At 35.2% G+C, this 115,343-nt stretch carries 105 protein-coding genes, 1 tRNA gene and 1 riboswitch (2 of these 107 only partly in view); of the genes, 56 read left to right on the forward strand and 50 right to left on the reverse strand.

The annotated features are described in order from the left end of the window. From KI430_RS06305 to KI430_RS06325, 5 genes are all read left to right on the forward strand, one after another. Window positions 1-90, forward strand: the 3' portion of a protein-coding gene (locus tag KI430_RS06305) for an FtsK/SpoIIIE family DNA translocase (protein WP_248877406.1). The gene continues 2,391 nt to the left of window position 1, outside the view; only the last 90 of its 2,481 coding nucleotides appear in the window; its start codon lies off the left edge, out of view; the stop codon is at window positions 88-90. A gap of 243 nt (window positions 91-333) precedes the next feature. Next, complete coding sequence (locus KI430_RS06310; RefSeq protein ID WP_248877407.1) at window positions 334-1,014, forward strand: AraC family transcriptional regulator; 681 nt, start codon at window positions 334-336, stop codon at window positions 1,012-1,014. A gap of 100 nt (window positions 1,015-1,114) precedes the next feature. Beyond that, window positions 1,115-1,711: an NAD(P)H-dependent oxidoreductase gene (locus KI430_RS06315; RefSeq protein WP_248877408.1), complete on the forward strand. Its 597-nt coding sequence runs from the start codon at window positions 1,115-1,117 to the stop codon at window positions 1,709-1,711. Window positions 1,712-1,716: 5 nt separating this feature from the next. Continuing rightward, window positions 1,717-1,866 carry a hypothetical protein gene (locus tag KI430_RS06320; RefSeq protein ID WP_248877409.1) on the forward strand — a complete coding sequence of 50 codons (150 nt, stop codon included), beginning with the start codon at window positions 1,717-1,719 and terminating at the stop codon, window positions 1,864-1,866. A gap of 83 nt (window positions 1,867-1,949) precedes the next feature. Further along, window positions 1,950-2,396 carry a phosphohydrolase gene (locus KI430_RS06325; RefSeq protein ID WP_120214548.1) on the forward strand — a complete coding sequence of 149 codons (447 nt, stop codon included), beginning with the start codon at window positions 1,950-1,952 and terminating at the stop codon, window positions 2,394-2,396. A 79-nt stretch (window positions 2,397-2,475) separates the two neighbouring features. Here the strand turns inward: KI430_RS06325 and KI430_RS06330 are convergent, their stop codons facing one another. The 3 genes from KI430_RS06330 to pdhA all read right to left on the reverse strand — a co-directional run bounded on the left by KI430_RS06330 (window position 2,476) and on the right by pdhA (window position 6,309). Then, a complete protein-coding gene (locus KI430_RS06330; protein WP_248877410.1) occupies window positions 2,476-3,213 on the reverse strand; it encodes a DUF2490 domain-containing protein in 738 nt (245 codons plus the stop codon). A gap of 378 nt (window positions 3,214-3,591) precedes the next feature. Further along, window positions 3,592-5,217, reverse strand: a complete 1,626-nt coding sequence (locus tag KI430_RS06335) for a pyruvate dehydrogenase complex dihydrolipoamide acetyltransferase (RefSeq protein WP_248877411.1) — start codon at window positions 5,215-5,217, stop codon at window positions 3,592-3,594. 87 nt (window positions 5,218-5,304) lie between these two features. Then, window positions 5,305-6,309, reverse strand: a complete 1,005-nt coding sequence (gene pdhA / locus KI430_RS06340; protein ID WP_248877412.1) for a pyruvate dehydrogenase (acetyl-transferring) E1 component subunit alpha — start codon at window positions 6,307-6,309, stop codon at window positions 5,305-5,307. A 206-nt stretch (window positions 6,310-6,515) separates the two neighbouring features. Between pdhA and KI430_RS06345 the strand changes: the two genes are divergently transcribed. The 3 genes from KI430_RS06345 to KI430_RS06355 are packed head-to-tail and all read left to right on the forward strand — an operon-like array spanning window position 6,516 to window position 9,429. Then, complete coding sequence (locus KI430_RS06345; protein WP_248877413.1) at window positions 6,516-7,115, forward strand: ABC transporter permease; 600 nt, start codon at window positions 6,516-6,518, stop codon at window positions 7,113-7,115. A gap of 11 nt (window positions 7,116-7,126) precedes the next feature. Continuing rightward, window positions 7,127-7,606, forward strand: coding sequence for a BlaI/MecI/CopY family transcriptional regulator (locus KI430_RS06350; RefSeq protein ID WP_248877414.1), 480 nt, complete (start codon window positions 7,127-7,129; stop codon window positions 7,604-7,606). 26 nt (window positions 7,607-7,632) lie between these two features. Further along, entirely contained in the window at window positions 7,633-9,429 is a 1,797-nt protein-coding gene (locus tag KI430_RS06355) for a DUF4153 domain-containing protein (protein ID WP_248877415.1), read from the forward strand. A 48-nt stretch (window positions 9,430-9,477) separates the two neighbouring features. Here the strand turns inward: KI430_RS06355 and KI430_RS06360 are convergent, their stop codons facing one another. Beyond that, complete coding sequence (locus KI430_RS06360) at window positions 9,478-9,810, reverse strand: RNA recognition motif domain-containing protein (protein ID WP_248877416.1); 333 nt, start codon at window positions 9,808-9,810, stop codon at window positions 9,478-9,480. Window positions 9,811-9,974: 164 nt separating this feature from the next. Beyond that, the gene (locus tag KI430_RS06365; protein ID WP_248877417.1) at window positions 9,975-10,835 is read right to left on the reverse strand and encodes an aldo/keto reductase family oxidoreductase; all 861 of its coding nucleotides are present in this window, start codon (window positions 10,833-10,835) and stop codon (window positions 9,975-9,977) included. Window positions 10,836-10,915: 80 nt separating this feature from the next. Between KI430_RS06365 and KI430_RS06370 the strand changes: the two genes are divergently transcribed. The 12 genes from KI430_RS06370 (at window position 10,916) to KI430_RS06425 (ending at window position 24,317) form a co-directional block, all read left to right on the forward strand. Further along, complete coding sequence (locus tag KI430_RS06370) at window positions 10,916-12,346, forward strand: T9SS type A sorting domain-containing protein (protein ID WP_248877418.1); 1,431 nt, start codon at window positions 10,916-10,918, stop codon at window positions 12,344-12,346. Window positions 12,347-12,423: 77 nt separating this feature from the next. Further along, window positions 12,424-12,984 carry a helix-turn-helix domain-containing protein gene (locus KI430_RS06375; protein WP_248877419.1) on the forward strand — a complete coding sequence of 187 codons (561 nt, stop codon included), beginning with the start codon at window positions 12,424-12,426 and terminating at the stop codon, window positions 12,982-12,984. Window positions 12,985-12,997: 13 nt separating this feature from the next. After that, window positions 12,998-13,186 carry a hypothetical protein gene (locus KI430_RS06380; RefSeq protein ID WP_248877420.1) on the forward strand — a complete coding sequence of 63 codons (189 nt, stop codon included), beginning with the start codon at window positions 12,998-13,000 and terminating at the stop codon, window positions 13,184-13,186. Between the two features lies 1 nt (window position 13,187). After that, window positions 13,188-13,730, forward strand: coding sequence for a helix-turn-helix domain-containing protein (locus KI430_RS06385; RefSeq protein ID WP_248877421.1), 543 nt, complete (start codon window positions 13,188-13,190; stop codon window positions 13,728-13,730). An 88-nt stretch (window positions 13,731-13,818) separates the two neighbouring features. Then, on the forward strand, window positions 13,819-14,733 hold the full coding sequence (locus tag KI430_RS06390) for a hypothetical protein (protein ID WP_248877422.1): 915 nt from the start codon (window positions 13,819-13,821) through the stop codon (window positions 14,731-14,733). After that, the gene (locus tag KI430_RS06395; RefSeq protein WP_248877423.1) at window positions 14,702-15,715 is read left to right on the forward strand and encodes an EamA family transporter; all 1,014 of its coding nucleotides are present in this window, start codon (window positions 14,702-14,704) and stop codon (window positions 15,713-15,715) included. Before KI430_RS06390 ends, KI430_RS06395 begins: the two co-directional genes overlap by 32 nt. A gap of 70 nt (window positions 15,716-15,785) precedes the next feature. After that, window positions 15,786-17,408, forward strand: a complete 1,623-nt coding sequence (locus KI430_RS06400) for an alpha/beta fold hydrolase (protein ID WP_248877424.1) — start codon at window positions 15,786-15,788, stop codon at window positions 17,406-17,408. 15 nt (window positions 17,409-17,423) lie between these two features. Further along, window positions 17,424-18,458 (forward strand): S41 family peptidase, encoded by a 1,035-nt coding sequence (locus KI430_RS06405; RefSeq protein ID WP_248877425.1) that lies wholly within the window; start codon window positions 17,424-17,426, stop codon window positions 18,456-18,458. 38 nt (window positions 18,459-18,496) lie between these two features. After that, the gene (locus KI430_RS06410) at window positions 18,497-19,312 is read left to right on the forward strand and encodes a GLPGLI family protein (protein ID WP_248877426.1); all 816 of its coding nucleotides are present in this window, start codon (window positions 18,497-18,499) and stop codon (window positions 19,310-19,312) included. A 484-nt stretch (window positions 19,313-19,796) separates the two neighbouring features. Continuing rightward, a complete protein-coding gene (locus KI430_RS06415; RefSeq protein ID WP_248877427.1) occupies window positions 19,797-20,282 on the forward strand; it encodes a hypothetical protein in 486 nt (161 codons plus the stop codon). A gap of 94 nt (window positions 20,283-20,376) precedes the next feature. Continuing rightward, window positions 20,377-21,345, forward strand: coding sequence for a T9SS type A sorting domain-containing protein (locus KI430_RS06420; RefSeq protein WP_248877428.1), 969 nt, complete (start codon window positions 20,377-20,379; stop codon window positions 21,343-21,345). Window positions 21,346-21,635: 290 nt separating this feature from the next. After that, on the forward strand, window positions 21,636-24,317 hold the full coding sequence (locus KI430_RS06425) for a copper-transporting P-type ATPase (protein ID WP_248877429.1): 2,682 nt from the start codon (window positions 21,636-21,638) through the stop codon (window positions 24,315-24,317). A gap of 178 nt (window positions 24,318-24,495) precedes the next feature. On the opposite strand, the gene KI430_RS06430 is transcribed toward KI430_RS06425, so the two are convergent. Beyond that, complete coding sequence (locus KI430_RS06430) at window positions 24,496-27,276, reverse strand: TonB-dependent receptor plug domain-containing protein (protein ID WP_248877430.1); 2,781 nt, start codon at window positions 27,274-27,276, stop codon at window positions 24,496-24,498. Between the two features lie 101 nt (window positions 27,277-27,377). Further along, a riboswitch (SAM riboswitch) is annotated at window positions 27,378-27,480 on the reverse strand. 149 nt (window positions 27,481-27,629) lie between these two features. On the opposite strand from KI430_RS06430, the gene KI430_RS06435 reads away from it, so the two are divergent. From KI430_RS06435 to KI430_RS06450, 4 genes are all read left to right on the forward strand, one after another. Beyond that, window positions 27,630-28,364: a DUF72 domain-containing protein gene (locus KI430_RS06435; protein WP_248877431.1), complete on the forward strand. Its 735-nt coding sequence runs from the start codon at window positions 27,630-27,632 to the stop codon at window positions 28,362-28,364. A 1-nt stretch (window position 28,365) separates the two neighbouring features. Continuing rightward, the gene (locus KI430_RS06440) at window positions 28,366-29,058 is read left to right on the forward strand and encodes an SIR2 family NAD-dependent protein deacylase (RefSeq protein WP_248877432.1); all 693 of its coding nucleotides are present in this window, start codon (window positions 28,366-28,368) and stop codon (window positions 29,056-29,058) included. A 142-nt stretch (window positions 29,059-29,200) separates the two neighbouring features. Continuing rightward, the gene (locus tag KI430_RS06445; RefSeq protein WP_248877433.1) at window positions 29,201-30,712 is read left to right on the forward strand and encodes a carbon-nitrogen hydrolase family protein; all 1,512 of its coding nucleotides are present in this window, start codon (window positions 29,201-29,203) and stop codon (window positions 30,710-30,712) included. A gap of 61 nt (window positions 30,713-30,773) precedes the next feature. Then, complete coding sequence (locus KI430_RS06450) at window positions 30,774-31,565, forward strand: DUF4197 domain-containing protein (protein WP_248877434.1); 792 nt, start codon at window positions 30,774-30,776, stop codon at window positions 31,563-31,565. 102 nt (window positions 31,566-31,667) lie between these two features. Here KI430_RS06450 and KI430_RS06455 read toward each other — a convergent pair whose 3' ends face one another. Next, window positions 31,668-32,321 (reverse strand): CoA transferase subunit B, encoded by a 654-nt coding sequence (locus KI430_RS06455; protein ID WP_248877435.1) that lies wholly within the window; start codon window positions 32,319-32,321, stop codon window positions 31,668-31,670. Between the two features lie 119 nt (window positions 32,322-32,440). Between KI430_RS06455 and KI430_RS06460 the strand changes: the two genes are divergently transcribed. Together KI430_RS06460 and KI430_RS06465 are read left to right on the forward strand one after the other, a co-directional pair. Beyond that, window positions 32,441-34,228 (forward strand): ABC transporter ATP-binding protein, encoded by a 1,788-nt coding sequence (locus KI430_RS06460; protein WP_248877436.1) that lies wholly within the window; start codon window positions 32,441-32,443, stop codon window positions 34,226-34,228. Between the two features lie 83 nt (window positions 34,229-34,311). After that, the gene (locus KI430_RS06465; protein ID WP_248877437.1) at window positions 34,312-35,292 is read left to right on the forward strand and encodes an MrcB family domain-containing protein; all 981 of its coding nucleotides are present in this window, start codon (window positions 34,312-34,314) and stop codon (window positions 35,290-35,292) included. Here KI430_RS06465 and KI430_RS06470 read toward each other — a convergent pair. The 6 genes from KI430_RS06470 to uvrA all read right to left on the reverse strand — a co-directional run bounded on the left by KI430_RS06470 (window position 35,216) and on the right by uvrA (window position 41,854). After that, complete coding sequence (locus KI430_RS06470; protein WP_248877438.1) at window positions 35,216-35,917, reverse strand: CoA transferase subunit A; 702 nt, start codon at window positions 35,915-35,917, stop codon at window positions 35,216-35,218. The two genes, KI430_RS06465 and KI430_RS06470, sit on opposite strands and share 77 nt — an antisense overlap. A 506-nt stretch (window positions 35,918-36,423) precedes the next feature. Continuing rightward, complete coding sequence (locus tag KI430_RS06475; protein ID WP_248877439.1) at window positions 36,424-36,819, reverse strand: hypothetical protein; 396 nt, start codon at window positions 36,817-36,819, stop codon at window positions 36,424-36,426. Between the two features lie 129 nt (window positions 36,820-36,948). Continuing rightward, on the reverse strand, window positions 36,949-37,767 hold the full coding sequence (locus KI430_RS06480) for a hypothetical protein (protein ID WP_248877440.1): 819 nt from the start codon (window positions 37,765-37,767) through the stop codon (window positions 36,949-36,951). 66 nt (window positions 37,768-37,833) lie between these two features. Continuing rightward, window positions 37,834-38,025, reverse strand: coding sequence for a hypothetical protein (locus tag KI430_RS06485; protein ID WP_248877441.1), 192 nt, complete (start codon window positions 38,023-38,025; stop codon window positions 37,834-37,836). A gap of 56 nt (window positions 38,026-38,081) precedes the next feature. Continuing rightward, on the reverse strand, window positions 38,082-39,023 hold the full coding sequence (locus KI430_RS06490) for a hypothetical protein (RefSeq protein ID WP_248877442.1): 942 nt from the start codon (window positions 39,021-39,023) through the stop codon (window positions 38,082-38,084). 2 nt (window positions 39,024-39,025) lie between these two features. Then, window positions 39,026-41,854, reverse strand: coding sequence for an excinuclease ABC subunit UvrA (uvrA, locus tag KI430_RS06495; RefSeq protein WP_248877443.1), 2,829 nt, complete (start codon window positions 41,852-41,854; stop codon window positions 39,026-39,028). A gap of 262 nt (window positions 41,855-42,116) precedes the next feature. Here uvrA and KI430_RS06500 point away from each other — a divergent pair, with 262 nt between their 5' ends. Continuing rightward, window positions 42,117-42,911 (forward strand): S1/P1 nuclease, encoded by a 795-nt coding sequence (locus tag KI430_RS06500; RefSeq protein ID WP_248877444.1) that lies wholly within the window; start codon window positions 42,117-42,119, stop codon window positions 42,909-42,911. A gap of 189 nt (window positions 42,912-43,100) precedes the next feature. Here KI430_RS06500 and KI430_RS06505 read toward each other — a convergent pair whose 3' ends face one another. The 7 genes from KI430_RS06505 to KI430_RS06535 all read right to left on the reverse strand — a co-directional run bounded on the left by KI430_RS06505 (window position 43,101) and on the right by KI430_RS06535 (window position 50,065). Then, window positions 43,101-43,589, reverse strand: a complete 489-nt coding sequence (locus tag KI430_RS06505; protein WP_248877445.1) for a GNAT family N-acetyltransferase — start codon at window positions 43,587-43,589, stop codon at window positions 43,101-43,103. A 13-nt stretch (window positions 43,590-43,602) separates the two neighbouring features. Then, a complete protein-coding gene (locus KI430_RS06510) occupies window positions 43,603-44,526 on the reverse strand; it encodes a UbiA family prenyltransferase (RefSeq protein ID WP_248877446.1) in 924 nt (307 codons plus the stop codon). 114 nt (window positions 44,527-44,640) lie between these two features. Beyond that, window positions 44,641-45,567 carry a mevalonate kinase gene (locus tag KI430_RS06515; RefSeq protein ID WP_248877447.1) on the reverse strand — a complete coding sequence of 309 codons (927 nt, stop codon included), beginning with the start codon at window positions 45,565-45,567 and terminating at the stop codon, window positions 44,641-44,643. 94 nt (window positions 45,568-45,661) lie between these two features. After that, window positions 45,662-46,474, reverse strand: a complete 813-nt coding sequence (locus tag KI430_RS06520) for an alpha/beta hydrolase (protein WP_248877448.1) — start codon at window positions 46,472-46,474, stop codon at window positions 45,662-45,664. An 8-nt stretch (window positions 46,475-46,482) separates the two neighbouring features. Beyond that, window positions 46,483-47,964 (reverse strand): MFS transporter, encoded by a 1,482-nt coding sequence (locus KI430_RS06525; RefSeq protein WP_248877449.1) that lies wholly within the window; start codon window positions 47,962-47,964, stop codon window positions 46,483-46,485. A gap of 396 nt (window positions 47,965-48,360) precedes the next feature. Next, on the reverse strand, window positions 48,361-49,542 hold the full coding sequence (locus KI430_RS06530) for a thiolase family protein (RefSeq protein ID WP_248877450.1): 1,182 nt from the start codon (window positions 49,540-49,542) through the stop codon (window positions 48,361-48,363). Between the two features lie 97 nt (window positions 49,543-49,639). Beyond that, window positions 49,640-50,065 carry a hypothetical protein gene (locus KI430_RS06535; protein ID WP_248877451.1) on the reverse strand — a complete coding sequence of 142 codons (426 nt, stop codon included), beginning with the start codon at window positions 50,063-50,065 and terminating at the stop codon, window positions 49,640-49,642. A gap of 101 nt (window positions 50,066-50,166) precedes the next feature. On the opposite strand from KI430_RS06535, the gene KI430_RS06540 reads away from it, so the two are divergent. Further along, window positions 50,167-50,538: a hypothetical protein gene (locus tag KI430_RS06540; RefSeq protein WP_248877452.1), complete on the forward strand. Its 372-nt coding sequence runs from the start codon at window positions 50,167-50,169 to the stop codon at window positions 50,536-50,538. Between the two features lie 76 nt (window positions 50,539-50,614). Here KI430_RS06540 and KI430_RS06545 read toward each other — a convergent pair whose 3' ends face one another. The 4 genes from KI430_RS06545 to KI430_RS06560 form a co-directional block, all read right to left on the reverse strand. Further along, entirely contained in the window at window positions 50,615-51,691 is a 1,077-nt protein-coding gene (locus KI430_RS06545; RefSeq protein WP_248877453.1) for a hypothetical protein, read from the reverse strand. A gap of 7 nt (window positions 51,692-51,698) precedes the next feature. Continuing rightward, a complete protein-coding gene (locus KI430_RS06550; RefSeq protein ID WP_248877454.1) occupies window positions 51,699-52,379 on the reverse strand; it encodes a hypothetical protein in 681 nt (226 codons plus the stop codon). Next, window positions 52,360-52,920 carry an RNA polymerase sigma factor gene (locus KI430_RS06555; RefSeq protein WP_248877455.1) on the reverse strand — a complete coding sequence of 187 codons (561 nt, stop codon included), beginning with the start codon at window positions 52,918-52,920 and terminating at the stop codon, window positions 52,360-52,362. The genes KI430_RS06550 and KI430_RS06555 overlap by 20 nt, the downstream gene beginning before the upstream one ends. Before the next feature lie 104 nt (window positions 52,921-53,024). Next, complete coding sequence (locus KI430_RS06560; RefSeq protein ID WP_123280538.1) at window positions 53,025-54,014, reverse strand: hypothetical protein; 990 nt, start codon at window positions 54,012-54,014, stop codon at window positions 53,025-53,027. A gap of 120 nt (window positions 54,015-54,134) precedes the next feature. Between KI430_RS06560 and prfB the strand changes: the two genes are divergently transcribed. Beyond that, window positions 54,135-55,247, forward strand: a complete 1,113-nt coding sequence (prfB, locus tag KI430_RS06565) for a peptide chain release factor 2 (protein WP_248877456.1) — start codon at window positions 54,135-54,137, stop codon at window positions 55,245-55,247. An 87-nt stretch (window positions 55,248-55,334) separates the two neighbouring features. Here prfB and KI430_RS06570 read toward each other — a convergent pair whose 3' ends face one another. Continuing rightward, window positions 55,335-56,666, reverse strand: a complete 1,332-nt coding sequence (locus KI430_RS06570) for a dihydrolipoamide acetyltransferase family protein (RefSeq protein ID WP_248877457.1) — start codon at window positions 56,664-56,666, stop codon at window positions 55,335-55,337. Between the two features lie 125 nt (window positions 56,667-56,791). Here KI430_RS06570 and KI430_RS06575 point away from each other — a divergent pair, with 125 nt between their 5' ends. The 3 genes from KI430_RS06575 to KI430_RS06585 all read left to right on the forward strand — a co-directional run bounded on the left by KI430_RS06575 (window position 56,792) and on the right by KI430_RS06585 (window position 60,586). Further along, a complete protein-coding gene (locus KI430_RS06575; RefSeq protein WP_248877458.1) occupies window positions 56,792-57,082 on the forward strand; it encodes a putative quinol monooxygenase in 291 nt (96 codons plus the stop codon). Between the two features lie 133 nt (window positions 57,083-57,215). Then, window positions 57,216-59,813, forward strand: a complete 2,598-nt coding sequence (locus KI430_RS06580; RefSeq protein WP_248877459.1) for a T9SS-dependent M36 family metallopeptidase — start codon at window positions 57,216-57,218, stop codon at window positions 59,811-59,813. Between the two features lie 143 nt (window positions 59,814-59,956). After that, window positions 59,957-60,586 (forward strand): LolA family protein, encoded by a 630-nt coding sequence (locus tag KI430_RS06585; RefSeq protein ID WP_248877460.1) that lies wholly within the window; start codon window positions 59,957-59,959, stop codon window positions 60,584-60,586. A gap of 48 nt (window positions 60,587-60,634) precedes the next feature. Here the strand turns inward: KI430_RS06585 and KI430_RS06590 are convergent, their stop codons facing one another. Continuing rightward, on the reverse strand, window positions 60,635-61,354 hold the full coding sequence (locus KI430_RS06590) for a DUF4294 domain-containing protein (protein ID WP_410744668.1): 720 nt from the start codon (window positions 61,352-61,354) through the stop codon (window positions 60,635-60,637). Between the two features lie 45 nt (window positions 61,355-61,399). Between KI430_RS06590 and KI430_RS06595 the strand changes: the two genes are divergently transcribed. Next, window positions 61,400-62,476: a M28 family peptidase gene (locus tag KI430_RS06595; protein WP_248877461.1), complete on the forward strand. Its 1,077-nt coding sequence runs from the start codon at window positions 61,400-61,402 to the stop codon at window positions 62,474-62,476. 23 nt (window positions 62,477-62,499) lie between these two features. Next, on the forward strand, window positions 62,500-63,150 hold the full coding sequence (gene rpe, locus KI430_RS06600; RefSeq protein ID WP_248877462.1) for a ribulose-phosphate 3-epimerase: 651 nt from the start codon (window positions 62,500-62,502) through the stop codon (window positions 63,148-63,150). 172 nt (window positions 63,151-63,322) lie between these two features. On the opposite strand, the gene KI430_RS06605 is transcribed toward rpe, so the two are convergent. The 3 genes from KI430_RS06605 to purC all read right to left on the reverse strand — a co-directional run bounded on the left by KI430_RS06605 (window position 63,323) and on the right by purC (window position 66,450). Beyond that, window positions 63,323-63,742 (reverse strand): nucleoside-diphosphate kinase, encoded by a 420-nt coding sequence (locus tag KI430_RS06605; protein WP_248877463.1) that lies wholly within the window; start codon window positions 63,740-63,742, stop codon window positions 63,323-63,325. Window positions 63,743-64,183: 441 nt separating this feature from the next. Next, a complete protein-coding gene (gene purF, locus KI430_RS06610) occupies window positions 64,184-65,707 on the reverse strand; it encodes an amidophosphoribosyltransferase (RefSeq protein ID WP_248877464.1) in 1,524 nt (507 codons plus the stop codon). A 20-nt stretch (window positions 65,708-65,727) separates the two neighbouring features. Next, window positions 65,728-66,450 carry a phosphoribosylaminoimidazolesuccinocarboxamide synthase gene (gene purC, locus KI430_RS06615; RefSeq protein WP_074235548.1) on the reverse strand — a complete coding sequence of 241 codons (723 nt, stop codon included), beginning with the start codon at window positions 66,448-66,450 and terminating at the stop codon, window positions 65,728-65,730. 194 nt (window positions 66,451-66,644) lie between these two features. Between purC and KI430_RS06620 the strand changes: the two genes are divergently transcribed. Beyond that, window positions 66,645-67,343, forward strand: coding sequence for an SMUG2 DNA glycosylase family protein (locus KI430_RS06620; protein WP_248877465.1), 699 nt, complete (start codon window positions 66,645-66,647; stop codon window positions 67,341-67,343). 47 nt (window positions 67,344-67,390) lie between these two features. On the opposite strand, the gene KI430_RS06625 is transcribed toward KI430_RS06620, so the two are convergent. After that, window positions 67,391-69,250 carry an endonuclease gene (locus KI430_RS06625; RefSeq protein WP_248877466.1) on the reverse strand — a complete coding sequence of 620 codons (1,860 nt, stop codon included), beginning with the start codon at window positions 69,248-69,250 and terminating at the stop codon, window positions 67,391-67,393. A 155-nt stretch (window positions 69,251-69,405) separates the two neighbouring features. After that, a complete protein-coding gene (locus KI430_RS06630) occupies window positions 69,406-71,223 on the reverse strand; it encodes a DUF349 domain-containing protein (protein ID WP_248877467.1) in 1,818 nt (605 codons plus the stop codon). 241 nt (window positions 71,224-71,464) lie between these two features. On the opposite strand from KI430_RS06630, the gene queA reads away from it, so the two are divergent. Both queA and KI430_RS06640 read left to right on the forward strand, forming a co-directional pair. Further along, on the forward strand, window positions 71,465-72,514 hold the full coding sequence (gene queA / locus KI430_RS06635) for a tRNA preQ1(34) S-adenosylmethionine ribosyltransferase-isomerase QueA (RefSeq protein ID WP_248877468.1): 1,050 nt from the start codon (window positions 71,465-71,467) through the stop codon (window positions 72,512-72,514). Window positions 72,515-72,727: 213 nt separating this feature from the next. Next, window positions 72,728-73,588: a hypothetical protein gene (locus KI430_RS06640; protein ID WP_248877469.1), complete on the forward strand. Its 861-nt coding sequence runs from the start codon at window positions 72,728-72,730 to the stop codon at window positions 73,586-73,588. A gap of 5 nt (window positions 73,589-73,593) precedes the next feature. Here the strand turns inward: KI430_RS06640 and KI430_RS06645 are convergent, their stop codons facing one another. Together KI430_RS06645 and KI430_RS06650 are read right to left on the reverse strand one after the other, a co-directional pair. Beyond that, entirely contained in the window at window positions 73,594-74,295 is a 702-nt protein-coding gene (locus KI430_RS06645; protein ID WP_248877470.1) for a LytR/AlgR family response regulator transcription factor, read from the reverse strand. Continuing rightward, window positions 74,292-75,347 carry a sensor histidine kinase gene (locus KI430_RS06650; protein WP_248877471.1) on the reverse strand — a complete coding sequence of 352 codons (1,056 nt, stop codon included), beginning with the start codon at window positions 75,345-75,347 and terminating at the stop codon, window positions 74,292-74,294. Before KI430_RS06650 ends, KI430_RS06645 begins: the two co-directional genes overlap by 4 nt. 189 nt (window positions 75,348-75,536) lie before the next feature. On the opposite strand from KI430_RS06650, the gene KI430_RS06655 reads away from it, so the two are divergent. Further along, window positions 75,537-76,655: an acyltransferase family protein gene (locus KI430_RS06655; RefSeq protein WP_248877472.1), complete on the forward strand. Its 1,119-nt coding sequence runs from the start codon at window positions 75,537-75,539 to the stop codon at window positions 76,653-76,655. Here KI430_RS06655 and KI430_RS06660 read toward each other — a convergent pair. Together KI430_RS06660 and KI430_RS06665 are read right to left on the reverse strand one after the other, a co-directional pair. Next, entirely contained in the window at window positions 76,639-77,175 is a 537-nt protein-coding gene (locus tag KI430_RS06660) for a GNAT family N-acetyltransferase (protein ID WP_248877473.1), read from the reverse strand. The genes KI430_RS06655 and KI430_RS06660 overlap by 17 nt on opposite strands. A gap of 9 nt (window positions 77,176-77,184) precedes the next feature. Further along, window positions 77,185-80,862 (reverse strand): metallophosphoesterase, encoded by a 3,678-nt coding sequence (locus KI430_RS06665; RefSeq protein WP_248877474.1) that lies wholly within the window; start codon window positions 80,860-80,862, stop codon window positions 77,185-77,187. A 306-nt stretch (window positions 80,863-81,168) separates the two neighbouring features. Between KI430_RS06665 and KI430_RS06670 the strand changes: the two genes are divergently transcribed. Next, window positions 81,169-82,371 (forward strand): Pycsar system effector family protein, encoded by a 1,203-nt coding sequence (locus tag KI430_RS06670; protein ID WP_248877475.1) that lies wholly within the window; start codon window positions 81,169-81,171, stop codon window positions 82,369-82,371. 449 nt (window positions 82,372-82,820) lie between these two features. On the opposite strand, the gene KI430_RS06675 is transcribed toward KI430_RS06670, so the two are convergent. Next, a complete protein-coding gene (locus KI430_RS06675) occupies window positions 82,821-85,076 on the reverse strand; it encodes a GAF domain-containing protein (protein WP_248877476.1) in 2,256 nt (751 codons plus the stop codon). A gap of 318 nt (window positions 85,077-85,394) precedes the next feature. Between KI430_RS06675 and rlmN the strand changes: the two genes are divergently transcribed. The 5 genes from rlmN to KI430_RS06700 all read left to right on the forward strand — a co-directional run bounded on the left by rlmN (window position 85,395) and on the right by KI430_RS06700 (window position 89,734). Further along, window positions 85,395-86,429: a 23S rRNA (adenine(2503)-C(2))-methyltransferase RlmN gene (rlmN, locus tag KI430_RS06680; RefSeq protein ID WP_248877477.1), complete on the forward strand. Its 1,035-nt coding sequence runs from the start codon at window positions 85,395-85,397 to the stop codon at window positions 86,427-86,429. Then, window positions 86,429-86,890 (forward strand): hypothetical protein, encoded by a 462-nt coding sequence (locus tag KI430_RS06685; protein ID WP_248877478.1) that lies wholly within the window; start codon window positions 86,429-86,431, stop codon window positions 86,888-86,890. Before rlmN ends, KI430_RS06685 begins: the two co-directional genes overlap by 1 nt. Before the next feature lie 67 nt (window positions 86,891-86,957). Continuing rightward, complete coding sequence (locus KI430_RS06690) at window positions 86,958-87,836, forward strand: hypothetical protein (protein ID WP_248877479.1); 879 nt, start codon at window positions 86,958-86,960, stop codon at window positions 87,834-87,836. Between the two features lie 40 nt (window positions 87,837-87,876). Beyond that, the gene (locus KI430_RS06695) at window positions 87,877-88,458 is read left to right on the forward strand and encodes a TIGR00730 family Rossman fold protein (RefSeq protein WP_248877480.1); all 582 of its coding nucleotides are present in this window, start codon (window positions 87,877-87,879) and stop codon (window positions 88,456-88,458) included. A 298-nt stretch (window positions 88,459-88,756) separates the two neighbouring features. After that, complete coding sequence (locus tag KI430_RS06700; protein ID WP_248877481.1) at window positions 88,757-89,734, forward strand: polyprenyl synthetase family protein; 978 nt, start codon at window positions 88,757-88,759, stop codon at window positions 89,732-89,734. 3 nt (window positions 89,735-89,737) lie between these two features. Here KI430_RS06700 and KI430_RS06705 read toward each other — a convergent pair whose 3' ends face one another. Both KI430_RS06705 and KI430_RS06710 read right to left on the reverse strand, forming a co-directional pair. Continuing rightward, window positions 89,738-89,944, reverse strand: a complete 207-nt coding sequence (locus KI430_RS06705) for a helix-turn-helix domain-containing protein (RefSeq protein WP_248877482.1) — start codon at window positions 89,942-89,944, stop codon at window positions 89,738-89,740. A 3-nt stretch (window positions 89,945-89,947) separates the two neighbouring features. Then, the gene (locus tag KI430_RS06710; protein ID WP_248877483.1) at window positions 89,948-90,484 is read right to left on the reverse strand and encodes a DUF2975 domain-containing protein; all 537 of its coding nucleotides are present in this window, start codon (window positions 90,482-90,484) and stop codon (window positions 89,948-89,950) included. 137 nt (window positions 90,485-90,621) lie between these two features. On the opposite strand from KI430_RS06710, the gene KI430_RS06715 reads away from it, so the two are divergent. The 4 genes from KI430_RS06715 (at window position 90,622) to KI430_RS06730 (ending at window position 94,322) form a co-directional block, all read left to right on the forward strand. Then, window positions 90,622-91,899, forward strand: a complete 1,278-nt coding sequence (locus tag KI430_RS06715; RefSeq protein WP_248877484.1) for a replication-associated recombination protein A — start codon at window positions 90,622-90,624, stop codon at window positions 91,897-91,899. 91 nt (window positions 91,900-91,990) lie between these two features. Continuing rightward, window positions 91,991-92,671 carry a DedA family protein gene (locus tag KI430_RS06720; protein WP_074233728.1) on the forward strand — a complete coding sequence of 227 codons (681 nt, stop codon included), beginning with the start codon at window positions 91,991-91,993 and terminating at the stop codon, window positions 92,669-92,671. A gap of 310 nt (window positions 92,672-92,981) precedes the next feature. Then, window positions 92,982-93,959 (forward strand): 2-hydroxyacid dehydrogenase, encoded by a 978-nt coding sequence (locus KI430_RS06725; RefSeq protein WP_248877485.1) that lies wholly within the window; start codon window positions 92,982-92,984, stop codon window positions 93,957-93,959. Window positions 93,960-94,022: 63 nt separating this feature from the next. Further along, window positions 94,023-94,322 carry a hypothetical protein gene (locus KI430_RS06730; protein WP_120212963.1) on the forward strand — a complete coding sequence of 100 codons (300 nt, stop codon included), beginning with the start codon at window positions 94,023-94,025 and terminating at the stop codon, window positions 94,320-94,322. 38 nt (window positions 94,323-94,360) lie between these two features. Here KI430_RS06730 and KI430_RS06735 read toward each other — a convergent pair whose 3' ends face one another. Beyond that, the gene (locus tag KI430_RS06735) at window positions 94,361-94,750 is read right to left on the reverse strand and encodes an acyl-CoA thioesterase (RefSeq protein ID WP_074233725.1); all 390 of its coding nucleotides are present in this window, start codon (window positions 94,748-94,750) and stop codon (window positions 94,361-94,363) included. A 274-nt stretch (window positions 94,751-95,024) separates the two neighbouring features. On the opposite strand from KI430_RS06735, the gene KI430_RS06740 reads away from it, so the two are divergent. Further along, on the forward strand, window positions 95,025-97,013 hold the full coding sequence (locus KI430_RS06740) for a urocanate hydratase (protein WP_248877486.1): 1,989 nt from the start codon (window positions 95,025-95,027) through the stop codon (window positions 97,011-97,013). A gap of 98 nt (window positions 97,014-97,111) precedes the next feature. On the opposite strand, the gene KI430_RS06745 is transcribed toward KI430_RS06740, so the two are convergent. Beyond that, on the reverse strand, window positions 97,112-97,531 hold the full coding sequence (locus KI430_RS06745) for an endonuclease domain-containing protein (RefSeq protein ID WP_248877487.1): 420 nt from the start codon (window positions 97,529-97,531) through the stop codon (window positions 97,112-97,114). A gap of 366 nt (window positions 97,532-97,897) precedes the next feature. Continuing rightward, on the reverse strand, window positions 97,898-98,605 hold the full coding sequence (locus KI430_RS06750; protein ID WP_248877488.1) for a hypothetical protein: 708 nt from the start codon (window positions 98,603-98,605) through the stop codon (window positions 97,898-97,900). 146 nt (window positions 98,606-98,751) lie between these two features. On the opposite strand from KI430_RS06750, the gene KI430_RS06755 reads away from it, so the two are divergent. The 7 genes from KI430_RS06755 (at window position 98,752) to KI430_RS06785 (ending at window position 106,136) form a co-directional block, all read left to right on the forward strand. Beyond that, a complete protein-coding gene (locus KI430_RS06755) occupies window positions 98,752-99,510 on the forward strand; it encodes an NAD(P)-binding domain-containing protein (protein WP_248877489.1) in 759 nt (252 codons plus the stop codon). Window positions 99,511-99,648: 138 nt separating this feature from the next. Beyond that, on the forward strand, window positions 99,649-100,314 hold the full coding sequence (locus KI430_RS06760) for a hypothetical protein (RefSeq protein WP_248877490.1): 666 nt from the start codon (window positions 99,649-99,651) through the stop codon (window positions 100,312-100,314). 85 nt (window positions 100,315-100,399) lie between these two features. Next, window positions 100,400-101,413, forward strand: a complete 1,014-nt coding sequence (pelA, locus tag KI430_RS06765) for a pectate lyase (protein WP_248877491.1) — start codon at window positions 100,400-100,402, stop codon at window positions 101,411-101,413. A 59-nt stretch (window positions 101,414-101,472) separates the two neighbouring features. Further along, window positions 101,473-101,862 (forward strand): hypothetical protein, encoded by a 390-nt coding sequence (locus KI430_RS06770; RefSeq protein WP_248877492.1) that lies wholly within the window; start codon window positions 101,473-101,475, stop codon window positions 101,860-101,862. A gap of 238 nt (window positions 101,863-102,100) precedes the next feature. Beyond that, a complete protein-coding gene (locus KI430_RS06775) occupies window positions 102,101-103,726 on the forward strand; it encodes an NADP-dependent glyceraldehyde-3-phosphate dehydrogenase (RefSeq protein WP_248877493.1) in 1,626 nt (541 codons plus the stop codon). 318 nt (window positions 103,727-104,044) lie between these two features. Further along, complete coding sequence (locus KI430_RS06780; protein WP_248877494.1) at window positions 104,045-105,496, forward strand: LptF/LptG family permease; 1,452 nt, start codon at window positions 104,045-104,047, stop codon at window positions 105,494-105,496. Between the two features lie 94 nt (window positions 105,497-105,590). After that, window positions 105,591-106,136 carry a hypothetical protein gene (locus tag KI430_RS06785; protein ID WP_248877495.1) on the forward strand — a complete coding sequence of 182 codons (546 nt, stop codon included), beginning with the start codon at window positions 105,591-105,593 and terminating at the stop codon, window positions 106,134-106,136. Between the two features lie 133 nt (window positions 106,137-106,269). Here the strand turns inward: KI430_RS06785 and KI430_RS06790 are convergent. The 9 genes from KI430_RS06790 to KI430_RS06830 all read right to left on the reverse strand — a co-directional run. Then, window positions 106,270-106,356 (reverse strand) — tRNA-Ser (locus KI430_RS06790). A gap of 47 nt (window positions 106,357-106,403) precedes the next feature. Then, on the reverse strand, window positions 106,404-107,420 hold the full coding sequence (locus KI430_RS06795) for an asparaginase (protein ID WP_248877496.1): 1,017 nt from the start codon (window positions 107,418-107,420) through the stop codon (window positions 106,404-106,406). 228 nt (window positions 107,421-107,648) lie between these two features. After that, window positions 107,649-108,605 carry a D-2-hydroxyacid dehydrogenase gene (locus tag KI430_RS06800; protein WP_248877497.1) on the reverse strand — a complete coding sequence of 319 codons (957 nt, stop codon included), beginning with the start codon at window positions 108,603-108,605 and terminating at the stop codon, window positions 107,649-107,651. A 204-nt stretch (window positions 108,606-108,809) separates the two neighbouring features. After that, a complete protein-coding gene (locus KI430_RS06805) occupies window positions 108,810-109,211 on the reverse strand; it encodes a phosphoheptose isomerase (RefSeq protein WP_248877498.1) in 402 nt (133 codons plus the stop codon). Window positions 109,212-109,439: 228 nt separating this feature from the next. Beyond that, window positions 109,440-111,095, reverse strand: a complete 1,656-nt coding sequence (locus tag KI430_RS18055; RefSeq protein WP_262920896.1) for a collagen-like protein — start codon at window positions 111,093-111,095, stop codon at window positions 109,440-109,442. 27 nt (window positions 111,096-111,122) lie between these two features. Then, a complete protein-coding gene (locus KI430_RS06815) occupies window positions 111,123-111,602 on the reverse strand; it encodes a T9SS type A sorting domain-containing protein (RefSeq protein ID WP_248877499.1) in 480 nt (159 codons plus the stop codon). 54 nt (window positions 111,603-111,656) lie between these two features. Beyond that, complete coding sequence (locus KI430_RS18075) at window positions 111,657-113,504, reverse strand: exosporium protein (protein ID WP_317231444.1); 1,848 nt, start codon at window positions 113,502-113,504, stop codon at window positions 111,657-111,659. A gap of 404 nt (window positions 113,505-113,908) precedes the next feature. After that, complete coding sequence (locus KI430_RS06825; RefSeq protein WP_248877500.1) at window positions 113,909-114,982, reverse strand: glycosyltransferase family 2 protein; 1,074 nt, start codon at window positions 114,980-114,982, stop codon at window positions 113,909-113,911. Between the two features lie 73 nt (window positions 114,983-115,055). Beyond that, window positions 115,056-115,343 carry the 3' portion of a hypothetical protein gene (locus KI430_RS06830; RefSeq protein ID WP_248877501.1) on the reverse strand. 246 nt of this gene lie beyond the right edge of the window, so only the last 288 of its 534 coding nucleotides appear in the window; its start codon lies off the right edge, out of view; the stop codon is at window positions 115,056-115,058.

A 115,343-nucleotide genomic window follows, 5' to 3' on the forward strand; every position in this document is an offset into this window, starting at 1 on the left:
GGTGGGTTCAATGGTGCAAAAGCGAGAGAGGTTTTGATTTCTGACCTTAACTCTCTCGAGAGACTATTGGATGAGCTAAAAGGAAGATAATTTAAATAAATTTGATATTAAAAGCGCCAAGATTACTTGGTGCTTTTTTATTTGTTTTGATTATTTTTGAATATAATTTCACCAGGAATTTGAAATCGAATGTCAGAAAATGAAGAAAAATACCGAAATTTCAGAATAGCTGTTCCCACGGACTATGAAGATATTTTCACTCATTTTTACTTCGCAGAAAATAAATTAGGAGAAACCATTACCTGAACATTGCTCCCATCCTTTCAGACAATTTTGATATTTGATTTTGGTGCAAAGTCAATACTTCATTCAAAAAATAACAACGCTATTGAGATTGACAGATGTATCGTTTTGGGGCCGATAAAACAATCTTTCGACTATTCTTTACCTCCCAATTCAGAAATTTTGGTCGCCAATTTCAAAGATGATGCTTTTTTTCGTTTCTTCGGCAGTACATCTATGGCTGAACATTTTCCTATTAACCCGGATGATTTGTTAGAAAAAAATTGCTTTACCTTTTTGTGGATGGAACTCAATAAAATAGAAAGTACTGAAAACCGTATCAATTATCTTCTTGATTTTTGCAAACCTTATTTGAAACAGAGAAATAGCATTGTAGAGAAACTGATAAACTTTACAGATGAAAACTTAAATCCAATCAAATCAATCGCAAGCCAGCAAAATCAAACCGAAAGAAACATACAACTCAATCAAAAAAAGCATCTGGGATATACTTCCAGAGAAATCAATCGATATTCACGTTTTGTAAAATCCATCAGACTTATTCAAGATTCAATTTCGATATCAAAAAAAATTGATTGGTTTGAAATAGTTGATGAATGTGGCTATTACGACCAAAGCCAATTGATTCACGACTTTAAATACTACATCAGTCTAAGTCCTAAAAATTACCTCAAATTCCAACAGGATATCTGCAATCCAAAAGAGGAATAAGAATTTATATCTCTAAATCAAAAAGATCAATTTCGTTTTCTTACAATTTTAGCAACTTGCACCGCTCTACTTTTGTCCTATCAAAATAAAAAATAGGACAATGAAACATTTAATCATTTATGCTCATCCCAATCCAAACAGCATCAACAGCCAATTCAAACAGACTCTTGCTGAGTTTTTATGGGATAACGGACACGAAGTTATTATCCGCGATTTGAATCAACTTAATTTTAATCCCATTCTGTCGCTGGAAGATATGGAAGGACAGCGGATGGGAAAAGTTGCGGAAGATGTAACAGAGGAACAAAATTACATTTCTTGGGCAGAGCATATTACGTTCATCTATCCAATTTGGTGGACAGGGATGCCTGCTGTTATGAAAGGATTTATAGACCGGGTTTTCAGTTATGGTTTTGCATACCGTTATGATCAGGGCGTGCAAAAAGGGCTTCTTACAGGTAAACAGACAACTATTATCAACACTCACGGAAAATCCAGAGCCGAGTATGAAAGCATCGGAATGGACAAAGCTCTTTCCTTAACATCTGACAAAGGTGTTTTCACCTATTGCGGACTTGAAATCAATCAGCATTTCTTCTTTGATAAGGCTGACAAAGCAAACTTTGAAATCATTGAAGACTGGAAACAACAAATCATAAAATCATTTAAATCAAATTCTACCACAATTAAAAATTAAAAAAAATGGAAAAATCAACAAACAAACCATTCGACAAATCTGTTTATAATCCGATTCTTTTCGGAAGTTATAAAATAGTGAAGAAAATTCTGAAGTATGCTTTTTTCATAGCCATTTCATATATTGTTTATGAAGAATTTATGGATTGGGATTAAATTTAAAAACGGCGTGAAAAACTGAGTTTTTCACGCCATCTTTTCATTTTCTTTTCATAATTTCGTTTAAACTTTTATAATAAATGTCCACCCACGAACTCCTCAACAAGGCCATAAAAATCGCTACCAAAGCCCATAAAAAGCAAACCGACAAATACGACGCACCATATCTGGGACACGTTTTCCGAGTAATGAATGCCGGCAAAACCATCGATGAAAAGATCGTCGGGATTCTTCACGATGTTGTAGAAGACAATCCAGATTATCCAATAGAATATCTGCGAGAAAAAGGCTTTCCTGAACACATTCTTGAAGCCATCGAATGTCTTACAAAAAGAGAAGAAGAGCATCTGGATTATGATGCCTTTATTGCAAGAATTGAAAAAAGTCCGCTTGCAATTGCTGTAAAATTGAATGACTTAAGAGATAATATGGACTTAACAAGATGCACAGAACTGCTGCAGGAAAAAGATTTGAAACGCTTCAACAAATATCTAAAAGCTTATCTCTATCTGTCTGAGAAATATTAGTCTAAAAACTTTCTCTCGCAGATCTAGCTAATTCAGCAGATTTTAAATTTGCTTTATCTGCTAAATCTGCGAGAGTTTTCTAATCCACCATAGGAATCACAATATCCTTCTCGTCATCCGTTCCATCGATGGTGAAGTTGAGCGCAAAATAAAGAAAGTGAAAATTATCATTGCCTTTGGTGGAAAATTCTCTCTGGAACATATAACCCGTGGTTGCAGACAATGTATGATTGAACTGATAACCAAAACCCGCAAAAGTCCGGTTTCGTTTAAAATTCGGGTCTTTCGGACCAAAGAATAATTCTTCAAAAGCATTCATAAAGAAAGTTTCTTCCTGAACTTTTGGTTTGTTGATTGGTAAAGTTGCGCTCAGTCTGTAACGGAATCGGTTCGCTTCTGTATGTTCTCCAGTTTGACTCGCATAGAAAAACCGGTGTTCTGCCCTACCTCTGTGATCTAGCTTAAGCCTTCCAAATCTTTGCGTGAAAGTATATTGCAGCCATAGTCTGAATTCCTCCTGAGAAATCTTCATTTTCTCATAAGTTCCATATCTTCCAAGCCCAACAAATGCCTGATTATTTTTATTCAGATTATAACCAATCCCGCCCTTGGTCTCATAGTAATCAATGACTGTATAATCACGTCTGGCTCTGGTTTGGAGTTCCACATAAGCCATCCATTTCGGATCCATCTTATACGTAAAAGACATCATATTAAAACCAGAAAGGTGATCCTGCCCCAACGCAAAAACACATAAAAACAGAAATACAAAACCAAGCTTTTTCACGATGCAAAGATAATCAAATACAACATTCATAATAATAATTTTTTGGGCGTAACCCTTTGTTTTTGCTTATGAGCATTAATCACTAAAATCAACATTTCCAGTTCAGCAAAAACAAGCGGGTCGGGCTGTCCAATACTATCTTTTTGTCCAGAACATATCACATCCAATAGCATTATTCCATAAGACAAAAAGGATATCCGTTACCATCCCTTACGCAACATTTACACAATCTAAAGTAACTTTCAACACAGAATCTTACGCAGCCCGACTTGAGCGGAAATCCTTTTTACGCAACGTAGTGGAGTGAAAAGATTGGGAGCGGAAGGCGGAAATAGCTGCCCAAATTAAATCACAAAAAAACCTTTCAACAGAATTGAAAGGTTTTATAAATATTTCGAATATATTATTCTATCCTAATAAAAGCGTCAACGGACTTTCCAGGTAAGTTCTCAACGTTTGCAAGAACTGAGCTCCTGTTGCCCCATCGATTACTCTGTGGTCACAAGCCAAAGACAACTTCATTGTATTTCCAACAACGATTTGTCCGTTTTTCACAATTGGTTTTTCAATAATCGCTCCTACAGATAAGATCGCAGAATTCGGTTGATTAATGATTGAAGTGAAAGTCTCGATTCCGAACATTCCAAGATTAGAAACAGAGAAAGTAGAACCTTCCATTTCGTTAGCTTTAAGCGCTTTGGTTTTAGCTCTTCCAGCCATATCCTTCACTGCTGCAGAAATCTCGTTATAGTTCATATAATCTGTATTTTTCAATACAGGAACCACTAATCCGTCTGGAACCGCCACTGCTACACCAACGTTGATATTTCCGTGGTGAACTATTTTATCGCCAGCCCAAGAAGAATTAACTTGTGGATGTTTTCTCAATGCTACTGCAACCGCTTTGATAACCATATCGTTGAAAGATACTTTCGTATCCGGAACGCTGTTCATCTCTTTTCTAGCTTCGATGGCTTTATCCATATTGATTTCAACCGTCAAATAGTAATGTGGCGCAGTGAATTTACTTTCTGCCAATCTCTTTGCGATGATGTTTCTCATCTGAGAGTTTGGCGTTTCAGAATCTTCACCCGGCGTGAATGCTACACTTGGCTGTGCAGATACTGCTTTTGGAGCAGATGCCGCAGCGGCTGGTTGTGCAGAAGGCTGATAGTTTTCAACATCTTTCTTCACGATTCTACCGTTTTCACCAGAACCTTTGATTCCGGAAAAATCAATTCCTTTATCCTGAGCAATTTTCTTAGCTAATGGAGAAATAGCCACTCTATCGCCAGTAGAAGAAGCTGCAACTGGTGCAGACTCTTGTTTCTCTTCTGCTTTGGTTTCAGCCTTAGTTTCAGTTTTTGGAGCAGCAGCTTTTTTGCCACCTCCGGAAACGACACCAGAAACATCTGTTCCTGCTGGACCAATGATTGCTAAAATTTTATCCACTTCTGCTGCATCGCCTTCGCTAACACCTTGGTATAATAATGTTCCGTTGAATTCTGATTCGAAATCCTGAACCGCTTTATCGGTTTCGATTTCTGCAAGGATATCACCTTCTTTCACAGCATCGCCAACGTTCTTTTGCCATTTAGCCACTTTACCTTCCGTCATTGTATCAGAAAGACGAGGCATTGTGATCACTTCTACACCGTCAGGAATATCAGCTGAACCAGCACCTTCATCAGCAGTTTCTACAGATGTAGATTCGCCTTGAGTTTTAGTTTCTTCTTCAGATTTCTTTTCTTCAGTTTTTGCTGCACCACCACCGATAAGACTAGAAATATCTTCTCCTTCTTTACCGATAATTGCCAAAACCGAATCTACAGGAGCTTGTGCACCTTCTTCTACACCGACATATAAAAGCGTTCCGTTAATTTCGGATTCGAAATCCTGAACTGCTTTATCAGTTTCGATTTCTGCAAGGATATCGCCTTCTTTTACAGCGTCGCCTACTTTTTTGTGCCATTTTGAAACTTTGCCTTCCGTCATCGTATCAGACAAACGGGGCATCGTAATTACTTCTGCCATAATTTTTATGTGTTAATTTGATAATGAGATGATGCGGTGAGAATTAGTTAAAACAAATCAACCTATCTTCACATCATCAAATCGTTATTAATTATTTTCTAACTTGTTGATGAATGGATAATCCGGAGTAGAATATACATAATCGTAAAGAAGATTTGCATCCGGATATGGAGAATTTTCCATAAACTCTACACACTCTTCCACAAACTCTCTAGATTTCTCATCCATAGCTTCCAACTCTTGTTCAGTAGCCCATTTGTTTTCCAAGATTCTGCTTTTCACAATCTCGATTGGATCTTCTAACTTGTATTGTGCTACTTCGTCCTTGCTTCTGTAAGGCTCAGCATCTGACATAGAGTGACCTCTGTAACGGTAAGTTCTAGCCTCGATGAAAGTTGGTCCGTCTCCTCTTCTTGCTCTTTCGATAGCCTCGTAAGCCGCTTCTGCTACTTTCTCCGGATCCATCGCATCTACAGGAAGACAAGGCATCTCGTATCCTAATCCTAATTTATAGATATCTTCGTGATTAGCCGTTCTCTTAACAGAAGTTCCCATCGCATAACCGTTGTTCTCACAAACGAAAACTACAGGAAGTTTCCAGTTCATTGCCATATTGAAAGTCTCGTGAAGCGAACCTTGACGTACTGCACCATCTCCCATAAAACAAATGTTCACTGCTTTTCTGTCAAAATATTTGTCTGCGAAAGCAATACCAGCTCCCAAAGGAATCTGACCACCTACAATACCGTGACCTCCATAGAAACGGTGCTCTTTGCTGAAAATGTGCATAGAACCTCCCATACCCTGAGATGTTCCAGTTGCTTTTCCACAAAGTTCTGCCATAATTCTTTTCGGGTCAACGCCCATTGCCATTGGATGGATGTGGCATCTGTATGCCGTAATCATACTGTCCTTCGACATGTCCATTGCGTGGGTAAAACCTGCAGGAATTGCCTCCTGACCGTTATATAAATGTAAAAAACCTCTGATTTTTTGTTTTAAATAAAGAGAACGGCATTTGTCTTCAAACCTTCTCCACATCGTCATTTCTTCATACCATTTAAGGTAGACTTCTTTAGAAAATTCTTTCATTGTAATTTCGAAATATGTAGCAAAAATAAGAAAAAAAATCTTTCTCTATTGTATGCATATTATCATATTTTTTAAAGAATAGAAATCATTAAGTATAATTAATATAGAAAATTACGCAATCGTTTGCGCAGTCATTGAAGTTAATTCAATTCTATTCGTTTTTGCAAATTAATAATTTTTGTATATTGAAATCGAAATTTTTATGAATGGAAATCAAAAACCCTGCTATTATCTCTATCTCGAAAGTGATTTCGAATTTCTTCAACCCTTTGGTTTCATTGGTTATTTACTTTTTTTATTACAGTTATAAAAATTATACTTGGGAAGAAGCCTCGAAGAAATTTCTCCCAATTTTACTCTTGCTGATTATTCCCATTGCCATCTGGATTTACAGGAATGTAAAAAACGGGAATTATACCAATATGGACGTTTCTAACCGGAAGCAACGTCACTCACTTTACATTTTTATTATTATCGCAACCGTTATTTTCTTAGGAGTTGATTTTTATCTGCACAAGGAAATGGACTGGACGATTTTTATGCTCTGCATCTTATTAATATTAATGCAAGCCAGTAATTTTTTCATCAAAAGTTCGATGCATACAAGTCTTAATATTTATGTAGCAGCTTTGTTTTTTGCAATAGAACCTGCGATTGGAATTTTTTGGTTTATATTGTCGATCATCATCGGAATTACAAGAATTATTTTGAAAAGACACACACCGAAAGAAGTTTTTTCTGGTGCATCAATCGCCATATTTGTATCTTTAATTTACCTTATAATGGTAAAAGCTATTATTTTTTAATCTAAACTTTTATGATACTACAATCTTTAACGCCTTCTGAAGAAGAAATTATGCAGCTCATTTGGAACAAGGGAGAAATCTACTTTCGAGAATTGATGGATATTTTTCCAGAACCAAAACCTCATCAAAATACAGTTTCCACGTTCCTGAAAATTCTTGTCGAAAAACATTATTTGTCGACGGAAAAGCAAGGCAGAATTTATCTTTACAGACCTGCTGTAGAATTTGTAGAATACCGAAAATTTGTATTGAAAAGGTTTTTAGAAAATTATTTTAACAATTCCGGAGGCGAACTTTTCAATGTTTTATTGGATGAGGAATTAATAACTTCAGCAGACTTTGAGAATTTAATCAAATCAAGAACGGTTTTCGCATCAAAAAAGCCAGAGCAGGACAATCATATTCAGAATTTTATCAAAGAAATAACCAGCGATAAAAAAACCAAGAAAAAGGAGAAGGACAAAAAGAAGAAAAAAGATAAGAAGAAGTAAAATCTCTTAATTAAAAACTCAACCAAATGATTCAAAAATTAAACGAAATATTCGGGAAGGCTTTGTATGCAATTCGGCAATATCCTTTGGTTTTGCTGATGGCATTATCGGCTTCAGTTTGCCTGATGTTCATTGCTGAAGAAAACTTCCGAACCAGCGAAAAGGTTTTCACTTTAACTAAATTCACTTTAGTTTTCTGTCTTGGGATTTCATTAATGTTTGGCCTGAAAATACTTTCACAAAGAATCGGAAAACAGTTATTATTGGAACTTGGCGGAATTGTTTTTCTTATTCTCCTCTATTTTATTTTACCAAAATTAGAGAAAGACTTTACAGAGGTTTATGCATTTTTGCTCGTTCCAACTTATATTTTATCTCATCTTTTTGTTTCATTTGCTGCATTTTTCAGGAAGAAAACCGAAATGGATTTTTGGCAATACAACAAGAATCTTTTCATCAATATTTTCCTTACAGCGGTTTTCACGGGCGTTTTGACTGGCGGTGTAGAATTAGCCATCGTTGCAGTAGACCAGCTTTTTGATTTTAATTTTAATGATAAAATTTATCTCAGAGTATTTTACTTATTAGCCATTTTCGGGAGCAGTCTCATCTTTTTATTATTTGATGAAAAAGGATTAGAATATCTTGAAAAAGAGGGCACTTATCCTGTTGTTCTGAAGTTTTTTACACAATACATTCTTATTCCTCTCCTTATAATATATGTTGTCATCTTATATTTCTATTCGGGAAAAATTCTGTTGAATTGGGAACTGCCTCGTGGTTGGGTTTCGTATCTGGTTCTCGCATACTCTATCGTTGGGATTTTAGCCATTTTATTGGTTCATCCTTTGAAAGAAAATTCTGCAAAATCGTGGGTTAAGATGTTCTCCAAGATTTTTTATTTTACCTTGATTCCTTTATTGATTTTGTTATTCACAGCAATTTTCACAAGGATTTTGGAATACGGATATACCGAACCAAGATATTACGTTTTACTTCTTTCCATTTGGCTGGTAACTGTGATGTTATATTTTATCTTTAATAAAAATCAGAATATCAAATTCATCCCAATCAGTCTTTTTGTTTTTGGATTATTTTCTTTGATTTTTCCTTATTTCAATACATTTTCGGTGGCTAAAAGAAGTCAAGAAAATCAATTGATGAAGGTTTTGACTGATAACAAATTATTAACCCCGAACCAAAAAATCAACTTCAAAAAACCGGTTGCAGACAGCGTTGTGACAAAAATCGGAAACGAGTTCGTGTTTCTTATCAAGAGAAATGACAAAGATTTTTTACTAAATTTAATTGACACTAAAAAAAGTAAAGACCTTGCCAAAAACATTAATGAAAACAATTTCTGGAGCGCCAATTCTGATATTTATTATAGTTTTTCTAATATCAAGAAAACGACTAAATACGATTCTGATTATGACAGATTAGAAGTGATATCTGACAAAAAAATCATCGAGGTAAAAGATTATGATTACGTTTTATATTTCAACAGATACAATCATAGTGATAAAAAAATTGGTAATGATAATTTTGAAATCTATGACAGAGTTACTGATGAAAACCCTCAGTTCAAAGTCATTTTAAATTCTGATGAAGAAGCTGATTTTTCTTCATTAATAAAAGATTTGTTTAAAAAATACAGAGGAAAAGCTGGCAAAGTCAACGTTCCGGAGATTTCTACGGAAGCCGATCTTGGCAATTATCATCTGAAAATGATCCTAGGAAGTTTTTCAATAGAACAATACAGGAGCAATACTTATCCAAATGTAAGTTATGATGATGCTTACTTGCTAATCCGAAAAAAATAAAAAAAAGCGATCAAAATTTGATCGCTTCTATTTTTTCCAATTGTAAGATTACCAACGGTTTCCACCTCCACGGTTTCCGCCTCTATCTCCACCTCCGTAGCCACCGCCACGGTTGTTATCAAAAGATCTTCTTGGCTTCTCTTCTCTTGGTCTTGCTTCTGTTACGTTAAGAATTTTTCCGTTCAATTCTTTTTGGTTTAATGCCTCAACAGCTTGTTTGCCTTCAGCATCACCCATTTCTACGAAACCAAATCCTTTTGATCTCCCAGTGTCTCTGTCAGTGATAATCTTTGCAGAAGATACTTCCCCAAATTCTTCGAATAATTCTTGCAACTGATAATCCTTAGTTGCGTAATTGATGTTTGAAACAAAAATGTTCATTTTAAAAAAAATTAAGTTATAAAAAATTGTTGTTTTAAAATTATAGATAAGGAAAAACAACAAAATGAAGATTATTGATTTCAAATATAATTTGGTGCAAGGTACGATTATTTTTGAATAATCAATAACTTCTTTATTAAATTTAAAAATTAATATACAAAAGCTCAATCCACCTCTACTCCACGGTTTGCTTCCAAAATTCTGAACCAGTCTATTGTTTCCAAATCAATCAATAATGATTTTTTAAGCTCGCGAATGGTTTCTGCTTTAGAAGTACCAATAACCGGAATTATTCTCGACGGATGCTTCAGAAGGAAGGCTAACAATATCTGGTTTTCTTCTGCATTGTATTTCTGGCAAAGATCTTTGATTATGTTTTTTAATCTGATATTTTGCTCAGATTTTTTAGAAAAATAATTACCTAAAACAGACCAAGCGGTTGGCCTCAATCCTTTTATCATCATTTGATCCAAAGTTCCATCATTGAAAGCTGAAATCTGATTAACAGAAACTTCAATCTGATTGGTAACTAATGGAAAATATTGATTAATTAATTCAAATTGAGAGACCGAAAAATTACTGACACCAAAATGTTTCACCTTCCCATTGTCTTTCAGAATTTGAAATGTATTGGCGACTTCCTCAGGATTCATCAGAAGCGATGGACGATGTAATAGTAAAACATCCAAGTAACCTGTTTTTAAATTAGAAAGGCTCTCATCAACACAATTTTGAATATAATTAGAATCGTAATTATAATATTTGAGAGCAGAGGGTTTCTTTTCAGAATTCATTACAATCCCACATTTGGAAATAAACTGAACTTTTTCTCTATCAATATTCATTTCTTTCCAGGCATTGCCAAAAAGTTCTTCTGTGGTATGACCGCCGTAAATATCAGCATGATCAAATGTCGTGATATTTTCTTCCAGACAAACTTCTATCAATTTCTGAACATCTTTTTCGGAGTGATTAGCTCCCCAAATCCCCCAACGCATTGTGCCAGCGATAATTTCTGAAAACATACTAATAAATTTTCACAAATATATTATGTAAAAAATAAAATACATTATATAAATTTGATTCTTAAAAAATTTGAAGTCTTATGAAGAAATTTACATTATTATTTGTGATGTGTTGTGGTTTTATCAATGCGCAATTCACAACTCCAAACAATGGAACAACCTATACACTGGCCAGTCTTTCTGCAGCTGCACCCACAGTTTTGCAGGATAAAGGTACTTTTTATATGATGATGGATGACATCACCATTTCTGCAACTGATAAACTGATTATCGACCAGAATACAACCTTGAGTGTGAATAGTGATAAAACACTTTATGTCTTTGGCGAATATAAAACTACAGCAACCAATTTTTTAATCAACTCTGTAGATTCTGGTTTTCCATTTAAAGGAATTCGTTTTGAAGACGGATCTGTCGTAGAGATGCGAAATACAAGAGTAGATTATGCTGGTGGAATCCGAGTTTTAACGGCTAATTTCCTAATGGACAATTGTATTGTTTATAAAAATCACGGTGGCGTTTCCACAAGTGGCGCTCTTGGTTTTTCTAAAGGTAGCCCGGTTGTTAGCAATTCTCAATTCATAGAAAACAGAAAAGCTGCTTTTGGCTCCGCTGCAAATGCTACAGTTTCTGCCACATTTATCAACAATTACATTTCTGGAAACGTAACAGATAACAGCAATACGCCTCAAATCAATATGGGACCAGGCGGTTCAGATTCTCTGAAAATCATCAATAATACAATCATTGGAGACCGTACAAAAATTATGGTTGGCGGTATTTCTGCTTCTGCTTTGACTGGTGGTGTGAACAAATTCCGTATAGAAGGTAACACTATAAGAGACAACCGATATGGTATCACTTCCTATGGCTCTACTTCTTCCGGAGTCATCAGAAATAATATTATTGAGAACAACAATACCCAGAATGATCCAAACCTTGGCGGCAGCGGAATTTCAATTTCCAGCGCTAAAGACGTTGTAATTGCTGAGAATGAAATCAGAGGGAATCTTTGGGGAATCACTTTGTTGAATAATGCGACTGTGAAACTAGGCACGGAAGAAAGCCCTGGCAATAATATTTTCAAAAATAATGTCAACAACGGTAATACTGTTGCACTTTTCAATAATACGACTAATATTGTAAACGCTGTAGGCAACTGCTGGAGAGAAAATGAACTATCCAATGATGCGATGGTTCTTGCCGTTATCGGAAGCCAGACTGCTAATACTATCAATTTTAAACCATACAATTGCGCAGAAACTTTGGCAGTTTCGGACGTTTATAAATCTAAACTGAGTGTTTACCCTAATCCAAGTAAAAACCATTTCTTTCTTGAAACTGAAAATGCTGGAAACATCGTGATACAAGATATTAGCGGAAAAGTTGTTTTTTCTTCTATTGTTAATAAAGGCAGAAATGAAATCAATACCAATCTACAATCTGGTGTTTATATCATCACGCAACAATCTGAAGGTCAAAAATCAAATACTAAACTGATTATTAAATAATTAATCTAAATAAATCTTAGAAAGCATCACAAATCGTGGTGCTTTTTTTTGATTAAAATTTCCATTAAATTCGTGAGATGAAAATTGCTATCAAAAATATGGTTTGTAACCGCTGCATTGCTGCGGTGGAATCGATATTGGAGGATTTGAAAATTGACATCAATCAAATTTCATTAGGCGAAGTTGAAACCAAAAATGAGATTTCTGACAAAGAACTTCAAACCTTGAACTTGAAACTCAAATCAACTGGATTTGAAATTCTGGAAGATTCTTCTAAAAAACAAATAGAGAAAGTCAAAAACTTGATTATTCAGAAAATTTCGGATGAAGATTTGGATGACAATTTTATTTTGTCAGAATTCTTGAGTTCCGGATTACACAGAGATTACAGTTCTATTTCCAAGCTTTTTTCTCAGAATGAAAACGTGACGTTGGAGCAATACTTCATTCTTCAAAAGATTGAAAAGGTCAAAGAATTGCTGCTTTATAAAGAATTTAATTTGACAGAAATTTCCCAAAAATTGGGTTACAAAAGTGTTCAACATCTTTCTAATCAGTTCAAGAAAATCACAGGCTTCTCTCCTACTCAGTTTTTGAATTCTAAGGAGAAAAAGCGGATTGCGCTGGATAAGGTTTGATAATAAAAATGGTATGATAAATAGCGATTATGAATATGCATTGGTTTTATTAGTTCCAGTTTTTATTCTTTATTTAATTTTAAAACGAGAAAAAGAAAAAAGGAAAACTGAGAACAATCCAATGAATGAAGGAAGAATCATTCAGACTTACGTATTGATTTTTGGTTTAATTGGTTTAATTCTTTATTTTATTTTCAGATAAAATGCAATCCAAAGTCAAAACCCTCCGTGAACAAAAAAACCTCACCCAAACAGAATTGGCTGAGAAGTCCGGATTGTCTTTGCGAACGATTCAAAGAATTGAATCTGGGCAAAGTCTCAAAGGTTTTACGTTGAAAGCCATTGCACAGACTTTGGAAACCGAACCAGAAAATCTTTTTTCAAAGTATGAAGAAAACATACAAATAGATAGAGCAAAACTTATCAACCTTTCTGCTTTAGCGGGATTAATTATTCCTTTTGGCGGGATTATTTTTCCAGCAATTTTGACTTACAAAACTCAGGATTCCACGAATAGAGAATTGGGAAAAAGTATTATTTGTGTTCAGATTATTTTGGCATTTTTCGTTTCGGTTTCGTTGATATTAAGTCCGTTTATTCAGCATTGGTTTTCTATCCAATTTCCATTGTTTTTAATTCCATTAATTGCTTTTATCGTCATCAAACTTTGTATTGTTATCAAAAACGGAATCAGCCTCAACCAAAACAACACACTTTCTATAAAACTGAAAAACAACTTCTTATAAGCCAAATCATAAAACTGACGTAAAATTGTCATATCATTTTTTATTCAAATTCAGTTTCAAAAACCGAATCTTGCAGAAAAATTGAACAATGAAACTTTTTAAGAAATTAGCTTTAGGATTTGTAGCCGTTTTGGTTTTGATAGTGGTAGGCGGATATATTTATTTTGACCAAAAATTTACGCCCGAAGACAATTATCTAACCATCAAAAATAAAAGCGGAAATATCCCCATCACTTGGTTGGGAAATGAGAAAAACGTGTTGCTTCTTCCGATTCATTTTTCTGGAAATCCGGAAACTTATTATTTGCAATTTGACACAGGTTCGCCTTACACCGTATTTTATTCGAATCAAATTAAAAACATCAAAGAAATTTCTATCAATAATGAAAAGGCTGAAACTTCTTTCTATATTGGAAAAACTGAAATCTCATCAAACCGATTTAAAATATTTACTAAAGAAAAAAACGAAGAAAAAGATACCATCAAAATCATTGGAACGATTGGTTCTGATGTTTTAGAAGACCGAAAAACCGTGATTAATTTTAAAAGCAACCAAGTTGTTTTTAATTTGAATCAAATCCCGAATGGATTTAAAAATCAATTGTTCGATTTCAAATTCAAAAAAAGAAGAATCATTATTTCCGGAAAATTGAAAGGCGAAGAACGAAAATTCCTATACGACTCTGGAACCAGCGCTTACGAATTACTGACTTACAAAGAAGAATGGCAAAATCTGAAAACGCCAAATTCAAAAATCAATATCGAAAAAGCACAGTCTTGGGACAATGTTTTGACAACTTATACAACGGATTGTAAGGAAAATATCACATTCAAAAATCTGCAGATTCCTGTAAAACAAATCACATATGTTGAAGGTTTTTCCGATGCGCAGTTTTCTATGATGAAGTTCTCTGGAATGACGGGAATGCTGGGAAACAAAATCTTTCTGAATAATAGTATTTTTATCGATTGTGGAGATAAGAAAATCGGAATTACAGATTGAGGAAATCAATAGTTTTATAGAGAACTTCCAGCAAAAGTTACCTATTTTTGCAAATGATTCCAAACGAAACAACGACTTGAACAATCTTCGACATTATCTGGCTGCTATTTTAGCATTTTCTATTTGGGGAACTTTTAGTTTGGTGCTGAAACCACTTCATTCTTACGCATCTTCGGACATTCTTTTTTACAGGGTTTTCAGTTGTGCATTGATAATGTCGCTAGTTTCGATTCTTTTCAAAAGAGAAAAACTGAAACAGAACTTAAATTATTTCAAATCCATTTCTAAAAAAGCGAAAAGAAAAACGATTATTGTTAATGTCGGAAGCAGTATTTTGTTGACCGCGAACTGGTTTTCATTTATCTATGTGATGAATCACGTGAGTGTTCGTGCGACATCGGTCGCCTATTTGGTTTGTCCGATTATCACGACGATTCTGGCTTATTTCATTTTGAAAGATAAACTGAGTAAACTTCAGTGGTTATCGGTTTTTCTGAGCTTAGTCGGCTGCATTTTATTGTCGTACACCAATATTTTGGATATGTTTTACAGCAGCTTAATTGGCTTCACATATGCGGCATATCTGGTTTGTCAAAGCCAAAATAAGCAATTCGATAAGTTTCTGATTCTGAATTTCCATATTGTCATTTCAGCTTTGATTTTGTTGCCGTTTTTTCCGGCTTATTCCGGGCCAGTTCCTACGGAATTCAAATTTTATTTCTTTGTCGAGATTATTGCAGTAATGTACACGATTGTTCCATTATTACTGAATCTCTTTGCCTTAACAGGAACCGCTTCTTCAAAAGTAGGAATGATATTGAATATCAACCCAATCATCGCATTCATCTTAGCAAGTACAGTTTATGGCGAACCATTGAATCTGATTCAGATTTGTGCTTACTCATTAATATTTGTGGCAGTAATTGTTTTCAATGCGAAGGAGATTTTCAGACTAAATCAAGAAGAAGTGAAATTATCTTAATTAATTCATAAAACTCAGGCAACCCTGTAACGTTTTTGTTGTCTTTAGAACAGATAACAAAAACTTGATAATGCAGAAACTCTTTTTTCTATTAATTCTTTTGATGGGATTCAACCTCAATGCACAAACGATTTCTGGAACTGTAAAAAACATGGATAATGAAGTCATCGCTTATAGCTCTATTGGAATTAAGAATTCAAAAAACGGAGCCATTACCAATGAAAAAGGCAATTATCAATTAGAACTTCCTCAGGATTCAGATAGCAAAATTACTTTTAGTGCGTCGGGATATCAGGACAAAACTGTTTCTTCGAACGAACTTAAGCTAAATCCCAATATCATTCTCGATTATAAAACGACTCAGATTGAGAACGTCAACATCGTTGCAAAACAAATGAAAGAAAAGCTGGTTGGTCAAAAGTCAAAGCCTTTTCTCACGTTTTCTAAAATGTTCGACCAGAATATTCCAACCGTTGAGCAAGGAAATATTTTTCCAATTTATCAAAAGACAAAACTCAAATCTTATAATTTTCATATCATCCCGAGTTCCAGATATCAGGAAATTACATTAAAACTGAATATCTATAAAATCAAAAACGATCTTCCCGAGCAATCACTTTTGGAGGAGAATATCATTTACAAAACCTCAACAACAGGCTGGCAAAATATCGATTTATCAAATTATCGGTTAATGTTAAATAATCTTGATAAAATTGCTATTACGTTACAATTGGTAGATTATAAATCTATGGAGAATTTCGATTTTGTTTTCGGAATTTCTGCCAAGAAAACTTTATCCAAAGACCTTTTGTTCAGATATCAGAGTCAGGGCAATTGGGAAACTTTTGATGGTAGTTTTATTTCTAATATCGATATCAGTTATGACAAAACTAAGAATGAAAAAGAGATTGCTGAAGTTGAAAAAAATACTGAAAACGATTTCAAAACCAATCAGTTGATTGCCTATTATGAGAATAAAGAAAAAGCTAAAAAAACAGAATTTGGGAAAAGTAGAAATGGACAATTTATAGATTTGAATGATGCTAAAATCTACTACGAAGAGTATGGAAAAGGCGAACCGCTTTTGCTACTACATGGGAATAACGGAAGCATTTCTGATTTCTACAAACAAATTCCTTTTTTCTCAAAACATTATCGTGTGATTGCAATAGATACGCGTGGGCAAGGCAGAAGCACAGATTTGACCACGGATGATTATTCTTATGATCAATTCGCTTCAGACCTTTATAAAATCATTCAAAATCTGAAACTCGATAAAGTGAATATCGTTGGCTGGAGTGACGGCGGAAATACAGGATTGACCTTCAATCTGGAACATCCGGAATTAGTCAATAAATTAGTAACAATCGGCGCTAATCTCGATCCTTCTGGTGTAGATGAAAACCTTATCAAAACATTCCAGCAACAACTCGAACAAAATATCGGAAATCCACGATTAATAAAACTGATGCTGAACCACCCCAACATCAACTATAAAGAAATTACGAATATCCGCAATCCGGTTTTGGTAATTGCCGGCAGCAATGATGTTATCAAACCGGAACATACCAATCTCATCCATTCCTTCATCAAGGGTTCTGAACTGGCGATTATTCCGGATTCTACGCATTATGTTCCTTTCGAACAACCGGAAAAACTGAACGATACGATTCTCAATTTTCTGAAGAAATAATCCTAAATTACAGCTATGAAAAAAACAATAACCATATTTTCTATTCTCAGTTTGTCCTTAGGTCTGAAAGCGCAAAAGCAAAAAACGCCACAAGACAGCATCAACGTTTTTTATAATGAGCTGTTTTCGGTTTTAGAAAAAAGTTACCTCAACAGAAAATCTGTTGATTGGAAAACTGTAGAATCCGAAACAAAAGACAGACTAAAAAGTTATGATAATTTCGAAAAATCCTTAACCGAAATCAAACCGTTCTTCGATAAAATAAACGCCAATCATTGTTTGATTTTCTACAATAACAAAAAATATTCGGGAACGGGAAAAGTCATTACAAAAGATGATTTTTCTGAACAATGGAAAAAGAAATTTGATACCAAACCTGCTTTCGAAGCTAAAATGATTGATGAAAAACACGGCTACATTCTGATGCCTAATATGTTATTTTTCGAGCTTAGTCCGGAGAACATCAACAAAATTGCGCAACCACTTTATGACAAGATTGCAGAAATCAAATCCAACAATAAACCCGAAGGCTGGATTCTTGATTTGAGATTCAACACCGGTGGAAACTCTACACCAATGCTTTTGGCTCTTTATGATTTGTTAGGTGACAATGTGGTTTGGGGAACTTTGGACGGCAATAAAAAGATGATTTCTAAAATAAAACTGAACCAAGGAAAATATCTGGACGGGGCCAAAAAACCAGCATTCATCAATCCAAAAGGCGAACTATTGGACAATGTAAAAGTCGCAGTAATCACTGGACTTTTTACCGGGAGTTCTGGCGAAGTGACAACACTCGCTTTCAAAGGCAGACCAAACACTATTTTCATCGGCGAAAAAACCTACGGCGCAACAACCGCCAATACCCAATATACTTTACCTTTTGGCAGCACGATGGCAATTACTATTGGCTACGATAGCGACAGAAATGGCAATTATTATGAACAAATTATTCCTGATGTTTTCGTTTCCAAAAAAGACAATTTCGATAATTTGCTTTTGGATAGGAATGTTGTGGAAGCTGTGAAGTTTTTTGATATAAAATCATAGTAATTATCAGTATATTTCGATCTTGAAAACTATTAACAATGAAAAATATTCAATTATTAATTTTACTGCTATTATCTTGTCTTGCTATCGGACAAAACAAACAATTTCTCTACGAATACAAATTCATTTCTGATTCTACCAACAAGGTAGATGTCAAAACAGAAATAATGATTTTGAATATCCAAAAAGATCGGTCAGAATATTATAGCTCTGTAAGATATGCATCAGATTCTGCTCAATTTGCAGACTATCAAAAGGGAATTAACTCTATGCCTTCTGGCGAAGCATTAGTAAGTGAATGGGTTACAAAATATCCTAATTCCAATCAGCTTTTTCATACCACATTTTTGATTTGGGACAAGTACAAAGTAAAACAGGATGTGGAGCTTAACTGGAAATTGACAAATGAATTTTCTAAAATTCTGAATTATGACGTTCAAAAAGCAACCACAGAATTTGGTGGCAGAAAATGGACAGCGTGGTTCACCAAAGAAATTCCAATTCAAGATGGGCCTTACAAATTCAAAGGTTTACCTGGTTTAATTTTGAAGATTGAAGATTCAACTAAAAGTCATACCTGGGAATTGAAAGGCATACGATCTAACCAGAAAGAGTTTGTCTATCCTGACCTGAAAAATTACCGTATTGTTGAATTAAATTACAATCAGTTTGTTAAGAAATTTAAAAATTACCGTCAGAATCCTACTGCAGATTTAGTGGGACAAATTCCTGATCAACACGATTCTAATGGAAAATTCAGAACATCTACTGAAATCATTAAAGAACTGAACCAAATAGCAATGGAAAAATTGGCAAAAGACAATAATTTGATTGAGATTGATCTGCTTAAATAATTTAGTTATTCTTTAAAATCAACAAATTGTATTTTCTATAAAAATATTCAGGTTTGTAATCAATATACCTTTCATTCTCTTCATTTTATATGGAACTATTATGAATTTTGCTATTTATGACAATGACTGCGAAAGTTTTGTAAGTGGAATTGCAAGAGCATTTACTTTTATTGGAGAATTACTTTTTATTGGTCTTATAGTCACTTTCTGTTTTAATCTTTTAAATGAAGGAAAAATTAGAAGAGAAAATTTAATTAAAAGAATCTTAAAACTTCATTTACTTCATTTCATTATTTTCGTTTTCATCTTTACTATTTGTATGATTAATGAAATGAGATATTGCAATTTAATTTAAAAAAATACCAACAGTAAATATTCTTTATTGTGAATTTAACTAAAACAGCCAACTATTTAGATTCATTAAAAATAAACTTTGCAACAATCTCTTTTTTAGCTATTTTTACAGCATAATATTTCAATAAAAATGAGACAATTAATATTCGGAGGAATCTTGGCTTTTGGTGGATTAATCACAGCCAATGCACAATGCAAAACAGTCACTACAATCACAGAAAACTTTGACAGCTGGAAAGATATAGATAAGTGCTGGACTGTACAGAAAGGAAAAGCAATGCTGTACGCCAGTGAGAAGAAAGTGATTTTTTACTCGATGACAGATCCAAAAGAAAATATGTATCTCATCACACCAAAAGTAAAAGCTGGAAACTATACTTTGAGCCTTGACATCACAGATAATGGTGGAGAAACTTCCCTTGAAATTTTCTCAGTAGGTAAAGCAATTGATCCGAAATCTTTTGTTTCCATTGCTAAACCACAAGAAATTACAAAAGAGAGAAAAGTCATCAACATCAGTTTGAAAAAAGACAGCCACATCGGTTTGAAAGTATTATTAAACGGTGTACATCAAGCTGTGTATGTGGATAATTTGTCTTTAAAACCGAGAAAATAAATCGTATTTAATAATATTAATAAAGATTTTTAGACAAGTAAAGATTAAAATGATATTATTGCATAGTTTTTAACTATAATCAAAAATTAAACCTATGAAAACAAGATTTATTATCTTATTCACTTTTTTAAATTCACTTTTTTATCATTCTCAATTGTCGCAATTAGATATAAATTTTGATAATTACATTTCTGAAACAAATAATGATTTAAAAAATTATTTTACTTATCGTGCAAATAATTATAAATTATTTAAAGATGGATCTAATTATGTTGTACAGACACCTGTAAATGATGTTTTCCCTGACACATTTTTAACTTTATGTCCAAAGTATCATGGGGTTGATAACGAAACGATGAAAATTAGTATTGATTTTAAAACTAAATTTCACACAGGTACAGGTAAAGGACATGCTGCAGGCATATATATATTTAAAGATGGTCAACAAGGACGTATTTTTGGAAGTTATATAACAAATAAAACATTATATATTGGTGGATTAGAGAATAGTAATGATATTACTGATTTTCAATTAGGTACAAGTGATGGCTATATTGATAACACTTGGTACCGACTTTCATTGGAAATTTCAAAAATAGGTATTAACAAATATCGTCTTAAAACAGATATTTATTCCTTGGGAGAATCTGGAACTTTAGCACCAAAAAAAATAATTGGACGTACAAATGAAGGTAATAATTATAATTTCAATCCCAATAATAATGTTATAATTAATCTAACATCTACTACTAACGGTTATGGAAAATATCTAGATAATTTTTCGATTTATGGTAATAGATCCAACCTTTCTAATTGCTCTAATCTAAATACTTCAGATGTTAAAAGAAAAAACATTTTTATAGCACCTAATCCGGCAAAAGACATTATCCATGTTTCTACTGAAAAAACATTAAAATCAGTTGATATCTATGATTCATTAGGAAAATTAATTAAGACCGATTTCAAAAACAATATTGATATTTCTCAATTTTCAAAGGGGAACTACATCTTAAAAATCAAAACGGATCAAGGTGAGACTACTGAGAAACTAATTAAAGAATAATTCGTTACATTCTATTTTAAAATAAGAAAACCCCTTCAGAAAATCTGAAGGGGTTTTTAATTTAGAAAACTCATTCCTACAATTGTAAAACTCCCTTTCGTAAAAAAAACAAATAACTCTCCTATCTCACCTTATAACATCTTTCCATTTATTTATAACTGATTGGCATCTATTTTTCAGAAATTTGTATCAATAATAAAAAACTGAGCGAAGCTAGTAATCTTTGTGACCTTAAAAACATCGAATTACTAATAAAAAAACTTTGTGCTCTTTGTGTTAAAAACAAAAAAATGGAAAACCAAAATCACCATAATCACGACCACCTTCATCCTAGTCAAAGAATTTCACCAAGTTCCGTTTATTATTGTCCAATGGAATGTGAAGGCGAAAAACTCTATTTCAAGCAAGGCCGATGTCCGGTTTGTAATATGTTTCTGGTTCCGATAGAAGAACGTGATGACCACAAAAACAAACCGCAAAATTATTCCAAAACTAACCTCCCGGAAAGTTTCAAAGATAAAATAGGGGATTATTTTTGCCCGATGTTTTGTGAAGGTGACAAAACTTATGTATCAGATTCAGGTTGTCCGGTTTGTCATATGCATTTGGAAAAAATTACCGAAGATTTGGTCAGAAGTCAGAAGCTGGATGTTAGAAGTGCACATACGCATCAAAACACCAAGCACCAAACACCAAACACCCATCAAGAAGGAAAATACTATTGTCCAATGTTCTGTGAAGGCGACAAAGTTTATGATTCCAATGTCGGCTGTCCGGTTTGCGGAATGGATTTGGTCAAAATTCCTGAAAAGAAAACTGTTGAATATACTTGCCCAATGCATCCCGAGATTGTACAAAACGAACCCGGAAATTGCCCGATCTGTGGAATGGATCTCGTTCCAAAACCGTCAAAAGATAACGATCACGAAGATGAAACTTATAAATTATTAAAAACAAAATTCTGGACGGCTTTAGGGTTCACTGTTCCCATTTTCATCTTATCGATGGGCGGAATGTTTATCGATTGGCCATTTTCTCATCAGGTTCAAGGAATTTTAGAGTTAATTTTGACATTACCCGTCTTGTTTTATTCAGGATGGTTTGTGATGAAGCGTGGTTGGATTTCTTTCAAAACCTGGAACCTCAATATGTTTTCATTAATTGCTCTGGGTGTTGCTGCAGCTATGATTTTTAGTTTAATCGCTTTATTCGTTTCAGATATTTTACCTCACGAATTATCTCACGGCGGAAGCATCCCACTCTATTTCGAATCCGTTTGTGTCATTCTTACTTTGGTGATAATGGGACAAATGATGGAAGCCAGAGCGCACATGAAGACAGGAAAAGCGATTGAAGCGTTGATGAATCTTTCACCTGACACAGCCAATCTGATTGTAGACGGAAACGAAAAAAAAGTATCATTAGCAGAAGTTAAAATCAATGATATATTAAGAGTAAAACCGGGCGAAAAAATTCCTGTCGACGGGAAAATTACCGAAGGAAATTCTAATGTTGATGAATCGATGATTACGGGAGAGCCGATTCCTGTAGAGAAAAAATCAAATGATAAAGTCACTTCCGGAACTATCAACGGAAATGGAAGTTTTCTGATGAAAGCCGAAAAAGTTGGTGATGAAACCTTGCTTTCTCAAATCATCAAAATGGTCAACGAAGCCAGCCGAAGCAAAGCGCCGATTCAAAAATTAGCAGATAAGATTTCGAAGATATTTGTACCAACTGTGATTGCAATTTCTATTCTGACATTTATTTTATGGAATATTTTCGGTGGCGAAAACAAGTTGATTTATGCTTTTGTAAACGCTGTTGCCGTTTTGATTGTCGCTTGTCCGTGTGCGCTAGGTTTAGCAACTCCGATGAGTTTGATGGTAGGAATCGGAAAAGGTGCACAAAATGGAATCTTAATCAAAAATGCTGAAGCGCTGGAAGAAATGCACAAAATCAATGTTCTGATTACCGATAAAACCGGAACATTGACGGAAGGAAAACCAAGTCTTGACAACATCGAAACATTTGAAAATACTGATAAAAATGAATCAAGCGAAGCGTATCTTGATCAACGGGAAAAAATTTTAAAATTAGCTGGTTCATTGAATCAGAATTCGGAACATCCTTTGTCTAATGCTGTTTTAGAAACTCTTCGACAAGTTCAGAGTGGCAATACTGATCTGCAATTTGAGAAAGTTCAGAATTTTGAGAACATCTCTGGAAAAGGTGTGAAAGGAACAATCAATAATGAAGAAATTCTACTTGGAAACGAAGCTTTATTGAAACATTTCAACATCAAAATTCCTGAATCATTAAAACAAAAAGTAGTTCAGAAACAGAATGAAGCTAAGACGATTTCTTATCTCGCAAAAGCTGGAAAAGTTCTTGGATTCCTGAGCTTCTCAGACAAAATAAAATCAACTTCAAAACAAGCTATTGAATATCTCCATTCTCAAAACATCGAAGTGATAATGATGACCGGCGACAACGAACACACTGCAAAAGCAGTGGCAAAAACACTCGGAATCACAAACTTCAAAGCCAATTGTCTTCCTGAAGACAAAATGAACGAAATCAAAAAACTTCAAACCGAAGGAAAAATTGTTGCAATGACCGGAGACGGAATCAATGATGCGCCAGCTTTAGCTCAATCCAATATCGGAATTGCAATGGGAACAGGGACCGACGCCGCGATTGAAAGCGCAGAAATAACTTTGCTAAAAGGCGACATCTTAGGTGTAGCCAAATCAAAAATCCTGAGTGAAAAACTTTTGAAAAATATCAAAGAAAACTTATTCTTTGCTTTTATTTATAATGTTTTGGGAATTCCGTTAGCGGCAGGTCTGCTCTACCCTGTCTTCGGAATTTTGTTAAGTCCAATGATTGCAGCAGCGGCAATGAGTTTCAGTTCGGTTTCTGTGATTCTAAATTCTTTGAGATTGAATAATGTGAAATTAGAGATTTGAGTTTAACACAAAGGCACAAGACTTATTTTTTAAGGCACAAAGTTTTCCTTGTCCCTTAAATTTTAATCTCTGTTAATTAATTTCTTTTGTGCCTTTATGTTTTTTATTAACCAAAATGGCATCGAGAAAACTCCCGATGCCATTCAAAACAAAATAAAAACCTTAAGAAATTTTTTAATTAGAAAGAAACGGTCAGCTTACTGAAAACATATCGTCCGTTCTGTCCAAACTGAGATGTGGAACGAGAATAGATGAACTGGTCGTTATTAGTAGAAGCTGTCACGTTTTTAGTTGGATAAATATCGAACAAGTTGTTTGTTCCAAGAGTCAAATTGAAATTCTTGTTGATATCATAACCGATAGACAAATCTGTAACAATCTTGTCCGAAATCAATTGATGGTCGTACGCATTTCCATTGATACCATCTGCACCATAAACTTTTCCGTAATAGGTATTTCTCAGATAGAAATTGAAATCATTCCATTTAAAATTATTGGACAAACTTGCTTTCACTTTTGGAACTGAATCTTCTAGGTAAATTCTAGATTTTTCACCAAAATAGGTATTTTCCAATCCTGCATTTTTCAACAAATCGGATGCGTGGATATCACCCACTTTTCTTGTTCTGTTGAAATTGATAGCAAAATCATTTGTGAATTTGAAACTTTCTTTTGTAAACGTATGGCTGATTACGACATCCAAACCTTTGGTTTCTGTATCAATAGCATTAGAGAAAAACTGAGCTGCATTCACGTTAGCTTTTACAAACTCATTTGCCAATGCAATTTGTGCAGGTGTTTTTGGATCGGTTGGTCTTGAGAATTGATCTGTTAAAACAATTCTGTCATCAATTCTTATGAAATAAGCATCTGCTGTAATATTCAAATTAATTGCAGGGATTTTATATGTAAATCCTGTACTTACAGATTTTGACGTTTCTTGTTTCAATTTCGGAATTCCAAATGCTTGTGCCAATTGAGAATCATTACTAAATGTTCCAACTTCTACCAAACTTGGTCCCGAAGCTCCCGGAAGCGTTGTGAACAATGTAGAAGTTGTATTATAATAGATTTGGTGAATCGATGGCGCTCGGAAACCTGTTGAACTTGCAAAACGGAAATTAAGATCGTTTGATAATTTGATTCTTGATGCTAATTTATAATTAAAAGTCGAACCAAAATCAGAATAATTTTCATATCTAATCGCAGCATCAACCAGCCACCAATTGGTAAAATTGAATTCTACATCTGCATAAACCGCGTAAGCATTTCTATTTTTATTGGTCTTATTTTCTGGCCTGAAACCTGCAAAAACCTGAGAACTTCCTGCCAATGCTACTCCGAAGAAATCAGTTGGGTTAACTGATGTTGAAGTTTGTGGATTTCCATTCACATCATAAGCTGTGTAAGAAGCTTCCTCACCCGGATTCTCTTTGAAGTTTTCGTGACGCTGTTCTGCTCCGAAAGCAACATTTACACCTTCCAACCAATTAAATGATTTGCTGAAATCTAAATTAATGGTGTTCTGCAAAAACTGCAATCCACCAGCTTTGAAAGAATTTGGAGAGTTAAATCTTAAACTTGTATTTCCAGTATTTTCAATGGTGTAATCAAAACTATTTTGACCAAATGTATTACTGAAGTCTACATTCCATCCATCCCATTTTCCTTTGATTCCGGCAGACAAAGAAACATCCTGAATCTTAGTATGGATCTCAGGCAAATAACCGTCAATATATAAACCTGTAAATGTTCTGGCTTGGTTTGGTCTTCTATAGAATCCGCCAGAAGCACCATCACGGATTGAGTAACCACCGAATGTGTAAACCTTCCAATCGTCATTCAAAGGAACTTCAATATTCGCGAATAATTGATGGTTATTGAGTTTGGACTGGCCCACCTGCATATTAAAATCTTTTCTGGTCTGTCCTCTGTAAGCCAATTCCTGATCTGTATAATTAGCGCCTAGTAATCCCTGCAAAGCAGAAATATTTGACGCATTTTGAATACTTGACTGGAATCCGGAATCAAAATAATTCACACCTTGCGCATACTGATGAATTAGATTTACGAAATCTTGTTCACCAGCCGAGCCTTTCAGGTTATTGATGTTGCTAAAATAAGAAGACAGATTCACGCCAGCTTCTGCAGCTCTCTTCTCAATAGCATTGTAAGCATTGTAGATATTTCCGCTTTCTGTTCCAGCTCTTCTTGTTGGGTCACGGAACTGGGAAGACCAAGTCACATTATAGAAACCACCCCGTTTTCCAATCTTGTTTCCATAGTTTAAATCCAATTGAAATTGTTGTCCATCATAATTTCCAGTATGGTCATTGGCAGCTTTGGTAAGGTAACCACCATAATTCAGTTGTCCTGTCAGTTTTCCAGTGTCTCTTTTCAATTGTAAGTTCATTACGCCAGCAATCGCATCAGAACCATATTGCGCAGAGGCTCCATCTCTCAAAACCTCGATTCTTGAAAGTGCAAAAGCCGGAATTGCGTTTAAGTCTGTTCCAACAGTTCCTCTTCCAGGCGCACCGTTAACGTTAACCAAAGCCGATGTATGTCTTCTTTTTCCATTAATCAAAACCAAAGTCTGGTCCGGTCCCAAGCCTCTCAACTGTGCAGGATCCGAGTGGTCCGATCCATCAGCATTAGTCTGAATAGTTGACGTAAAAGATGGCGCAATCGTATTTAGGATCTGATTGATATTGGTTTGTGGTAAACTTTGTTGAATATCTTTCAAATTGAAAACATCCACAGGAACGGGACTATCTGTTTTTGAACGTCCTCCACTTCTGGAACCTACCAAAACAACTTCTTCAATTTGTTTATCAGAAGTAGAATCTTTTACAGGCTTCGTTTCCTGTGCTTGAGTCAGATAAATCCCGGAAAAGAAAACTACGGCTGTCGATATAACGGCTCTTTTGCTGGAATTAAACATAGTTTTTTGAATCATATTTTTAAATTTTACGTTTTATACAAAAAAGAAAACTTCTCCCAGACAAGTCTGAAAGAAGTTATATTGAGACGGCATCACAACCGCAATTAAACATTTTCAACTTATCTTTCCTTTTTTCAAAGGCTGAATGTAACACCTTACCTAATCAGCAGGTTGTTAAGACTTCAACAGGTCAGTTCCCTCGGTCTTTCTTAATAAGTATGACAGCAATTCATTATCACAGTGCAAAACTATGATAAGAATTTTTCTTCAGCAAATTTAATTCATACTAATTTGATATGATAAATATCATATTGATTTTAATTAACTGATTCAATGCTGATTGGCATAAGATTTAATTATCTAATAAAATGAAAGATTCAAAAGAAAAATATCATATCGGCTGTTCAGGATTCTATAATACAGACTGGAAAGGTTCACTTTATCCGGAAGATTCTAAGAATAAAGACTTCCTGAAATTATATTCTAAAGTCTATAACACGGTCGAAATCAACAGTACATTTTACAGAAAAGCAATAGCAAAAACGCTCCAAAAATGGAATGATGAGACGCCTGATGATTTTAATTTTTTTATTAAAATTCCAAAAACAATTTCTCATTCCGGTTATTCTGAAAGTAAAAAAGAAGAGTTTTCTGACTTTTGTAATTATATTAATGAAAATATGGGGAACAAATTAGCGGGTTTTTTAATTCAATTTCCATCATCATTTCATTGTACTGAGAACAATATTAAATGGTTAACAGAAACTTTATCTGATAAATTTTTGATTGCAGTCGAATTCCGACACGATTCTTGGTGGAATGATGAAATTTTCGATTTGTTCAAAAAACACCAATGGATTTTCTGCGGTGTTAGTTTTCCTGGAAAAATCCCGGAAGATGTAATTGTTACCAATTCTAAAATCGGATATTATCGTCTTCACGGGAAACCGATTCTTTATAAATCGCTTTATTCAGAAGAATTTTTAGATAATCTGGTTAAAGAAATCAAAGCTAAAAATCAAGAATTTTATATTTACTTTAATAACACTTGGGGAACTTCTGCCATAGAAAATTCATTATATTTAAAGAAAATTTTAGATTAAAATGAAAAAACTGGTTGTACTTTCCGGTGCAGGAATTTCGGCAGAAAGTGGGATAAAAACATTCCGAGATTACAATGGACTTTGGGAAAATCATCGCATTGAAGACGTAGCTTCTCCGGAAGGTTTTGCTCGAAATCCGCAATTGGTTTTGGATTTTTATAATGCCAGAAGACAACAATTGAAAGAAGTAGAACCCAATGCGGCGCACAAATTGCTTGCAGAATTGGAGGATTTTTTCGATGTTCATATTATTACTCAGAATGTAGATGACCTTCACGAAAGAGGCGGTTCCACCAAAATCATTCATCTTCACGGCGAATTGACAAAAGCAAAATCTGTAAACGAAAACAGCAAAATCATTGATTATATTGATGATATCAAGGTTGGAGATTTACACCCGGACGGCTCACAACTTCGCCCGCACATTGTTTGGTTTGGCGAGATGGTTCCGGAGATGGATAATGCGATTGATATTGCTTCTCAGGCAGATTTATTTTTGGTCATTGGAACATCTATGCAAGTTTATCCGGCTGCATCGGTTATCCGATATGTTCCTGAACATTGTGAAATTTTCGTCATCGACCCCAATATGGAAAATCCAAATGCTTTCACAAAAAATGACAACCATTTCAAAACTTCTGCAACGGAAGGAATGAAACAGTTGAAGGAAATTTTAATCAAAAAATATAAATAAAACCACAAAAGGCACAAAAGTTTTTTGATGCAATCAATATTTTAATAAAAAAGGGTTAACAAAAGACTTATTTAACTTTAATCTCATAAAATCAAGTATGTCTTTTGTAACTTTTGTGGTTAATCAATAAAATATACAAACTATGCAGGTAGAAATCAGAAAACTAAACATCGATGATTATGATGACTTGGCAGAAGCAATGCAAAAAGCTTATCCCGATATCGATGATAATGTCTGGAGCAAACGGAATATCCAGAAGCTGACTTCCATCTTTTCAGAAGGTCAAATCTGTATTACAGTTGATGGGAAATTGGCTGCTGCAGCATTATCCATTATTGTTCAATACGAATTGTACGGTGACCAGCATACTTACCAGGAAATTACCGGAAACGAATCATTCAACACACATACAAATGTCGGAAATGTTCTTTATGGCATCGAGGTTTTTGTTGATCCGGAATTCCGTGCATTGAGACTAGGGAGAAGATTGTATGATGCCAGAAAAGAACTCTGCGAAATATTGAATTTAAAATCCATCATCATCGGTGGAAGAATTCCGAATTATCATCTTTACAGCAAAGAATTATCGCCCAGAGAATACATCACCAAAGTTAGAAATAAAGAAATTTACGACCCTGTTTTAAGTTTCCAGATTGGAAATAATTTTTCTCCGGTTAAAATTCTAAAAGGTTACCTGAAAGGCGATTCCGAATCAGAAGAATATGCGGTTCTGTTGCAATGGAACAATATCTATTACACAGCGAAGAAAAATACAATGCAGGATAGCGTGATTCGGCTTGGTTTGGTCCAATGGCAGATGAGACCGTTAAAGGATTTGGAGGATTTTTACAAACAAGTCGAGTTTTTTGTAGATGCAGTTGCAGGTTATCAGTCGGATTTTTGTTTGTTCCCGGAATTATTCAACACACCGCTACTCGCACCTTTCAATCATATGAATGAAAGGGAATCAATGGAGAAACTGTCTGAATTAACCGAAGAAATCAAAGAAAAAATCTCTGAATTTGCGGTGAGTTACAATGTGAATATCATTTCCGGAAGTATGCCGATTTTGGAAGAAGGGAAGTTGTATAATGTAAGTTATCTTCTACACAGAGACGGAAAAATTGACGAATACCGAAAAGTTCACATCACACCAAATGAAAAGAAATATTACGGAATGACTGGTGGTAACGAAATCAAGGTTTTCGATACAGATTGCGGAAAAATCGGTGTCATTATTTGTTATGATGTTGAGTTTCCAGAATTACCAAGATTGCTGGCTGACCAAGGAATGAAAATATTGTTTGTTCCTTACCTTACAGACACCCAAAATGCTTACACAAGAGTTAGACATTGCGCTGCCGCAAGAGCCATCGAAAATGAATGTTATGTTGCCATTGCAGGATGTGTCGGGAATCTTCCGGGTGTGAATAATATGGACATTCAGTACGGGCAGGCGACGGTTTTCACACCTTCGGATTTTGCTTTTCCATCCAATGCTATAAAAGGCGAAGCTACACCGAATACGGAAATGACGATTATTGTGGATGTTGATCTTAATTTATTAAAAGAACTTCATTACAATGGCGCTGTGAAAACAATGACCGATAGAAGACAAGATTTATATGATGTGATCTTGAGAAATCAGATTTAATTTTTTGAGGTATTTAACTTCAATCAGATTTAATCATCTAATTTTGTAAAAAATATATTTAATGAAAAAGAACTATTTAATTGCTGCAGGATTACTATTTTCAATTTCTACACAAGCACAGCTCGGTGACCTCTTAAAAGTAGTTAAAGACAAAACAGGTGTTGACCTCAGCCAGGTCAAAACTTCCAACCCTACATCTACTAATACAACAACAACCACGAATTCCAATATCAATCTTGGTAATCTTACCCAGACCGAAATTTCATCTGGTCTGAAACAAGCTTTGAATCTTGGCGTAACAGAAGGTGTCAAAAAATTGGGAGTGACCGACGGGTTTTATAAAAATGAACTGGTAAAAATTCTGATGCCGGAAAAATTGAGAAAAATTGATACGACTTTAAGAACTCTCGGTTTAGGCAGTTTAGCAGACAAGGGTGTAAAATTACTGAACAGAGCTGCGGAAGATGCCGTAACAGAAGCTACTCCGATCTTTGCGAATGCGATTACGTCTATGACAATTACCGATGCGAAAAATATTCTTTTAGGAAGTAATAACGCCGCGACTAATTATTTACAAACCAAAACTCAAAGTCAGCTTTTCACAGCGTTTCAGCCGAAAGTTCAGGCTTCTTTAGGAAAAGTTGGAGCAGATACGGTTTGGAAGAATATTATTTCAAAATACAATACGTTGACCGGACAAACAGTAACGACCGATTTAAACGAATATGTAACCACAGAAACCATCAACGGAGTTTTCAAAATGGTGGCTGAAAAAGAAACAGGAATCAGAAACAATGCTGCGCTTAGAACGACTTCACTTTTGGAGAAAGTTTTTGGAGCGGTGAAGAAGTAAGAGAGTTTGAGAATTTCAGAGCTAGCTGGAGAGAAAAATTAAAATTCGCAGAGTGTTCACTTTGCGAATTTTTTCATTTATTAATGATTCTTTCGTAATTATTTAGAACTGCATCTCCGGAATTTCTCCTTCAATAATTAATTCCGCTTCTGTTGCTTTTACAATATCTTCAACCGAAATTCCCGGCGCTCTTTCCAGAAGCTTGAAACCTTTATCTGTGATTTCCATAACCGCTAGTTCAGTGACTACTTTTTTGACACAATTAACACCCGTCAAAGGGAGCGTACATTGTTTCAGAATTTTGGATTCTCCGGCTTTGTTCACGTGCATCATTGCTACGATTATATTTTCTGCCGATGCCACCAAATCCATTGCGCCACCCATTCCTTTCACCATTTTTCCAGGAATTTTCCAGTTGGCAATATCGCCGTTTTCGGAAACTTCCATTGCACCAAGAATTGTCAAATCCACTTTTTGACTTCTGATCATACCAAAACTGAAAGCCGAATCAAAAAAAGAACCGCCTGGAAGAATCGTGATAGTCTGCTTTCCTGCGTTAATCAAGTCAGCATCTTCTTCGCCTTCGAAAGGAAATGGCCCCATTCCCAAAACACCATTTTCACTCTGGAATTCCACCGAAATATCCTCCGGAACATAGTTGGCCACCAAAGTCGGAATCCCGATTCCAAGGTTGACATACATCCCGTCTTTCACTTCTCTTGATATGCGTTGTGCGATTTGTTCTTTTGTCAGCATAGTAAAATCTTATACCGCAATATATCAATATTTCATCTCATAGAAAAATGCTTTTTTGCCGATACAAATTATTATTAAAAACTATCGGATTTATATCAGTAATTTTGCAGTCAACAATTATGAAAACATTATTACATTACCTCAAACCACACAAATGGCTGATTATCGTCTCGTTGGTTTTAGCCGCTATAAATCAGGTATTTTCATTATTTGCGCCAGCAATTACAGGAAATATTCTCGACCAATTGGTAACACATCCACACTTTTTCGACAAAGAAAAATCGATTCCCAGAAATCTGAATCAATTTCTTTACGGAACCGATATTTATCACGGTGCATTTTACTTTTTAGCTTTGCTTGTTGGAACTGCGATGGTCAGCCGAATAGCGAAAGCGTTCCAAGATTATGCTGTGAATGTCATTACGCAGAAATTCGGAGCTAATATTTTCACGGACGGTTTGCAGCATTCTATGGCGTTGCCTTATCAGGAATTCGAGGACCAGAGAAGCGGTGAAACGTTGTCGATTCTGACTAAAGTAAGAGAAGATTCGGTGAAGTTTATTACGAATTTCATCAATGTGTTTTTTGGAATTTTGGTAAGTATTATTTTCGTTTCAGTCTATGCAATTAGACTGCATTGGTCGATAATGCCGGTTTATATTGTCGGGATTTTCCTGATTGCATTTGTCACGAATCTTTTAAGTAAAAGAATCAAAAATATTCAGAAAACCATTGTTATCGAAACTACAAGTCTGGCTGGAAGCACTACCGAAAGTTTAAGAAACATAGAAATTGTAAAAAGTTTAGGTTTGACCAAACAGGAAATCAACCGTCTGAATAATAATACTTATAAAATCCTAGGACTCGAACTGAAGAAAGTAAAAAGTATCCGTTCATTGAGTTTCATTCAGGGAACGATGGTCAATTTTCTTCAGCAGTTGATTACTTTGACACTTTTATATTTGATTTTCAGAGATGTTGTAACTCCGGGACAATATCTTTCATTGATGTTTTATGGATTTTTCATTTTCGGTCCGATGCAGGAAATAGGAAATATCATCATTTCTTATCGTGAGGCCGAAGCTTCTTTGAAGAACTTTGATAACCTGATGAAAAAACCTGTGGAAGAAAAACCGCATACACCAAAACAAATTGGTTCAATCAATGAGCTGGAGTTCAAGCACGTTTCTTTCAAACATCAATCCGCTCAGTATAAAGCATTGAATAACATTTCGTTCGATGTCAAAAATGGAGAAACCATTGCGTTTGTTGGACCGAGTGGTTCCGGAAAAAGTACATTGGTAAAATTACTTGTTGGATTATACAGACCTCAAGAAGGGAATATTTTCTATAATCAAATTAATGGAAAAGAATTTGACTTTGATGAACTGAGAAATCAAATCGGATTTGTAACTCAGGACACACAACTTTTTGCAGGAACAATCAAAGAAAATCTTCTTTTCGTCAATCCTAACGCCAGCGAAGAAGACATCGAATTAGCATTGAAGAAATCAAGCACTAAAACTTTACTCGAACGCGCTGAAAAAGGAATCGAAACTGTCATTGGCGAAGGTGGACTGAAATTAAGTGGTGGCGAAAAACAAAGAATTGCGATTGCAAGAGCATTACTCAGAAAACCAAACTTATTGATTTTTGATGAAGCGACTTCCGCTTTGGACAGTATTACCGAAGAAGAAATCACTTCAACCATCAAAGATATTTCACAACAAAAAGAACAAATTACAGTTCTAATTGCGCACAGGTTAAGTACGATTATGCACGCAGACCGAATTTATGTTTTGGAACGTGGACAAGTTATAGAAACAGGTTCACACGAAAACCTGATTGCGGAAAAAGGTTTGTATTATGCTATGTGGAGACAGCAGATTGGGGAGAGGAAAAATTGAAAATCATTTTAAATATAGATACTTTTTATTTTTATAATATTTTTACAGTTAAACTAGATAAGCTATGATATATCAAATTTTTAATGAAACAACATCCTCATATATTGAAGAAAAAAAAAGAATATGGAAATACAGAATTTGCTATAAAATTCAAAAACGATTTTGTCACAAAAGTCGAAAATAGTATAATAAATCCTAAACAATATAAAGTAAAGTCATCAGTCGGAGGCGGAAACTGGGCAAATATCCCTTGGATTGCAATTTTTGACAAACTAATAACTGAATCTGCACAAGATGGATATTATCCTGTATATCTTTTCAGAGAAGATATGAGCGGCTTTTATTTATCTCTAAATCAAGGAGTAACTAAAGTTGCTAAAACTTATAAAAAAAATAAAAGACAAGTTTTAAAAGTACGAGCAGAAAACTTCAGAGCGAAATTAAATGTAAGAGAAGATTTTTCTTTACAGGAAATTAATTTAAGAATTTCAAATTCGCAACAATCATCAAAACTTTATGAGTTCGGAAATATTTATGCAAAATATTATGACAGCAGAAATATTCCCAATGATCAAGCTCTTGTGGAGGACTTAAACTATATTTTAAATCTATATCAAGAATTAATTTATAATGATAATGATGAAATTCAGGATATATCTTCAAAAATTTTTGAAATTAAAAAATTAAAATATCATTTACGTGTTGAGCGTAATTCTAGAATATCCAAATTAGTCAAAGACAAAAAAGGCTATATTTGCGAAGCTTGTAGTTTTGATTTCGAAAATAAATATGGAAGCTTAGGTAAAGATTACATTGAAGCTCATCATCTTTCACCAATCTCTACATTAGAACCTGGAAAAATTGAAATGGATTTAGTTGATGATTTTGCAGTTTTATGTAGTAATTGTCATCGAATGATTCATCGTCTTGATAATCCAAGCAACTTGGAAGAATTAAAAAAAATGATAAAAAATTGTAACAAAACAACTACTCTCTCTTCCTCACAGTCCTCTGTTCAATCCTTTTCTCATAATTCTCACCTTGAAAAATCCGTTGAACCATAATTCCAGGAATATGGATTTCGTTTGGGTCTAATTGCCCTGGTTCTACCAACTCTTCCACTTCTGCAATGGTAATTTTTCCGGCTCCAGCCATTGGAAAATTAAAATTACGAGCCGAACCTTTGAAAATCAAATTTCCTGCGTGGTCGCCTTTCCAGGCTTTTACGATGGAGAATTCAGCGTTGTAAGCGTGTTCTAAAATGTGTGGTTTTCCATTGAAATCTTTGACTTCTTTACCTTCCGCAACTTCGGTTCCGAATCCTGCTGGTGTATAAAATGCAGGAATCCCAGCTTGTGCTGCTCTACATTTTTCGGCAAGCGTTCCTTGAGGTGTCAACTCTACTTCTAATTCTCCGGATAACATCTGTCTCTCAAATTCGGCGTTTTCTCCAACATAGGAAGAAACCATTTTCTTGATTTGTTTTTTCCGCAGCAATAATCCTAAACCGAAATCATCAACGCCTGCGTTATTGGAAATGCAAGTCAGATTATTTACATTTTTCTTTACCAATTCTGAAATACAATTCTCCGGAATCCCGCAAAGCCCGAATCCGCCAAGCATTATCGTCATTCCGTTTTCTATATCTTTTACCGCTTCCTGAGCGTTTTTGACTCTTTTATCAATCATAAAACTGAGTTTTCTTTTGTTCAATTTGTTGGTTTATAAATATAGAAAAATCCCTTTATTAGAAGAAAGAAAATAGAGAAAAGATGAGAGACTTTAGATTCTTGAATCAATCACCACAAAAGTCACAAAAGAAATAGCTATGTAATTGGCAAATTTCTTCAAATATAATAGGCTTCGACTCCGCTCAGCCTGACAATTTTAAAAACCTTCGAAAACCCCAGGCTGACAGAAGCGATTAGTATTAGATATGTTACACAGAGCTGAGTCGAAATGTTTAAAAATTGAATTGAAAACGTAGAATCTTACGCAGCCCGACTTGAGTGGAAATCCTTTTTTGCTTGTACTTAAGTTCTTTTTAATCTGAAATCGTTTTGCAAAAAAGATTGACTTCGTCGAACCACTTCGTTAGGTTTGGGAACGGAAGGCGGAAATAGCTGCCCAAATTATTAGTCATAAAAAAAGCCATACACCAAAATGTATGACTTTTCCCTAACAATTTTAAACTTTTATCGGTTGTCTATGGTAACGCTCACCGGCATTACATAAGATGATGCTACCATTTTTTGACTCAATTTGTCCATATCTACTTTGTAGATGAGGTGTGACAATACGTTCTCGATTTCTTTGCTCACGTTTTTGCAGTCGCCGTTGGCATGAACGTTGGTGATTTTACCTTCTTCCGAAAGACTGAATCTAACATCGGAATTCACCACGCCTTCTTTGTAATCTTGGTTTGTGAAGTCGAAATTATCCTTCAGCAATTTTCTTAATTCACCGAAACCGTCTCCGGAATTAATGAAAACTTCCTGTATCTTGTTGTCTGTCGTTTGAGCTTTTACTAAGTTTAGCGTTCCTAAAAATCCAAATAAAAATATTGATAACGCTAGCATTTTCTTGTCCATAATCAATTGATTTTAAGTTATTACTTATCTAATGTTACGACAAAGTTACATAAAATTTACAATCAGTTAATATTAAATTAACATTGAGAGTGAAAATTTAACATTTGGAATCTAGAAAAAAATTAAATATTATAAACAAGGTAAGCCTAAAAGATCCATTTCTGAACTCCAAAGCATTTTTATTTTTCCCTGTGGATCAACTTCAAAAACAGCACGTTCAGGGAATTGACAATCTGAACCGGAATTTTTGTTATACCATTTGAAATCATCGTAAAAAGTGAAATACAAATTATTGTAATTAGAAAAAATAATGGGATTGTATTTTCCAACTCCGTACATCGTTTCTGTACTTTCTTTTGCCGCAAACTTCTTGATCTTTGTATTAATTCCAGAATTGTCATTGTTATAATTCAGAGGAATCTCTTTCTCAGAAGCAATTAGAGGATTTCCACTTATCTTTTGATTAAAATCCAAAATGTATGCGATATAATCGTTTCCGCAGTCGTTGGATTGAAAAACGACTTTTTTTATTTTACACAGCTGTCCAGATTTTGTCCCATAAACGAACAAACTGTCTTTCATCTTTTTCCTGAAGACATTTTCAAATCTCTTGTTATAAATCAATCTGTCGATATGCAAGGTGTCATAATATTTATAATCTTTCATATCTTTTCCATAGATCCACGGCAGAGAATCCTTCTTTAAGAAATCTTCGTACTCTTTAGATAATGGCAAATCTCGGTTGTCAAACTGAACCGGAATGCAGATTGCGAAATCTTTGTCCGTCAACTGATAAACCCCAAAAACTGAATTTTTATCGAATTCATATTTTTTTTCGCTTATCACTTTATCTTCTATTTTCGTTGGAAGATTCTTTGAAACAATTTCTTTTTTCTGACACGAAACGAAAACTAAACAGATTATTATTTGTATAAAATATTGCTTCATTTGTATTTTATTTAATGATTTAAAAATAAAAAAGGATTCTGAAATTTCAAAATCCTTGATGTCTATTTATTTGTTTTGTCCCGGAGCAAAGGGCTTTGCAGACTTGGTTCCGTAGATTTTTTTAGCTTGTCCCGGCGGCATTGGTTTGGCACCGTGTCTTGGATGTTTTGGCGGCTTCGGCGGTCTTGGTGGCACTGCACAAGCGACAAAACTTAAAGAAAAAATAATTGTTGCCAAATAAAATTTAAATGATTTCATAACTGCTTTTTTTTACAGAATGACAAATCTGATACCAATTATAATTTTTGTTTCAACTATGGATATTTTTCCCAGTTTCTTTCTTCTAGATTAATCCGTTTTTGGATTTCCTCAAAAGAAATTTTGGAATCAAAAAGTTCTATTAATTGCTTTACTTTTTTTGCTGTGTTAGAATTTGGATTTTCTTTGATGAATCTTCTAAATTCCATTTTGTTTTCTTCATTCAAACCATAATTAGTTTCACCAACAATGTTAAAAGTTGAAGTATTATCCAAGCCGAAAAGATAATCGTGTAAGTAATTATTATAAAATTCTTTAGCATTAGAAACCAAAGGACTTTTTGGATATTTTTTGACAAAATTTTCCCAGAATATGGTTCTGTTTCCTAATTCTTTCCAAGAGATATTAAGAGCTGCATCGCCTTGATACAAAACTTCTTCTTCCTTCGACAACTGATAAATATAAGTTTCGTAGTCTGCAGTTACCTTACCTTTGAAAATCGAATAATAATGATTGGGCAACGATCGGATTTCCGTATAACCCTCACCAATATCCCAAAACTCAAGATCTGCTTTTTCAAGTTCGGATTTAAGTTTTTTCACATTTTCGGGAAACTTATAACTATCGCTTCCAGAATCGTAATAATTAACATATTCTTCTAAAATTTTGCTCTCAGCATTATTTAGACAAGCAATATATTGATTACGGATTTTAGAATAATCATCATACAATTTATCGTTCTGTTCCGGTAAATTATTGGCCGTTTCTTTTTCCGTTTTCTTCTGATACCACTGAAATGCGAGAACATAATCTCGAGTCGTATTCTTTGCCGAACAAGCTGTATCAATTGGTTTAAAAGATTCTTCTTTAGAGCCCACAGCTGAAATTGTATCGCTAACAACTAAGTTCTCAGAAGTTTTTGTTTCTTCTTTTTTGCAAGAAAACATCACTGAAAAAACCAGTAGAAATTTTAAGCTGTTTTTGATCTTATTATTCATTTCTAAAGTTCTTTTTTCAAAAACTTAGCCGTCAGACTTTTCTTAGATTTGATAATCTCTTCTGGTGTTCCTTCTGCAATGATTTGTCCGCCGTGTTTTCCACCTTCTGGTCCAACGTCGATTATATGGTCAGCGAGTTTGATCACATCCATATTATGTTCGATAATGATGAAGGAATTGCCCAAATCCACCAACTGTTCAATAGCTTCCATCAAAATTTTGACATCCTCGAAATGAAGTCCTGTTGTTGGCTCATCTAAAATATAAAGTGTGTTTCCAGTCTGTTTTTTGGAAAGTTCGGTTGCTAATTTCACACGTTGCGCCTCTCCTCCACTCAAAGTTGTGGATTGTTGTCCGATTGTGATATAGCCCAAACCAACATCTTTCAGGGTTTTCACTTTGTTAAAGATTTTCGGAATTGGCTGGAAGAATTCTACCGCTTCGTTAATTGTCATATCGAGAACATCAGAAATCGATTTTCCTTTATAACGAACTTCCAGTGTTTCTCGGTTGAAACGTTTCCCGTGGCAGGTTTCGCAATGGACATAAACATCCGGAAGGAAATTCATTTCAATGACTTTCAAACCGCCGCCCTGACAGGTTTCACATCTTCCGCCTTTTACATTGAAAGAAAAACGTCCGGCTTTGTACCCGCGGATTTTACTTTCCGGTAATTCAGCAAAAAGGTTTCTAATATCTGTGAACATCCCCGTATAAGTCGCAGGATTGGAACGTGGTGTTCTTCCGATTGGACTTTGATCAACATCTACGATTTTGTCGATATTATCAATACCTTCGATACTTTTGTATGGCAAAGGTTCCTGGATGGCTCTGTAAAAATGACGATTCAGAATCGGGTACAAAGTTCCGTTGATCAACGATGATTTTCCACTTCCCGAAATTCCTGAAACGACAACTAACTTCCCAAGTGGAATCTCCAGCGTTACATTTTTCAAATTATTTCCAGTCGCACCTTTCAGAACAATTGATTTTCCGTTTCCAGCTCTTCTTTCAGCAGGAATCTCGATTTTACGTTTTCCCGTGATATAATCGGCTGTAATGGTGTTAGCTTTGGTAATATCTTTCGGATTACCTTGCCAAAGAATTTCGCCACCGAATTTTCCCGCCTTTGGACCAATATCCAAAACGTGGTCGGCTTCCAGAATCATATCTTTGTCGTGTTCCACAACCAAAACCGAATTTCCGATGTCGCGCAATTCTTTCAGAGATTTAATTAATCTTTCGTTATCACGTTGATGCAATCCGATTGAAGGTTCATCCAAAATGTAAAGGACATTTACCAACTGAGAACCAATCTGAGTTGCTAAACGAATACGCTGAGATTCTCCTCCAGAAAGTGTTTTTGAGCTTCTGCTGAGACTCAGATAATCCAAACCGACATCCAAAAGGAACTGTAATCTGGTTTCGATTTCTTTTAGAATTTCGTGAGCAATTAATTTATTTTTATCACTGAATTTATCCTTAACATCCGCCAACCAATCTTTGAAATCCAACAAAGACAATCCGTTAACTTCTGCTATATTTTTTCCATCGATCTTAAAACTTAAACTTTCCTGACGAAGACGTGCGCCTTTACAAGTCGGACAAGTTTCTTCGGTTGTGAAATTTCGTTCTACCAAAACCGCATCGTAGTTTTCTCTCTCTTCAACAATTTCTTCAAGGATTTTCACTAAACCTTCGAAATTGATTTTGATTTTTTTCGAGATTCCGGCATGTTTCAGTTCTTTTGTAATATCACTGCTGTAACCGTAATAGATGTATTCCAAAGCTTCTTTCGGAATATCTTTAAAGGGCGTTGTCAATCCTAAATCAAAAACTTCAAGTATCGATTTGATCTGAGACAGAATCCATTTGTTGGATTTGATTTGTTCTAAAGGCAACAATGCACCTTGGTTAATTGATAATTTATCATTTTCAACAAAATAATCCGTATTGACTTTTTTTATGGTTCCAAGACCCTTACAAGTCTCGCAATGACCTTTTGGAGAATTGAAAGAAAAGGTGTTTGGTTCTGGTAAAGCCAAGGAATCTCCTGTAGAATCATCCATCAAACTCTTACTGAAAAAGTGAACTTCATCCTGTCCCATTTCCTGAATCGCAATGATTCCTTCTCCCATTTCCAAAGCCGTTTTCAGCGATTTTGACATTCTGGCTTCAGAAGCATTTTCGCCAATGATCCAACGATCAATCACCACTTCGATGTCGTGCGTTTTGTAACGGTCAAGTTTCAAATCGTATTCGATGTCCTGCAAGACACCATCTATTCTGGCTTGTGAATAACCTTTTTTGGAAAGGTGAATGAATAACTCGTGGTAATGTCCTTTTCTCGAACGCACAACCGGAGCCAGCAGATAAACTTTTTTCCCTTTGAAGTTATCTTTAATGGTTTCCAGAATTTGTTCCTCGGTATAACTTACCAAACGTTTTCCTGAACTCAATGAATAAGCATCCGAAACTCTTGCAAACAAAAGTCTCAAAAAATCATACAATTCCGTAATGGTTCCAACGGTTGAACGTGGATTTTTGTTCGTCGTTTTTTGTTCGATGGCGATAACCGGCGATAAACCTTCGATTTTATCAACATCCGGACGTTCCAATCCGCCCAAAAACTGTCTTGCATAAGCCGAAAAAGTTTCGATGTAACGGCGTTGCCCTTCAGCAAAAATCGTATCAAAAGCCAAAGAAGATTTTCCGCTTCCGGAAAGTCCTGTGATAACAACCAATTCGTTTCTTGGGATTTTTACGGATATATTCTTGAGATTGTGTTCTCTAGCACCGTAAACTTCGATAAAGTCCTGATTATCTTTCATTGAAAAGTCTCATTCTGGGAAAACGCAAAAATACGGAAATTAACTCGTTTTTTAATCATCGCAAAGGCGCCAATTTTTGAAAATTAATAAAACTTAAAAAGACGCAAAGTTTACCTTGGCAACTCTTAACAATTATAAAAATTAAAATATTTTGCGTCTTTGCGATAAAAATCAAACATAAGTTTAATAATATTTAACAATGTTTTTTAGGGAATAAAACTTGAGCTAAAACTATCTTTGCAACTTGAAATAATAAAAAAAAATGAAACGTATTTTATCAAGATTCACATTCGCAATTTGTGTTTTATCATCACTCTACTCTTTTGCGTGGGGATTGACAGGACACAGGATTGTAGCGGAAATAGCACAACATCACTTGAGTTCCAAAGCTCAACGAAATATCAAAAAATTATTTGGAGAACAGAAAATGGCTTACTACGCCAACTGGCCGGATTTCATCAAATCCGATACAACAGGTGTTTGGAAAGAAACTTCGTCTTGGCATTATGTCAACATCAATCCACAGAAGAATTTTCAACAGTTTAGAGATTCTTTATTGGTTCAGAAATCTCCGAATCTTTACACTCAAATCAGAATTTTATCTGATAAAATCAAAGACAAAAATGTTTCTGATAAAGATAAAAAAGAAGCTTTGATTTTCCTGATTCACTTGGTAGGAGATCTTCATCAGCCGTTGCACGTTGGAAGAGCGGAGGATTTGGGAGGAAATAGAATCAATCTGACTTATTTTGGACAAAACACTAATCTGCATTCCCTTTGGGACTCCAAATTGGTTGATGACCAAAAATATACTTATACAGAATTTGCGAATCTTCTGGACATCAAATCCAAAGATGAAGTGAAACAAATCCAGAGCGGAACATTAGAAGAATGGTTATTTGACAGCCACAAAATTGCTAATTCAATCTATTATCAAACTCCTAAAGATTCCAAATTGAGTTATAATTACAATTATCGTTTTGAATCCACACTTGAAAGACAGTTGCTTTACGGCGGATTGCGATTAGCGAAAGTGTTGAATGATATTTTCGGATAGAATCAGAAGTTTAGTTCTGAATATATTTAAATTTTTAAATTCTCGCAGATTTTATAGATTTAGCAGATTATAATTAATAAAAAATCTGTAAAATTTGCTCAATCAGCGAGAGATTATTTAACAAGTCCAATTCCAAAAGGTTATTGGACTTTTTTATTTGATTAGTTTTCAAGATTTGTTGATACAATCTTAGTCCAACTTTTTAATCATCCAAAGATTACAACCGGAATGTCCGGAATTTCCCAAAGCTTTTTCCAAATATCGAAATCCTTGCTTTTCGTAAATGGAAACAGCTTTGCTGAATTCTGGTAAACTTTCCAGATAAACTTGTTGATAGCCTAATTCTTTTGCTTTTTCAACACATTTTTCCATTAATAACTTTCCGATTCCTTTTCCTCTGGCTTCTTTTGTAAGATAAAACTTGACAAGCTCTGTCGTATTTTCAGGAAGATTTTCTGTTGGAAAAATACCGCAACAACCTAAAATCAAACCATTTTCTTCGGCAACAAATAAAGCTGATTTCCCAGTCTGAAATAATGAATACAAATCATCCGTAGTTGGGTCAGAATAAACTGTTCCATTGGTACAACTTACTTCAAAATCGTGAAAAGAAGTTCTGATAATCTTTGCGAGTATCTTGTTATCTTCTTTCTTATTTTCTCTAATTATTATTGACATTCTAATATTTATTTTAAATCAACCAAGGATATTTGTGGAAAATCCCATCGAAAAGCATTGCTAAAATCCCGAAGAAAATCCATAATCTTAGGAGATTCAAAGATTTGAATTTATCATTTTTTTGATTTCGAAACAACATAAAAACAGTTCCTATAATAACAAATATAGTTGCTAAAAAGTACCAAGCCATTATATTTTTGAATCCGATGCCAACACTCAGAATCACAGAAATTGCAAAGGTAATGATTAATAAAATTAATAAAATTGACCTTGTGTTTTGAAACCCCAATCTGTTAGCGATTGTATCATAGCCGAACATTTTATCAGCATTTTTTGTTAATGTATCTTTTATAACGTCAATAATAAACAACATCAGAAAAAGAAAAATCGCCAGAAATAAAATCTTGAGCGAAAATGTCTGGTAATAAATCAACATCCCGAAAAACGGATAAAGCGTTAACGACACAAAAGTGAAATTGTTAAGAACAATAATTTTGCTGAGTTTGTGACTGTAAAACCACATCAAAAACTGATAAATCAGAAAGAAAATAAAAACTCTATGCGACACAAAAAATGCCAATCCAAGTGACAAGGCGTTCAAAACAATATAAGCTGTGAGAAAATATTTTTCTTTCAAAAAGTTCTGCAATCTGAAACGGAAAGGCTTTGTAACCTGGTCTTTTTCTTTGTCATAAAACCGATTGATAATGCCACCAGCTAAAATGCTAAGAACGGAACAAATGATAATGGAGTGAACTTTGTAATCGAAGACAAAATTCCTGAAACTTTCTTCTCTATTAAATAGGAAAAACGTGGAAACATAGAGCGCAAAAGTAAGCAGAACCGCCACAAAAAAACGAGCACCCAAAAGAAAACCCATCAACTGAGAAATACGGTAGAGAGCATTTCGTGAAGTCGGTTTTGCTTCGTTTGTCATTGTTATTATTGCACTTAAACATTTCGACTCCGCTCAATGTGACAACGCTAATGCTAACTATAATTTAGAGCTGTCAGTCTGAGCGGAGTCAAAGACTTAGTTATATAAATTCGATTAAAATCTGTAAATCACTTCTTTGTGGAATCCCTCCAACATCTCTTCCGCTTTTGCATAATCTTTTGCAAAACCAAGGATATAACCGCCGCCTCCGCTTCCGCAAAGTTTAAGATAATAGGCGTTTGAATCCAGACCTTTTTTCCAAACATTGAAAAGATTTTCCGGAATCATCGGGCGGAAATGTTCGTAAGCCCAGACGGATAATTTCTTCAGATTACGGAAAAACGGATTCATATCTTTTTTCAGGAAAGCGTCGATACAAGCATTATTGTAACGGATAAATTCTTCTTTCAAAGTCTTACGGAAACCCTCATTCTTCAATTTTTCAAAGAAAATCTGAATCATTGGTCCTGTTTCGCCGGTAACACCAGAATCAATCAAAAAAATAGCGCCTTTGCCCAATTCTTCTTTCGGGATAGCCACTTTGTCCACACTTTCTTTGCTTTCTATCAGAATCGGAAGGTTCATAAAGCAAATTAACGGATCGATTCCTGAACTTTTTCCGTGGAAATAACTTTCCAATTGTCCGAAAATTACTTTCAAATCTTTCAGTTCGTCTTTTGAAATCGTTTCAGGATTTCTTTTGATAACAGAATATTTTTCGAAAATTGCAGCTACCAAAGCGCCAGAACTTCCAACGCCGTAACCTTGGGGAATATTAGAATCAAAGAACAAACCTTTTGCAATATCTGATTGGAACGATTTAACATCCAGTTGATAGTCGGAAGGTAATTCTAAATCTGAAAGATAATGGGAATATTTTTCCAGAGATTGATTAGATTTTTTTTCAAAATCATTATCCAGATCTGAGAATTTCAAGGTTCCTTTATAAAAACTGTAAGGTAAAGTAAGTCCCTGAGAATCCTCAATAATGCCGTACTCACCGAACAAAAGAATTTTTGCGTAAAATAAAGGGTTGTTCATATCGTGTTTTGATATTGCAAATTTACAAAATATTTTCTTTCAAAAATTATCAATTTTAATACCGAAAATTTAAATTTCTATTAATTAATCAAAATTAATCTTTGGGAGGAAATAATTTCAGAAAACCTTCATAAACACTTTTATGCAAAATGGTCGCGTGGTCATCGTCGGTCATTAACTTATATTCTAATTTTAAATTCTTTTTCCCGGAATTTTTAAGAATCTGATATAATCCGTCCGCTTCTTTTACCATCATCGGATGTTCCTGCTTCCCGACAGAAATATAAACGAATCGCTCGTCATCTTTCTGTTGAGTAATCAATTTTGCTGCATTATTATAAAGACTTTCGTTGTCCCACCAAAGACTCGGACTGATAATGAAATAGTGCGTGAAAAGCTGTGGCTTATTCAACAAAATTTCTGTTGCTACCAATCCGCCTAATGATTGTCCAATGATATATTTAGTTTTATCGGTGTTATAATTTTTATCGATGTATGGTTGTAATTCTTGCTCAACAAACTGAATGAATTTATCCGAATGTCCAGTAGTAGGATAATCTTGCTGTAAATCTTTCAAATCTGTGTGAAATGTAAAATCTCTTTTTCTATCAACATTTTCAATCCCGACAACAATAAAATCGGGCATCTTGAACGATAAATTGAAAAACTGCTGAAGTCCGACCAAATGAAGAAAATCTTCGTTCATACTTCCGTCCAATATATACACCACAGGATAAGATTTGGTCTTATCATAATTCTGTGGAAGATAGATATTCAGGATTCTTTTTTCTTTCAGAACTTCAGATGTCAATGTTACTTTTTGACCGATTTTCAAATCCTCAACGATTGGTTTTTGGGCATTTAAAATCGAAAAAAGAAATAAAAATGCGAAACTTAATACTTTCAAAAACGTAGTTATTTAGTATTATTTTTAACCTTAAGAAAACGGATGAATATCAATCCTAAAGCAAAGAAAATACTCATTGATAATGCTGCGAATCGCATATTATTGTAATGTTCAATCAATGTTGCAAAGATGAATGTTCCAAGAATAATCGCCAATTTTTCTAATACATCATAGAAACTGAAATACGTTGTATTGTCCATAGAATCTGTTGGAAGCAATTTGGAATAAGTTGACCTAGACATCGCCTGCAAACCTCCCATTACCAAGCCAATTACAGCGGCAACTCCGTAGAATTGATATTCAACATTCGGATTTTCTTTATTAAGGTAGTAAGCTGCAAGACAAGCTCCAATCCACATCGCTACAGTAATGCTGATGACATTTTTGTTTCCGATTTTCTTTGATAACCAAGAGAAAAATAATGCACCGATAATCGCTTCAATTTGGATTAATAACAATGTCATTATCAATTTGTCCTGAGCCATATTGATTTCGCTCTTTCCAAATAATGTCGCCATCAGGAAAATCGTCTGCATCCCGACACTATAAAAGAAAAAGCTGGTCAGGAAATATTTCAGATTTCTGTCTCCGAAAAGATGATTTCCAACCTTGAATAATTCTTTGAAACTTTGCTTAACGATGTCGATATAAAAACTGATGTTATCTTTGAAAACCTCAACAAAACCACCTTGCTCTGCGTGACTCTTGAAAATATTTTTATAATTAAGCAACACCAAATCTTTTGGCAATTGCTCCTTAACTTGACCAAATTGAGGTAAATGTTTGAATGTATATTGTGAAAATCCAAACCACCAGGCTCCTGTCAATAAGAAACTAACTCTAGTATAAATCGCTGCCTGTTTTGGTGTTTCAGCACAAACCTGAATCAGAACAAGGCAAATCACAACCAAAATCACAGAACCGATATAACCATAAACATAACCTTTTGCAGATAATGCATCTTGTTTGTCAGGCGTTGCAATGTCCGGTAAAAAGGAATTGTAAAACACCAAACTTCCCCAGAATCCGACACTCGCCGTCACACTGAATAATAATCCCAGCCAAACGGTTCCCATCCCTGTAAACATCGCCAATCCCATACAAGACGTCGCTCCCAGATAACAGAAAAACTGAAGGAATGATTTCTTATTTCCAATCGTATCTGCCAAAGATGACAAAATCGGTGATAATAAAACGACAATCACGAACGAAAGCGTCAATGAATAACCATAAACCGCATCCGGCTGATACTCTTTACCAAATATTTTAATGAGATTTCGCACTGGAACTTTTATCCATTGTCCCGTTTCTTTCACATACTCATCTTTTTCATAAGCTGTTGTGAGAATCGAGTAATAAATTGGGAAAATGGTAGATGTAATTACCAGTGAATAAACCGAGTTCGCCCAATCGTACAATGCCCAGGCGCGCATTATTTTCGGGTTATTTTTGATTGAGTTTTCTGTGGTCGTTGTTTCTATTTCTGACATTGGAAATATATTATTTAGACAAAAATAAAAAAACCATTAAATAAAATGATTAATTAATGGTTTTATTTGTTTCAAGTTTAAGATTACAAGTAATTAAAACTGTAGTTCGCCTTTGCAATCTTTAGCCGAGCCTTCCAAGTTAGTTGGTGAGCCGAAGAAATAGATAAGCGAACTTACATAAAACATAGGCTCGCCTACCAAAAACGTAGGCAAGCTTAGGAAATAGTTAAGTGAGCTTACATAAAACATAGGTCCGCATACCAAAAACACAGGTGAGCCTATGAAATAGATAGGCGAACCTGAAAAATCGGTATGCACCCCTAGTAAATTACAAACTCTAAACCCTTTCAGAGTTTGAAACTCTGAAAGGGTTCTTAAAATTATACTTCAAAATTATTATTGTAAATTCTCGATAACAATCGCTGTTGCGCCACCGCCACCATTACAGATTGCAGCTGCACCGTATTTTCCGTTATTCTGTTTCAAAACATTGATTAAGGTAACAATAATTCTGGAACCGGAACTTCCCAATGGATGCCCAAGCGACACCGCACCACCGTTCACATTCACTTTAGAATCATCCAAACCAAGTATTTTGTTATTTGCCAGACCAACCACAGAAAATGCTTCATTGAACTCGAAGAAATCAATATCATCTTTGGTGAGGTTTGCTTTTTTAAGCGCAATTGGTAAAGCTTTGGAAGGCGCCGTTGTGAATCTTTCCGGCTCAACCGCTGCATCAGCGTAAGAAATGATTTTAGCTAATGGCTTCAAACCTAATTCTTCCATTTTTTCTTTTGACATCAGTATCAAAGCAGACGCACCGTCATTCAGCGTTGATGCGTTAGCTGCAGTTACTGTTCCGTTTTCTTTTTGAAAAACAGTCGGCAAAGTTGGAATTTTATCAAATTTAACTGCTTTATATTCTTCATCTTCTGAGAAAACAATTGGTTCTCCTTTTTTTTGAGGAATGGTTACAGGAACAACTTCATCTGCAAATTTGCCGGCTTCCCAAGCTGCAGCCGATCTTTTGTAAGATTGAATAGCAAACGCATCCTGCTCTTCTCTTGTAATATCATTTTCTTTGGCACATAGTTCCGCACAAACACCCATATGAACTTTGTTGTAAACATCGGTCAAACCGTCTTTCAGAAGTCCATCCTGCATTTTAATTTCTCCTAATTTCACACCGCTTCTCCCGTCCAGATAATGCGGAACGCTTGACATATTTTCCATTCCTCCGGCAACAATAACATCTACATCTCCAGCTTTAATTGCCTGAGCAGCCATTGTCACTGCTTTCATTCCGGAAGCACAAACTTTATTAATGGTTGTAGAAGGTGTGTGATTGGATAATCCTGCACCCAAAGCGACTTGTCTTGCCGGGGCTTGTCCTTCACCAGCCTGTAAAACGTTCCCCATATAAATTTCCTGAACCAAAGCTGGGTCAAGATTGATTTTGTCTAAAGCTCCTTTTACCGCAGCCGTTCCCAATTGTGTTGTAGGAACACCCGACAGGCTTCCCATAAAACTTCCCATTGGTGTTCTGACCGCTGATACAATGAATACTTCTTTCATAATATTTTTAATTTTTTGTATTGATATTTTTTCTTTAAACACAAGGTTCACAAATATTTTTCACTAAGTTCACAATGTCCTTTCATTCATTCTAAAGTTAGTTGTGTTCCTTGTGCCAATCTTTGAGCCTTTGTGGTTCAAGTCTATTTTTTCTTGATGCGATTAAAATTAGAGCAACTCCTAAAAATTCAATGAACCATCCCCACGATAATTTCACAATTCCTGCAAATGTAGATTGCCAAGACTTGAACGGTAGAAAGCTGAAATAATCTAAAGATTTTAACTTAACAGCAACAATTGTGAAAACAAAAAGCAATATCATTAGAAATACCATTATTTTCACGAATTTATTTTTGCCGATTAGAATGAAAACCAGCGTCAATAAAGAAAATCCCCAAACCGCTATCGAAAGCGTATGGTCAACTTTCCAATAGTTCCAGTTTCCAACAATTGGAATATGAACCAATGGCAAAAAACTGCCTGCCACAACCAAAAACAAACCGATTAACTGTAAATTTTTCATTCTTAATTCTTGTTCGCCAATGTAAATAAAAATTCTTGACTTGCAAAAATGTAATAAATGATTTTCTGAAGATTATTTGTAATTTGGTTAAAATTTAACGATTGAAAAAAAACAGAATATTAACTTATCTACTTTTCTTTATAATCTATTTGATAATGACTTATTTCTTTGTCGCAATAGCTTATTCAATAGATTTTTTTAATTATCCGAATGTTATCCTGATTTTAGAATTCGGAATACTAAATTTTGTATTGGCTAAATATTTTCTAAAGTTAAATACGTATTTAAATATTTTATTTGCATTCATTACATCATCAGTTGGAATTACAACTGTATATCTTGGATGGCATTTTAAAATTGCTCCAGATTGGGATGCTTATGGGATACTAACGGCTGTTCTTTCTAACATTCTTGTATCACTTATTTTTTGGGAAATTGCTTTTTGGTTAAAAAGAACTTATATTAAAGACTAAAAAATCACATCTCTTTCAAGATGTGATTCAATAAGAAAATAGTGTATAAGAATGTTCTATGAAAAATTAAATGTTCTTAAAAATCAATATTGGCAATTTCGATTCCGATTTGGATTCCGTTTTTATTTGGCAAGTTGGCTTTGCTATTAAAAATTGGAGTGAAATCTTTTTTGATGAATAAATTAACGCCGCCATAACCCAGACTGAATTTCCCTCCAAATAAGAATGCATTAACACCGTCATCCAAAGTATAGTCGTACTTTCTGAATTTATCATCTTCATTATAGTATTTCACTTTCACAATGCTTCTCGTGTTGATTCCTGCGTAAGCTCCCAATCCAACTTTCCACATTTTTTTTCTCACATCCAGATATTGTTTCCCGTCATATTCTGTGTATTTTGGATTCAGATATAATTGAAATTCAATTGGCAATGTCAAGTAAACATTTCTCAATTTTGAACGTTTCAATCTTCCTTCCTGAAAATCCTCAAGAAATAATTGGGAATTATCCTGAACAAAAACCTGCGGACGTTTTGGCATATAAGTATCGGTTCTATAAGCCAAACCATATCTTATAAACCAGGGGCTTGTAAAACCTCCTAATTGGCGATCTGTACGAAACTGGACTTCAACACTGTGTGAATTTCCGATTCTCATCTCAGAATCGTTTTCGAAAGGATCAAAACTTCCTTTATCTTTGGTAAGATTGGCAAAAGCATAACCTACACTCAGAGTACTACTTTTAAGATATTGCGCAGGAGATTTTCCTCTTTTCCTGATTGTTAATCCTGAAGTACTTAAAACAAAAACATCTTTATTTTTCAAAGTATCGGGTTTTGTGTTGTAAACAGAATTTGTAACCGCTGTTTTTGTAAGCTCATCTAACTGAATGCGTTCGTTTTCAATCTTATCATTGATAATAGCTTCATATTTTTTGGAAACTTCTTCCTTCTGAGCGATTTGTTCCGATTTCGTGATTTTCCCCGAGTTGAAAGCTTCATCAATTTTATCAGTTTCCGCTTTCATATTCGCTTTCTCTGTCGATACGATTGAATTAACTTTTTCAGTATAAGATTTCATCTGACTATCAAGCGTAGTTTGTGCTGTAGCAAAGCTGGAAAGCATTGCCAGAAGTAAAATTTTAAATTTCATAGTTTAATTATTTAGTAGTTGTAGAATCTTTGTCGTAGAGCGTGATTCCAAAGAGTTTGATACGTTTTGGGTTAGGGAAATCAGAATCATTTGATTTTATCGTATTGATTCCCATTGCAGATTTTGGTGTTTCAGCTTTGGCTTTGTCAATTTCAACTCCGAAAAGCAAATCAGACGAAGACACGTATTTTACTTTTTCTTTTGGTTTTTGAATATCAGTTTGAGCCAATTGTTCTTCCTGTTTAGAAACAATCTGAGGTTCTTCTTTTTTTATGATTAATTCCTTTTCAGGAATTTGATTTGAAATTGATTGTTCTTTATTAACTGATTGATTCTCATTAATATTCTCAAAAGCTAATTTTTCATCCTCAGTTTCAGAATTCTTAATCGGAATCGATTTTTGAATTTCACCTGTATTTTCAGAATGCTGACGTACACTTGAAATTTGATTTTCAATTCGAGGAAATTTAAATTCCGAAGTTTCTTTCACTTTATTTTCGATATCAGTCATCCAAGAAATTGCACCGAAATTCAGAATCAGAAGAATTACTGCTACAAATCTCCACCAAAATATTTTCGGTCTCTTCTCTTTTGAAGGAACTTGGTCGAGTTTCTCTTCCAATCTGCCCCAAAGGTCGTCGCAAACTTTCATTTCCTGTTGTTCGTATTTAGATTTCAGATTCTGCATTTTGTTTGGTGTTTTGTTGTTGATTAAAATAATCTTGAAGCCATTTTTTAGCCTTACTTAGTTGGCTTTTACTTGTTCCTTCAGAGATATTTAGAATTTCCGCAATATCCTGATGCTTCTTTTCTTCAAAAACAGCGAGGTTAAAAACCAGTTTGTAACCAATCGGCATTTCCTTAAAAATAATTTCTAAATCTATATCCTGAGAAAACTCTGAAACATCTTCTGTCTGTTCTGCAATCGCATCTGCAAATTCAGTTTCAGCGTACAAAATATGTTTGTTTTTCCGAATGAAATTAATCGAATCATTTACCACAATTTTCCTCAGCCAAAAAGGAAATGATTCATAATTTTTACAATCTTCAATCTTCATAAATGCTTTATAAAAAGAATTCATCAAAACATCTTCCGCATCATCACGATTATTAATATAAGAATTTGCAACCGACAACATCTTACCAGAAAACATCTCGAACAAACTCTTCTGAGCTAGCCGATTATTTTTCTTTGCTTTGGAAAAGATATGTTGTAAATCTGTTTTCATTTTCTCTTTCTGACTATAAGACGGCAATTCTTGAAAATGGTTGTCCGAAAATTTTAAATTAATTCAATTTAAAATTTAAAATACTGAAAATCAATAATAAAAATTTAATTAATTTTTATTTTATCAAAGGAAAGTTTGGAAAAAATTAAACAACTTAAGAAAATAGGAATGTATAATCTTATCTCGTACAATGCGCCTGTATAGAAACACATAAAAATATATGGCAATGAGAAAAGATGAAAAATTAAAATATTTTTTGTGGTTTGTTTATTATTGGAAACCAACAAACTAAATATAAAAAATACAATCCAGAACAGAATTCCAAATCGACTTCTGGTTTCACGAATATTTCCCAAGAAAAAATTTTCATTTCTGACATCGAAACTATCTGCAACAAACCTTACAAGAATGTAAGTCGCCAAGAAACTTATTGTTAAATATCCAATTGGGATAAGACTTTCTTTTTTCAAACCAAATAATTGATATAAAATGACGGCTGCAAAAGACAATGACAAAGCAGAAGATTCTCTGTTAAGCGTGGAAATAACCAAAATAATAATCAATAAAAGCAACAGAATATTTTTTTTATTTTCCAAATATTTCAGAAATACTAAGACGAAAGCAAACAAAAAGAAATAACTGCTACAATCATAAGGAACCAAAACAAATTGCGAAATCCCAATAGACAATGTAGAAATTGTAATGATAAATATTTTCTCCGATTGATTGGCAAGAAAATATTTGGTTTCAGTTATTAATAAAAGAATAATATTCGATAATATTAAAAAAAATGTATTGAGAAAAGCATAGGCAAAAAACATATTTGGTTGTGCATTTTTATCCCAAAAATCCATTTTCAATTTGATTCTAAATGGAAGGCTTTCTAAGAAATCATAAATGTATATCAAAAGATAAGTACTCAACCAACGGTATTGATAAACACCACTTTCATATTGCTCTTTAAAAGAATCTATATCGAACAAAGGAGCTGAATAAACATTTCCAAAAGCAAAATAAATAAAGATATTGACAATGATTGCAAATAAGCTTACAAATATGAGTTTAAAGAATAGATTAGCTTTCAAAGATTCCATAGTTTTTCAAATAAGCCGTAAATATCGTGAATTTTGAAATTCCAAAAATTTGTAAGTGATATAAAAGGAACTCAATAAGTTTAAAAATCGTAAATTTGCTATCCGAAAATCAAAGAAAACGTGGTAAACACAGACCAAATAAAAGATATACAATCCAGAATAGAAGACCTCCACAAGTTTCTTGGCATCGAAAAGAAAAAAATTGAAATTTCTAATGATGACGAGAAAACTGCCGCTCCGGAATTCTGGGAAAAACCAAAAGAAGCCGAAGTTTTCCTAAAACAACTTCGTTCCAAGAAAAAATGGGTAGAAAGCTATGAGGAAATCCATTCCCAGTTTGAGGATTTGCAGGTTCTTTTAGAATTTGCCAAAGAAGACCCGGACTCTGAAAAAGAACTCGACGAATCTTTCCCTGAATTAGTAGAAAAAGTAGAGAATCTGGAATTCAAAAATATGTTGTCTAATGAAGGCGACGAATTGTCTGCGGTTCTTCAGATCACAGCCGGAGCAGGCGGAACAGAATCTTGTGACTGGGCAAGTATGCTGATGCGAATGTACACAATGTGGGCAGATAAGCAAGGTTACAAAATCCGTGAACTGAATTTCCAGGAAGGTGATGTGGCCGGAGTTAAGACTGTAACCTTGGAAATCGAAGGCGAATTTGCTTTCGGTTATCTGAAAGGAGAAAATGGTGTTCACAGATTAGTGAGAATTTCGCCGTTTGATAGTAATGCCAAACGTCATACGAGTTTCGTTTCTGTTTATGTATATCCTTTGGTGGATGACACTATTGAAATCAACATTAATCCTGCTGATATTAGTTTCGAAACAATGCGTTCTTCCGGAGCTGGTGGACAAAACGTAAACAAAGTTGAAACCGCAGTTCGTCTTCGTCACGCACCGACAGGAATTATTATTGAAAACTCAGAATCTCGTTCTCAGCTTCAAAATAAAGAAAAAGCAATGCAACTTTTACGTTCTAGACTTTATGAGATTGAACTCGAAGAACGAATGAAGGCCAGAAACGAAATCGAAGCCGGAAAGATGAAAATCGAATGGGGTTCTCAAATCCGAAATTATGTGATGCATCCTTACAAATTGGTAAAAGATGTTCGTTCCGGATACGAAACGTCTGATGTGGACGGTGTAATGAATGGTAATCTGACACCTTTTCTGAAAGCTTATCTTATGAATGAAGGGCAAGCCGGGAGTGATGAGTTGGATGATTTGTAGAAATTTAAATTTCTCGCAGATTTAATCGATTTTGCATATTTTTAAAACTATTAAAAAAGCCTCAGAAAATTCTGAGGCTTTTTGATTTTATATTTCTGTATTGAGGTCCCAATTTTCAAGATAATCATTGACGTGTTTCAGGAACATTCCACCAAGACTGCCGTCCACCACCCTATGGTCGTAAGAATGCGATATAAACATCTTCTGACGAATCGCAATCACATCTCCAAACTCAGTTTCGATAACTGCCGGTTTTTTCACGATTGCACCAACCGCCAAAATCGCAACCTGAGGTTGAGGAATAATCGGTGTTCCCATAAGGTTTCCAAAAGTTCCGACATTAGAAATCGTATAAGTTGCACCTTGTGTATCGGCTGGTGTTAGTTTTTTATTTCTAGCTCTGTAAGCCAAATCGTTGATTGCTTTTGCCAATCCTGACAAACTCAATTGGTCTGCATTTTTGATGACAGGAACAATTAAATTTCCATCTGGAAGAGCCGTTGCCATTCCGATATTGATGTTTTTCTTTTTGATGATTTTGTCGCCATCCACAGAAACATTGATCATTGGAAAATCCTGAATCGCTTTCACAACAGCCCTAATGAAAATCGGCATAAAAGTCAATTTCTCGCCATCTCTTTTTTGGTAAGAATTCTTATTGGCATTTCTCCAAGTTACAACATTCGTAACATCAGTTTCAATAAAAGATGTTACGTGTGGTGAAGTATGTTTGCTATTAACCATCGCATCTGCAATGATTTTACGAACTCTATCCATTTGGATAATCTCATCTCCTTCATTCACAATGATTGGTTGAGCTGGAGCTGGCTGAGATTTAATTTGAGAAACTGGTTGAGAAATTGTTTGCTGAACAGGAACTGATTGAACTGCGCCCTTATTTTTCACAAAACCAAGAATATCTTCTTTTGTAATTCGGCCTTCGAGTCCGCTTCCTTTGATTGATTTTAATTCTGATTCTGAGATATTTTCCTGCTGAACAATAGATTTCACCAAAGGAGAAAGATATAACTCCGAATTTTGATTACTGAATGAATTCTCTGTATTACTTAATAAGGGTTGTTCCAGAGTTTTTACGACTTCTGGTTCTGGCTGAACGATTTGGTCTTTTACTTCTTCGTAAGATTTTGGTTCAGGTGTTTCAGAATCCTGAGAACCACTTTCAGTTTCCAAAATCGCAATGGCTTCACCAATTTTAGCAACTTCGTCTTTTTGTTTAAGGATTTTGATAATTTTTCCTGACACCGGCGTTGGAACATCCGAGTCTACTTTATCTGTTGCAATTTCTACAACAGATTCGTCTTCTTTTATAAAATCGCCTTCATTAAACAGCCAGCTGATAATTGTTGCTTCCATAACTCCTTCGCCCATACTCGGGAGCAATAGTTTATATTCTGCCATTATTTTGTTTTTTTGAATTTTCCCAAAAATACATTTTTTTTTATTAATTATACAATTCTATATTTTTAAAATTAAGAAGCTTGATTTTTTATAAATTTGATAATCAAAATTTTTAGAATCATACAATGAATATTTATCTAAGTGCTATCATTCATATCAAAGAAAACTCTATGATGGATGCTATCGAATTATTAAAAAAACTAGTTATAGAAACCCGCAAAGAAAAAGGCTGCATCCAATACGATCTTTTCGAAGACCATAGAAACAAAGGAGTATTTTTCATCCACGAAACTTGGGAAAGAAATGAAGATCTCCAACAACATCAGGTTTCTGACCATATGATGAAATTCCGTGAGAATGTAGCTTCATTATTAGAAAAGCCAAACGTTGTATATGTTGGAAACAAACTTTTTTGATTTAAAAAATCGACAATAAAAAATTTATTTCTTTAACAAAAATACAATAATTTTAAATTTATCTATGTTTTACTCATCAAAAAAGAAAATTTTTAATATTTTTGCTAATCTCAAATAGATAATAAATTTTAATATGAAGATAAATCAACTTACTAAATCCGTTGGGATAGGCGCATTTTTCTTATTTGCTAATCTTAACGCACAATCTAATGAACAGGCTATCAGAAGTTTTATCAAGAACGATATTTCTTTCCGAAACATTTCTAACGCAGATTTTAAAATTCAGAATGAAGATAAATCCAGTAGTCTAAATGCTGAAATTGTAAATATACAGCAGTACTATAACAATACTCCTATTTACAAATCTCTGGCTAAAGCAGTTATCAGGGGTGGAAAGGTGATTTCACTTAATAACAATTTCAGACAAATTGGAAGCAGTAGTATTATTGCTGACAAGATAGACAAAACAGAAGCTTTATCAACAGCACTAAGATCTGCCGATATAAAAGATAATGGTTTTGAACTTTTTGATGAGAATAGTGGAGATCTTATCAATCTTCCTGATAACCAAGTGGCAAGTATCCGTTTTTACTTTGAAAGAAACAGCAGTTTGATTCCTGCTCAATTATTCTTCATTAATCAGTCTAAAGAAAATAAATTTTACGGAATCCTTGTAAGTCTTACAGATGGAGAAATTTTGGAGAAAAATAATATGATTGATGAGTGTAAATTCGAAGACAACCACTTTGCTGGTGATGCAGAATCAACTTCAGATCATCTTTTAACTCACTTTAATACTTCTGTTACAAACAAGAATCAGACTAAAGCAGTAACTGACGCTTCTTATAACGTGTTTCCTTTTCCTTTAGAAGCTCCCACTTTTGGATCTAGAGCTATTGTAACAAATCCTTGGGATTTAACAGCATCTCCCGAAGGATGGCACTCTAATGGAAATACTAATTATACTAACACATATGGCAACAATGTGCTAGCTTATGTAGACAATAGCGGAACCAATAGTTTTGGATTTTCACCATCCAGTAGCACTTCCGGAAATCTAACATTTGATTTCCCTTTTGCAGAATCACCTTCATTAAGTGCTTATGAAAACCGTGCTTCTGCAGTTACCAATTTGTTCTACGCTAATAACATGATTCATGATATTATGTACAAATTTGGATTCACAGAAATGAGCAGAAATTTCCAGACCAACAATTTTGAGAAAGGCGGCAGTGGAAATGACGCTGTAAGAGCGGAAGCTTTTGATGGTAGTGGCTATAACAATGCAAACTTTGCTTCTGGTTACGAAATTCTTAACGGCAATGGTTCGTACACAACACAAGCACCAAGAATGCAAATGTATCTATGGAATTCCGGGGTAACTACAAACACCAGGTTATTCTATACAGATCCTGTATTAGCTACCAGACCTCCTGTTAATACAGGCTCAGCAAATTATGGAAGACAATTAATGGAAACAGGAATTACTGCTGATATTGTAATTCCTCCCGTAGCGAATGGCTGTACTGCAATGGCAGCTGGCAGCCTTAGTGGGAAAATTGCTATGGTAAACGCAATTACTTCTGGAGGGTGCGGATATAATGTAAAAGCAAAAACAATGCAAGACGCTGGTGCAATAGGATTAATTGTTCACAGAACAACATCCAACACCATAAGCAATATGAGCGTCAGTAACGTGACTAACGTTAGTATTCCTTCAATAATGATTCCTAAAGACGAAGGAGATTTTATTACATCTGAAATAACAGCTGGAAGAACTGTGAATGTTAATTTAAAAAATCTTGCTGTAGGTTACAAAAATTCTAGTTTCGATAATGGCGTTATGATTCATGAATATGGTCACGGTATATCAAATAGATTAACGGGTCAGGGTTACAGTTGTTTGACAAATTTGGAACAAATGGGAGAAGGGTGGTCTGATTTTTTTGCTTTAATGTTGACTAATTCCCCTAATGCAAGCGCAACAGCAGGAAGAGGAATTGGAACTTATTCTAGCAATACCCCAACAACAGCCGGCGGAATCAGAAATTACAGATACTCAACAGATATGACTATAAATCCCCATACATATGCTGACACTAATAGTACAGGAGGACAACCTCACAATGTTGGCGAAATTTGGGCAACCATGCTTTGGGATCTTCACTGGAAAATGGCTGAAAAATATGGTTATAACTCTGACGTAACTGCCAGCGCAACTTCTGGAAGCGCAAAAGTACTTCAATTAGTTATGGATGGGCTAAAACTTCAACCTTGTAATCCTAATTTCGTTTCTGGTAGAGATGCAATTTTGCAGGCAGATCAATTAGCTGGCGGAGCTGATAATTGCTTAATCTGGAATGTTTTCGCAAGAAGAGGATTAGGACTTAATGCTTCTGCTGGTACCGCTGCAAGTATTTCCGATCAGGTTGAAGATTTTTCAGTTCCTGCAGGATGCGTATTAGGTACAGAAGATGTTACTAAAAATAAAGCATTTGGAATCTATCCAAATCCAGCTAAAGGAGAATTTTTTATCAAAACAGCTCCAACTGTTGGAAACAATACTATCAAAGTAGAAGTTCTTGATATGAATGGAAAATTAGTTAAGTCTCTTGAGAGAAAGAAAAACAGTTCCGATTCCATTTCTACAAAAGGCCTTACGAAAGGAACTTATCTTGTAGTGATTACAGAGAATGGTAAATCTAATGCTGAGAAGTTAATCGTAGAATAACTCTTAGATATTTCAAAATTATTAAACCTTTTCAGAAAGACTGAAAAGGTTTTTTTATGATTTTCCTTAACAAAATTTATCATTCCAAAAGTTTGGTATCAATATTGAAAACTTAACTTTGCTAAAATTTAATTATAAAATAAATGAAAAATTATTTAAAGGTATTTTTGACTTTAACTTTTGTGGGAAGCAGTTTTATTGCTCAGTCACAGACTATTGACACTAAGTCAAAAACCATTTTAGATGATATCACAAAGAGTTATAAGAGTAAAAAGAATTCTTATTTCAAATTCTCATACTCTGCAGATAACCAAAATCAAACGGGCATTTTCTACTCAGATAATACAAGATATAAACTAAAAATAATGGGAACCGAACAGATATTTGACGGCAACAAGCTGTATAATATCAATGATGAGGATAAAGAAATTACGATTTCAAAAGCTAATGATGACCAAGTTCATTTCTCGCCTTTAAGTTATCTGGATTCTTACAAAAAAGATTACAATGTAAGTTATTCCGGCAAGAAAACAATCAGCGGAATTCCTGTTGATGTCGTTAAGATGACTCCGGTAAAATCTAATGGGTTAAAAAGTGTGACTTTATACATCAATTCGCCCCAAAAGAAATTAATCAAGCTAGAGCAACTTTCTACAAATAATGAATTGGCGGTTATTACAATCAGTAATTATAAAGAAAATCAAACTTTGTCTCCTTCTTTGTTTAGCTTTGATAAATCTAAATATCAAAATTATCTCATAACAGAATTGTAAAGATTAACTATAAATAAAAAATGCATTACCTTTTGTAATGCATTTTTGCTATTTTTTTACTTTATAATCACTAGCACCTTCATAAGGTTGCAAATAACCAAGATTCCAATTAGACTGCAGAAGAGACTCTACAAAAAGGTCATCTCTGAATCTGTGCGGGTCATAAGGCGTTTTCAGACTTACATCAGCAATATTTCCTTTGACATTCCACCAAAAAGCACTCCAGCCGCCTCTCAGTTCTTTGATTATTTCATAAACTGTTTTTCCAGTCGCTCTATTCATTAATTTTGCAAAAACCTGACCTTCGGAAGTTGTTAAGTTTCTCAACTGTTTCTCATAGCTGGCTGCCAATTCTGTTTGTCTCTGTTTCATATAACGGCTTCTGTCAGCGCCTTTCATATTAGCACTTTCTTTTTGAATAGCACGATATTGTTCTAAAGCATCCAAAAACAAAGGATAAACACGATTCAGTTTTTTGTTAAGGAAGAAATAATAATTTCTATCCAATTGATTATTGAAATGTGGATTGGCTCTCAGAGTCAATTCATCCATCACAATGACTTGTTCCCCGTTTATTTTATAGATTTTAGCTTTCTGAGCTTCATCATAATAATACTCATTCCCGAACTCATCTTTCTTCAATTTGCTTTTTGGAATATCATCAAATGATTTCACCTGCAAAGTATCTTGTTGCGAAAAACAAAATACACCAACAAACATTAAAAGAATCGGAATCAATTTACCAAAAATCATTACTTTTACTCTCATAAATAAATTAACAAAATTTAACATCAAAAATCATTCCCTTTAGATATGAGTTTCGAAAATAAATCAATTAAATTCTTAGAACAATATTTAAACACTGCTTCACCTACTGGTTATGAACACAAAGGTCAAAAAATTTGGATGGATTACATCAAACCTTATGTAGATAAAATCGAAGTGGACCATTATGGAACAGCTTACGGAATCATCAACCCAGAAGCCGATTTCAAAGTGGTTATAGAAGCGCACGCTGACGAAATAAGTTGGTATGTCAATTACATTACAGATGATGGCTTAATCTACGTTATAAGAAACGGAGGCTCTGATCAAACTATTGCTCCTTCAAAAGTTGTACACATTCACGGAGAAAAAGGTATTGTAAAAGGTGTTTTTGGCTGGCCAGCAATCCATACAAGAAGCGCCAATCAAAACGAACCGACTCCAAAAATTGATAACATTTTCATCGATTGCGGTGCAATTTCTAAAAAAGAAGTAGAAGAATTAGGAATTTTTGTAGGTTGTATGATAACTTATCCTGATGAGTTTTTTGAACTGAATGACAGATACTTTGTTTGCCGAGCTTTGGATAACAGAATTGGTGGTTTTATGATTGCCGAAGTTGCAAGACTTTTGAAAGAAAATAAGAAAGAATTACCTTTTGGATTATATATTACCAATTCGGTTCAGGAAGAAGTTGGACTTTATGGTGCAGATATGATTGCTGACACCATCAAACCAAATATTGCCATTGTGACAGATGTGACACACGATACAACTACACCAATGATCGAAAAGAAAAAAGAAGGCGATCAAAAATGCGGCGATGGACCTGTTGTTTTCTTTGCGCCAAGTGTTCATCATACGATTCGAGAATTGATTATCCGCACAGCAAAAGAAAAAGAAATCCCTTTCCAAAGAGCGGCAGCAAGCAGGGCAACAGGAACGGATACAGACGCATTTGCACATTCCAACGGTGGTGTTCCAAGCGCATTGATTTCTTTACCTTTGCGATATATGCACACAACTGTGGAAATGGTTTCAAAAGAAGATGTTGCCAACGTTATCAAATTGATCTACGAAAGCCTTCTGAAAATCCAACCAACAATGAAGTTGAAATATCATTAATAAAGTAAAAAGTAAGTACAAAAATGAAAAACAAACTCATAGCACCTTCCCTTCTCTCTGCGGATTTTGGAAATTTACAGAGAGATATCGAGATGCTAAACAACTCTCAGGCAGACTGGTTTCACGTCGATGTAATGGACGGACGTTTTGTCCCAAATATCTCTTTCGGATTTCCAGTAATGAAAACCGTTCAGCAACACGCCAAAAAATTCGTGGATGTCCATTTGATGATTTTGGAACCCGAAAAATATGTGGAAGAATTCATAGATTACGGAGCAGATTTGGTTTCCGTACATTATGAGGCTTGCACACATCTTCACAGAACCATCCATTTGATTCAGAGCAAAGGAGCAAAAGCAGGTGTAGTTCTAAATCCTGCAACGCCAGTTTTGATGTTGGAAGACATTATTGCAGATGTAGATTTGGTTTTATTGATGAGTGTGAATCCTGGATTCGGTGGGCAAAAATTCATCCAGAACACATATAAAAAAATCAGCGAAACCAAAGATTTGATTTTGAGCAACAATTCTACTGCTCTAATCCAGATTGATGGTGGTGTGAATCTGGACAATGCATCCAAACTTTTCGAAGCTGGCGCAGATGTTTTGGTAGCAGGAAACGCCGTTTTCTCTTCAGAAAATCCCGAGAAGACCATTGAACTTTTAAAAATTTAGGAGCTTAATCCCGCTGTCCACTATATCTTTTTTGTCTCAGACATTTTGTCTTCAAAAGAAAATCTTCAACAAAGACAAAAAAGGATGCTGTTCCCATCGGGGCTAGTGACAAAATATCACAAAAAATAGGCTATCTGTTTGATAGCCTATTTTATATAATTTTCAGAAGAAATTAGAAAATCTCTCTCCCTGAAAAATGGAATTGAGCTTCGATAATAGCATTCTCGTCAGAGTCAGAACCGTGAACAGCATTTTCTCCGATGCTTCTTGCGAAAAGTTTTCTGATAGTTCCTTCAGCCGCTTCAGCAGGGTTTGTAGCACCAATTGTAGTTCTGAAATCTTCTACCGCATTATCTTTCTCAAGAACCGCAGCTACGATAGGTCCAGAAGACATAAAGTCCACTAGTTCTCCATAGAATGGTCTTTCAGCGTGTACTTCATAGAATTTTTTTGCATCAGCAACCGTAAGTTGCGTCAATTTCAAAGCTTTGATTTTAAAACCAGCCTCACTGATTTTTCCAAGAATCGCACCAATGTGGCCATCTGCAACTGCATCTGGCTTAATCATGGTAAATGTGATTTTTCCTGACATTTATTTTAATTTTATTTTAAAGTGTTGCAAATTTACAATATTTTTTCCTTAGATTTGTCCTCGGAAATTCTTTTCTGGGAAACACAATTATTTGGCACAGTATTTGTAACAATTAATTTGATTCTCATGTTTAATTTGAGTTTTCATGGTTATTAGTTTTTACCCCAACCTCGGTTGGGGTTTTTTGTTTTTAGTAGTTATTTGAAGTAATAAAAAAACCGCCAAACAAGTTATTTGTTTGACGGTTTTTTTTTGATTTATATCAACTTGATTTTTGTCACGCAATCCAATCAGCGAATTGCAGCAGCCCGGCTTGAGCGGAAATCCTTTTTTGCTTCTACTTGATTTCTATTTAATCTGAAATCTTCTGCAAAAAAGATTGACTACGTCGAACCACTTCGTTAGGTTTGGGAGCGGAAGACGGATAAAGCTGCCCAAAATTTAATCACCTTGGTCAACAAAGGCTAATTCATCTGGATTTTTCACTGGGTATTTCTCTGTAAAACATCCGAAACAATGATTAGGTGAACCTAAAATTTGAATCAAATTGTCGACACTTAGAAATTCTAAACTGTCAACATCCAGATATTTCCTAAGTTCTTCTTTGTTCATATTAGCTGAAATCAAATCGTCTTTTGTCGGCGTATCAATTCCCAAAAAGCAAGGCGCAATAATTGGAGGAGATACACTTCTGAAGTGAATTTCTTTTACACCTGCATTTTTCAGAATTTTCACGAGACGTTTAGAAGTGGTTCCACGAACGATAGAATCATCAATAATCACCACTCTTTTATCCTTCATCTCGGAAACGATTGGATTGAGTTTCAGATTTACAAAATGCTCTCTCATCTCTTGTGAAGGAATGATGAACGAACGTCCAATGTAACGGTTCTTAATCAAAACCGGCCTGAAAGGAATGCCGGAAGCCTTGGAAAAGCCAATCGCAGCAGGAACTCCAGAATCCGGAACTCCAATCACAATATCTGCATCCACAGGCGCTTGTTCCCAAATCTTCATCCCAGATTTTTCGCGAACTTCGTGAACATTGATGCCTTCTAATGTAGAATCTGGTCTTGCGAAATAAATATATTCGAAAGCACAGATTTTATTAACACAATCGTCCTTAACCAAATAAGATTGCAAACCCTCTTCGTTATCGCTTGTGTAAACGATTTCGCCAGGTAAAATATCACGCACATATTGCGCTCCTACTCCATCCAGCGCACAACTTTCAGATGCTACAACAAAGGTATTTTCGTCAATTGCACCTAAAACCAAAGGTCGGATTCCGTTGAAATCTCTGAACGCAAAGAATTTGTTTCTTGTAATCCCAACCACAGAATAGGCACCTTCGATTTTTTCCATCGTCGCTTTGATGGCGCCACGAAGTCCAAGATCCAGATTTTTCTGAATTAATCTTAGAATTACCTCGGTGTCAGAAGTTGCACGGAAAACTACGCCTTCATCTTCTAATTCTTTTCGAAGTTGTTTTGCATTGGTCAAATTTCCATTATGAGCAATAGAGAGTATGATTTGGTCATATTCATTCTTGGCAAAAAAAGGCTGGAAATTATATTTCTTTTTATCTCCCGCAGTCGTATATCTGGTGTGACCAATTACTGTACTTCCCATAAATTTTTCCGGCTCTTCTATCGACTTGAAAACGTCTAAAACTAAACCTTCATCTTTTACAGAAAGGATTTTCCCATTATTCCCTACAGCAATTCCGCAAGCTTCCTGACCACGATGTTGCAGTGCAAAAAGTCCGAATTGGGAAAGCGAAAATGTATCCTGTGTTTCTGTAGAATGTAATCCGAAAACGCCACATTCTTCTTCCATTTTGTCGAAAGGATAATGTTCATCCTTTTCTTCTTTGGAAAGATGTTTAGTGTCTTCGAATTCCTCATAGCGATTTTGAAATGCGTATTTCGGTAACGTGCTATATTTTTGAAATTCTAAATCCATTTTTATTTAATCTCGGATTTTTATTTTTCTAAAGCGGTTTGTAATCTGTTGTAAATCTCAACATAAGCTTCTGTGATTTCGCCCAGATCTCTTCGGAATCTGTCTTTGTCAAGCTTTTTCATTGTATCCTTGTCCCAAAGTCTGCAAGTGTCCGGAGAAATCTCGTCTGCCAAAACAATTTTGCCATCGGAAGTTTTTCCTAATTCTATTTTGAAATCTACAAGAATAACATTAGCTCTGTCAAATAAAGCAATCAATAATTGATTAATCTTATCTGTCAACGCATACATTTCATTCAGTTCTTCATAAGTTGCTGCACCAAGAAAAACCGCATGATGGTCATTAATCAACGGGTCACCTAATTCATCTTTTTTATAGCAAAGATCAAAAATAGTGACAGGGGATTTCAAACCTTCTTCCACGCCTAATCTCTGAGCCATACTTCCCGCAACATAGTTACGAACAACCATTTCCAAAGGAATAATGTCTACTTTTTTTACCAACTGCTCTCTGTCATCCAATTTTGAAATGAAGTGTGTTGGGATTCCGTTTTCGATAAGATAACCAAATATTAGTGTAGAGATCGCATTATTCAGTTCGCCCTTTCTATCGAACTGTCCGCGTTTTTGTGCATTGAAAGCCGTAGCATCATCTTTGTAACGTACAACGACTTCGTCAGGTTTATCGGTAGCAAAAACCTGTTTAGCTTTACCTTCGTAAAGCATTTCTTTCTTTTGACTCATAATTACTTTCATTTTGTTAAACGGAATTTGCCACGAAGCAATTTCCATTTAAACTTTTTTACTATTAGATTTATGCACAAATTTACGAATTTTATATTTCTTTTTTATAAAATTATAAATTCAGTAATAATTATTGATTAGCAAACACTTGTTGGATATTAATCTTGATAAAAGGAAAACCTTAAATCTAATCTATGACAGAAACTTTTGGACAAAAAGTGATTGATTTTAATCTCAATCTAAAATATTCCGGTTTACTTCCAGACGGATTTCAAGTTTTAAATCCTTACTTGGATAATCCCGAAACTCTGCAGGTGATGCAACAATTTTATCACAAATATTATAATGATTCGGAGATTAGGAAATTCGTCATCGGAATCAACCCAAGCAGGCACGGCGCTGGCGTCACTGGAGTTCCTTTCACAGATACGAAACGGTTGAAAGATATTTGTGGAATTGAAATGAAATCGGCTTACACGCACGAGATTTCGTCGGTCTTTATTTATGATATGATTGAAGCTTTCGGAGGTGCGAAACTTTTCTATCAAAACTTTTACATCAACTCTCCCTTTCCTTTAGCAATCATCAGAAAAACTAAGGAGAACAAATGGATTAACGCCAATTATTACGATGATAAAACGCTCTTCGCAATGGTAAAAGATTTCATGATCGATTCTCTAAAAAAGCATATCAGTTTAGGAATTGATACTTCGAAAGTTTTTGTCTTGGGAAAGAAAAATGCAGATTTTATCCATAAATTAAATTACGAAGCAAAATTATTTGACGAATTGAAAATACTGGAGCACCCAAGGTTTATCCAACAATACAAGTCTAAAGAAAAGCAATTGTATATTGACAAGTACATTCTTACTCTTAACAATCTTGAAAAATAAAAGCATTTCAAATAAGAAATGCTTTTTAAATTTATTCTAAAATGAATCTACCTCTTAATAAACTTCACCGATTTTCCGTCGATATTCAATATGTAAGTATTTGGAAGTAAAGACTGAACGTCAATCGATTTTTGGTTAACGAAAGGACTACTGATTTCCTTTATAAGTTTACCAGAAAGGTCATAGATTTTTGCCGATTTTGCCTTGCTGATTTCGCCATTGACATTAAGCTGATTACCAACCGGATTTGGATAAATATTGAAATCGAAAGTTCTATTCGCAATATCATTAATTCCCAAAACGCCTAAGCCTTGACAATAATCGGACGCATAACTTAACCATTCATTCATATCAAAAGTAGCCGTTGGATTGGTGATTTCTGACTTTCTATAAAGCGATTTGTTGGCATTAGAATTATCCTGACCTTTGACACCAATTGCATCAATTGTGGTTGACTTATAGGATAAATCCACATAATTACTTCCCGAAAAAGTTAAAGAAGGTGCAGCTGTCACAAAAGCCGCATTGGAATTATTGAAGCAACTAAAGTTTGCATTGGGATTAATAACAACAAAACTTTGATTGTTTTCTACCTCGCCTTCCAGTTCAAAAGGATTTTCGAAATAATATACAGTTCCTTTGAATTGTATAGACAATTTATAGCCCTGAAGGTTGACTTTGTGACCAGTCTTGTTGACAATTTCGTAAGCTTTGTTGTCACCGGTTCCCTCCAGATATTTTATGATTTGTAAATCTTTTGCAAAAACATCTGTTGTAAGCGTAGTCACATTCATCGTATTACTTTGAGGACTTTCCAGATAAGAACTGTCGTAAGCTTTGACTGTAAAATTATATGTTGTAGCCGGCGTTAAATGGTCGATAGAAATTGTTGTAGCTTTAGATTTAGCGACTAAAACTCCATCTTGGTAAATGTTATACCCCAAAACATCATTTTCCGGACTGGCCTGCCAGTTTAGATTAACAAAATAAGCCGAATTTCTTTCCAAAGAAAGTTGAGATGGTGCTGATGGCGCAATATTATCGGGCGTCTGATTCCAAATCAAACCAACCCATTCCGGATGATCGATAAAAGGATTTCTGTTTTTCTGAAGGTTAAAAACAGCATTATTTCTATCGATCTCTCGCTGAGAAACCGGGTCTAATTGATGCCAGAAAAGCAACATCGCAACATACCAGCTTTCGTAAGCTTTCTCTTCCGTTCCATCCAACGGGTTTTGATCCTTTGTAGGATCATTGGCATTGGTAGTGAAATTAAAACTGCCTAATTTCCCCTCATATCGCACGACATAATAAAGCAAACTTCTGGCAATATCACCTTTGAATTCGTCAATCGGCTCGTAAACTCTTCCGGTGTAAGTTGCGTTGGGTGTTCCGTTGGAAGCCTGTTTTGAACCATTTGTGAAATTATAGTAAGTTGTTGAGCCCGCTTTCCCATAAGGATAATTGCTTCTTAATTGATTGATCCTCGCATCAGTCGGAACTACAAAAAACAAATCAGAATACATCGGATAGGCACTATTGAAAGAGCTCTGTGGCATCATATGCTCACGATTCCAACCAAGGCCTTCTGCGTTTGCACTGCTGATTATGTTACTCAATGTATAATGATATGCCGTCGTCCCAGTTGGATTATTGGAATAGATATCTAATAAATAGGTTGAATTACTGGCATCGTAATCATAATATCTATCAATATCTGTCTGTCCATACAAGGTTTTCAAATCATCATAATGATAATTGTAAGTTTTGGTAGAGATGATATCGTGAAGCTTACTCTTCAAAGCATAACCAGAGAGGTTTTCTGTTCCAGAATAGTAACCTTCCGGAGCTTGCGCAGACAGAATGGCAGGAAAGGCAAAGATTGCGAATAAGTATTTTTTCAACATATCGATATTTTTAAATAGAGGGTCATAAAAGTATCATTTTTTTATAAGACTTTATTTATTTTTTTGAATTTGAATATTAATAATTATTTACAAACCAATACCAATAAAAAATCCCCTGCAAAAAAGGGGATTTAAATATCATTAATTAATTTCTGTTATTCTCCAGCAATAATATTATGAAGCGTCACTTTCAAACTTTCCAATTGTTCTTTTTTAGAATCCAATTTATCATAAGTATCTTTCAATAAAGGATTTTCACGTGTTGGAGAATTGAAGAAAGCCAAATTGTTTTCCAATTGTACCACTTCTGATTCCAAATCAGTGATTTGATTTTTGATTTTTCTCGCTTTGTCAGTTAATTGATTTTCAGTAAGATTCTCTTCTTTCAAATCAAACTCATTGATTCTGTTGAGTTTCAATTTCTCTCTTAAAGTTTTGTTGAACTCTGTATTGATGGACAATTTATCCTTAGGAACTTTCCCAATCGCATTCCAGGAATTTTTGATTGTTTCGATTTTTTCTACAGCACCTTCTTCATCACTCAGGGCTTTCAACTCTTCTAAAAGCGCTTTTTTGTTCTTATAGTTTTCTTTCCAGTTGTCGCCTGTAGCGTTATTTTTATCTCTGTAATTTTTGAAAAAAGTATTACAAGCATCACGGAAATCATCCCAAACTTTGTTCGCCTGACTTCTAGGAACGTGACCAATTTTCTTCCAATCTTCCTGCAGTTTTTTGAAAAGCGGAACTACGATATCCCAATCTTCAGAATTCATATTATCCTGTGCGGTTTTTATCAAACCTAATTTCTCTTCAAGATTATGAACCTGGGAGCCTTTCAAATTCTTATAAAAATCATTTTTAGCTGTATTAAAATCTCTCAGAGCCTGTTTAAAATCTGTCCAATTCTGGTTAGACAATTTTTTAGGAACTGGTCCTAATTTCAAGAACTCGGCACGCAAATCCTCTACTCTTTTTATTGCTTGTTGCCAAAAAGAATGATTGATATTTTGAGGAGCAGACAAGGTTTTCAATTCTTCGATAACTTTATTCTTTTTATCAAGGTTTTCCTGTTGTTCAGATTCCAGAACTGCAATCAATTCAGATTTTCTTTCGTGGATTTTATTGGAAATCTCTTTGAATTCTTCCCAAGTTTTTTCACGGAATTCTTCTGCAACCGGCTCAGCTTCTTCTTTCCAAAGTTTATGCAGATATTGTAACTCATTCAGAGCTTTTTGCACCACTTTTTCATCAAGTAATTCCTTTGCTCTTTCTATGATATGTTGTCTTTTTTCAAGGTTATGAGCAAACTCCTGCTCAAGATATTCCTTGTTCAAATCCAACATCTCATTGAACATTTTAAGATGATGAAAATAATTATTATTTAGATTTTTGAATTCGGATTTTGCAACCTGACCAGCATTTCCCCAAGCTTCCTTCACTTCTCTTATTGCTTTGAAAAGGTTAGTTCCCGGTTCAGAAGTTGTGTAAAGATTTTTTAATCTTTCAATGATTGTCAATCTTTCTTCGAGATTTTTTTGATGTTCGGCCTCCTGAGATTTGTGGAATTTGTCCTGCTTTTCTCTGTAAATATTCACTAGTGCAGACAATTTGGAAGATTGCGGATGATGGTTATCAAAATGTTCTTCAGGATTGCCCTGCTCCACATAATCGTGTTTTTTATCTTCGAGCTCGTCGGCAATTTTGTGATTCGCTTGCTCTCTCAAAGCATTGAATTGTTTAGAGAAATGATGCGCATCTTCTTTGTTGACGATGGTTTCCATTTCGGCTAAAGCTTCTTTCAAAGATAGGTTTGAAAAATTTTCTTCAGTAACTTCGATTTCCTGATGTTCATCGGCCGCAGTTTCTAATTCTGAATTTTGTTCTACCGTCTCTTCTTTTACTGATTGATTTTCAGCAGAATTGACATCAGAATTAAGATTTTCGTTCTCAGGATTTTCGTTTTCAATACTCATAACAAAGCAAATTAATTGACAATAACAACTTTTAAATGCACTAAATTAACTGTTTTTTACAGAAAACACCAAATATAAATTCCAATTTTCTCAAAAAAACATTAAACATTCACTAACATTCTCATCAAAAATTTAAAATTTAATAATTACTTGACAAAGGCTCTTTGATATCGTATCTTTGCACCTCGCTAAAATTAACCACAGGCTAGTCCTGTAAAAACAAATAAAATCCGTAAATTTTATGAAAACATCTGATTTCAATTTCGATTTGCCAGCAGAATTATTGGCAGAACACCCGTCAGAAAACCGTGATGAGGCAAGGTTGATGGTTCTTAACAGAAAAACTGAAACTATCGAGCATCGCCTTTTCAAAGATGTTATTGATTATTTTGATGAGAAAGACCTTTTCATTTTTAATAATACCAAAGTTTTCCCTGCAAGATTATTTGGAAACAAAGAAAAAACAGGAGCTAAGATTGAAGTTTTCTTGTTGAGAGAATTGGATGCTGAAACTCGTGTTTGGGACGTTTTGGTTGACCCGGCAAGAAAAATCAGAATCGGTAATAAATTATTCTTCACAGAAGATGAGTCTCTTGTTGCAGAAGTTATCGATAATACAACTTCTAGAGGAAGAACATTGAGATTCTTGTTTGATGGTTCTTATGATGAGTTCCGTGCAAAATTGACAGAACTTGGAGAAACACCACTTCCTAAATACATCAAAAGAGAGGTTGAGCCGGAAGATGCAGAAAGATATCAAACCATCTATGCCAAAGTTGAAGGTGCTGTAGCAGCTCCAACTGCAGGTCTTCACTTTTCAAAGCACTTGATGAAGAGATTAGAGATCAAAGGAATCGATTTTGCAGAGATCACTCTTCACGTTGGTTTGGGAACTTTCAACCCAATCGAAGTTGAAGATCTATCCAAGCACAAAATGGAATCTGAAGAAGCTATTATCGATGAGAAGAACGCAGCAATCATTAACAAAGCTGTAGAAGAAGGACGCAGAGTTTGCGCCGTGGGAACAACGACGATGAGAGCTTTGGAAACTTCTGTTTCTTCTAACAAAAAAATCTCAGCTTACAGAGGTTGGACCAACAAGTTCATCTATCCACCTCACGAATTCGGTGTAGCCAATGCAATGATTACCAACTTCCACACACCTAAATCCACGCTGATTATGATGATCGCCGCTTTTGCGAACAAAGATTTCATAATGAGAGCATATGAGGAAGCTATTAAAGAAAAATACAAGTTCTATTCTTACGGAGATGCAATGTTGATTCTTTAAGATTTGAATTTTTCAAAAAACAGAATGCACAATTTTTATAGTTGTGCATTTTTTGTTAACCACAAAAGTCATAAAAGATTTTTATTGAATATTTTTTCAATATTTAATAAGTTCACAAAATTTCTTTTTTGAACTTTTAACGTGTCTATTTCAATTTTGTTCTTTTGTGACTTTTGTGGTTTCAATCTCCATTATTTTCATTAATTTCATCCTATGAAAGCATTTTCTTTTTTAGCATTATTATCCATTACATTTTCCTGTTCCCAGACTCAGGAGAATTTTTCAACACTAGCGAGTCTTCCCAAAAAGCTGAAAGAAGCTTCGGCTTGTGAAATCTCAAAAGCATCGCCGTTGATTTGGACAATTGAGGACAACCATAATCACAATGTTCTTTTTGGATTCAATGAGAAAGGAAAATTAATCAGGCAAATTACCATTTCCAATGTTGAAAATAATGACTGGGAAGATTTGACTTCTGATGATGAAGGGAATATCTACATCGGCGATTTTGGAAATAATGATAATGACAGACAAAACTTAGCCATTTATAAAATTACTGCTTCGGATTTGAATAAGGATGTGGCTAAAGCAGAATCAATTGTTCAGTTCTATTATCCCGAACAAACCGAATTTCCTCCAAAGAAAAAAGACCGCATTTTTGACGTTGAATCGTTCTTCATCCATAACAACAAATTTTATCTTTTCACGAAAAACAGAAGTTCAAAATTTGATGGAACAACTGTTTTGTATGAAGTTGATAACAACTCCACTCAAAAATTACCTGCTAAGAAAATCGGGAGTTTTGTGACCTGCGAACAGTTCAATCATTGTGCTGTGACCAGTGCAGACATCAGCCCGAATAAAGATAAAGTGGCTATTTTAAGCTCCGATAAAGTTTGGATTTTCACCAATTGGGAAGGCAATAATTTCTTCTCCGGAAACGTCGAAAAAATTGAACTGAATCATCACACACAGAAAGAAGGTCTTTGTTTCAAAGATGAAAATACAATCTTAATGACCGATGAAGGCAACAAAACACACACAGGAAATCTTTATCAATTGAATTTGAAATAATTCAATCACAATAATCTGGAAGCGGAAAACTTCTCCACAAAATCCTCAAACTCTTTTCGATAACTCCTGCCAACGGGAATATTGTATTTGCCCAAATTCAATTCATTATTATTGAAGGCAATTACATATTTTGAATTGATTAAAAAAGACCTATGAATCCTTACAAAAGCCCTATCAGAAAGTGAATTTTCCAAATCTGTCATTTTATTTTTTGTAATGATTTTTCCCTCGTTTTGCAAAATGATTCTGACATCATTTCCTTGGCTTTCAAAATAAAGAATATCAGATAAAATGATTTTCCTATTCAATCCATCAGATTTGACAATAATGAAATCTTCAGTTTGTTCATCAGAAGGAATATTTCTCAACACACGCTCTACAGATTTGAAAAACCGCTCGAATGTAATTGGTTTCAGAATATAATCAACCGCTTCCAATTCAAATCCTTCTATAGCAAATTCGCGATAAGCAGTTGTGAAAATGGTTTTAGGTTTTCGATTTAAGGATTTCAGAAATTCGATTCCGTTAAGATTGGGCATTTCGATATCGAGAAACATTAGGTCAACAGGTTTTGTCTGCAATATTTGATAAGCTTCGATTGCGTTTTTTGCAGTTGCGACCAGTTTCAGAGAATCAATCTTTGAAATATGGTTTTCCAAAAGCTTTACAGCCAGAGGTTCGTCATCAATTATAATACAATTTATCATTCTGTTGCGGGCGTAATTATTTCTACTTCAAACCAATTTCCGATTTCTGAAACATTAAATTCAAATTGATTCTCATAAAATATTTTCAATTGCTCTTCTATATTATTTAATCCCAAACTTTCACGTTCAGATTTTAAAGTTTCTGAATAGGTATTTTTGATTCGAAAAACAGATTGATTTTCATCCGTTTCAATTTCAATATTAATTTCAATATTTCCAGCCGATTTTCCTGCACCGTGTTTGAAGGAATTTTCAACCAAAGAAAGATACAACAATGGTGGAATTTTGTTTTCAGAATTTAGTTTTTGTCTTTTGAATATTTTCAGACGTTCGTCATATCTCAGTTTTTCAAGCTCAATATAATCATCAATGATAGAAATTTCATCCGAAATATTAACCGTTTTATTCTGACCTTTATAAAGAACATAGTCCAAAATTTCCGAAAGTCTGCTGATAGATTCTGAAGTTTTCTCCGAATTAATAATGGAAAGCGAATAAATATTATTGAGTGTATTGAACAAAAAATGAGGATTAAGCTGTGACTTCAGAACTTTCAATTCTAATTCTGCTTTTTCCTTCAAAAGTTTGGTCGTGTTTTGTTTTTCACTTTTATATCGCAGCATAAACATCACTGAAACAAAGGCAAAAGCTCCTGTAATAATAGAAAAAGTATAACTAATCAACAGATATCTGATGTCTGTAAAAATACTATAAATGCTGTCTTGCGGATAATTACAAAAAAAAGGTTCGGCTATGTAAACAATAAAAAGGCGGTTAATAACAGAAAAAACATAAAGAGAAACAAGCAGTAAAATTGAAAATGAGAAATACTTTTTTCGGTCAAAAAAATGCTTTATGAGAACATAATAAATAAAATTCGCACTGATAATCTGAAAAATCCAATGGCACAAATCATAGTAAAAAATCAATTGAATATTAGCATTCTCATATTCTCCATAATTTCTTGCTTCAATCAACAGAAAAAGTGCTATCCAAAATAAAATTTGAAAGCCAATGTTTGGTCGATAATTTTTGTCAGTTCCGATTTTCACAACCTTCAAAATTATAAATTATAATCCGATAAAAATCTTTTACGAATGTAGAATTGACAAATCGAATGACAAACAACCATAATTACAATCCAAAATGCAGAATAAGTAATCAAAATAAAAAACTCCGCTTTCTGAAGGTGCTTTGAAAATTACTATTAAAAAGCAAGCATCTTGCAGAAAAAAAAATAAATGCAGACTACTTCCTCTCAAAGATTCAATGGATTAGACCATCTGAGAGCCATTGCAATTCTTTTGGTATTAATGTATCATTATCGAGCTTTTATACATCCAGATTGGATAGATATTTATGGGCGTTTTGGCTGGACTGGAGTTGATTTGTTCTTTGTATTAAGTGGTTTTCTGATTTCAAATCAATTATTTCAGGAAATTAAAAATCGTGGGAATTTCAGTTTGAAATCATTTTTCATAAAACGTTTTTTCAGGATTATCCCGCCTTATTTTTTCACATTACTATTATATTTCTGCTTTCCTTTTTTCAGAGAAAGAGAATCGCTTTCGCCGTTATGGAAATTTCTCAGCTTCACTCAGAATTATGGCTTAGATGTCATCAACAAAGGAACGTTTTCACACGCTTGGTCATTGTGTATTGAGGAGCAATTCTATCTAATTCTGCCTTTTTCATTACTATCACTCATCAAATCAAAAACATTGAAATATCTAATTGTTATGATTGCATTCATTATATTATTTTCAATTTTTGCGAGGTATTTTTCTTGGCAGGAATACGTTTTTCCAAATATCAATTCGAATAAATTTTGGAAGGTCTGGTATATGAAAATCTATTATCCAACGCACACTAGATTGGACGGATTGGCTATCGGCGTTTTAATTGGATATCTGTTTCAAAATTTTTCAAGATTCAGAAAGATTATTGATGAAAATGGCAATTTGTTTTTGCTGTCAGGTTTAGCTTTTCTTGGCTTCTCTTTATGGGTTTGCAATGACCAATCTTCTGAATTTGCATCGATATTTGGATTCACATTCGTTGCTGTAAATTATGGTTTTATAGTGATTTCTGCGATTTCGAAATCCTCATTCCTGAACAAATCAAAAAACTATTTCACAACTCAATTAGCAAATTTATCTTTTGCAATCTATCTTTCTCACAAGGGAATTATCCATATTATTCAAAGCCTGATAGAATATTACAAAATTTCCATTTCGGAAAATTTGTTATTGATTATCTGTTTAATAGGATGTATTCTTGGAGGATTATTTTACAGATATTTTATTGAAAAACCGAGTTTAAAATTGAGGAATAAAATCTCTGCTAATTTCTCTTCGTAAACGAATAAAGCAACATATCCGTAAGAACTTCTTGTCGTTTTCTGTAATCGTTTTTCAGCAAGCCTTCAAACTCGAAATTGCAGAATTCCGCTACTTTTTTGCTGGCGATATTGTCCGGTGCGATTTTCATAAAGATTCGGGTCATTTTTTTTTCATTCATACAGAAATTACGAAAAGCTTCCAAAGCTTCATAAGAATATTTATTACCCGAAAAATCATTGAAAATAAAATACGCCAACTCACCTTTCGGAACCGACCAATCGATTTCTCTAATTGAAATATGACCGATCAATTCATCTGATTCTTTGAGAAAAATCCCAAAATAGAAACCTTCTTCACTTTTAAAACTTTCAATCTTTTTTTGGAAATACAATTTGGTTTCTTGCAGAGTTTTCGTAACACTTAAAGTTCTCGAAAAGTAATCTTCCAGATAAGTTTTGTCATTTTGAAATTTAGTATAAAATTCCTCAGCAAAATCCAGCGAATACGGTTTTAGAAGCAGTCGTTTGGTTTCAATCATCACTACATTTTAAAAAGTCCCGCCAATCCCGACAACCAATCTTCCGCCGTCTGACGATGTAAAATAAGAAATATTGGCAGAGATGGCGTCAACTGCATTCAGCCAAAATCCACCTCCGTATGAGTTGTGCCATTTATTAGAACTTTCATTCGGATTCCAAACTCTTCCTAAATCAAATCCACCGAAAAATCCGTAACTCAAAGGTAAAATCGAGTTTTTGATTTTGCCTATTTCATAACGCAAATCTGAAGTTTGATAAAAAGAGTTTTTCCCATAAAAACGGTTAAAACGGAAACCTCGCAAATCTTTGTTTCCGCCCAACGTCGCCATTTGATAAAACTCGTAATCGTTACCGAAAAGCCATTTTGCCTTCGCATAAGAAGACCAGACCAATCTTTGATTTTGCGTCAGATAATGCAGAAAACCAAGTCCGGTTTCCAGTGAAGTATATTGTCTGTCCGTGTTTTGAAGGTTCATATTCCAAACCGTTCTGATATCGAATTTCATTCCCAATTTTGGATTTGCTTTATTGTCATAATTCTCATAATTGAATGACAAATCCGCTCCACCAAACTGTTTTGATTTGAAAACATCATCATTCACAACGCCAGGAATGGAGATATAACGATTCGCTGTTCTATCGATTTTCAGAATTTCGTAATTCAGTTTTGCGGAGAATGTTGATGCATTTTTGTTCCAGTTAATAGACGGTGAAAATCCAAATTCTCGAGCTCTCACATTATTGAATCGATTCCCATATTCTTCTTTTGGATTAACCGTTTCATTCCCGATTCCGTAGAAATTCCTGATGTAATGCGAACTCGTCACTCTCGTATCCAAACCGTAAAACCAATTGCCTTTCAACATCGGAAACATTGCCTGATAAGCAAACTCATAACCTTTGGTTCCCGTGAAATAGTTGGCTGTAAAATGGTGTTTCTGAGAATACGGATTCTTGATAAAATCATTCACCGTATAATCTGCATTGAAACCAATCGCCAGCGCATCATCCGGATTGAAATTGAAGTTCATAAACGTGGTGAAAACATTGTATTTCGCATTTCTGTAATTGTACTGATTGATGTCGTAATCATCAGTCAACTTCAGAGTGGTATTTCCTTTATTTTCAAAGTTATTCGGTTTGCTTTTGTAATCGTAAATCGTGACTTTTTTGGAATTGGAAACTGCATATTTGTCATTGTCTAACCCACCTAAAAGTCTGACTCTAATACTTGATTTCTGTTTGCCTTCTACTACAAATTCGTCATCATCACCCAGACCATACAACAAAATTTCTTTTGTCATCAATCCCGAATAAAGCTTGGATGACTGCAATTCTTCTCCCGATTTTTTCAGCCTGATGATTTTGACTTCGGTTTCGTTATTCGGTAATCTGGTAACTACAAACTTGTCTTTTTTGTCAGTTCCAGTCAAAATCACTTTCTCTTGAAGAAATTTGAAATAAGCCGAAGCATATTTTTCAAGGTCTCCTTTTCTCGTCAGTAATTTCTGAATCAAATCTTCCGAAACGTTGTCCTGAACTTCTTTTGGTAGTTTTTTAAATGCTTCTCGGATGTCATTTTCTGACAAATTATTTTGAATAAATTCCGCTACACCCTGCCAATCTTTTCCATTAGAGTTTTTAGCAAAAATCAAATCCAACGGATAAGGCTCTCTGTTAAACCACTTTACGCTTTCCATCTGATAATCAAAATTTTGCATATGTTTCAGCTCCGGAAATTCCATCAAAATCCCTGTAATAAAACCGTCATATTTGGCGAAGGCTTGGTCTCTGTCTTTCGGAATCGGGCTGTAAATTACGTTGCCATTTTCTTTCCTGGATTCGAATTTCCATTGGTCGTGATGCCTGTCCCAATCACCAATCAACATATCGAACAAACGTGCTTTGATCCACGCTTTTTCATCCATTTTATATTTTTCATCTTTGGCAAGATTCAGGATTACTTCATCGGTTCCTAGAACTTTGTTCGGATTTTCCTCGGTTTCCATTGGTCGGTCTTCGAGATAATACAACTCATTTCCAAAATTCTCATTGAAGTTTTTAAGAGTTTTCTGTTTTGGAATATAAAAAAGTTCTGGTGTTGTGTGACGAATTCCCAATTTGTCTGCCATTCCACCGATTACCAAAGGCGTGTAAGGATGTGAAGTTGTATAAAAATCCAACAAAAATTTGTCCGCATAACTATCCGAAAAATCATCAATTACATATTGATTTTTGAACGCTACAGCCTGTAAAAATCTCACACCGCTTTTTTTCAGCGCTCGAATCACATATTCGTTTCCGGATTTGGTTTCCAGACGAAGGGATTTGGTCTGATGTCCGCCTCCTGCTCTATCCGTTTTTACCCCACCGAATAATGTATCTAATTCCAGATTTTTGACATTGATTTTTTCCGAATAATATTCACGGTAATGTTTTCCCCAAAGAAACTCGTAGAGCTTACTTTTCTTCGTCATCGTAGAGTCATAAATCGATGCTTGGGAATATTCTGAAAACTGATTGGGAAAATCTTGCTTCGGTTTTTCTTCTTTTCCTAAAACCGTTTTTCTGAAAAGCAATTCCGATTTTTCTGGATTAAGACTGTAAAAACTCACTTCAGCATTTCCTGATTTTGAGATTTTCAGTTCTGCATATCCGTTTTTTCCAAATGAAAAATCATTGCTTCCAACGGCTTTTGCAGATTCGGTTTTGGAACCTGCTCCGCTTACTATTTGACGAATGTCAGCTTGCTCGATGTATTGTAGATTGTGGTCGTGACCGGAAACTACGATGACATTTTTCCTTCCGCTAATCAATGTTTTCAGTCGGTCTGCCAAATTTTTATAGTTCTGATTGCTGATATCCTGGTGTGTGATTCCGCCAGTTGCACGCATCAGATTGATTCCCGTTCCGAGAATTGGCAGTGGAATTTTATTTTCCAAAGGAAAAATTTGCTTTTCCCAAGAGTATCTTCCGCCGTGCGAACCGTTCGTCATCAAAGGATGATGTGTTGCAATTACGATTGTTTTATTCTGATTTTTATTCAATTGGTCTTCGAATTCTGTATAGAAATCTTCGCGGGTTTTGAGGTCGCACTTTTCATTGATACCCGGATTTTTGTCCCAATTGGCTAAAACCCATTCTGTGTCCACTAAAATCAAAGTCAGTTTTTTGTTGATTTTTCTGGTTTCGATGGGACAACCGTTTCTTGGTGCGAAAGCCGATTTGTCATTCAGTTTTTCTGTGACATAATCTTCTTCTCTTTTCAAACCTTTGATGCCGTTGTTGTACCAATCGTGATTGCCGGGAATGAAAATCGTTTTTCCTTTGAACTGTTGAGATAATAAAATCTGGTTATCCATTTTTTTCTCCGCCAAAGCTCTATGTTCGTCCTCTTTTTTTGGCATCCCGACTGGATAAATATTATCGCCTAAAAACATCAAAGTACTATTTTCCGGAGCTTTGGATAATGAATCTTTCAGAATATTCATATTGTGGAAAGCTTCATCCTGATCAAGATTCCCAGCATCACCAACCAAATAAAACGTATGGATGATGCTGTCTTTAATCGTTGGATTTTTGGCAAAATCTTTGGCGTTTTTTCCATAATCGGCGTTTTGAACGGCGCAGGAAACCGCAACAAACAGAAGTATGATAAAAAGATATAATTGGTATATGTATCTCATAAATGATTTTCAATATTAATGGTAATTCTTACCAATGAATCGCACGCAGCCCGACTTGAGCGGAAATCCTTTTTTGCTTACACTTAAATTCTATTTAATCTAAAATCTTCTGCAAAAAAGATTGGGAGCGGAAGGCGGATTAAGCTGCCATAAATAAAATTAAATTTAAGTTAAAGGCTTCGACAAGCTCGGCCTGATGATTTTGATTTCAAATATTCACGAAATTAGTCAAACTCTAACAATATTTAACAAAATTAAAATTAATAAGCTATAAATACTTTCTTAAATTTGTTCCAAATTGCTTTTATGGATATTTTGAAAATTTCGGAAGATTATGTTAAAAATTTATTCAAAGATAGATTATCTTCTGTTTATACTTATCACAATCTTGACCACACGATTCAGGTTGTAGATAAGATAAAAATCCTTGCAAAAGAAGAAAGCATTGGTCCCGAAGATACAGAGAATCTGCTTTTGGCAGGCTGGTTTCACGATTTGGGTTATATTGATGATGCTGATAATCACGAAGAAGAAAGCCGAAAAGAAGCTGCAAACTTTTTAAAGCAATATGGTTTTTCCGAAGATAGAATTGCCAAAATCGGAGAACTGATCCTGGCAACGGACAAATTTTACAAGCCTAAAAATCATCTGGAAGAAATCATAAAAGATGCGGATTTGTATCATTTGGCTTCGGATGATTATTTCAGGATTTGTGAGAATCTGAGACAGGAAATCAAGGAGGTGCATCATCAGAAATTCAGCAAGCAACAGTGGTCTGAGCTTAATATTGTTTTCTTTTCGAAACATCAGTTTTATACCAAATTTGCTAAAGAAAACTGGCAGCCGATCAAAGAAAAAAATGTGGATAAAATCCTTTCTCACATCCAGAATCTGAAAGAAGAAAAAAAGAAAAAAGCGGCTGAAGATAATGATAAAGCACTTCTGAATAAGAAAAAGCTTGAGAAACTGGAAAGCCCTGAACGTGGTATAGAAACAATGTTCCGGGTGACATTGAACAACCACACCAAACTGAGCCAAATTGCCGATAGCAAAGCGAATATTCTGCTTTCCGTCAACGCGATTATTATTTCAATTGCATTATCATCTTTGATTCCAAAACTGGATGCGCCAAGTAATTCGCATTTGATTATTCCGACATTTGTGATGGTCATATTCAGTGTGATTTGTATTATTTTGGCGATTATGTCTACGAGACCGAAAGTATCCAGCGGAACTTTTACCAGAAAGGAAATAGAGGAGAAAAAAGTAAACCTTCTGTTCTTCGGAAATTTCTACAAAATGCCGATGGAAGAATATCTCTGGGCAATGAAAGAAATGATGAACGACCGACAATATTTGTACGATACAATGATAAAAGACCTCTATTATCTGGGCGTTGTTCTAAATAGAAAATACAAATTATTGAGACTGACTTACACGGTCTTCACAATTGGAATTATTGTTTCTGTGGTGGCTTTTGTGGTGGCTTTTCGGAATGTGACGGTTTAGAATTTAAGAATTATGAAATTAAAATATTTTAAAATTTTATTTGGTTTCTTCCTTTTATTCTCACTTTTGGGATGCTCAGTTCTTACCGACTTTTACATACAAAATCTCACCAATGAGAATAAAATAATAAATTTAACATTAAGTCTCGCTTAGAAAATGATCCTTATGGTGAATTTAGTTTCAATTATAAAAATGGCATAGCAAATCCAAAAGAGTTTAGAAAGAATAAAAATCTACTCTCACTTAACAAAACCATCATTGATGATTATGAAATAGAAGTTGTTTTGCCACCATCCTCTACAACCAGAGTGGAAAAAACTATCAATTACCATTGGAGGAATTGGTCAATTGACAATATAAAAATTGACAACAAGGAAATAAAAATAAAAGATATAGAAAGTCAGTCGTCTAAAGAGAAAAGTGATTACATCTATAAAATTCAATAATTTTTATACACCTTCCACAAACTCATAATCCACATCTTCTGCCTCATAATTAACCGCAACACGCAAAGCTCGCAAACCATTAATTCCCTGTAAATCTTCAACTTCCAGCTCTTCTATTGTTGAAAGCACATTTTGGTTCTGAAGGATTTTGATTAATTTCAAATATTCTTCACGTTCCCTATCCTGAGAATAGATAATGCTGATTTTTCCGGGTTGTGTGATGCGTTCGTCAGAATTTTTGATCAGGGATTTGTCGATACGTTTTTTAATCATTTCGTAGCGGGCATTATAACTTCCGTCCACGTCAAAACGTTTTTCATCCATCCTGAATCTGATACTGATCGGCGTGCTGTAAACCAAAATCAAAGACGAAACATCCAGAGAATAATCCAGCGTTTCTTTGTATTTTTTGTAATGCAATTCGGATTCGCAAATCACACGCAATTGCCATAATCTTAAGTTCTTGAGGAAAATCGGGTCGTAAGTCAACTCCGGTTCAATCGATGAACCGATATACATATTATGTTCTACGCCGTCTGTCTTGAAACGCTCGTAGTAAAACGGAAATCTTCGCTGTTGCTCTTCCTGACGTTTGTCCAGAATATCCGCTAAAAACTTATTGACAGATGACAAACTATCATCAAATTTCTTCCTGAACTGATAAACCAATTCCGTTTTAGAATCCAGTTGTTTGTGATAGTCCGTTACGATTTGATTATAATTCACATTCTGAAGTTTAATCGATTCCAGCAACGGATGAACTTCCTGATGAATAAAATTCTGAACCTGACTTTCTGTGTCGGCTTTTAAATCTTTTGACAATAATTCTTGAAAATGAATCAGTTTTAAATTAATAGATTCCAAATCATTGCCAGAAATCAGATTTTTGAAAACATCAGAAATCAGCATCAGGTTAATTTCTAAATCTTTTTTAATGGCCAGATTTCTCGAAATTGAAGAATTTCTAATGTCAGTTTGCCCAAAAAGTGGTGTCAGATTTTCAAAAGTGATTTTTCGGTATGGCAAATCGAATTCCTCTCTGTAAAAACCGATGTGACGTTCCGCTTCTTGTCTGAATTTCCAATAAACACTTGGATGTATCGATGTATATTCTCTTTGGATAATAGCCTGGATTCTGGTCTCAATACCGTCATAAAGTCTGTCCATCGTATCCTCCAGATAAGGCATTACGATTTCCATTTTTTGAGCATTGATGCTGTTCAACATTTTTTTTCTGGAAACGAGTTCGATAATTCCGAGAACTTTTTTGTTTTTGATAATAGGTGCAAAAATCGCACTTTTGATTCCCGATTCGTAGAAATGTCTGGCAAAATCACTGTCCGGAAACTCCCGGTAAACTTTTTCAACATCAGAAATGCTGAAGTATTTTCTGGATTCTACCAATGTATTGAAGTTCTTTTCGCAGAGCAATTCATTTCTGGAATGATTCAATCCTGACAGAATAAAACTATCAATCACACCATTGATGGGCGTTTTTACAAATTTGTTTTCTTCGTGATTGATGGATGTATAGCCCAATTCTAAATCAGGAACCTGAAAAATCGAACGGAAAATCTTGTTCAGTTCCGGTTTCAAATTTTCATCATCTTCAAGATTAATCAATTTGGTTTTGAGATTGGAAACTGCAATTTCTGTTGTGGCGTCAAAGAAATTAACGACAGCAAAACCTTTCAGCTCCCAGCTTTTTGGCGGAAATTTTTCTTTCCAAAGCTCGTAATCTTCGAAATTATCCAGCAATTCAGAAATCTCTTCTTCAGTTAATTTTTTGAAGTTTTCCAATGGATGAACATCCATAAAATCGGCATTCGTGAGAAATCTGTAGTGTTTTACAACTCCATCTTCATTCGGAATATCAAATATAAATGGCATCGAAACGTTAAGCGGAACCCCATAAAAATCATTAAGGATGATACAGCAGCTCATCACATAAAAGCGGTGCGGATCCATATCTTTGATAATCATATCAAAATTGTCACCTGCTTTTTTGATAATGCGCTCAAACCTTTTTGTAGGGTTGAAAAAGAAATTATAAAAAGGAAAACTGATGGCCTTGATTTCATTTTCCGTCAACATTGGCGGAAAAAGGTCGCGCAACAGTTCTTTCATCAAGGTTTCATTTTTCTCGAAAAAGTCAAGACTTGTGATGCCATCCAGAAGCTCGGGAAATTCTTTGCACTTATCCAAAATCCTCTGGTGTGACAATGCATATTCCGGGTTATCAGAAGCTTCTGCTTCCATTATTTGAATGAGCTTTTCAAAGGAAAAATTCAGTATGAACGGGCTATCGTAAAAGGCTTGGAACTTCATCGGGTAAAAATCAATGCAAATGTAAGAATTAGGAATATATTAATAAAGTCGATTTAAAATTCATAATACTTTAATTCTGTTTGATATAATGAAAAGCAAGTATGTAACAATTTATCAATGTAAAAGTTAGAATAAAAACATATATTCCAAATTTACAAATCTAAAGATTATTAGATATATCTATCGTTCCATTAGTCGATTTCAAAATTGTTACAATAACCGTATCTTTGCAAAAAATCTCAGAAAACATTGAAAGATATCCGCACCTTTTCCCTTGATCAGTTAAAAGACCATTTCAGCACAATCGGTGAAAAACCTTTTCGTGCAAAACAGGTTTATGATTGGCTTTGGAGCAAGAATTTACATTCCTTTGATGAGATGACAAATCTTTCTAAAGATCTTCGAGAAAGTTTGACGCGAGATTTTTTCATTAATCCAATCGCCGTTGATTTATTACAAAAATCTACAGATGGGACGATAAAAAATGGCGTTAAATTGCACGATGGATTGATGGTGGAATCGGTTTTGATTCCTACTGAAACCCGTAGTACGGCTTGTGTTTCTTCTCAAGTTGGTTGTTCTCTGAACTGTGAATTTTGTGCAACAGCTAAACTCAAAAGAATGCGAAATCTGGAAGTTGCAGAGATCGTAGACCAAGTTGCTTTGATTGATCGCCAAAGCAAAGAATATTTTGACAGACCACTCACTAATATTGTGTTTATGGGAATGGGCGAACCGATGATGAATTACAAAAACGTTGTCGAAGCTATTCATAAAATCACAAAGCCGGAAGGCCTGGGAATGTCACCAAGAAGAATAACGGTTTCCACTTCCGGAATTCCGAAGATGATAAAAATGCTGGCCGATGAAGAACTGAAAGTGAAACTAGCACTTTCTCTCCATTCAGCCATTGAGCATAAACGAAACGAAATAATGCCTTTTTCTGAGAAGTTTCCTTTGACTGACATTATGGATTCGCTTCAATATTGGTATCAGAAAACCGGTTCTCCAGTTACTTTTGAATATTGTGTTTGGAAAGGAATCAACGATGGAGACGAAGATATCAAAGCTTTGATCAAATATTGCCGACAAGTTCCAAGTAAAGTCAATCTAATCCAATACAACCCGATTGGCGAAGGAAAATTTGACCACAGAAGTATTGAAGCCGAGCAAAAATATGTTCGTGAATTAGAAAAAGCAGGAATCACGATTGTTGTAAGAAAAAGCCGTGGCGGCGATATCGACGCAGCTTGTGGACAATTGGCGAATAAAACGGCGGAATAATGATTGCTTTTTTAGAAATAATTTATTTTATTTTTTTCAGTATATCAGTCATTTCATTTTTGATATATATTTATAAATCACTGAGAAAACAATCCGATTTCAAATACTTTTTAATTACATTATTATTTTTTGTCATTAATATATTTATTGATAATGAATTATCAAATTTGGTAATAAATGAAATTAAAACAGAAATAAATAATTCTAATAAAATTATTTTTATTAATGACAATAAGAATCAAATTGAAATCAATAAAAATTCACCCGAATTAAAAATCAATACTAGTTCTCGAAAACATAGCGAGAAAAAAATTGAAAATTATCTTTTAATGTCTCCAAAAAACATAAGAATAATATTAAAAGAAGATTCGAAAAGCAAAGGTAAATTCTGGATAAAATATCCAAAATATTATTTTTCAAATATTAAAGCAATCGGTTATTTAGAACTTAATTTTAGGTAAATTCTTTAACAATACTTTAATCCATAAAATTTTACGTTCAAAAAATCAATTCTTATTTTTACAGAATATGAAAAGGATTTTTTACATTTTATTGATTCTCTCAGGATTTCAAATCTCAGCACAGAAAGCGCAGTCACTGAATCTAAAGAAATATAAAATTGCTGTTTTGAGTGATTCTTTAAGGGAATCATCAGGCTTGACAAATATTAATGGAAGACTTTTTTCGTTCAATGACAGCGGCAACACCAGCGAAATTTTCGAAATAAAACCAGGAAGTTCAAACATCGAAAAGACTTTTCAAACCGGTCTCAAAAATATCGATTGGGAAGCTATTACGAATGATAGCGAAAATTTTTATGTTGGGGAATTCGGGAATAATCTGGGAACCAGGAAAGATTTGAAAGTTTATCAAGTTCCTTTTAAGAATGATTCAATCGTCACAGATTCTATAAAAACAATTCCGTTTTTTTATCCGGAACAAATTGATTTCACTCCAAAAAACATCAATAATAATTTTGATGCTGAAGCGATGATTTTCCTAGATGGAAATATTCATTTATTCACAAAAGAATGGATTACAAATACGGTTTCTCATTATGTCATCGACAAAAACCTGACAGAAAACCAGCCTGCTCAAAAACTGGAATCTTTTAAAACTGGATTTGTTGTGACCGATGCTTCTTTTTTTGAAAATAAATTATACGTTGTAGGTTACACCAAAAAAGCTTCGGTTTATCTTATGATTTTCGAAAAAGATGATTCTGGAAATCTATTTTTCAACAAGATTCAAAAAAAGTTTTCTTTGGGAAGAGCTTTCAAAATTGGTCAAATCGAAGGTATTACGGCAACTGAAAAAGGAATTTATATCTCAGGAGAGCGATTCAGCATCAAAATCAAAAAAGTGCCTCAAAGTCTCTACTTTGTCCCGTTTGAAGATTTGCAATAATTATATTTGCATACTACTTTAATCAAAAATCCAATAAGAAATGAAAAGAATTACGGTATTCTGTGGTTCAAGTTTTGGGACGGATGACGTTTACAAATCGCAGGCAAAATTATTAGGAAAAACATTAGCAGAACATCAAATCGAATTGGTTTACGGAGGCGCTAATGTAGGTTTGATGGGTGCAGTAGCGGACGGCGTTTTAGAGAACGGAGGAAAAGCTATTGGCGTTTTGCCTAACTTTTTAAAATCTAAAGAAATTGCACACGAGCATTTGACAGACCTTATTTTGGTGGAAACTATGCACGAAAGAAAAACCAAAATGAACGAGCTTTGCGATGGCGTAATTGCTTTACCGGGCGGTTTCGGAACTTTGGAAGAGTTTTTTGAAATGCTGACTTGGGCGCAATTGGGACTTCATAAAAAACCGATTGCCATTTTGAATACCGCTGGTTTTTACGATTCCTTAATCACTTTTATCCAAACTATGGTTGACAAAGGTTTTCTGAAAGAAGTTAACCGAGATATGATTCTGGTAAGCGATGATATTGATAAGCTTATCGCAATGATGAAAAACTATGTTGCGCCAGACGTTGCAAAATGGATTAATAAAGAACGTGTTTGATTCTATTGTTAATTTAAAAATGTATTAATTCTATATTGTAATGGATTTTTATTCTGTGATAAAAATCAAAAAGCGTTTCAAAGTCTTTATTTTATTCCTTTGAAAGATTTATAATATTTATATTTGTAGAATAGTTTTTGTTCAATCGACAGACAGATCTTCAACATAGCCCCGATTGTAGTGGAAATCCTTTTTGTTTTTCTTTGGAAAACAAAAAGATTGTAACGGAAAGCGGGTTAGAATGTTGAAAAGAAGTTGAATGTTGTTGCTCCAAAAATATAATCTCTAAACGCAAACAGTGGCCAATACAGTAGAACTAATCAAAGCTCCGATTTCTGAAGAAATGAAACTTTTTGAACAAAAGTTTTATGAATCGATGAAAAGTAATGTTGCTCTGCTGGATAAAGTTACGCGTTTTATTGTCACGACAAAAGGGAAACAAATGCGCCCGATGTTTGTTTTTCTATGCGCAAAACTGGTCGGAAATGTGAACGAAAAAACTTTCCGCGGCGCCAGTATGATTGAGTTGATTCATACGGCGACTTTGGTTCACGATGATGTTGTGGATGAGAGTTTTAAACGCCGGAATTTCTTTTCCATCAATGCACTTTGGAAGAATAAAATTGCAGTGTTGGTTGGCGATTATCTACTTTCGAAATCGGTTTTGCTTTCTACGGATAACAAAGATTTTGATTTGCTAGCTGTGATTTCCAGAACGATCAGAGAAATGTCTGAAGGCGAATTGCTTCAGTTGGAAAAAGCCAGAAAACTGGACATCACAGAAGATGTTTATTACGAAATCATCCGTCAGAAAACAGCCACTCTTATTGCGGCTTGCTGCGAAGTTGGTGTTTTGTCCAATGGCGTGGATGAAGCGACTGCGAAAAAAATGCAGGAATTCGGCACTTACACGGGAATGGCTTTCCAGATCAAGGATGACCTTTTTGATTATCAGACAAGCAATATCATTGGAAAACCTGTAGGAATCGACATCAAGGAACAGAAGATGACTCTGCCTTTGATTTATACTTTGAAAAATGCGAGCCCTGAGAATTACAAAAAATATTTCGCAGCGATAAAGCGTTATAACAACGATTCTAAAAAAGTTCGCGAGCTGGTAGAATTTGTAAAGTCTTCCGGCGGAATGGATTATGCTATCCAAACGATGAAAGATTACCAGCAAAAAGCACTTGACATTCTTGCTGAATTCCCAGACAATGAGGCCAAAGCATCTCTTAAACTGATGCTGGATTATGTGATTAGCAGAAAACTTTAATTTTTATTCTTCCCGATATTCCAAAATATCCGCAGGCTGGCAATCCAGAGCTTTACAAATTGCTTCCAAAGTACTGAAACGAATAGCTTTTGCTTTTCCGGTTTTCAAAATCGAAAGGTTGGAAAGTGTTAAATCTACTTTTTCAGACAGCTCATTCAATGACATTTTTCGTTTTGCCATCATTACGTCTAGGTTTACAATTATTGGCATAAGTTAAACTGTTAAATCGTTTTCTTCCTGTAATTCCACGCCTCTTTTGAAAATCTGAGCAATAATATGAATTACAGCTCCCATAAAAATAAATCCTTCACTATCTGCCAAAAATTGGTTTAAGTTGGCAGGAACAAAACTGTGGTCATTCAAATTTTCAACAACTTGTTTTGCAATGTAACTCAATAATCCTATTGAAAGGCTATAATAACTAATCATTGAAATTTTCTTTGCAACAAAAGTGCTAAACGGTTTTGACAGATTCATTTTATGCATTAGTGTAATCACCGTATAAAAAAGAACAGCTTTTAGAATTGAAATGATTAAAATAAAGCTGTAAATGCTAAAAAACTCAAATCTACTTTCTTTATACATTTGGGTTAAATCTACCTTTTGATAGAGGTTTTGGATAAGCTCAGGATTACAAAGATGGAAAACGAAATTGACGATTAATCCTCCTGCCTCAATCGATAAGCCTACAAATATTATCCAAGCTATGGCATATAAACCCCAAAATATGAAATTGTTTGTTTTTGACATTTTTTTAAATTTTAAATATTATTCAAATGTAATAAATATTTATTGATAAACAATAAATATTTTCTTCTTATCAAATAATTTTATTTTTAACAAAGTTAAAATTTCAACAAAGTCTTTTAATTCCGTAATTTTGAAATATGAACAATTCTCCACTTGCAGAAATCTTACGTCCGAAAACTCTCGACGATGTTTTAGGGCAAGAACATTTGACCGGAAAAAATGGAACGATCCGCAAAATGCTGGAAAATGACACCATCAATTCATTGATTTTTTGGGGACCTCCGGGAACTGGAAAAACAACACTGGCAGAAATTATCTCTGAAAAATCCGGCAGGAAATTCTATAAACTATCTGCTGTTTCTTCTGGAGTGAAAGATGTAAGAGACGTGATTGATGAAGCTAAAAAGCAAAATCTTTTTTCAGGAAAAAGTCCGATTTTGTTCATTGATGAGATTCATAGGTTTAATAAGTCTCAACAGGATTCTTTGCTTCACGCCGTTGAAAAAGGTTGGATTGTTCTTATTGGTGCTACAACAGAAAATCCTAGCTTTGAAGTTGTTTCGGCTTTATTGTCACGTTCTCAAGTCTATATTCTGAAAGCATTGACTTTTGAAAAGCTGGAAGAATTAGCCGACATCAGCACTTCAAAATACAACGAATTAAATAATACCAAATTTTCTCTTGAAGAAAAGCAAGCCTTCATCCAATATTCTGGAGGTGATGCAAGGAAATTGATTAATTCTGTGGAGTTGGTTCTTAATCAATTCAAGTCAGCGAAGAAAAATAAAATATCCAACAAAGACGTACTTTCTGTTTTGCAGGAAAATATGGCTTTGTATGATAAAAATGGTGAGCAGCATTATGATATCATTTCAGCTTTCATCAAATCGATGCGAGGTTCTGATCCCAATGGCGCAGTTTATTGGTTGGCCAGAATGTTGGTTGGCGGAGAAGACATCAAATTCATTGCAAGAAGAATGATGATTCTTGCAGCAGAAGACATTGGTTTAGCCAATCCAAATGCATTAGTAATCGCAAACAATTGCTTCCAAGCTATCAATGTAATTGGAAATCCGGAAGCAAGAATCATTCTGAGTGAAACAGCCGTTTACCTTGCCGTTTCTCCAAAAAGCAATTCAACTTATAACGCTATCAACGAGGCAATGGCTTTTGTAAAAAAAACCGGCGACTTGCCCGTTCCGTTGCATCTTAGAAATGCACCAACCAAACTGATGAAAAATCTCAATTATGGTAAAGATTATCAATATGCGCATTCTTATGAAGGTAACTTTGTAGATTTAGAATTTCTACCAGATGACATAAAAGGTACAGCATTTTATCAACCGGCTAATAACTCTACAGAGAAAAAAATCAAGGAACAACTCAAAGACAAATGGGGTGACAAATATTACTAAACATCGTGGTTTACGTTAAATAATCCTAAAAATTTATTTTAAACCAATTATTTCAGATTGCTTTTAATATATTTGCTGAAGACATATATCTATGGAACACTTCGAGAGTTGGAAAGACTTACTGAACCCAGAATTTTACATCAAATTAGGTGGGTTTTGGCTTATTTTATTCATCATTTTTGCAGAAACCGGGCTGTTTGTAGGTTTCTTTTTACCGGGCGACAGTTTACTTTTCATTTCCGGGATTTACGCCGTTCAAATTATTGATACCACTTTTGGTTCCACAGGTTCAGATTTTCTGGATACTACTATTTTAGCAACTGCAGTTGCTATTGCAGCTATTATCGGGAACGAAATCGGTTATTGGTTTGGTTACAAAAGCGGACCGTTGTTGTATGAGAGAAAAGACTCATTCTTTTTCAAGAAAAAATACTTGTTCAAAGCCCACGATTTCTTCGAAGAACACGGCGCTGTAGCAGTTATTTTATCCAGATTCTTACCAATAGTGAGAACCTTCTCGCCTATCGTTGCGGGAATTGTAAAAATGAGCAAACCAAAATTCTTCTTTTACAACGTTATAGGCGCTATACTTTGGTCATTCACAATGATTTACGCAGGACATTATCTGGACAAATTATTTATGGATCAGTTTGGAATCGACCTCAAGAAAAAACTGGAAATCATTATCCTAATCATAGTTTTGGTCACCACTTTGCCAATTATTATCAAATTCTTTTTCTCAAAAGACAAAGAAAGACCAACACAGGAATAATTTTTGATAATCAATATCAGACAAAATATAGAAACCGGAAGTCATTTCCGGTTTTTGCATTTTAGAATTTGACTATGTTGAACCTTTTTTTTAGGCTTGGGCAGCTTTATCCGTCCTCCGTCCCGCTTTTTTCTTTTTCTATAAAAAAGAAAAAGAGCCCCACTCAGACCGGGCTGTTTGTAATTCGGTGTTTAAAACCTTTTATAATAGAAGCGCCTTTGTGAACCTAAAAACATACAGGTTAAATAAAAAACTTTGAGAGCTTTGTGTTAAATTAAAAACCAACAAATTAATATTAATCAATTCAAAAATGAAAGTATTCATCAACAATAGAATTCCACAAATCGGAATTGATATTTTAAAAGAAAACAATCTGGAAATCATAACACCTGAAACCGAAAATCCATCATACGAAGAATGGCTGGAAAACTGCAAACAAGCAGACATCATTCTAAACGTTGGTGGAAAAAATAAATATAACAAAGAATTCTTCGACAACTGCCCCAATGTAAAAGCCATTGCACTATTCTCAGTAGGTTTTGACCAAGTCGATATTGCAGAGGCTACAAAACGAAAAATTCCAATTGGAAACACGCCAGATGTTCTCAGCAGAGCCACCTCCGATGTAGCTTTTCTTTTAATGCAAATGGTTTCCAGAAAAGTCAATTATAATGTTGAAAAGGTAAAATCCGGAAATTGGAAAGACTTTGATGCATTGGAAGAGCTCGGTCAAGAATTATATAACAAAACTTTAGGCATTTTTGGCTTGGGAAGGATCGGTTTCGAAATGGCAGAAAAATGCAAAGCCGCTTTCGGAATGAACATCATCTATCATAACAGAAGTCATAATGAACAAGCTGAGAAAGAACTCGGAGCAAAATATGTCACTTTTGATGAATTAGTTCAAGAGTCAGATATCATCAGTATTCACGCCAATTACACAGCAGAACAAGCTGGTATTTTCAACAAAGAAACGTTCGAAAAAATGAAACCGAATTTGATTTTCATCAATACAGCACGAGGTGGTTTCCACAATGAAAAAGATCTGTTCGAAGCATTAAAATCAGGAAAAATCTGGGGCGCAGGTTTAGACGTTACTAATCCAGAACCGATGGATAAAGAAAATCCCCTACTGCAACTCCCGAATGTTTGTGTTCTTCCGCATATTGGATCAGCAACCATAGAAGCCAGAAATGGAATGTCAAAATTGGCGGCGGAAAACATAGTGGCTTTCGCAAAAGGCGAAAAAATGCCAACTTGTGTCAATCCCGAAATTTATGATAATTAATTCTTAAAAATCTCAGCTTGGAATCATATTTGTCTTAGCTGTCTTAACTAAAATCAAAATATTATGACACCAGAAGATAACATCAACGAACAAGAAAGAAAATTGAGAGAAATGGATTACAATCCGGGCGAAGATATCTTTAACCGAGAAGAACACGTTCCTTTGGACGGCGATGGAAATCCTATAAAAGATCCAAGTCAGGTTAATGACGAAATGCCATTCGGACTAGATGTTCCGGGCGCAGAAGATGATGATAATTTTGAACAGATCAACGATCAATTGCCGGACGAAGAAAATAATTATTACAGCCAAAGTGACAACGAGGACGATCACGAAGAACAAAACGAAGACCTCATCGAATAAAACCAAAAGCTTACTGAATACAGTAAGCTTTTTTATTTCTAGTTTTCAAAGATTCTTGCCGGCTTTTTATTTTCATCAATAGCGACAAGAGTAAAATCTCCTGAAACAGCTTTTTCACGAGTGTCAGCATACATCTCCTCGATGAATATTTCGATATTGACTTTTACGCTGGTATTCCCAACATATTTTACTTTTCCAATCAATTCTACCAAAGTATCTGCAGGAATTGGCTTTTTAAAATCAATTCTGTCACAGCTTACGGTGACAAAAGATTTCCTTGCAAATCTTGTTGCCGTCATAAAAGCAACTTCATCCATCATTTCCATCACTTTTCCACCGAACATTGTATTGTGGTGATTCGTAGTATTTGGGAAAACCACTTTGAAAACACGCGTTTCCGATTGCTGGATTTTGTCTTCGTAATTCATTTCTTTTTTAGAATTTAGATTAAACATTGAAATGAATAGAAAATCAAATTTCTACTTCAAATCGCGAAAGTTTTTGGGGATCCGACTTTCCGCCTCAGCGAATCACGGTTGCGCGACAGCTCGTGACTTGCACACGATTCACCCTTTATTTTTACGAGTGCAAATATAAGTGATATCAATTTATATGAAAGATTTTGTTAGTATTTTTCAAATTGAATATCTTTAAAACCACAAAACAAACTTTAAACATTGAACCTTAAACTATAAACCTTCAATGACTTTCCAACAACAAATACAACAGGGAATTCCATCCAAATTACCTCAGCCAAAACCATACGAACAAAGTATCAATCACGCTCCGAAACGTAAAGAAATTCTTTCAGAAGAAGAGAAAAAACTCGCTCTGAAAAACGCTTTACGCTATTTCGAACCAAAATTCCACGCAGAATTATTGCCGGAATTTAAAGAAGAACTGGAAAAATACGGCAGAATTTATATGTACCGCTTCCGTCCCGATTATGAGATGAAAGCCAGAGATATTGCAGAATATCCGGGAAAATCGGAGCAGGCAAAAGCGATTATGCTGATGATCCAAAACAATCTGGATTATGCCGTGGCGCAACATCCTCACGAATTGATAACTTATGGTGGAAATGGTGCAGTTTTCTCAAACTGGGCGCAGTATCTTTTGACGATGAAATATTTGTCTGAAATGACTGACGAACAAACATTGACGATGTACTCCGGACATCCGATGGGATTGTTTCCTTCACACAAAGATGCACCAAGAGTAGTCGTGACGAACGGAATGATGATTCCGAATTATTCCAAACCGGATGATTGGGAGAAATTCAATGCATTGGGGGTAACACAGTACGGACAAATGACGGCTGGGTCTTATATGTACATTGGTCCGCAGGGGATTGTTCACGGAACGACGATTACTGTTCTGAATGCGTTCAGAAAAATAAATAAGGAGCCAAAAGGCGGATTATTCGTAACTTCAGGTTTGGGCGGAATGTCCGGAGCTCAGCCAAAAGCTGGAAATATCGCAGGTTGCGTTACGGTAATTGCGGAAGTGAATCCGAAGATTACCAAAATCCGTCACGATCAGAAATGGGTGAATGAAATTCACGAAAATCTGGATGACTTGGTAGAAAGAGTGAGAAAAGCTCAGGAAAATCAGGAAACGGTTTCTCTGGCTTATCTTGGAAATATCGTTGAGGTTTGGGAGAAATTCGATGCAGAAAATTTAAGAATCGATATCGGTTCAGACCAGACTTCGCTACACAATCCTTGGGCTGGAGGTTATTATCCGGTCGAGCAAACCTTTGAGGAATCGAATACGATGATGGCAGAAAACCCTGAATTATTCAAAGAAAAAGTTCAGGAAACCTTGAGAAGACACGCTTCCGCCATCAATAAACATACAGCAAAAGGAACCTATTTCTTCGATTACGGAAACGCCTTTTTACTCGAAGCTTCTAGAGCCGGAGCCGATGTAATGTCTGAAAATCCTACGATTGGAAGGGAATTCAAATACCCATCTTACGTTCAGGATATTATGGGACCGATGTGTTTTGATTATGGTTTCGGGCCGTTCCGTTGGGTTTGTACCAGCGGAAAACCTGAAGATTTGCAGAAAACGGATGATATTGCGTGTGCCGTTTTAGAGGAAATGATTAAAACATCGCCCGAGGAAATCCAACAGCAGATGAAAGACAATATCACGTGGATTAAAGGTGCTCAGGAAAACAATCTGGTCGTTGGTTCGCAGGCGAGAATTCTGTACGCCGATGCCGAAGGAAGAATGAAAATCGCTGAAGCCTTCAACAAAGCAATTGCCAACGGAGAAATTGGAGCGGTGGTTTTGGGAAGAGACCATCACGATGTTTCGGGGACGGATTCGCCGTACAGAGAGACTTCCAATATTTATGACGGCTCGAGATTTACGGCAGATATGGCGATTCACAATGTGATTGGCGACAGTTTCCGTGGGGCGACTTGGGTGAGTATTCACAACGGTGGTGGCGTTGGCTGGGGCGAAGTAATTAACGGAGGTTTCGGAATGTTGCTTGACGGAAGCGATGATGCCGACAGAAGATTAAAATCAATGCTTTTCTGGGACGTCAACAACGGAATTTCCCGACGAAGCTGGGCAAGAAATGAAGGTGCTGTTTTTGCGATTAAAAGAGCGATGGAAGCTGAACCGAATTTGAAAGTGACGTTGCCGAATTTTGTGGATGAAAATCTCTTGAACTAAAAAATTCCCCTCCTTTGGAGGGGTGGCAAAATTTGATAAAATTTTGACGGGGTGGTTATCTTTAATAAATCACTTCACCCCGTTAATTTAAATTAACTTCAACTATAATTATCGATAATAAAATCCTCAAGATCTTTCATAATTGCAGAGAGATTATGCTTTACATTCCAATCTGAGATTTTATAGACTTTTAGTCCCAGACTTTCCAAATACTTTGTCCTCTCCAAATCATACTCTTGTTTAAAGTCGTGACTTAATCCATCAATCTCAACCACAAGTCCTAAAGTTTTCACATAAAAATCGACAATATAATTACCGATAATTCTCTGCCTGTCAAAATCTATTTGGTGAAAAGTTCTGTTTCGAACTTGTTTCCAAAAAAGAACTTCTGATAAAATCCCAAGTTTCCTTTTTTCTCTTGTTAATCGCTTAAGATGAGGATTGTATGGTAGGTCTTCAATAAAATTGCGGTAGATGATGATGCCATCAATCTGGGTGAGTATTTGCTTTTCGGACATTTGTGTTTATGTTTGAACGAATTTACATTTTTTTCAGTGAAATTGTTGATATATACACCACCCCGTCATAAATTCTCCGAATTTCTGCCACCCCTCCAAAGGAGGGGAATTTCCACCGGACCCGAATTTGAAAGTTGACATTGCCGAATTTTGTGGATGAGAGTTTGTTCTAAACGTCATTGCGAGAAGGAACAACGAAGCAATCTGTTCAGTTCACAAGAAAACTCCAATAGATTGTTTCGCAATAAGAAAATCTAAAAAAAACCTACTTCGTAGCAGGTTTCAATTTATTTTATCTGATAGTTCTAGCTAACAAATTATTTTAGTTTTTGATATTAGTTTAAATTAATAAAAGAAGTATTATTCTTAGTCTTTATTTGTAATAATTGGTGCAAGCTCTGTTTTTAATTTCTCAAAATCTTCTTTACTCATCATATCAATTTCCATTAATTCTTTAGCTTCTTTTAACTTTGCAATAGCTTCATCTCTAGTCATTTTTCTGTTTTTCAATAAAACTTCACCAGATTCAATTGCTAGTTCAGTATCCATTACACTCAAATACTTGTTTATACCAAAAGCTCTTCCGTTTATTTCTCCCAAAACCATAACTATGTATAAAGGTTTATTTTTACTACCTCTATGATATGTTTTCATTTCATTGACTATAACAGTTGTATTTTTTAAACTATTATCTGCCATAATTTGTGCATCTCCACTCATTGCAGTCATAATGCTACCAAATCCGGCAGGTCTTCCCATTTTTATAAATTCGTATGTTTTTTTATTAGTGCTACGTGATTGTGCTACACCTCCTCTTAATTGATTACCATAACTACCAGCATAAGTTCTAGTATTTGTCTCTTGAGAAGTTGGTGAACCTAAAATCAAAGTATCTCCTACTTTTACACTATTTTTACTAGTGGTAATATATTCTTTTACTTGAGCGCCATTTTTAATCGAATTGAAAAAATTAATATCCTGGGTGTTAGCATAAGTCAATAAATTAATACCTTCTTGAGCTTTAATATTAATTATTGATAAAAAAATAGTTAAAAAAACAATTGTTTTTTTCATGGTTTTTTAAAATTATTATTTGTTTATAGTTAAGGACCAAAAATAATAAAAAAAACATTTTTTATTTACGGTTATCCGTAAACAAAAAAAATGAAAAAATATTAATTAATAAAGATTCAATAAATTTACCCCACAAAATCCCCACAATGCAAAACCTAGGAATCATCGGTTTCGGCTGGCTCGGCAATCACATCGCAGAAAGGCTATCGGACAAATACAAAATCTTCGCCACCACAACCACACCCGCCAAAGCACAAGACCTCAACGCCAAAGGCTATCACGCCACTCTGGTTAGTTTCCCCAACGAGTTGGATGCGGAGATGCAAACTTGGGAAGTCGCCAAAGATCTGGACGCCATCATCATCAGCGTACCGTTTTCGGGGATCCGAGGCGCACAGATTCCGATGAATGACAAACGCCAGAACCTCCTCAATTTCCTCGGCGATTACAAAGGTCAGCTCTTCCTCCTCAGCTCCACAGGTGTCTATCCCGAGACCGAACAAGACTACATCGAGACCGACAAACCAGTACAGGAAGTGGAAAGCGAAAGCTTTATTTTGGAAAGATTCCCCCAAACTAATATCCTCAGATTAGCTGGCTTGATGGGCGACCAGAGATTGCTCAAGAACTACAACATCTCCAATCTCGATCAGTTAGTAAATCACATCCATTACGCCGATATCTGTACCGCTATCGAAAAAATGCTGGTGCAACAATCCCAATCCAAGGTTTACAACATCGTAGCGCCCAACCATCCCAACAAAGAAGAAGTTATCAATGCCCAGAAAGGACTCTCCTACTCTGGCGAGCGTGCTACCAAAGACAGAACCATCTCGCCCGCCAAACTGATTCAGGAATTGGATTTTAAGTTCCAATATCCCGATCCACAGTATTTTCATTTGTAAAAAACAAGCGGGTTTCCAACCTTTTTCAAAAGTGTGCATCTTAGTCATTAGAAAGCAATCTGATGAGATCGTCCTCAATCCGAAATTGAAGCATCGATCAACATCAAAGCAATTGCTCATAATCAAAAAGATCAAGCTATGAAAGTTACCATCCCAAAACCGTGTCACGAAAACTGGGCGAATATGACGCCCGAAGAAAAAGGCAGATTCTGCCAAGTCTGTTCAAAGAGTGTGAGAGATTTCACCACCGCAACAGATCTCGAAATAATTGCAGATCTTTCCGAGAACCCCAACATCTGCGCCAGTTTCCGCCCCGATCAGTTGGACAGAAATCTCAGCTATTCTTTCCTCAATTCTCTGTTTGCAAAATTTGCAGTTGGTGTTGTCCTCACGTCCGGAGGCATTGTTTCTGCACAAACACAACCTAAGGTGAATCCTCCAACAAAAACAGATGTTCCTGTCCAAGTAAAAGGAGAAGTAGCACCAATTTCGAGTCCTAAAACAACACCTCATAAAAGAGACCAGAATAAACCTTTTCCACTTGGAAAGATTGCAGTATCAGATGTGGATAAACCTAATCCACAACAAATTAGAAATACAGGAGCGCCTTTATTCATCAACGAAAAAAACCTACCTCTATACATTGTTGAGGGAAAAATGATTACCAATAAACAATTTCAGCAGATCGACCCCAATAACATCAAGAATCTTAAAGTTTTAAAAGGCAAAGACGCTACTTCCAAATATGGTGCAAAAGGGAAAAACGGTGCGGTAATGATTACTCTGAAGAGGAAAGAAAAATAAATTTTACGTTCATATTTTATCTGCTTTAGATTATTAAATATGTTTATCTTAGCAAAGCGCAACCGATTGCACAAAATCATTGTTTATGAGATCAACTTTTCTATTGATATTAAATTTAACAGTGCTGTCTTGTACCGCACAGACAAAAGATACTTTAGCTGAGAAGGTTTTGGTCTATCAACTTCCAAATGGTGGTTGGGGAAAACACGTAGATAAAACAGCCGTGGACTATAGTTTACCCATCGACAAAGTTTTATTAAGCAAAATAAAAGCTTCCGGAGACGACCACGCCACCATAGACAACAATGCGACCACGAAAGAGATTACCATCCTCATTAAGGCTTATCAATCCACGAAAAACCCAAGCTATCTCAAGTCCGCAGAAAAAGGAATCAACTATCTTCTGACGATGCAATATACCAACGGTGGTTTTCCTCAATACTATCCGAACTCTGCTATCTATCGAAAGCAAATCACTTATAATGATAATGCAATGATTAATGCTCTGAGTATTCTATACAATACAGCAGAAGGCAAAAATGGTTTTGAAATTATTGATGAAAATTTAAAAATTAAGTCCAAATCGGCTGTTGAAAAAGGTATAGACTGCATTCTGAAAACGCAGTTCGTCCAAAAAGAAAAACCAACCATCTGGGGAGACCAATACAACGAAATCACTTTGAAACCAGAAAAAGCAAGAGCTTTTGAACCTGCTTCACTGGCAAGTGCAGAATCGGTAAGTATTGTTAAATTTTTGATGATGCAACCTCAAAATCCCGAGATTGAGAAAGCCGTAAAGTCTGCAATCCAATGGTTCAAAACCAATAAAATCGAAGGTTACAGCTACAACGTTGTAAAGAAAGATAACAAGGCTGTAAGAACTTTGGCGGCGGATAAGAACTCGGTTATTTGGGCAAGATTCTATGATTTGGAAACCAACAAACCAATTTTTGGCGACCGAGACGGAAGCATTAAATACAACTACAGCGAAGTTTCTGCAGAAAGAAGAAACGGCTATAGTTGGTTTGTGGATAGTCCAAAAAAACTGATTGATAAAGATTATCCAACTTGGTTGGCAAATAATAACTTGACAGAATAGTTGTGTAAGAATTGGCATTTGGAATCATTCTTGAACCGCTTCCATAAAAATCGTTTATTATGGAAGCAAACACAATCAAAACCATCGCAAAATACGGATTAGGAGCAATGTTGATTTCTGCAGGAATCGGACATCTCACCTTCGCAAGAAAAGAATTTCAAGCCCAAGTTCCGGAATGGGTACCATTGGAAAAAGACGACACTGTAGTTTATTCGGGAATTGTGGAAATCGCTATGGGAGTTGCAGTGATCGCGGCACCAAAGAAATATGAATCTATAGTAGGAAAAGTTGCTGCAGGATTATTCACTGCTGTTTTTCCTGGGAATTATACACAATATAAAGAAAGAAGAAACGCCTTCGGACTCAACACAGACAATAAGAGATTTGCAAGATTGTTTATGCAACCAGCCTTGATTGCGTGGGCTTTGAAGTCGACAGATGGTAAATGATTCTACATATAAGATTTTCGACTTCGCTCAGATTTACATCTAGCAAATTGCATTAGAATTGTCGTTCTGATCGGAGTCGAAGCATCTGCAATATATTTAAACCAAAACTCAATTCATAGTTGAGTTTTTTTGATTTCCGCATAGAATAAATCTATGTTAACAAACACCAAGAATCAATCTTTATCTCTAAATTTATACTTCGAAAAATCGAATTTAATTTCACATTAAATAAAAAACTATGAGTTCAGCACAAAACAATTTCAACAACCTATTCAAATCAGAAAACGAAATTCCCGAAGAATATAAAGTTCCCATCATCCATCAGAGAGAATATCTTCTCAATGGAGAATTGGTTCAATGGAATGGCGATGTTACCGAAATCTATTCACCAGTTTGCATCCCAACAGCAAACGGATTGGAAAGAAAACTTCTAGGAAGCATCCCGAATATCGGACCAAAAGAAGCACTGGATGTTTTGGATGCATGCGTAAAAGCTTACGACAACGGACTTGGCGAATGGCCTACAATGTCTGTAGAAGGCAGAATCAAATGTATGCAAAAATTTGTATATCTGATGATTAAAGAACGTGATTTGGTCATCAAATTACTGATGTGGGAAATTGGTAAAACCCTACCCGATTCTACAAAAGAATTTGACAGAACAGCAGATTACATCAACCAAACCATCGATGCATTGAAAGATCTGGACAGAGAATCTTCCCGCTTCCAGCAAGCAGAAGGAACAATTGCCCAAATAAGAAGAGCGCCACTTGGCGTTGTGTTGAGTATGGGACCTTTCAATTATCCATTGAATGAGATCTTTACAACATTGATTCCCGCTTTGATTATGGGAAATACGATTTTGTTTAAATTACCAAAACATGGTGTTCTTGCTCATTATCCTTTATTAAAAGCTTTCCAAGAAGCATTTCCAAAAGGAACAGTGAATACATTATATGGAAAAGGTTCAGAAATCATCACGCCGATTATGGAAAGCGGCAAAGTGAATGTTCTGGCTTTTATTGGTTCCAGTAAAGTCGCTAATGGTTTGAAAAAACTTCATCCAAAAGTAAACAGATTGAGAGCAATTCTAAGTCTCGATGCTAAAAATGCTGCCATCGTTACTAAAAATGCCAATCTGGATGTTGCTGTCAGTGAATGTATTTTAGGTTCATTATCCTTCAATGGACAACGTTGCACAGCGCTTAAATTAATTTTTGTTCAGAAAGATGTGGCGGAAGAATTTACTCGGAAATTAACAACAGCTGTTTCGGCTATGAAAGGAGGATTGCCTTGGGAAAAAGATGTGAAAATCACACCACTTCCGGAAGTCAACAAACCACCTTATTTGGAAGAATGTATCGCTGATGCTATCTCAAAAGGTGCAAAAGTACTGAACGAAAATGGTGGTTACAACGAAGCCTCTTTTGTTTTCCCTGCCGTAGTTTATCCTGTGAATGACCAAATGAAATTGTACCACGAAGAGCAATTTGGGCCAGTGATTCCAGTGGTGCCATTTGATACGATTGAAGAACCTATCGATTATCAAGTGAACGCAGACCACGGGATGCAAGTCAGCATTTTTAGCGAAGATGCTATGGAAGTTTCAAAATTAATTGATCCATTTGTAAATTTGGTAAGCCGTGTGAACATCAACTGTCAAGCGCAAAGAGGCCCAGATGTTTTCCCATTTACCGGAAGAAAAGACAGTGCGGAAGGAACACTTTCTGTTTTTGATGCTTTGAGATCTTTCTCAATCCGATCTTTGGTAGCGGCAAAAGTAACCGATTCTAATAAAGAGCTGTTGAACACCATCGTTAGAGATCACGATTCTAATTTCCTGAGTACGGATTATATTTTCTAAAAATACTAGATAGATTCTAGTTTTTAGACCTTTCAAATTCTGTCCGCAGTTGATATCAATTGCGGACTTTTATTTTTATACATTGAATTGCTCGCAGCCCGACTTATCTCCAATTTCTTATTTATTTTTATTTGAATCGATGAACCACTTCGTTAGGTTTGGGCGGAAATCCTTTTTACGCAACGTAGTGGAGTGAAAAGATTGGGAGCGGAAGGCGGATTAAGCTGCCCAAAATAAATTTATAAAATATTCCTAAAATTCTGGAATCAATTTCAGTATTGCTTTTTTTACAGTATTTTTGAAGTCTAAATTTCTGAATTGAAAAAATTAGATAAATATATAATCAAGACTTTTTTCGGACCATTTCTGTTTATCTTCAGTGTACTGTTCTTCATTTTTATTGTGAACATTATCTGGACTCAGATGTCGCAACTAACAGGAAAAGGTCTTACTTACTGGGAAATTTCTAAGTTTCTTTTTTATCTGGGAATCAATGTTGTGAGTATGGTTTTGCCGCTTACGATTTTGCTTTCTTCGATTATGACTTTCGGAGATTTTGGTGAACGTTACGAACTTGCAGCGATGAAAGCAGCCGGAATTTCGCTCGTGCGTGTGATGTTACCGCTATTTGTCACGGTTTCTTTTCTCGCCGGGATTCTGTTTCTGTTTTCAAACAATGTCATACCGGACTTCCAGCGGAAAGCGAAGAATATGATGTTCAATATCATCTCTTCCAAACCTGCCATCAACTTTACACCAGGCGTTTTTATAGATCAGATTTCGGGATACTCAGTAAAATTCGATAAGATTTCGGGTGTGAATGGCGAAAAGCTGGAAGGTGTTTTCCTTCATAAAAATGCGAGTCCTTATGATGATCAGCAGACGATTATTGCTACAACGGGGAAATTTGCACAAGCTGTTGATAAAAATTATTTGAAACTGATTCTTTATAAAGGTTATGTTTTCACAGATAATATCACGAACAAACCATATGAAGAAAGAAAAAAACAGCCAAATCAGTCTATAAAATTTGACAGTTTGGTGAATCATTTCGACATTAGTGAATTGATTAACAACGCGATTGAAAAAGAAAAAATTACAGATGATTACCGTTTCCAGACTTACACAGAAGTTAATGAAACTCTGGTAAAAAACAGAAAAGGAAATGTTGCTACAATGAACTCGATTGCGTCGCCTATTATTTCGCAGACGAATAATTATGTAGAATATATCGATAAAACGAAAACTAAGGACAAAATAAAAGAGCCTTATAAAATAGACACGCTTAAAAAAGATAAGAAACTGGAAGTTCTCTGGAACGCTTATAACAAAATTGATGCTTTGAAAGCCAGCGTAGATTCTAGTCAAAATGCCATCAATGACACAGTGAAACTACACAACAAAATTGTAATGTACCAACAGCGTATCGTTTCTTATTCTTTCACTTGTATCATTTTCTTTTTGATTGGTGCCAGTCTGGGTTCCATCATTAGAAAAGGTGGAATGGGATTACCGGTGGTCATATCCATCATCATTTTCATTATTTTTTATGTCCTGAATCTTACTGTAGAAAACTTATCCTGGAAAGGTGATATGGATCCTTATTTGGCTGCTTGGATTCCGAATATGGTTTTGTTTCCGTTCAGCTTGTGGTTAACATATAAAGCTTTAACAGATTCTCAGTTATTTGATATTGAAAAATACAAAGCGCTGTTCAAGCCAATCATTGATAAATTCGCAAAGCCAAAAGAGCACCAGCGTTACCAATAATTAATCTTAGCGAAAAGAATAATATTAATTTATATTGATAATGCAGATCATATATTTTATTAGTATTATCTTCGTGTCAGAAAAATCTGATGCTATGAGAAAAATAATTGTTGCTGTTTGTGCTGTTGCCATTTTACAATCATGTGTTGTTTCTACAGCTGCAAAAGTGGTAAAAGGTGTTGCAAAAGTTGGCTACAAAACGGTAAAAGGAACTGTAAAAGGTGTAAGCTGGGCCGTAAGCAAAGCGAATGGAAAAATAGATGAAGACCGAATAGACGGAACCTGGAAAGTGATTGGTGTCTACAAAGGTTCTTTTGAAACTTTCACTAATGATCAAAATCCGGACAGTTCTTTTGAAAGCGAATGTACTGAAGGCTTCGACCAGATTATTTTCAATTCTAAAAAATCGAAATTCAAGCCAGTGCATTGCAGCACAGAAAAGGTGGATTGGGAAAAATATGATTTTGAATTCGGAAAAAACCCTTTAACCAAAGAAAAAGAAAACTACATCGAATATAATTCCAGCAATTACATTTCTGTAATCGATATCAACAGCAAAACAATGATTTTGGAAGGCAATCTGATGCCGAAACTGGCTTTCTCCGGAGGAAAATTGTATCTTTTGGAAAAGGTGAAGTAAAAATCTTGTTACAACTAAAAAGCGACTTAAATTAAGTCGCTTTATTTTATTATATCCATAATGGTATGAAGTATAATACTTTTAGACACCTTACAAAACAAAAAAAAGCGTTGATAACCAACGCTTTTACTTGCAGAGAGGAAGGGATTCGAACCCTCGATACAGTTACCCGTATACTAGCTTTCCAGGCTAGCTCCTTCAACCACTCGGACACCTCTCTAATTGAGGTTGCAAATATAATGAAATATCTGATTCCTCCAAGGATTTTTAAAAATCTTCTGTCACTTCTCCTGAAATATTTTCACTGAATAATTCGGAGAACGATTTGTCATATTTTGGATTGTTGAGAATATGCATCACTTTGGTAATCGCTGCTTCGGCTGTCATATCTTTTCCACTAATGGCACCTATTTTTGTAAAAATATTGCTATTGCTATACTTCCCAAAACTAATTCCTCCTGATACACACTGACTTATCACCACGATTTCGATTCCTCGGTTTCTCAATTCCTGAAGAATATTCTGAGTTTTTTCATTGTTAAAAATCGTCCCTGAACCGAAAACTTGTAAAACAATTGCTTCCGGAGTTTTGAATTCCAGCAAAGACTCGAAGTTCATTCCTGGAAAAATCCTGTAAAAAATTACTTTTTCATTGAGGTAAAGATCTAGCTCAAATTCTCCTTTTGGTTTCCAAAGCAAATCTTTTTCGATATTAAGATGAACTCCGGATTGTCCAAGAATCGGATAATTCGGACTTTGATAAGCGTCAAAAAACTCAGCGGAATATTTCAGACTTCGGTTTCCACGCAAAAGTTTATACTCAAAGTAAACAGCAACTTCTTTGATGACAGCTTCATCATTTTCATATAGACTGGCGTAATATAAACTTGTCAACAGATTTTCTTTCGCATCGGTTCGTAAATCTCCAATTGGTAATTGGGAACCTGTCAAAATCACTGGTTTTCCAAGATTCTTTAACATAAAACTGAGTGCAGAAGCCGTGTAAGACATTGTATCTGTACCGTGAAGAATCAGAAAGCCATCAAAAGCATTGTAATTTTTATGAATCCACTCCGCAATCATCCGCCATTCCTGCGGTCCCATATCAGAAGAATCTACAGGATTTTCGAATGGATGAACCGAGACTTCACATTCGAGAAGATTCATTTCCGGAATTCTTTTGAAAATGGTGGAAAAATCGAATGGGACAAGACTTCCTGTGGTATAATCTTTTTCCATCCCAATGGTTCCGCCAGTGTAAATCAATAGGACTTTTCTTTTCATAGACTAATGTTGATTCGAAGGTCAAATGTTGCAATCTACTTCGACTTCGCTCAGTATAAACTTTTTGAACGGAGCTGTTTTTCTTTTTTTGCAAAAGAAAGAAAAAGCGATAGTGGAAAGCGGATTAAGCTGCCATAAAAACCTCAGCAAAAGTAAAATTTTAATCTGAATCGGAAAAATAAAAAAAGCCCGTTAAAAAACGAGCATTTTATTTATATTTTAGTTAAATTATTTAACCAAAAGAATACTTGCAATCTGATTGGCCAACTCAGTCCCGATTCTGTCCTGCGCTTCTTCTGTAGCCGCTCCGGTGTGAGGCGTCAAAGAGATTTTTGGGTGTGTCAGGATTTTTTCAGAAGGTGTTGGCTCGTTCTCGAAAACATCCAAACCTGCGAATGCTAATTTTCCAAAGTCTAATGCTTCAATCAAAGCTTCCTCATCAATTACGCCACCTCTTGCACAGTTTACAATCGCTGCACCAGTTTTCATTTTCTCCAATTCCGCTTTTCCGATGATTGGTCCATTCTGAGCCGGAACGTGAAGCGTTATAAAATCCGAATGCTGAATCAATTGTTCCAACGGCTCCGTTTCTATCTCCACATTGATATATTGCTGGTTGTAGAAATCTACACGTACACTTGCTTTGCCGATTCTTGTGTCAGAAGCAATCACTTTCATTCCCAATCCAAGGGCTATTCTAGCAACTTCCTGTCCGATTCTTCCGATTCCTACAATTCCGATAGTTTTCCCTCTCAGCTCGATTCCAGCCTCATATTTTTTCTTCAATTTCGCGAACTCAGTATTACCTTTCACAGGCATTTGTCTGTTAGAATCTTGTAAAAATCTGCTTCCTGAGAAAAGATGTGCGAAAACCAATTCCGCAACAGATTCCGAAGATGCTGCAGGTGTATTGATTACGTGTTTTCCTTTTTCTCTCGCATACGCAACTTCGATGTTGTCCATTCCAACTCCACCTCTACCGATGATTTCCAGACTTGGACAATTGTCCACCATTTCCTTTGTCACTTTCGTCGCGCTTCTTACAAGCAAAACTTTAACTTGATTTTCGTTGATATAAGTGATTAGATTTTCCTGAGCCACTTTGTCCGTGATTACCTCAAATCCGTTTTCTTTAAGAGCGTCTATTCCAGATTGTGTCAATCCGTCATTAGCAAGTACTTTCATTATAAATTGTATATTTTTTTTGAAGAACAGAATCTGTTCAATAATTAATTAGTTTAGGAGCTTAATCCCGCTTTCCGCTATATCTTTTTCTTTTTTAGCAAAAAAAGAAAAAGGATGCCGCTGCAATCGGGGCTAGGGTTTTTGTCTTCAAATCAAAAATTCCCGAAAGTTTGAGGCTCGGGAATTTTTTGATTTAAAATATTTTTAGTCACGGAAAACCTCTATGGTCACTTGTTTTTCAACCATATCCGTGAATTTTCCTTTGTATCTTGTAGCTCTCACAAGATGGTTATCTATCCAATGGTAGTTCCCACCTCTTGGTTTCCCCAGCAAAACGCTGTGGTATTTGAAACCGTGTTTGTTCAACCAAGTTTCTGTGATTTCTCTCAAATCTTCTGTTCTGGAAGTGAAAAAACAAATCTGATGACCTTCGTCATACCACTTGTTGATGGTTGCCAAAGCATCCGGAAAAGGCTCGCAAGTTACCATTCTTTCAGGTTCTTCATTAGGAACATCGTCTGTAATCGTTCCATCGATATCGATGAGATAATTCTTGATATCGCCTTTCAGCATTGGGCTCAGATGTTCTACATATTCTAATTCCATGAGGTTCAAAATTAAGTTGGCAAAATTACACTTTTATATCCACCACCACAAATCATTAACTAAAGTTTAATAAAATCTTAATTTTAAAGAATATTTTTCAGAATATTATTCGTTTAGATTGATCCAAACTTTAGTTGAATAGGATTTTTTCAACCATATTAATAAAACGGAGACTTCTCTACAAGAGTCTCCGCTTTTATTTATAATTCAGAAAGTTAATTTAAATATTTAATTTAGCTTAGTAGTAACCATTCTTGAGGATCCATCGACTGTTAGAGAATTAGAGGTTGAGTTACTTACCGCCTCAACAGTAATAACATCTCCAGCAGCACCTTGAACTACCATAGACATAGAACATCTGGTGGTTGGGGATGGAATAAGATTATTGACCGGACCACTTCCATACGTAATAACATTACCATTCTGTTTTATTGCACCGAAAAGAACCGAACTGTTTACCGTACCAGCCAAACTGACATTAATCAGAAATATCCCTGATGAAGGCAAAACATATGTAAATACTGTAGTTGGCGTACTATTAATTGTAAATTGTGAAGTTATGGATTGCATAGAAACAATAGTAGCACCACTTCCTCCACTACTAGGCGTAGACCAAGTACCATCACCCCTAAGATATGTGGAAGAACTAGCCGTACCTGATGTTGTAGAAATTTTAGCTACAGTAACACTTGCATCCGCAATTTTAGTGGTTGTAATTTTAGAAGCGCCTACAGTTATTACTCCTGTGGAAGCAATTGTTGCATCTCCAGTCATAGTTACAGGTACACCTGGGGCATAAGGCGCTGTTGAATTGGTTAAAATCAACTGTCCGCCTGTTGTACCATTTGAAATACCTGCACCTGTACTACCGGTTGCCCCAGCAACACCTTGAATCCCCTGTGGTCCTTGAGGGCCTGTTGCCCCGGTTACTCCTACCGGCCCTTGGGGTCCGGTTGCCCCCGTCAACCCAGCAACACCAGTTGCACCGGTAACACCCTGAACACCTTGAATCCCCTGAGGCCCTTGAGGCCCTACCGCACCAGTTGTTCCTACCGACCCTTGCGCTCCTGTTGAACCCGTTACACCTTGAACTCCTTGAGGTCCTTGCGGCCCCTGTGGTCCTATTGCTCCCGTTATTCCATTAGTTCCAGCTGCACCTGTTGGACCAGTCACTCCTTGAATTCCCTGAGGTCCTTGTGCTCCAGTATTTCCTTGAATTCCTTGCGGTCCTGTTGCGCCAGTCGCTCCATTAGTCCCAGCTGCTCCTGTTGAACCAGTCACTCCTTGAAGACCTTGTGGTCCTGTTGCACCAATTGCGCCATTAGTCCCAGCTGCTCCTGTTGGACCTGTCACTCCTTGAATTCCCTGAAGTCCTTGTACTCCAGTATTTCCTGGAAGACCTTGTGGTCCTGTTGCGCCTGTTACTCCCTGAACTCCTTGTGGACCTTGCGCTCCTGTCGCTCCAGCTGGACCAGGAATAGAACTTCCTGAGTTTTTTGCATACAATGCGTAAGGAACACTTAATAACTGTGATGTTCCTGTTATTGTATAATTTGTTGAACCTGTTGGATCTGTTTCGATTTTAATAAAGTAAGTATCAGCACCCCAATCAATTGTAGAATAAGAACCACTAACTAATGTCCCTGCTCCAATTCTTACATTGACCAAACCATTTACATTAGTAGATTGAGCCTGTGTTTCAGAATATACCACAGCTCCAGTTGCAGAACCTTTTAATATGGAAAATTTCATTCCCACATTTTGATTCTTTACAAGTTCATTGCTTGAGTTTCTTATGATTGCCTGATAACTCATAGCATCCTGGGCTTGCGAAAATGCAAATGTAGAAACCAAAGAAGCTGCTAAGAAAGAGAGCTTTTTCATAGTTGATTATTTTTTGTTTATTATAGTTTATTTATCCGTTTTTAAGACTTTGAATACCTTCACCACTTTACCATCTTTCAGGATTTTAAGATAATAAACTGCTGCCGGATAAGAAGTCATTTTAATGGATGTCTGTGACTCGTTAATAGCTTTGCCTGTTAATGATTTTCCACTACCATCATAAAGCTCATAGCGGTATTTTTTATAATCATTGAATCCGACTTTCAGGTTAAGAATATCCGGCGTTGGATTGGGATAGATTTTCAGACTTAGATTAATTTCTGTAATATCAACACCTAATGTTTCCGTAATTTCATAAGCCTGTTGAACACCGGCAGCAACACTCCCACTTGGGGAGATTGCTGTATCATAAAAAACTTCTCCAATAGAAAAAGCGACATTTCCATTAGATCCCGAGGAATTATCTCCACTTGTATTAATAGAGGACTGAGCGTAAGATTGTATCGAGAATCCTACAACAAATACTATTTTTATTATTGATTTCATTAGTATAATTTATAATTTGTGATAATTATATTCATTAGATATTCAATTGTGAGTTTAGTATGCAAACCACTTGCTTCCATTATAAACCAATACCACTCCTATTGCATTTGCAGTTCTCGTACTAGTGGCAGTAAGACCACTATCCTTACCAAATTCATATATTTTTGTTAACTGATAATCATTACCGCTCTGACGAAATGATTTGCCGTTTGGATCTATACTAGCCTGCTTATTTTCTGAAAAGACATAAATTGTCAAGCCCGTACTTGGATTTGCTGGAAGTGTAACGGTATAAGCTCCCGAAATGTAAACCATCTGATTCACATTATTCAATGTCATATTACCATTGGCATTAACTGCAATTAAGCCAGTTCCACCACCGCTTGGGGTAGACCAAGTTCCATCACCTCTAAGATATGTGGAAGAGTCCTTAGTTCCTGTTGCAGATATTTTTGAGACCGTTACTTTAGAATCTCCAATGGCTGTTACACCCGAAGCTGATATAGTCACGTCTCCACTCATAGTCACGGGTACTGTTGGGGAATAAGGCGCTACTGAACTAGTCAAAATCAACTGAGCACCTGTTGTACCATTAGAAAAACCAGCACCAGTACTTCCTGTAGCGCCGGTTGGACCTGTATTTCCAGTTACACCTTGGATTCCTTGAACTCCTTGTGGTCCAACTGCCCCAGTTGCCCCAGTTACGCCTTGTGGTCCTTGCGCACCTGTTGGACCGGTTAATCCTTGAATTCCCTGAATGCCTTGTGGACCTTGAGCTCCTGTAGCACCTTGAATACCTTGCGCTCCTGTTGGACCCGTTGCTCCAGTTGAGCCAGTTACGCCTTGGATTCCTTGGATACCTTGTGGACCTTGCACTCCTGTCGCACCTATTACTCCAGTTGCACCTATTGGGCCAGTTACACCTTGAATACCCTGAGGTCCCTGTGCTCCAGTAATACCTTGAATACCTTGTGCTCCAGTTGAACCCGTTGCTCCTGTAACTCCACTAGCTCCAGTAGCACCTATTGGGCCAGTTACACCTTGAATACCCTGAGGTCCTTGTGCTCCAGTAACACCTTGAATACCTTGTGCTCCAGTTGAACCCGTTGCTCCATTAGCTCCAGTTGCACCTATTGGACCAGTTACACCTTGAATACCCTGAGGTCCTTGCGCACCTGTAACACCTTGTGCTCCAGTTGAGCCCGTTGATCCAGTAGCTCCAGTAGCACCTATTGGGCCAGTTATACCTTGAATGCCCTGAGGTCCTTGCGCACCTGTAATACCTTGAATACCTTGAGCTCCTGTTGAACCCGTTGCTCCTGTAACCCCATTAGCTCCCGTAGCACCTGTTGAACCAGTTACACCTTGGATACCTTGTACACCTTGTGGTCCTGTTGCGCCTGTTACTCCATTAGTTCCAGCTGCACCTGTTGGACCGGTTATACCTTGAATACCCTGAGGTCCTTGTGGACCTGTTGCTCCAGTTGGACCGGGAATAGAACTTCCTGAAGTTTTTGCATACAATGCATAAGGAACACTTAACAACTGTGATGTTCCTGTTATTGTATAATTTGTTGAACCTGTCGGATCTGTTTCGACTTTAATAAAGTAAGTATCAGCACCCCAATCAATTGTAGAATAAGAACCACTAAGTAAGGTTCCGGCACCAATTTTCACATTGACCAAACCATTGATGTTTGTTGGCTGCATTTGCGTTTCCGAATAAACAACGGATCCTGTAGGAGAACCTTTCAATATAGAAAATTTCATCCCTACATTCTGACTTTTAATCAGTTCGTTATTAGAATTTCTGATGATTGCTTGATAACTCATGGCATCTTGTACTTGCGAGAATGCAAAAGTTGAAACAAGAGAAGCTGCTAAAAAAGAAAGCTTTTTCATAGTTGATTAATTTTATTTTATTAATATTTAATTTATCCTGTATAATGCTTCGATTATTTTCAAAGCTTATTATCTTCTATTCTGGATAGAAACCAACCATATCAAGCCATAAACACAAAGTAATTATCAATTTTACTGAAATTATTTTTTATGTTTAATAGATTACCACACTTTCGACAAATGTATAAAAAATATAATCACAATAAATATTAATTTTTTACAAAAACACAAATAAATAAGTTATAAATATCGAAAAGTATTTTAGATATACAATTTCATAAAAAAAGCAACAATTAGTTGTTGCTTCTATTTTTCATAATAATTCTTGAAATCATTTTCACCATATACTTTCAATCAAAAAAAATTTCAGATATTATTCTAATCTATAAAGTAGCTTATCGAAATTAATTCTTCATCATCGTCTTCAAATACGCTCTGTTTTGGTTCACAGAAGGACAATCTGGTCTGGAGACAGAAGCTTTCTCATTATATTCATTAGCTTTTTGATAATCTCCTAAAAATGAAAGACATACACAAGCTTCCAAATTAGGAATATAACCAGAATAATCTGAAAACACGAAACCGATGTCATTATAAATCTCAACCTTAGTTGCTAAATCAAACCATCTGAATGCCTGATTATAATTTTGCTTTTCTTTATAATAATACCCTAACTCGCAACAGATTTCTGGTCTTGGCGTGTCATATTCGAAAGTTTTGAATAAAACTGGTATTATCTTTTCCTCAATTCCTAACTTTTTATATTCGATTGCCAACAGATGACAACAAGCTATTACATCTTCTATCCAACCTAAGCCTGTTGCTAAAAATTTCTCATAATAGATAATCGCATTTTCGATATCATTATGATCTTTCAGTTCTCGAGCGTAATAATATAATTGTCTTGGAGAAAACGCTTTTCCACTCTTCTCTAGAGTTCTATAAATATCAATATTTCTGGTAGATGCAACTTCTTGTCTGGTTTTCTTATGCCAAATTTCAATATCTGTATATTTCAAGTTGCCAATCAAAGGGATACATTCGTGAACTGGGTCAATCCATTGATAGTTTTTACTTCTTTTAAATAATCTTTCACGTGTCGAATGAAAAGTAGGATTATTGTTTTGATCAAATGATAAAACATATTTCATCGTGACAATCTCAAGATCATCACTCAGAGTTTTCTTCAAATCATTGATTTCTTGAACGGATTTTTCAGGCACAACATCGTCGGCGTCCAGCCACATTTGATAATCCATCGTTGCTTTGGAAAACGCAAAATTACGGGCTGCGGCGAAGTCATTAATCCATTCAAAATCGTAAACTTTGTCTGTGAATCGCTTGGCTATTTCTTTGGTTTTATCAGTAGAGCCAGTATCAACGATGATGATTTCATCCGCAAAATCTTTGGCACTTTCCAGACATCTGCCTAAAACATCTACTTCATTTTTGACAATAAGACACAAACTGATTTTCATAGAGTAAAAGTTTTTTCAGGTCTAAATATACAGGTTTTAATAACTTGATGACCAAAATATCTGAAGAGGAAATTTAATATTTTAATTTTTGAAGCGTATCTTTTACAGTTTGTTTTGTTTTTATTTCCAATACAATTATTTCAGATGTCTCCGAGACTTTTCTAACTTCGAAATTATAATTCAATCCTGTTTTTATATTAGGTTCAAAAAATATTTTTGATTTTTTGGAGGCAATCATCTCTTTATAAAAATCATTTTTCTTATAAATTTTATAATAATTGGAATCTGTCTGCAACTCATATCGACTGTTCTCAATAGTTTTTGTATAAGACAATGGCGATGAAATTAAAAAATACAGAAA

The organism is Epilithonimonas zeae (assembly GCF_023278365.1).
GTDB classification, from domain to species: domain Bacteria; phylum Bacteroidota; class Bacteroidia; order Flavobacteriales; family Weeksellaceae; genus Epilithonimonas; species Epilithonimonas zeae_A.

Bases quoted from the DNA above. Each gene is read 5' to 3' on its own strand.
- KI430_RS06675 (WP_248877476.1), bottom strand. From the start codon at position 85,076: ATGGAAGCAGAAGCTTCTGATAACCCGGAATATGCATTGTCACACCAG.
- pelA (WP_248877491.1), top strand. From the start codon at position 100,400: ATGAGATCAACTTTTCTATTGATATTAAATTTAACAGTGCTGTCTTGT.
- KI430_RS06335 (WP_248877411.1), bottom strand. From the start codon at position 5,217: ATGGCAGAAGTAATTACGATGCCCCGTTTGTCTGATACGATGACGGAA.
- KI430_RS06575 (WP_248877458.1), top strand. From the start codon at position 56,792: ATGAATATTTATCTAAGTGCTATCATTCATATCAAAGAAAACTCTATG.
- KI430_RS06815 (WP_248877499.1), bottom strand. From the start codon at position 111,602: ATGAAATCAATAATAAAAATAGTATTTGTTGTAGGATTCTCGATACAA.
- KI430_RS06805 (WP_248877498.1), bottom strand. From the start codon at position 109,211: ATGGAATTAGAATATGTAGAACATCTGAGCCCAATGCTGAAAGGCGAT.
- KI430_RS06740 (WP_248877486.1), top strand. From the start codon at position 95,025: ATGACTTTCCAACAACAAATACAACAGGGAATTCCATCCAAATTACCT.
- KI430_RS06360 (WP_248877416.1), bottom strand. From the start codon at position 9,810: ATGAACATTTTTGTTTCAAACATCAATTACGCAACTAAGGATTATCAG.
- KI430_RS06595 (WP_248877461.1), top strand. From the start codon at position 61,400: ATGAGTTTCGAAAATAAATCAATTAAATTCTTAGAACAATATTTAAAC.
- KI430_RS06410 (WP_248877426.1), top strand. From the start codon at position 18,497: ATGAAAAATATTCAATTATTAATTTTACTGCTATTATCTTGTCTTGCT.
- pdhA (WP_248877412.1), bottom strand. From the start codon at position 6,309: ATGAAAGAATTTTCTAAAGAAGTCTACCTTAAATGGTATGAAGAAATG.
- KI430_RS18055 (WP_262920896.1), bottom strand. From the start codon at position 111,095: ATGAAAAAGCTCTCTTTCTTAGCAGCTTCTTTGGTTTCTACATTTGCA.
- KI430_RS06570 (WP_248877457.1), bottom strand. From the start codon at position 56,666: ATGGCAGAATATAAACTATTGCTCCCGAGTATGGGCGAAGGAGTTATG.
- KI430_RS06630 (WP_248877467.1), bottom strand. From the start codon at position 71,223: ATGAGTATTGAAAACGAAAATCCTGAGAACGAAAATCTTAATTCTGAT.
- KI430_RS06685 (WP_248877478.1), top strand. From the start codon at position 86,429: ATGATTGCTTTTTTAGAAATAATTTATTTTATTTTTTTCAGTATATCA.
- KI430_RS06745 (WP_248877487.1), bottom strand. From the start codon at position 97,531: ATGTCCGAAAAGCAAATACTCACCCAGATTGATGGCATCATCATCTAC.
- KI430_RS06625 (WP_248877466.1), bottom strand. From the start codon at position 69,250: ATGTTGAAAAAATACTTATTCGCAATCTTTGCCTTTCCTGCCATTCTG.
- KI430_RS06430 (WP_248877430.1), bottom strand. From the start codon at position 27,276: ATGATTCAAAAAACTATGTTTAATTCCAGCAAAAGAGCCGTTATATCG.
- KI430_RS06370 (WP_248877418.1), top strand. From the start codon at position 10,916: ATGAAGAAATTTACATTATTATTTGTGATGTGTTGTGGTTTTATCAAT.
- KI430_RS06390 (WP_248877422.1), top strand. From the start codon at position 13,819: ATGAAACTTTTTAAGAAATTAGCTTTAGGATTTGTAGCCGTTTTGGTT.
- KI430_RS06515 (WP_248877447.1), bottom strand. From the start codon at position 45,567: ATGAACAACCCTTTATTTTACGCAAAAATTCTTTTGTTCGGTGAGTAC.
- KI430_RS06405 (WP_248877425.1), top strand. From the start codon at position 17,424: ATGAAAAAAACAATAACCATATTTTCTATTCTCAGTTTGTCCTTAGGT.
- KI430_RS06795 (WP_248877496.1), bottom strand. From the start codon at position 107,420: ATGAAAAGAAAAGTCCTATTGATTTACACTGGCGGAACCATTGGGATG.
- rpe (WP_248877462.1), top strand. From the start codon at position 62,500: ATGAAAAACAAACTCATAGCACCTTCCCTTCTCTCTGCGGATTTTGGA.
- KI430_RS06480 (WP_248877440.1), bottom strand. From the start codon at position 37,767: ATGAAGCAATATTTTATACAAATAATAATCTGTTTAGTTTTCGTTTCG.
- KI430_RS06380 (WP_248877420.1), top strand. From the start codon at position 12,998: ATGATAAATAGCGATTATGAATATGCATTGGTTTTATTAGTTCCAGTT.
- KI430_RS06450 (WP_248877434.1), top strand. From the start codon at position 30,774: ATGAAAAAGAACTATTTAATTGCTGCAGGATTACTATTTTCAATTTCT.
- KI430_RS06710 (WP_248877483.1), bottom strand. From the start codon at position 90,484: ATGTCAAAAACAAACAATTTCATATTTTGGGGTTTATATGCCATAGCT.
- KI430_RS06435 (WP_248877431.1), top strand. From the start codon at position 27,630: ATGAAAGATTCAAAAGAAAAATATCATATCGGCTGTTCAGGATTCTAT.
- KI430_RS06355 (WP_248877415.1), top strand. From the start codon at position 7,633: ATGATTCAAAAATTAAACGAAATATTCGGGAAGGCTTTGTATGCAATT.
- KI430_RS06345 (WP_248877413.1), top strand. From the start codon at position 6,516: ATGGAAATCAAAAACCCTGCTATTATCTCTATCTCGAAAGTGATTTCG.
- KI430_RS06550 (WP_248877454.1), bottom strand. From the start codon at position 52,379: ATGCAGAATCTGAAATCTAAATACGAACAACAGGAAATGAAAGTTTGC.
- KI430_RS06735 (WP_074233725.1), bottom strand. From the start codon at position 94,750: ATGAATTACGAAGACAAAATCCAGCAATCGGAAACGCGTGTTTTCAAA.
- KI430_RS06465 (WP_248877437.1), top strand. From the start codon at position 34,312: ATGAAACAACATCCTCATATATTGAAGAAAAAAAAAGAATATGGAAAT.
- KI430_RS06500 (WP_248877444.1), top strand. From the start codon at position 42,117: ATGAAACGTATTTTATCAAGATTCACATTCGCAATTTGTGTTTTATCA.
- KI430_RS06505 (WP_248877445.1), bottom strand. From the start codon at position 43,589: ATGTCAATAATAATTAGAGAAAATAAGAAAGAAGATAACAAGATACTC.
- KI430_RS06510 (WP_248877446.1), bottom strand. From the start codon at position 44,526: ATGACAAACGAAGCAAAACCGACTTCACGAAATGCTCTCTACCGTATT.
- KI430_RS06755 (WP_248877489.1), top strand. From the start codon at position 98,752: ATGCAAAACCTAGGAATCATCGGTTTCGGCTGGCTCGGCAATCACATC.
- KI430_RS06545 (WP_248877453.1), bottom strand. From the start codon at position 51,691: ATGAAATTTAAAATTTTACTTCTGGCAATGCTTTCCAGCTTTGCTACA.
- KI430_RS06660 (WP_248877473.1), bottom strand. From the start codon at position 77,175: ATGATTGAAACCAAACGACTGCTTCTAAAACCGTATTCGCTGGATTTT.
- KI430_RS06585 (WP_248877460.1), top strand. From the start codon at position 59,957: ATGAAAAATTATTTAAAGGTATTTTTGACTTTAACTTTTGTGGGAAGC.
- KI430_RS06440 (WP_248877432.1), top strand. From the start codon at position 28,366: ATGAAAAAACTGGTTGTACTTTCCGGTGCAGGAATTTCGGCAGAAAGT.
- KI430_RS06415 (WP_248877427.1), top strand. From the start codon at position 19,797: ATGAGACAATTAATATTCGGAGGAATCTTGGCTTTTGGTGGATTAATC.
- KI430_RS06470 (WP_248877438.1), bottom strand. From the start codon at position 35,917: ATGATTGATAAAAGAGTCAAAAACGCTCAGGAAGCGGTAAAAGATATA.
- KI430_RS06750 (WP_248877488.1), bottom strand. From the start codon at position 98,605: ATGAAAAAAACAATTGTTTTTTTAACTATTTTTTTATCAATAATTAAT.
- KI430_RS06705 (WP_248877482.1), bottom strand. From the start codon at position 89,944: ATGCCAATAATTGTAAACCTAGACGTAATGATGGCAAAACGAAAAATG.
- KI430_RS06535 (WP_248877451.1), bottom strand. From the start codon at position 50,065: ATGAAAAATTTACAGTTAATCGGTTTGTTTTTGGTTGTGGCAGGCAGT.
- purC (WP_074235548.1), bottom strand. From the start codon at position 66,450: ATGAGTCAAAAGAAAGAAATGCTTTACGAAGGTAAAGCTAAACAGGTT.
- KI430_RS06720 (WP_074233728.1), top strand. From the start codon at position 91,991: ATGGAACACTTCGAGAGTTGGAAAGACTTACTGAACCCAGAATTTTAC.
- KI430_RS06490 (WP_248877442.1), bottom strand. From the start codon at position 39,023: ATGAATAATAAGATCAAAAACAGCTTAAAATTTCTACTGGTTTTTTCA.
- KI430_RS06560 (WP_123280538.1), bottom strand. From the start codon at position 54,014: ATGGAATCTTTGAAAGCTAATCTATTCTTTAAACTCATATTTGTAAGC.
- KI430_RS06365 (WP_248877417.1), bottom strand. From the start codon at position 10,835: ATGTTTTCAGAAATTATCGCTGGCACAATGCGTTGGGGGATTTGGGGA.
- KI430_RS06555 (WP_248877455.1), bottom strand. From the start codon at position 52,920: ATGAAAACAGATTTACAACATATCTTTTCCAAAGCAAAGAAAAATAAT.
- KI430_RS06800 (WP_248877497.1), bottom strand. From the start codon at position 108,605: ATGAAAGTACTTGCTAATGACGGATTGACACAATCTGGAATAGACGCT.
- KI430_RS06665 (WP_248877474.1), bottom strand. From the start codon at position 80,862: ATGAGATACATATACCAATTATATCTTTTTATCATACTTCTGTTTGTT.
- KI430_RS06640 (WP_248877469.1), top strand. From the start codon at position 72,728: ATGAAAGCATTTTCTTTTTTAGCATTATTATCCATTACATTTTCCTGT.
- KI430_RS06325 (WP_120214548.1), top strand. From the start codon at position 1,950: ATGTCCACCCACGAACTCCTCAACAAGGCCATAAAAATCGCTACCAAA.
- KI430_RS06655 (WP_248877472.1), top strand. From the start codon at position 75,537: ATGCAGACTACTTCCTCTCAAAGATTCAATGGATTAGACCATCTGAGA.
- KI430_RS06525 (WP_248877449.1), bottom strand. From the start codon at position 47,964: ATGTCAGAAATAGAAACAACGACCACAGAAAACTCAATCAAAAATAAC.
- KI430_RS06420 (WP_248877428.1), top strand. From the start codon at position 20,377: ATGAAAACAAGATTTATTATCTTATTCACTTTTTTAAATTCACTTTTT.
- KI430_RS06605 (WP_248877463.1), bottom strand. From the start codon at position 63,742: ATGTCAGGAAAAATCACATTTACCATGATTAAGCCAGATGCAGTTGCA.
- KI430_RS06460 (WP_248877436.1), top strand. From the start codon at position 32,441: ATGAAAACATTATTACATTACCTCAAACCACACAAATGGCTGATTATC.
- KI430_RS06530 (WP_248877450.1), bottom strand. From the start codon at position 49,542: ATGAAAGAAGTATTCATTGTATCAGCGGTCAGAACACCAATGGGAAGT.
- KI430_RS06330 (WP_248877410.1), bottom strand. From the start codon at position 3,213: ATGAATGTTGTATTTGATTATCTTTGCATCGTGAAAAAGCTTGGTTTT.
- KI430_RS06315 (WP_248877408.1), top strand. From the start codon at position 1,115: ATGAAACATTTAATCATTTATGCTCATCCCAATCCAAACAGCATCAAC.
- KI430_RS06690 (WP_248877479.1), top strand. From the start codon at position 86,958: ATGAAAAGGATTTTTTACATTTTATTGATTCTCTCAGGATTTCAAATC.
- KI430_RS06715 (WP_248877484.1), top strand. From the start codon at position 90,622: ATGAACAATTCTCCACTTGCAGAAATCTTACGTCCGAAAACTCTCGAC.
- KI430_RS06475 (WP_248877439.1), bottom strand. From the start codon at position 36,819: ATGGACAAGAAAATGCTAGCGTTATCAATATTTTTATTTGGATTTTTA.
- KI430_RS06485 (WP_248877441.1), bottom strand. From the start codon at position 38,025: ATGAAATCATTTAAATTTTATTTGGCAACAATTATTTTTTCTTTAAGT.
- KI430_RS06445 (WP_248877433.1), top strand. From the start codon at position 29,201: ATGCAGGTAGAAATCAGAAAACTAAACATCGATGATTATGATGACTTG.
- KI430_RS18075 (WP_317231444.1), bottom strand. From the start codon at position 113,504: ATGAAAAAGCTTTCTTTTTTAGCAGCTTCTCTTGTTTCAACTTTTGCA.
- KI430_RS06580 (WP_248877459.1), top strand. From the start codon at position 57,216: ATGAAGATAAATCAACTTACTAAATCCGTTGGGATAGGCGCATTTTTC.
- KI430_RS06385 (WP_248877421.1), top strand. From the start codon at position 13,188: ATGCAATCCAAAGTCAAAACCCTCCGTGAACAAAAAAACCTCACCCAA.
- uvrA (WP_248877443.1), bottom strand. From the start codon at position 41,854: ATGAAAGATAATCAGGACTTTATCGAAGTTTACGGTGCTAGAGAACAC.
- KI430_RS06590 (WP_410744668.1), bottom strand. From the start codon at position 61,354: ATGAGAGTAAAAGTAATGATTTTTGGTAAATTGATTCCGATTCTTTTA.
- KI430_RS06455 (WP_248877435.1), bottom strand. From the start codon at position 32,321: ATGCTGACAAAAGAACAAATCGCACAACGCATATCAAGAGAAGTGAAA.
- KI430_RS06760 (WP_248877490.1), top strand. From the start codon at position 99,649: ATGAAAGTTACCATCCCAAAACCGTGTCACGAAAACTGGGCGAATATG.
- KI430_RS06725 (WP_248877485.1), top strand. From the start codon at position 92,982: ATGAAAGTATTCATCAACAATAGAATTCCACAAATCGGAATTGATATT.
- KI430_RS06730 (WP_120212963.1), top strand. From the start codon at position 94,023: ATGACACCAGAAGATAACATCAACGAACAAGAAAGAAAATTGAGAGAA.
- KI430_RS06350 (WP_248877414.1), top strand. From the start codon at position 7,127: ATGATACTACAATCTTTAACGCCTTCTGAAGAAGAAATTATGCAGCTC.
- KI430_RS06620 (WP_248877465.1), top strand. From the start codon at position 66,645: ATGACAGAAACTTTTGGACAAAAAGTGATTGATTTTAATCTCAATCTA.
- KI430_RS06785 (WP_248877495.1), top strand. From the start codon at position 105,591: ATGAGAAAAATAATTGTTGCTGTTTGTGCTGTTGCCATTTTACAATCA.
- queA (WP_248877468.1), top strand. From the start codon at position 71,465: ATGAAAACATCTGATTTCAATTTCGATTTGCCAGCAGAATTATTGGCA.
- KI430_RS06645 (WP_248877470.1), bottom strand. From the start codon at position 74,295: ATGATAAATTGTATTATAATTGATGACGAACCTCTGGCTGTAAAGCTT.
- KI430_RS06825 (WP_248877500.1), bottom strand. From the start codon at position 114,982: ATGAAAATCAGTTTGTGTCTTATTGTCAAAAATGAAGTAGATGTTTTA.
- KI430_RS06775 (WP_248877493.1), top strand. From the start codon at position 102,101: ATGAGTTCAGCACAAAACAATTTCAACAACCTATTCAAATCAGAAAAC.
- purF (WP_248877464.1), bottom strand. From the start codon at position 65,707: ATGGATTTAGAATTTCAAAAATATAGCACGTTACCGAAATACGCATTT.
- KI430_RS06695 (WP_248877480.1), top strand. From the start codon at position 87,877: ATGAAAAGAATTACGGTATTCTGTGGTTCAAGTTTTGGGACGGATGAC.
- KI430_RS06400 (WP_248877424.1), top strand. From the start codon at position 15,786: ATGCAGAAACTCTTTTTTCTATTAATTCTTTTGATGGGATTCAACCTC.
- KI430_RS06320 (WP_248877409.1), top strand. From the start codon at position 1,717: ATGGAAAAATCAACAAACAAACCATTCGACAAATCTGTTTATAATCCG.
- KI430_RS06375 (WP_248877419.1), top strand. From the start codon at position 12,424: ATGAAAATTGCTATCAAAAATATGGTTTGTAACCGCTGCATTGCTGCG.
- KI430_RS06670 (WP_248877475.1), top strand. From the start codon at position 81,169: ATGGATATTTTGAAAATTTCGGAAGATTATGTTAAAAATTTATTCAAA.
- KI430_RS06425 (WP_248877429.1), top strand. From the start codon at position 21,636: ATGGAAAACCAAAATCACCATAATCACGACCACCTTCATCCTAGTCAA.
- KI430_RS06770 (WP_248877492.1), top strand. From the start codon at position 101,473: ATGGAAGCAAACACAATCAAAACCATCGCAAAATACGGATTAGGAGCA.